Raw genomic sequence first — 114526 nt, forward strand, 5'->3', positions numbered from 1 at the left:
GCCTGGGGCTTTTTGGGCGACACCGTGCGGCAATATTCGCGCGTCACCCTCGACATGGCCCCCTTCGGCGAAGGCGCCGGCAACGTGCTCGACGTGCTGGATTCGCGCTGGCTGATCGTGTCGGTCGTCATCTCCTGGCTGATCAGACGCCTGGCCACCGCCATGCAGAAGCGCGGCGCCTCGCGCTCCTTCTGGCAGATCGTCGTGGTGATCTGCGAGACCAACTGGATCTTCATCGGTCTCTATGTGATCTCGCGCTGGAAGGACGAGGCCGTCGGCTGGATCATGAGCCGCAACATCTTTTCTGTCCTGCAGGCCGCCGCTGACGGCGCCACGCATCCCGTCACCAGCGCCTTCGCCGCTCCAATGGTGCCGGTCGAGGTGAGCTCGATCGACACGGCCACCAAGCTCATGAACCTGTTCTTCTACATGCTCTTGCCGGTGATCTGGCTGGTGCTCGCGGCGCTGATCTATGGCTATGACGTGCGCGACGACAAGGAACTGATACGCGTGCACCGGCGCGTCGAACGTCTGGCGAGCGCTACCGCGCCATCCCGAAATTCCTGCGCGACTTCGCCGAGCATTTCATCTCCGGCTACCGTTCGCGTTACCTGCCTATCGCCAATGGCGTGCGCATCACGCTGAGCTCGGGCGTGGTGCTGATCGTGACCCTGATCGTCGGCTACCGCCTGATCGACTGGCTGGCCGCCTGGGCGTGGCTCGGCATGACACGGCTCATCGGCCCGCACGAGCTTGACACATGGCAGGTGCTTTCCCAAGGAGTGTCGCTGCTGTTCGGCAGCCCGTTCCAGGATTCCTCGACCGGCATCCTTGTCGAGCCGCTGCGCATCTCATTCCTCGCCGCGATCCTCGAAACCGCCTTTGCGCTGCCCAAGCACCAGACCAGCGAGAACACCGAGCCCGCCGGACCGGCCGACGCCCGCCAAGTCGAGGCGCAGAATGCTTGAAAGCGCTCGTTCACGGCTGAAAGCCTGGATCGTCGCCGGCGTCGGTACGGCGGCGGCAATCGCCGTTGCCGGCGTCTTGGGTGCTTTCGCCGCAAGGCATGAGCCATTGCCGGCTCTGGCGCCGGCCGGCCGGATCGAAACCGGGCAGTGGCTCCTGCGGCCATTGAAGGCCTATGCCACGGCGGAGAAATACACTTACGGCGCGTTGCTCAGGCCGGGCGGCAAGGCGCTGGTACTCGAGCTCGAAATGACCAACCGGACAGCGAAATCCACCAAGGATTATTTCGACTTGCTGCAGGCAAGCCAGAAGACGGTCGATCCGGCAACCAAACCTTTCATCGTGCTGACGCGCGATTCGACGATGTCGCCGGAACTGCATCCCGGCATGCCGGAACGCATGGCCTATATCTGGCAATTGCCCGATGGGGCGGCGGTGCCGGCAAGCTTCAACCTGACGGTCATCAGCAAGACCTACAAGCCGCGCGACAATCTTTACGGCCTGCCGGGCTGGTTCAATCCGACGCCGATCGGCACCATGACCATTCCCGTCGGCGCCGGGCCTGACGGCGCGGATATGCAGCCATGATGCGCCATGATGATGCGTAAGTCGGCCAACACCATCCTGCTGCTTGTCGCGGTGGCGTTCTGCTACGGTCTGCAGGTTTCGAAGCCGCGTTATGGCGACCTGATCGGCCCGATCCCCGCGCGCGGCAAGCTGGGCGACACCGTCGTCGGGCGCGGCTTCGAGGTCCATGCCGAGAAGATCGAGTTCGCCCGCAAGCTGACAGTCGATCAGTACGGCCAGAGCAAGGTCCTGACCACCGGCGGCGTCTGGGCGGTGGTTACGGTTGAGTTCGCGGCGCGGGCGCAGTCGACGGTCGTCTCCGTCGCGTCCTGGCGCGGACCGACGGGCCTCACTTACGACCAGACGGAGCGGCTGTCCTTCATGAACGGGCTTTTGCCGGTCGCGCTCGATCCCGGTCTGCCGAGGAAAGCGAGGCTGATTTTCGAACTGCGGCCGGACGAGGTGAGCAACGCGACCTTGCTCGTTTCCGAAAAGCTGGTGGCGGCACTGGATTCGCAGGCCGAAATATCACTCGGGCCGGTGACCGTCGCGGCGGACGGCCTGCCAGCCGGCACGGTCGACATGCTGGACATGGCGCAGCCACTCTGAGGATAGCAAATGACGGCGGAGGTTCTGGACCAGGAACGTAGGGTCGGTGAGCGGAAATGGCGCCGCCGCAGCCTGTGGTCGCTCGTCCTCCTGATCCCGTTGGCCTTGGGCGTCGAGGCCTATGACAGCGTCAAGGCGTTGCTCGGCGACAACGACCTGTTCGCGCGTCGCGTCGCCTGGGGGCAGAGCACGCATTTCGGCGGCAGCGACTGGAAGCTGACCGACCTGCGCGGGGCTTTCGGCATGTCGAACCTGCCGCCGGACTCGGTGCCCGTGCTGGCCGACTTCCAGGTGAAAGTCGGCGATCCGGACCTGCAGCACCTCTGGCTCGGCTGCAAGGTCATGCTGATCGACAAGGACGGCCGGCGCTGGTCGCCGACCTCGATCGTTTCGCTGAAAACCACCGACAAGGTTGAAACCTGCGTCTCGGCTATTTTCTCGGGCGCAAAAAGCGGCGACACGCTCAACCTGCGCGAGACGTTTCTGGTGCCGAAGGAAGCGACCAAATCCATCCGCCCGGCCGTCAGCGTCGCCGGCGAGCGGCCGCGTTTCCTGCTTTTCCAGCTGGAGAAGGACTGATTTCCGGCAGGCTTTGGAGATTAGGGGTAAAGCCGCTCCTTGTCCCAGCCGCCGGCGTTGCGCGAAAAGACGACGCGGTCATGCAGGCGGAACGGCCTGTCGTGCCAGAATTCGATCGTTTGCGGCAGGATGCGGAAGCCCGACCAGTGTTTTGGCCGCGGGATTTCGCCGATGGCATAGCGCGCCGTGTATTCGGCCACCGCCTTTTCCAGCGCGAAGCGGCTCTCGAGCGGCCTCGACTGCTTCGAGGCCCACGCGCCGATGCGGCTGCCGCGCGGCCGCGTCGCGTAATAGGCGTCCGCCTCGGCGTCGGTGACGATCTCCACCGGCCCGCGTACGCGCACCTGGCGGCGCAGCGATTTCCAGTGGAAGCACATCGCCGCCTTCATGCTGCCGAGAATCTCGCGGCCCTTGGCGCTCTCGAAATTCGTGTAGAAGACAAACCCCTTTTCGTCGAACCCCTTGAGCAGCACCATCCGCACGTCCGGCATGCCGTCGGCGTCGACGGTTGCCAGCGCGACGCCGTTCGCGTCGTTGATCTCGGTCTTGGTGGCGTCCTCCAGCCATGCGGCAAAAAGCCGGAACGGCTCTGCCGCCTCGGTGAAGTCACTCCTTGTTAACTCGGTTTCGTTCATAGTTTTCCAAATTTTTAACGTTGCGGGAGGAGTTCGCCGATTGTCGCGTATCGCGCAAGCTTTTGACAGCAGGCAATGGGGCTTTATCGCTTCGGCCAGCGTCAAGGCTGTGGTCGTGACACTGGCGCTGCCGCTGGCCGCTTGCGGCGCCGGGGGCTTCAGTCTGGAAAAGGCCGATGTCGACCGCTCGATCGTCACCGCCAGCGCGCCGTCCGTGCCCGCCGCGCCCGCGGCCGACAAGGATTCCGACCAGACCACCATCGGCAACGCCGTTTCCTCCGCCGACATCAAGGAACTGGGTGGCCAGGCGGTGCCATGGGCCAATTCCGGCACCGGCTCGCGCGGCGCGATCACCGAACTGGTGGAACTGAAGGATGGCGGCGTGACCTGCCGCCGTTTCAGCGCCACGCGCGAAAGCTTCGACGGCGTTGCGCTCTACAAGGGAACGCTCTGCCTGGCCGAAGCCGGCGGCTGGCGCATGCAGGAATTCAGGGCGCTCTGATTTCGGGGCGCTCCGACTTTCGGGCGTTAATCCCCCTTGCGGCACTGGAATTTCTTCCTATGCGAGCGCATATAGGGAACAACCGTGGACTCAATCTCTCTTGCAGGCAGGAAGCATGCGCGACCCCTATGAGGTGCTGGGCGTTGCCAAGAACGCATCGGCCAAGGACATAAAATCGGCCTACCGCAAGCTCGCCAAGAAGCATCATCCGGACCAGAATCCGAATGATCCGAAGGCGAAGGACCGTTTTGCCGCCGTCAATCAGGCTTATGAAGTCGTCGGCGACGAAAAGGCGCGCGGCGCCTTCGACCGCGGCGAGATCGACGCCGAAGGCAAGCCGAAATTCCAGGGTTTTGAAGGTGCTGCCGGCGGCGATCCATTCGCCGGGTTCCGGCGTCAGCAAGGCCCCGGCGGCGCGCATTTCGAATTCCGCAGCGGGCGTCCGGGCGGCGATCCGTTCGACGGCAACAGCGACATCTTCAGCCAGATCTTCGGCGACGCCTTTTCCGGCGCGCGCGGCGGCGGCAGGGGCGGCGACCGTCGCCAGCCTTCCCAGGCTGCCGACTTGAACGTCACGCTGGACATCAGCGTCGAGGAAGCCGCCACTGCCGAGAAGGTGACGGCGATGTTCCCCGACGGCCGCAAGGTCGCGGTCAAGCTGCCGGCCTATGTCGAGGACGGCCAGACGATCCGCCTGAAGGGCCAGGGCGAGCAGGGTCCGGGCCAGCCCGGCGACGCGCTGGTCAAAATCCACATCCGCCGCCATCCGCGCTATCGGATCGAGGGGCGCGACCTGCATGTCGACCTGCCCGTCGATCTGGCCGACGCCGTGCTCGGCGCCAAGGTGGCGGTCGAGACGCCGACCGGCAAGCTCGCGGTCAATGTGCCCGCGTGGTCGAGCTCGGACAAGGTGCTGCGCCTGAAGGGCAGGGGCCTGCCGGAGAAAGCCGGCGGCCATGGCGATCTCTACGCCCATGTGCGGCTGATGCTGCCGGAAGGCGGCAATGCCGAGCTTGAGGCCCTGATGCGCCGCCAAAAAGGCTGATCGGCGGAATTTTGTTCCTGTTACAGTGTCTTTTGAGCGCTTGAAGGGGCTCTGTGCCTGTGCGATAGGGCTCTCCACAAAGCAGATATTCTTGCGGAGAGCTTGCACATGGCAGGTGGACAGGGCCTGATGGCCGGTAAGCGGGGCCTGATCCTCGGCGTCGCCAACAATCGGTCGATCGCTTACGGCATCGCCAAGGCATGCGTCGATCACGGCGCCGAAATCGCGCTGACCTATCAGGGCGAAGCCTTCAAGAAGCGCGTCGAGCCGCTCGCGGCCGAACTCAACGCGCATGTCGCCGGCCATTGCGACGTGACCGACCCGGAGAGCCTCGACGCGGTCTTTGCCGATATCGCCAGGCATTGGGGCAAGCTCGACTTCCTCGTCCATGCCATCGCCTTCTCCGACAAGGACGAACTCACCGGCCGATATGTCGAGACGACGCGCGACAATTTCCTGCGCACCATGGATATCTCGGTGTATTCCTTCACCACCATCGCCAAACGCGCCGAGCCGCTGATGACGGACGGCGGTTCGCTTTTGACGCTGACCTATTACGGCGCCGAGAAGGTGATGCCGCATTACAACGTCATGGGCGTCGCCAAGGCGGCGCTGGAAGCGAGCGTGCGCTATCTCGCCGTCGACCTCGGCGCCAAGAAGATCCGCGTCAACGCCATCTCGGCCGGGCCGATCAAGACGCTTGCCGCTTCAGGCATCGGCGACTTCCGCTACATCCTGAAGTGGAACGAGTACAATTCGCCGCTGAAGCAAACGGTCACCCAGGAAGAGGTCGGCGATTCCGGCGTCTATTTCCTGTCGGACCTGTCGCGCGGCGTGACCGGCGAGGTCCATCATGTCGATTCCGGCTATCACGTGGTCGGCATGAAGGCGGTCGACGCGCCGGATATCTCGACCGTCAAGGACTAGTCTTTATCCCCGCTATCTTCGTCCAGGCCCTGGCCCGACCTCGGAAGACCTGATGTATCCGCTCGTCTACATCGCGCGCCACGGCCAGACCGAGTGGAATGCCGAGCGCCGCCTGCAAGGCCAGGCCGATACCGATATCAACGAACTTGGCCGCGAGCAGGCGACGCACAACGGCCGCCGGTTGGCGGAACTCATCGGAAATGCCGCGGGTTTCGATTTTGTCGCCAGCCCGATGCGCCGCACGCGCGAGACCATGGAGCTGATGCGCGCGGCGATGGGGCTCGACCCGCTCGCCTATCGCACCGATCCGCGCCTGGTGGAGCTAAGCTTCGGCGACTGGCAGGGTTTCACCTTCGCCGAACTCGAAAAGCGTGTCCCGGGTTCTACCAAAAGTCGCCGCGCCGCCAAGTGGGATTTCCAGCCGCCGGGCGAGGGCGCGGAAAGCTACGAGATGCTGCTGGAACGGGTGAAGCCATGGTTCGATGCACTCGACCGGCCTACGGTTTGCGTCACGCATGGCGGCGTCATGCGCTGCTTCTTCCGCTTCGTCACCGGCATTTCCAAACAGGAAGCCGCCGGCCTGGAAATCCCGCAGGATCGCCTGCTGCGGCTTGAGGGCCGCAGCCTGGAGTGGTTGTGAAGGCTGCGACCTTTCGAATTCAGGTCAGGCCGAGTCGAGAACGGTGGATTCCGAGAACCGGCCTACGCCGACCGTAGCGTTCATAGCGGAGACACTTATGAGGGCTTCGGCCGGCGAAGGCCGGAGCGGAGCGTACTTCTAGTACGTGAGCACCGGAAGCGCAGGAAGCCGGCTTTCGCAGGCCGGCCTCACCTGAATTCTAATTCTGGTCGCTGTCGGGCAACTGCATATCGGTAACGACATTCTCGCCATTGCTCACGTCATAGGCGATGACGATGTCCATGCCGGGCTTCAGCGAGTCGAGATCGGTCTCGGCGTTGAGCTTGTAGGCTTTTCCGTCGTCAAGCGTCAGCGTCAGCGTGTCCTTGTCGACCTTCTTGATCAGGCCTTCGGTCTGGCCGGCGAACGCGGCGGCGGTGGAAATCAGCAACATGGCGCAGGCGGCGCCAATCAGGGTACGCATCGTCGTCCTCTTTGGTCATTGCGCCGGCTGGTCAGCGGCGGGTCCTCAACGGCGGATGGGAAGAGAGCAGAAACCAACCGAATGTGTCAAAACTAAATCAGCCACATCACAGTTTGATGCATCCGATCACCGTTTGACCCCTGTGGAAAACGCCAATAGAAGGCAGCCGTGGAGCGCCGCGCGTCCTTTTGGATGCGCAAGGGACGCTGCACCACATTAAGTTGCCGGCGTCGCCGCCGGGGCAGGGTGCTTTTCATGTCGCACAACACATTCGGCCACCTCTTCCGCGTCACCACCTGGGGTGAAAGCCACGGCGCCGCGCTCGGCTGCGTTGTCGACGGCTGCCCGCCCGGCATCCGCTTCAAGCGCGAGGACATCCAGGCCGAGCTCGACCGCCGCCGCCCCGGACAGTCGCGTTTCGTCACCCAGCGCCGCGAGCCGGACGAGGTCGAGATCCTGTCCGGCTTCATCCTCGACGAGGACGGCGAGACGATGATCACCACCGGCACGCCGGTGTCGATGCTGATCGAGAATGTCGACCAGCGCTCCAAGGACTATGGCGAGATCGCCCGCCAGTACCGGCCGGGCCATGCCGACTACACCTACGACGTCAAATACGGCTTGCGCGACCATCGCGGCGGCGGCCGCTCCTCGGCGCGCGAGACTGCCGCCCGGGTCGCGGCCGGCGCGCTGGCGCGCAAGATCGTGCCAGGCCTGACGGTGCGCGGCGCGCTGGTCTCAATGGGCGAAAAGTCGATCGATCGCGCCAACTGGAACTGGAATTTCGTCGGTGACGCCGAAAACCCGTTCTTCACTCCGGATCCGGCCTCGGTTCCGGTCTTCACCCAATATCTCGACGGCATCCGCAAGGCCGGCTCCTCGGTCGGCGCGGTGATCGAGATCGTCGCCGACGGCGTGCCGGCCGGCCTCGGCGCGCCGATCTACGCCAAGCTCGACCAGGACATCGCTTCCGGCCTGATGTCGATCAACGCCGTCAAGGGCGTCGAGATCGGCAACGGCTTCGAGGCGGCCCGCATCACCGGCGAACAGAACGCCGACGAGATGCGCATGGGCAATGACGGCAAGCCGGTGTTCCTGTCCAACAATGCCGGCGGCATCCTGGGCGGCATCTCGACCGGACAGGCGATCGTCGCCCGCTTCGCCGTCAAGCCGACCTCCTCGATCCTGACCCCGCGCCAGTCGATCGACAAGGATGGCAAGGATGTCGAGGTGATGACCAAGGGCCGCCACGACCCGTGCGTCGGCATCCGCGCCGTGCCGATCGGCGAAGCCATGGTTGCCTGCGCGATCGCCGATCATTATCTGCGGCACAGAGGACAGACAGGAAAGGGAATAGGCAGTAGGGATTAGGCAGTAGGCGAACCTGCCCACCCCGAAACAGCCTTTTCTCTAGTGCCTACTGCCTAATTCCTATTCCCTGCGAGCGAAGCGAGCGCCCCATGCCATACGACCAGAAGAAGATCGTCGAAGCGATCCGCGCCTTCGAGCGCGGCGAGATCGTCGTCGTCATGGACGATGACGGGCGCGAGAACGAGGGCGACCTGATCGTCGCCGCCGTGCACTGCACGCCGGAGAAGATGGCCTTCATCGTCCGCAACACCTCCGGCATCGTCTGCACGCCGATGCCGCGCGAGGAGGCCAAGCGGCTCAATCTGCAGCCGATGGTCGCCGACAATGATTCCGCGCACACCACGGCCTTTACCGTCAGCGTCGATTTCAAGCATGGCACCACCACGGGCATTTCGGCCGACGACCGCACGCTGACCGTGCGCAACCTCGCCAACGGCAATGTCGGCGCCTCGGATTTCGTGCGTCCTGGCCACATTTTCCCGCTGATCGCGCGCGAGGGCGGCGTGCTGATGCGCTCGGGCCATACGGAAGCCGCGGTCGATCTCTGCAAGCTCGCCGGCCTGCCGCCGATCGGCGTCATCTCCGAGCTGGTCAATGACGACGGCACCGTGAAGCGCGGCCCGCAGGTGCAAGCCTTCGCCGAAGAGCATGGCCTGAAGCAGGTTTCGGTCGCCGATCTCATCGCCTACCGGCAGCGCAAGGAAACGCTGGTCGAGCGCGTCGCCTGCTCGGACATCGACACGCTCGGCGGCAAGGCGCAGGTTTTCACCTATACGCTGCCGTGGGACACCATGCACCATGTCGCGGTCGTATTCGGCGATATCCGCGATGGCGAGGACGTGCCGGTGCGGCTGCATTCGGAAGATGTCGTCACCGACGTCTTCGGCACCAGCCATCGGCTCGACGGCATCATGAAGGCGATGGGCGAGCGCAAGCGCGGTGTCATCGTCTATCTGCGCGAGGGCTCGGTCGGCGTCGCCCATCAGGAGCGCAAGCGTCCGGTCAGCGGCGACCGCGAGGACCATGATGAAGCCCGCCGCCGCGAGAACGAATGGCGCGAGATCGGCCTCGGCGCCCAGATCCTCAAGGATCTCGGCATCTCCTCGATCAACCTGATCGCCTCGCGCGAGCGCCACTATGTCGGTCTCGAAGGCTTCGGCATCCACATCGCCAAGACCGAGATCCTCTAGGGTCCCGGATCGCCGGCCAGGGTGATGAGCAGGTCGCTCCCGTCCAGTCAGGACAGCAAAAGGCTGTTGCTGCGCCGGCCGGCGGCTGCCGATCTCGACTTCCTGGTCGATCTGTTCTCGCGGCCCGAACTGGTCGCGCATCGCCCCGACCCGACACCCGACACGCTGCAACAGAGCGCGGCGAGGCTCGCCCGCGACATCGACCACTGGGACAAAAACGGTTTCGGTCGCTGGGCAGTCGAGGCGGAAGGCAGGCTGGTCGGCTTCGGCGGCGTCACCCTCTCGAGTGACTTCGAAGGCCTGAACCTCTCCTACCATCTCCATCCCGGCAGTTGGGGTCACGGCTATGCCAGCGAGCTGGTCATGGAAGCCTTGCGCGCGGCGTTCCTGACTCTGGAAGCCGAGCGCGTGATCGCTTTGGCGCGGCCGGCAAATCCGGCCTCGCGCCGCGTGCTGGAGAAAAGCGGCTTCACCTTCGACAGGGACGTGATGCTGCATGGCGCGCCGACGGGCCTCTTCATCGTCACGGCGGCGAGCTATAAAGGGCGGCGGCCGGCCTGACGCCCGGCGGGCCGCCGGACGTGTCGAACTACTCGGCCAGGATCACCGCTTCGCCTCTGTCCGCATCGCAATCATCCGTCGCCAGCCGACGTTGGCCGGCGAGCACGGTGACCAGGGCGATGGCGCCTGCCGCGACGGACACGAAGAACCCGTTCTGCGGACCGAAATTGTCGACCATCCAGCCGGCGGCGAAGGAGCCCAGCGCCATGCCGATGCCGATCCCGGTCGTCACCCAGGTGACGCCTTCGGTCAGCATCGCCGGAGGCACGTGGCGTTCGATCAGGCCGAAAGCGGTAATGAAGGTCGGCGAGATCGCGACGCCGCTGACGAAAACTGCAAGTGCCAGAACCGGCACCGTGTCGGCAAAGAGCAGCGGCAGGGTGGTGAGCGCGACCACGCCGACCGCGACAGCCAACTGCCGCTGTAGCGGCGCCTTCAGGCTGAGCGCGCCGACGACGACGCCGAGCACGAACGAGCCCAACGCATAGACGCCGATGACAAGGCTTGCCGCTTCGGGCTGGCCGAGCGCCTTGGTGATGGCGACGGTGGTGACTTCCGTGGTGGCGAAGGTCGCGCCGACGAAGATCAGCGCGAAGGTGATGATCTGGACCGGCCGCAGGCCGATCGCCGAGCCCGCGGCGCCATGCTCGGCGAGGCGCGCAGGCGGCTCGGACGAGCGCTGCAAAAGGAATGCCGTCGAGCCAAGCGCCAGCAGCACTGTGCTGACCACCATGCCGGCTTCGGGAAACAGCGCCGCGCTCAGGCCCACCGACAGCGACGCGCCGGCGACATAGACCAGCTCGTCCGCGGCCGATTCGAAGGCGAAGGCGGTGTTGAGCTCCGGCCGGTCGCGAAAGATCTCGGTCCAGCGCGCCCTGACCAGCGCCGGGATGTTGGGCATGGCGGCGGCGAGCAGCGCCGACCCGAACAAGGTCCAGGCCGGCCAGTGCTGGTTGGCGGCAATGATCAGTGTCGAGAAGGAAAGCACAGAGACGACCGTCATCGGCGCGGCGATCGCCGTCTGGCCTCGCCGGTCCACCAGCCGCGACACCTGCGGCGACACGAACGCGTTGACCAGCGCATAGGTCGCGGAGACCGCTCCGGCCAGCCAGTATTCGCCATGCGTCTGCGACAGCATCGCCACGATGCCGATCGGCGCCATGGCGATCGGCAGCCGGGCGATGAAAGCGGCCGCGGCAAAGCCTTTCGTGCCGGAAGCCCGAAAGATTTCCGCATAGGGGTTTCGCATGCTCTGGCTCCTCGACAAGGGTGTATACCACAACTAAATACGCTGCGTATGAACGTCAGATAATTCATACGCCGCGTATGTCAATTGGCATACAGTGCGTATGTGAGTAGGGCCAGGACCATGCACAGACCGCGCAAGGAGATGATCGCCGCGACCCGCGGCAAGCTGATCGCGGCCGCCCGCCACGCTTTCGGCACGATCGGCTATGCCGAAGCCTCGATGGACGATTTTACCGCCTCGGCCGGCCTGACGCGCGGCGCGCTCTATCATCATTTCGGCGACAAGAAGGGGCTGCTGCAGGCGGTGATCGCCGAGATCGACGGCGAGATGGCCGTGCGCGTGAACGAGGTGGCGTCGAAGGCGCCGACCCGCTGGCAGCATTTCGTCGACGAATGCACCACCTATATCGAGATGGCGCTGGAGCCTGAGATCCAGCGCATCATGTTCCGCGACGGCCCGGCCGTGCTCGGCGACCCGGCGCAATGGCCGAACGCCAATGCCTGCACGGCCTCAATGACCGATCACTTGACCGCGCTGCAGCAGGAGGGGGTGGTCGTGGCTGATCTCGACCCGGAGACGGCGGCGCGGTTGATCAACGGCGCCAGCAGCCAGGCCGCGCAGCGCATCGCCAATTCCAAGGATCCCGAAGCGACGTCCAAGAAGGCGATCGCGGCGTTCAAGCAACTGCTCGAAGGTTTGCACAAGAGGGCCTAACCGCACGCTTGGGTAACCAAGCCACCGGGTTTTGCACCGGTTTCGGACCGGCGCAACCCTGCCGTGATTGACAACAGCCGGGGCGAGCGCATCCTCCACCGCCAACTCTTAGGGTGTGGAGAGTCGGGGCCATGTGGGACTTCAGCATCGGCCGGTCGGTGTCCATCATGATGCGGACATGGCCGTTCATCGTCTTTCGCATGATCGTCTATTTCGGCATCACCGTCGCCTACATCATGGCGACCGGCACGGGCGCCAGCGTCGGCTATGGCGTCGGCCATATCTCGACCGATCCGGACGGCCCGGTGTCGTTTGCCTTGTGGGGCGGCGTGGTCGGCTTCGGCGTCGTCTCGATCGCCGTCTACTGGATCCGCGAATACATCCTCTACGTGCTCAAGGCCGGCCATATCGCCGTCATGGTGCATCTGATCGACGGCCATGACGTTCCCGACGGCCGGGGCCAGATCGCCTATGCCAAGGAGGTGGTCACCCAGCGTTTTGCCGAGGCCAATATCCTTTTCGTCGTCGACCAGCTGGTCAAGGGCGCCATCCGCGCCATCACCGGCCTGATCGGCGGCGTTGCCGCCTTCCTGCCCATTCCGGGCCTGAGCGGCATCGTCAGCTTCATCAACACCGTCATCCGCATCTCGCTGACCTATGTCGACGAGATCATCCTAGGCTACAACATCCGCATCAATTCGAGCTCGCCCTTCGAGACGGCACGGCAAGGCGTCGTGCTTTACGCCCAGAACGGCAAGCACATGGTCAAGAACGCCGTCTGGCTGGCGGTGATCATGTGGGGCGTGTCCTTCGTCATCTTCCTGTTGATGCTGGCGCCCGCGGCCACGATCCTCTGGATCATGCCGGGACAGCTTGCCGGCTGGGCCTTCGTGCTGGCCATCGTCTTTGCCTGGGCCTTCAAGGCGGCCTTCATCGAACCCTTCGCCATCGCCTCGCTGATGCAGGTCTATTTCGAAGCCATCGAAGGCCAGACGCCCAATCCCGAATGGGACCACCGGCTGGCCGAGGCCTCGTCCAAGTTCAGGGAACTCCGCGACAGGGCGCTGGGCTCCTTCGGCGGCGGCTCGCGCTGGGATACGCCCCGGGCTGCTTGATCATTGCTTTGGCGGGCCACTAAGCCTTGCAATCGCCGATTTGAGCGGCGCTTCGCCGGCGCCGCGAAACGTCTCGCTCATCACCAGCTCGGGCAGCGGCAGGCGCTTGCCCCAGCCATGCGCTTCGAGGTCAGGCTTAGGCGCGAAAGCCGAGACCCGGCCGACGCAGAGATAGGCGATCGGCGTGACATGCTCGGGCATCGACAGGAGCCGCTTCAGCGCCTCGGTCTCGATGATGCTCACCCAGCCGACGCCGACGCCTTCGGCCCGCGCCGCCAGCCAGAAATTCTGCACCGCGCAGACGGTGCTGTAGAGGTCCATTTCCGGATTGTGCCAGCGCCCGAGCGGCGAGTCCTTCGAGCGCTGCCGGTCGCAGGTGATGCAGAGGTTGAGCGCGCTTTCGCAGATGCCTTCGAGCTTCAGCTTGCGGTAGAGCGCCTGCCGTTCCGCCTCCATCGCCGGCAGTTCCTGCTCGCGTGCGGCAAGAAACAGGTCGCGCACCTGACGCCGCCTTGCTGGGTCGCGGATGACGATGAAATTCCACGGCTGCATGTAGCCGACCGAGGGCGCATGGTGCGCGGCGGTGATGAGCCGCGCCAGCACGGCATCGTCGAGATCGTCGGCTGTGAAATGGCTGCGCACGTCGCGCCTGGTGAACATCGCCCGGTACACCGCGTCGCGCGCCAATTGGTCAAAGTCATCGCCGCTCGCGGCGATCGCTGCTGCCGTCATCGCTTTTCCCCTTGCGACAAGCAGTCACCCGCCTGACCAAGCGGATAACCATGTCTGCCAGGCCGGTCTTCTGGCTCGGGATCGTCCCGCATCCGGCGCCTTCCCGTCTTTCGACAGTGGCTTTGCCGGCGCGGTCCCCCTCACAGCGTTGGGCACGCCACGGATTTTCACCGTGTTCCCGATTCTCCCGCGTCGCGGGCACCAGGCAGCTAGGTGACCTTATCGCGAAGCGCGGGCCGCGCCAATGGCGCGGGCGACACCGGCTGACGCAATTTTCCCCAGCCATTCGGCTTTCAAACATGGTCATCCAGGCCACGGGTGCCTAGATTAGGCGTCATGACAACCCGTCTCTACACGCACCCGATCTTCCTCGAACACATCACGCCGCCCGGCCATCCCGAGCGGCCCGACCGACTGCGCGCCATCGAGCGCGTGCTCGACGACGAGGCTTTTTCGGCCCTTGACCGCGTCAAGGCGCCGGAGGGCGACGAAAAAACCATCCTCTACGCGCATCCCGAGGATCACGTCGAGCGGGTGCGCGCGGCGATCCCCGAAAGCGGCATCGCCTCGATCGACGCCGACACCAGCGCCAGCCCGAAAAGCTGGCAGGCCGTGGTGACGGCGATCGGCGGCGCCAACGCTGCCGTCGACGACGTCTTCGAGGGCCGTGCCGCCAATGCCTTCGTCGCCGCCCGTCCGCCTGGTCACCATGCCGAAAGGACCACGGCGATGGGCTTTTGCCTGTTCAACACGGCGGCGATCGCCGCCCGCTACGCCCAGAAGAAGCATCAAGCCGAGCGCGTCGCCATCGTCGACTGGGACGTCCACCACGGCAACGGCACGCAGGACATCTTTTGGGACGACCCGTCGGTGCTCTACTGCTCGACGCATCAGATGCCGCTTTATCCGGGCACCGGCGCGAAGAGCGAAACCGGCGCTGGCAACATCGTCAACGCGCCGCTCGCGCCGCGCACCGGCAGCGACCTATTTCGCGACGCCTTCCTGTCGCGCGTGCTACCGTCCATCGACGCGTTCGCTCCGGACCTGATCATCATTTCGGCCGGCTTCGACGCGCACCACCGCGATCCGCTGGCCGAGATCAACCTGACCGAGGACGATTTCGACTGGGCGACCGGCAAGCTGATGGAGCGCGCCGGCCGCCACAGCTCCAACAGGCTCGTCAGCCTGCTGGAAGGCGGTTACGATCTGCAGGGACTGGCATTTTCAGTCGCCGCCCATGTTGGGCGGCTGATGAAGGGATAGGGTATGGCAGTGGAAGGCAATGAGGACGTCAAGGCGATGAGCTTCGAACAGGCGCTCGACGCGCTGGAGAAGATCGTCGATGATCTGGAGCGCGGTGACGTCCCGCTCGACCAGTCGATCAGGATCTATGAGCGCGGCGAGGCGTTGAAGGCTCATTGCGACCGGCTGCTGAAGGCGGCCGAGGACAAGGTCGAGAAGATCAGGCTGTCGCGCGACGGCAAGCCGGTGGGAACGGAGCCGCTCGACGGCGAATAGTTGGAAGAGGATGGGCAGAGCAAGGAAGGTAAGGAGTTCAAGCCATGTGCCGCAACATCAAGACCCTGGCCAATTTCGAACCGCCGGCGACCAATGACGAAGTGCATGACGCAGCGCTTCAATTCGTGCGCAAGTTGAGCGGCTCGACCAAGCCGTCCAGGCGCAACGAGCATGCCTTCCACCACGCGGTCGAGGCGATCGCGGCGATCGCGCGCGAGCTCATCGATTCACTCGAGACCAATCAGGAACCGCGCAATCGCGAGGAAGAGGCCGCCAAAGCGAAAGCAAGGTCGGCGCTTCGTTTCGCCTGAGGAACCGACATGAGCTTCTTTCCGGGAAACGATCCTGAACCCGGCGATGCCTTCGCCTGCGACCAGATCGAGCTGATGGTGGTTCCGAACGCCAAGGACATTGGCGGTTTCGAGGTGCGCCGGGCCTTGCCGACGGCCAAGCGCCGGCTGGTCGGGCCATTCATCTTCTTCGATCGAATGGGCCCGGCCATCCTGCGCGCCGGCCATGCGCTCGACGTTCGCCCGCATCCGCATATCGGCCTGTCCACCGTCACCTACCTGTTCGACGGCAAGATCAGGCATCGCGACTCGCTCGGCACCGAAATGGTGATCGCGCCCGGCGATGTAAATTTGATGACCGCTGGGCGTGGCATCGTTCACTCCGAGCGCACGCCGGAAGAGCTGCGCGGCGCGCCGATGTCGGTTTCCGGCCTGCAGACCTGGCTGGCGCTGCCGGATGGCAAAGAGGAGATTGCCCCGATCTTCGCCAACACATCAATGGCTCGCCTGCCGGAGATCGATGCGGAGGGCGTCAGCGGCCGCGTCGTCATCGGCGAATTCTCAGGATGGCGCTCGCCCGTGGCGACCGCTTCCGACACGCTTTATGCCGACCTGCGCCTGGCGGCGGGTGCTGCCGTGAAAATTCCGGCCGATGCCGAGGAGCGCGCCATCTACACGCTGGAAGGCGACGTCTCGATCGCCGGCGATGTCTTCCCGGCTGAGCGGCTTCTGGTCTTCAAGCCGGGCGAGGAAATCGTCGTTTCTTCCGAGCGTGGCGCGCATTTCATGCTGTTCGGCGGCGCTTCGCTCGGCTCCAAGCGCTATATCTGGTGGAATTTCGTCTCGTCCTCGAAGGAACGCATCGAACAGGCCAAGCAGGAATGGAAGACAGGCCGCTTCGATATCGTTCCTGGCGATGAGGAGGAGTTCATTCCGTTGCCGGAAGGCTAAGCATACCGTCCGTATGGCGGTTGCGCGTCACTGACGCACATTTACATTCGCCCGCCGGCGGCCTATGCCGCGCATGATTATGGCGCAATTCATTGCTAGCGCCGTGTTTGACGGATTTCAGCAGGTAGCGCCTGAGTGAGCCCAAAGCTTGAAACACCGCTGCTCGACAAGGTCCGCATTCCGGCGGATGTGCGGACGCTTGACGAGAGCACGCTCCCGCAACTCGCGGCCGACCTGCGCGCCGAGCTGATCGACGCTGTGTCGCAGACCGGCGGCCACCTCGGCGCCGGCCTCGGCGTCGTCGAGCTGACGGTTGCCCTGCATTACGTCTTCAACACGCCGCAGGACCGGCTGATCTGGGATGTTGGCCACCAAGCCTATCCGCACAAGATCCTGACCGGTCGCCGCGACCGCATCCGCACGCTGCGCCAGGAAGGCGGGCTTTCCGGTTTCACCCGCCGGGCGGAGAGCGAATACGACCCGTTCGGCGCCGCGCACTCCTCGACCTCGATTTCGGCCGGCCTCGGCATGGCCATGGCCCGCGACCTGTCGGGCCGCCGTAACAACGTGATCTCGGTCATCGGCGACGGCTCGATGTCTGCCGGTATGGCTTTCGAGGCGCTGAACAATGCCGGCGCGCTCGATGCCCGCCTGATCGTCATCCTCAACGACAACGACATGTCGATCGCCCCGCCGACCGGCGCGATGAGCGCCTATCTGGCCAGGCTCGCCTCCGGCAAGGCCTATCTCGGCCTGCGCGATTTCGGCAAGAAGCTGACCTCCTATCTCGGCAAGCGCGCCGACCGCGCCATCACCCGCGCGGTCGAGCATGCGCGCGGCTATGTCACCGGCGGCACCTTGTTCGAAGAGCTCGGCTTCTATCACATCGGCCCGATCGACGGGCACAATCTCGAGCACCTCATCCCGGTGCTGAAGAATGTTCGCGACAACGCCGACGGCCCTGTGCTGATCCATGTCGTGACCCAGAAAGGCAAGGGCTATGCGCCGGCCGAGGCCGCGGCCGACAAATATCACGGCGTCAACAAATTCGACGTCATCACCGGCGCGCAGGCCAAGGCGCCGGCCAACGCGCCGGCCTACACCAAGGTCTTCGCCGAAAGCCTGATCCAGGAAGCGCGCGAGGACGAGCGCATCGTCGCCATCACCGCCGCCATGCCGAGCGGCACCGGCCTCGATCTCTTCGGCGAGGTGTTTCCCAAGCGAACCTTCGATGTCGGCATTGCCGAGCAGCACGCGGTGACCTTCGCCGCGGGGCTCGCCACCGAAGGCTACAAGCCGTTCGCCGCCATCTATTCCACCTTCCTGCAGCGCGCCTACGACCAGGTCGTCCACGACGTGGCGATCCAGAAATTACCGGTGCGTTTTCCCATCGACCGCGCCGGTTTCGTTGGCGCCGACGGCGCCACCCATTGCGGTGCCTTCGACACGACCTTCCTGGCCTCGCTGCCGGGCTTCGTCGTCATGGCCGCGGCCGACGAGGCTGAGCTTCGCCACATGGTGCGCACGGCGGCGTCCTACGATGACGGCCCGATCGCCTTCCGCTATCCGCGCGGCAATGGCGTCGGCGTCGACATGCCGGAGCGTGGTTCGGTGCTCGAGATCGGCAAGGGCCGCATCGTTAAAGAGGGCACCAAGGTCGCGCTTCTCTCCTTTGGCACGCGGCTGCAGGATTGCCTTCTGGCCGCCGAGGAGCTCGGCGCCGCAGGCCTGTCCACCACCGTCGCCGACGCCCGCTTCGCCAAGCCGCTGGACGAGGATCTTATCCGTCGTCTCGCCCGCTCGCACGAAGTGCTGGTCACCGTGGAGGAGGGTGCCATCGGCGGCTTCGCCAGCCAGGTGCTGCATTTCCTCGCCCATGAAGGCTTGCTTGAAAGCGGCCTCAAGGTGCGCCCGCTGGTGCTGCCGGACGTGTTCAGCGATCACGCCAAGCCCGAAAAAATGTATGCCGACGCCGGCCTGGACTCGGCAGGCATCGTGCACACGGTCTTCGCCGCGCTCGGCCGTGGCGAGCAGGCGCAGCGCGCCTGAATCGAAACGTCAATTCCCTGAATCAATTTGCCGGCTTCCGGCTTTAAGCTTCTGTTAACGCTCCCGTTTGGCGGTTCGCTTACCCTGTCTCTTGGCCGATTTTCAACGGCGCCCTGCTAGAAGTTGGAGCCAGGCAGGGGGTTGACAATGATCAAGTCGTTTCTGTGCGGCATGGCCTTTTTGGCGGCCATGATTGCGCCGGTGGCAGCCGAAACGCGCTACGACCGCAATATCGAAAAGGCGGCGATGGATATCGTCGCCGGCAAGATGGGCAACATCCGCGGCGGCTTCTCCTATAGGCAGAGGCCTCAACTCGTGGTGCTGCCGGAAGCGGCGCCCGTCGCGCCCGCTCCGGTCGAGCCGCCGCGCAAGGAAGCCTCCGGCAATGACGGCCTGACGCCGGCAGTCGAGCGCCAGGTTTCGCGCACCGTTTTCTAGAGCAATTCCAGGAAAAGTGTGAGCGGTTTTCCGTCCGGAATTGCGTAAAAACAAAGAGCTCTAGAACCACATATCGCGCACGCAGCGTCCGTCGCGCGGCAAGTCGTCGAAACTGTCCAGGCCGTCGAAATGGTCGATCGGCAGGTCGGCGACTTCCTCCGGCGGCGCCAGCCTGAGATTGACGGCGATGCGCCTGCGTCCGCTCTTGCCCGGGCGCAGGCCGCGCCAGGCGACCACGCAGGCGCAGGTCGGGCAGAACAGGATTTCCAGCGCGGGTTCCGCCACCTCGGCGCGCGTGTAGGATTTCAGCGGCCCGGCGACGCGGATGCGCTCATCGACATAGTCATAGGCCCAGAGCGTGCCGTAGCGGCGGCAGAGCGTGCAATTGCAGGCGGTGATTCCGCCCGGATCGCCTTCCAGCGTCCAGCAGGTCGCGCCGCAATGACAGCTGCCTTTCAGCATTGCCACCTCCACCGGCCGATCGCCGGCCCTTTGCGTCGGCATTCTGCAGCCTCTTGCGCCGTATTCAACCCATTGCGTTCGCGCCCCGCTTTCGCCAATGAAGGCCGATGAGTTCGCCTTTGCCAGCCAGCCAGCGCCAGCGGCTCGACGAATTGCTCGTCGAGCGCGGCCTGTTCGCAAGCCGCTCGCGTGCCCGCGACGCCATCGAGCGCGGCACGGTGACGGTTGACGGCATTCTTGCTCGCAAGCCCGGTCAGTCTGTCGCGCCGGACTGCCTGATCGCAATCGACGATCCGGCGCGGGCCTATGTGTCGCGCGCCGCGTTGAAGCTGATCGCCGGCCTCGACCGTTTCGGCCTGGACCCTTCCGGCAGCGAGGCGCTCGATATCGGCGCCTCGACCGGCGGCTTCACCCAGGTGCTGCTCGAGCGCGGTACAGCGCATGTCACGGCGATCGATGTCGGCCACGGCCAGATGCATCCCGACATTGCCGGCGATCCGCGCGTGACGGTTATCGAGGGGCTGAACGCTCGCGATTTGACGCCGGCCGATCTCGGCGGCCGCGTGCCCGATTTCCTGGTTTGCGATGTATCCTTCATTTCTCTGAAGTTGGCACTGCCGCCGGCGCTGGAATTGGCCGGCGAGGGCGCCAAGGCAATCCTTCTGGTCAAACCGCAATTCGAGGCCGGGCGCGAGGCGATCGGCAAGGGCGGGCTGCTCAAGGAGCCTGAAGATGCTGAGCGCGTTGCCGTCAGCTTGCGCGACTGGCTCGCCGGCGTTCCCGGCTGGTGCGTGCTGGGTGTTCACCCGTCACCGATCGAAGGCGGCGACGGCAACCGCGAGTTCCTGCTCGCCGCCGTAAAGGGATCGCGATGAGCACACGTTTCACCATCGCCAGGCTTGGCTCGCAGGGCGACGGCATCGCCAGTGCCGAGGGCGGAGAGGTCTTCATCCCGTTCACGCTGCCCGGCGAGACGGTCACCGCCGCGCGACAGAATGGCCGCGCCACGCTGATGTCGGTGCTGGAAGCCTCTCCGCTCAGGATCGATCCGGCCTGTCGGCATTTCACCGAATGCGGCGGCTGCGCGCTGCAGCACTATGAGGCGGAAGCCTACCGGCAATGGAAGCGCGAGAAGGTCGTGCAGGCGCTGAAGGTCAAGGGCATTGCTTGCGACATCGCCGCGCTGGTGCCTTGCGCGCCGCACAGCCGCCGTCGCGTGACCTTCAGCGCCAGGCGCACCGAGGCCGGCATGCTGCTCGGCTTCGTGCGCGCGCTGTCTTCCGAGATCATCCCGATCGAGGAATGCCCGATCTCGCTGCCGGCGATCGTCGGGGCGCTCGATAAATTGCGCGCCCTGGCCGGATTGGTCTGCGCCACGCCCAAAACCTTCCACATGACGGTGACCGTCACCGCTTCCGGGCTCGACATCGCCGTGCAGGATGCCGGCAAGCTCGGCGACAGCCAGCGCCGCATCGCCTCCAACTTCGTCATGGCAGAAGGCCTGGCCAGGCTTTCCGTCGATGGCGAGATCATCGTCGAGCCGAAGAAGCCCGTGGTGCAGTTCGGATCGGTCGCTGTCGCCGTGCCGCCCGGCGCCTTCCTGCAGGCGACGGAAGCCGCCGAACAGACGATGGCAAGCCTCGTCGGCCAGCATCTGGCGCGCGCCAAGAAGGTCGCTGATCTGTTTGCCGGCTGCGGCAGCTTCGCGCTTCGGCTGGCGGCGAAATCCGAGGTTCATGCCGCTGAGGGCGACGCTCCGGCGCTTGCCGCGCTCGACCGCGCCTTCCGCTTCGCCAGCGGTCTGAAGCGGGTGACCAGTGAACGCCGCGACCTGTTCCGCCGGCCGCTCACCTTCAAGGAGCTGAACGCTTTCGATGGCCTCGTCTTCGATCCGCCGCGCGCCGGCGCCGAGGATCAGTCAAAGCAGATAGCGCGCTCCGACGTGCCGCTGGTCGCCGCGGTCTCGTGCAACCCGGTGACGCTCGCGCGCGACCTGCGCATCCTCATCGATGGCGGCTATGCGCTGAAGAGCGTCACCCCGATCGATCAGTTCCTGTGGTCGCCGCATGTCGAGGCCGTGGCGCTCTTGGAAAAGCCAAAGCAGCGGCGATAACCGGCCCGGGCACGATCACATTTCGTTGAAGCCGCCGCTTCTGGCGCGCTTGCTGGCAAGCTGCCGAAAGCGCGCCGCAAAGCCGCCTTGTTGCACGGTCTAGTCTGGATTCGCTGGAGGAGGGGAAGGGCCTCGACAGCGTCGGTTGCTCTTACGATGGTGGCCTGAAATGCGGATGCTCCAGAAATTCCTCGGTTTCCTTGTCCTCTTCCTTGTTCTCGGCGCCTCGGCGACCGGCGCGCTCGCGCAGCAGCAAAAACGCCTCGCTTTCGTCATCGGCAACGCCGCCTACCCGTCAGGCGCGCTGGCAACGCCGGCCAACGATGCCGGACTGATCGCGCAAACCTTGCAGGCGGCGGGCTTCGACGTGGTCGGCGCCCGCGACGTCGACCAGGAATCGCTGCGCGGCGCCTATCGCGATTTCCTCGCCAAGGTTTCGGCCGCCGGCCCCGACGCCGTCGTCTTCGTCTACCTTGCCGGCCACGGCGCCCAGTTCGAGGGCGACAACTATTTCCTGCCGGTCGACGCCAAGATCGGCAATCCGGCCGACGTGCCGATCCAGGCGGTGCGCGTTTCCGACCTCACCAGGCCGCTCGCCGCTCTGCCGACCAAGGTCAACATCGTCGTGCTCGACGCGGCGCGGCCGAATGACTTTCCCCAGTCGGACCAGCCGCTCGCCGGCGGCCTCGCGCTGGTCGATCCCGATCCCAACATGCTGATCGCCTTCAACGCCGCGCCCGGCACGGCGGCGCCGGAAGGCAAGGGGCCGTATGGCGCCTACGCCCAGGCGCTCGCCGAGATGATGCGCGATGGCGGCCTGTCGCTCGAGGATCTGTTCGATCGCACGCGCTTGCGCGTCAACGAGGTCACCCAAGGCGCGCAGGTGCCGTGGGACGTCTCGAAGATCAATACGCCCTTCGTCTTCTTCGACCGCGCCCCGGACGCGCCGGCGCCGAAGGTTTCGGAAGCCGAGTCGCAGGCCGACCGTACCAGGGAAATCCGTGATTTCGACGCTCACGACGCCTATGTCGCGGCGCTCGATCGCGACACGATGCGCGGCTACGAGGATTTCATCGTCGCCTATCCGCATGATCCGATGGCCAAGCGCGTGCGCGCCATCATCGCGGCGCGGCGCGAGGCCATCACCTGGCGCCAGACCTGGATGCGCGACACGCCTGAGGCCTACTGGTCTTATCTGGAACGCTATCCGCATGGCCCGCACGCCTGGGACGCGCGCCGCCGGCTCGAGCATTTCGACGCGGCATTCGATCCGCCGCCGAGCTTCTCCGTTATCGTCTACGACGTGCCGCCGCCGCCGCCGGAGGAAATCATCTATGTCGACCGTCCGGTGCTCTATTTCGACGATCCGGATTTCGATTTCGATCCGCCGCCGCCGGTCGCGGTGGTCTTCCTGCCGCCGCGTCCGCCGGAGTTCATCGTGCTGGCGGCGCCGCCGCCGCCGGTCGGTGTCTTCGTCCTGCCGAGCCCGGTCTTCGTACCGTTCCCGAGGTGGATCAACCCGCCGCATGACATCGTGCCGCCGCCGGACAACATCATCTTCAACAACATCCACAACACGACCGTCATCAACAACACGACGATCAACGAGAACAACCAGGCAGCGCAGGGCGGTGGTCTCACGACTGGCCAGAAGCTGACCGCCGGCGCGGTCGGGCTGGGCGCCGCCGCCTTGGCCACCAAGGTCGCGCTACCGCCGCTGCTGCAGAAGCGGGCGGCGCTCCAGCAGGGCAAGCAGCCGGGCCTGGTCGCGCCATTGTCGAAGACGCTTGCGACCGAGCATGCCTTGCCGGGCGCCGACGGCAAGACACTGCCACTCGTCAACGGTAAGACCGTTCCGCTCGCCAATGGCAAGACGCTCCCGCTCGCCAATGGCAAGACTGCGGTTCCGCTCGTGAACAACGGCAAGACGCTGCCGCTCGTCAACGGCAAGCCGGCGGTGGCGGACAGTCGCCTGAAGACGCTCGGCAAGCAGGGCGAGGTCGTCACCGGGCAGGGCGCCGGGGCGCAGACCGGCAAGGGCAAATTGCGCAAGCTGCCGACCGTCAATGGCGTGCCCGTAACGAATGGGCCGACCGTGCAGGACAAGCTCGGCAAGAACAACCCGGCGATCCTGTCCGATCAGAATGGCGGCAAACCGAAGAAGTTTACGCGCAAGGACCTGGCCGCCGGCGCGACCCTGGCTCCGGACGGGCAGGGCACGGGCAATGGTGGCGAGGGCGGCAAGAAGTTCCGCAAGCTGACTGGCAACGGTGGCGGACAGGCCGGCGCGGACACCAATGTCCAGCGCAACGTCAAGGTCAACAAGCCGAACGTGCAGGTCCTGTCCAGGCAGGAAAAGCCGCAGTTCCAGGTGCAGCCGAAACCTCAGGCCCATCAGCAGGAGCGGCGTCTGCCGGAACTGGCCAAGCAGCAGCCCGGCAAGAAGCCGACCTGCGGGCATCCTGGCGAGCCGCCCTGCAAGCAGTAGGCTTGCCGCACGTCTGACAGCTCTTGGTCGATGGGCCGGATTTCTCGGCCCATCGACCTGCAAATCAACAGATCGCTGGCTCGCGTCGTCTCAGCCTAGGCGGGTGAGCGGACGGGAAGATAAATTCAGCCTACGAGCTTGGTGTCAGCCGTTTCGCCGTGCCGCCACGCTGGTTGATCGAAACCCACGTGTTCGGGTTTTGCTGCGACTGGCGTTTCAGGAAGTAGTAGCCGGTGGCGTTCCAGGGCCTGACCTCGTCGACCAGATTGTCGAGCACGAGATCGCCCTTGTCGGTCTTCACCGTCAGGATGGTGTGGCCCTCGTTGTGGAGATCGCGCACGACGGTCATCAGCAAGGCCTGCCGGGGGAAGCCCGCTTCCAGGAGGAGCTTGCGCTTGTAGAGCGCGTAGATCTTGCAGTCGCCCTTGCCGTCCGTCGGATAGTCCCAATGGTCCATCATCGTGCCCCAGTGGTCGTAGTTGCTGACCGGCTTGATGGAGCGGTTTGCCTTCTGGTTGACCCGCTGGAGAGTGCGCATGTTCTGCGCGGTCAGCTTGACGCTCGCGGCCGGCAAGGCGGGCACCTTGCACTCCTTCGGCCGGCGATGACAGAAGTCGAGCCAGCCATACGGGACGCTGGTGCTTGCGCCAACCATTGCCGAGCTCGCAGCAGGTTGCGTCGACATTCGCTTGAACAGCGTCGACTGCGCCGCCGCCGGGCTGACACCGAGCGATGAAACACCAATCAACGAAACAACGCCAAACAGGAAGGAAGAGGTCAGTACAGAAGGGGATCGCTTCACTGCCAACACCACCGCAACGAGGAGACTGGCGGCAGGCTAATGCGCAAACGCCGGCCCGGCCAATTAAACTATTGATAATGTCCTAACACGATTGTGTTCACTTCAAGGTGCGGTCGTCGTTCAGGCGGGGAAACGCAACCCGTCAGCCCTTGCCGGACAGAATGCGCTCGACGAAATCCGGCACGACCTGCGTGGCCGGTCCCTCGATCTGCTCGTCGAAACGCGACGCCCAGCCGGCGCATTTCAAGTTGAGCTCGACGGTCAGCGCGCCGCCGGCGCGCGCCTCCTCCACGAACCCCGCCGCGGGATAGACACTGCCGCTTGTGCCGATCGCCGCGAAGAGATCGCAGCCGGTCAGCGCCTCTCCGATCTCTTCCATGCGATAGGGTATCTCGCCGAACCAGACGACGTCCGGCCGCAACCGGCCTTTGGCGCTGCAGGCCGGGCACTGCGACTGGACGGTGATGTCGTCGGCCCATGCGCTGCTTTCGCTGCAGCCAAGGCAAATCGCGCGCGCGAGTTCCCCATGCATGTGGATCAGGTTGCGCGAGCCGGCGCGCTCATGCAGGTCGTCGATGTTCTGCGTGACGACGAGCACCTTGCCGGGCAGCGCCTGCTCGAGCGCGGCCAGCGCAGCATGCGCGGCATTGGGATCGACCGTGCCCATCTGACGACGCCGCATGTTGTAGAAATCCTGGACCTTTGCCGGGTCACGGGCAAAGCCCTGCGGCGTCGCGACATCCTCGAGGTTGAATTTTGCCCAGACGCCGTCGGGATCGCGAAATGTCGCGACGCCCGATTCCGCCGAAATTCCGGCGCCCGTCAGGATGACGATCTTGGGATTGGACATGATCGATGTCGCCAGGGAAATATCATTGCGGGGAATGTTATCGCAACGCTCCGGCGCGCTCAAACCCCGGAGGCTAGGCTTATGCTTCCCGCACAGTCTGGAACCCAGCCGCTTTTGCGGCTTTTACGAAATTGCGGTCAAAGGTTGCAAAGCCGGTACAATGGGCTGATCTACCGAGATGCAGCGCATCCGCGAAATCAACACCCGCCTCGACCAGATCGAGCGCGGAAGCGACAACAGGGGCATCTTCGATCTCGACCGTGGAAAGCCCGCCAAACTGCCGTAGCGCCCTGACGATATCGGCCCGGTCATAGCCATAGGCGCTGCGCAGCACCCACTCGGCTTCCAGGATCACCGTGGCGGCGGCAAAAACCGCTTGACCGTCGATCAACCGCCTGGCGCGCGTGGACTGCTCGGGATGATCGTTCGTCAGGTAGCGAACGATAACATTGGTATCAATCGCGAGCATGGCGCCGCCGCGCTTCGGCGAGCACGCTCGCGTCCATCTCTTCCAGGGTCTTCGGCGCGCCGCGGGATGGTAGGGAGCCGAACACGTCTTTCGGCTGCGTCGCCGCGAACACAGGCGCCAGCTTCAAAAGCACGCCCTCCGGAGTTTCCTCGACCTCGAGCCTCGTTCCCGCGCCCCATTCCCTGCGTTTGCGGATGGCACTGGGCAGAATTACCTGCCCCTTGGTCGAGATAGTGGTCGTGAGCTTTTCTGAAGCGGACATGGCACTTACCTATGTAAGACAAAGGTAAGATAGATGGCGCCAGGGCCAAATTCAAGCCATCTCGGTTCAAACCTCAAACCTCGTGCCGCCCACCGTCATCCGGTTCATCCGCAGATGCGGCTGGCCGACGCCGACCGGCACGCCCTGTCCGGCCTTGCCGCACATGCCGATGCCGTTGTCGAGCTTCATGTCGTTGCCGACCATGCTGACGCGGTGCATGGCATCCGGGCCGTTGCCGATCAGCATCGCGCCCTTGATCGGCTGCGTCACCTTGCCGTTCTCGATCATGTAGGCCTCGGTGCAGCCGAACACGAACTTGCCTGAGGTGATGTCGACCTGCCCACCGCCGAAGGAGACGGCGTAGATGCCGTTCTTGACCGAGGCGATGATCTCGTCCGGCTCCATGTCGCCCGCGGTCATGTAGGTGTTGGTCATGCGCGGCATCGGCTGGTGCGCATAGCCCTCACGCCGACCGTTGCCGGTCGCCTTCATGCCCATCAGCCGGGCGTTCTGGCGGTCCTGCATATAGCCGACCAGTTTGCCGTCCTCGATCAGCACGTTGCGCGCCGAAGGCGTGCCTTCGTCGTCGACGGTAAGCGAGCCGCGCCGCTCGGGGATCGTGCCGTCATCGACCACGGTGACGCCCTTTGCCGCCACCTGTTGGCCCATCAGGCCGGCGAAGGCCGACGTCTTCTTGCGGTTGAAGTCGCCTTCGAGCCCATGCCCGACGGCCTCGTGCAGCATGACGCCCGGCCAGCCGCTGGACAGAACGATGTCGAACGTGCCGGCGGGCGCCGGGACGGCTTCGAGATTGACCAGCGCCTGCCGCAGCGCCTCGGACGCTGCGTGCTTCCAGCTTTCCTCGCCGACGAACTCGCCAAAGCTCTTGCGGCCGCCCATGCCGTAGGAGCCGCTTTCCTGGCGGTCGCCGCTGCCGACCACGACCGACACGTTGATCCTGACCAGCGGGCGGATGTCGCGTACGATCTGGCCGTCGCCGCGCACGATCTCGACATGCTGCCAGGAGGCGGCGAGCGAGGCGGTGACCTGGCGCACGCGCGGGTCCTTCGCCCGCAGCCAGCCGTCGATCTCCTGCAACAGCTTGGCCTTGGCCTCGAAGGACGGCGAGGGGATCGGGTTCTCGTCGCCATAGAGGTGGCGGTTGGTGCGGGCCGGCGCGCCGGCGAGCTGGCCGGAATAGCCGCCCTTGACCGCCGAGACGGCATCGGCGGCGCGCAGCAGCGAGGCTTCGGAAAGATCGCTCGAATGCGCATAGCCGCTGGCCTCGCCGGCGACGGCGCGCAGGCCAAATCCCTGATCGGTGTTGAAATTGGCCGTCTTCAGCCGGCCATTGTCGAACATCAGCGCTTCGCTCTCGCTGTATTCGAGGAACAACTCGCCGTCGTCGGCGCCCTTGATGGTCTCGGCGACGATCTCTTTGACGCGATCGTCGGAAATGTCGAATTGGCCGATCAGGCTGTTCATGGCGGGTCCATTCATGGAGACAAATCGTTGCACCGGATGTAGGCGCGAAGCAGCCGCCAGACAATCGCCAACAGGATTCAAGGCGGCGACCGCCGCCGCAAATCACTTGCCGTTGACGAAATCCTTGATGTTGCCGGACATCGAGCCCCAGTTGGAAAACTGCTCCTCGAGATTGGCTCGGGTGATGCCGCCGGCGAAGCTGACATCCATCTTGAAATTCGAGCCGTCGCCGGAATAGGCCTTCACCCAGCGGTACTTGCTGTTCCAGGCGTTGGCCTGGTCGGCGGTCAGCGGGTCGGTGTAGCCGGCCGAGAATTGCAGCGACTTGCAGTCCTCGTGGTCTTCGCAGCCGTAGAAATAGATCAGGTATCTGACGCCCTCGATCCGCCCGGAAATCATCGGATCGCCATTGTCGTCCTTGTCCATCCTGGCCGAGCCGAAACCCTTGGCGATGTCGAGGATCGTCGCGGGGTCGGGCGCCCGCAGGATTTCGGCATCCTCCGCCGAAGCGACCGAAACCGCGCCGGTCAATGCCAGACCAGTGATGAAAACAGGTAACGTCGCGCGCATCAGACCTCCTGGCCGCCGAACGCGCATTCGCCACCGGACCTCCGCGTCAGGAGCGGCGCATGGGCAAGATCAAGGTAGGGCGGCGAAGCCGTCCGCAAAGCCCTTGAGGTCGACGGGGATGCCGATGCCTTCTTCCGGCGTCTGGAAGACGATGAAAGTGGCCGAGGTGCCGCTTTTCAGCGTGTCGAGCAGCGGCTTTTCGAGGATCACCTCGGCATAGCAGCCATCCTGGAAGCAGCGCACGAAATAGGCGCGGCCGATATCCTTGCCGTCGACATTGAGGCCGAGGCCGTTGGGCAACAGCACGCCGAGCGGTGCCAGCACGCGCAGGATTTCGGCTTTGTTGTCGGCGGTGCGCAGCACCACCACCGAGAGCCCCATTTCAGGGCGATCCTCGGCGACCACGTTCTGCATCATCACGCACTGTTCGGAGGTAGCGCCCGCCGGCGTGTCGCAGATGATCGACCACGCGCCATGCGTCGACTTGACTGTGCCGCTGGGCGGCGTGGCATTGTTCGGCGAGGCGGCCGCGCCAACGGCTATGCCGACACCGAGCAAGGCGACGGCAAGGACGACCTTAGCCAGGGTTCTCGAAAGCCAGGAAGTCATGACGGCTCCATTGCGAATCACGGCACTTTAAGCCGCGCCGGGGCCAAGTAAAGGACGAGACCGTCGCCGGCCCGCCCCGACACCGGCAATTGCGTGCTTTTCCAGAGCAAATTCGCCCGAATTGCGACCGTCGCGCACATAGCACGGCGAGCGCCGAACACGGCCTTCCGCTTGCGCGCAAAAATGCCGCACGGTTTCCTCCGCTCCTTTCTTGCGGAGGGAAATAGAGTATGGTTTGAACCACCCTAGGGACAGACCGGGATTCCCAATCCCGGCATCGTCCGTTATTGGTGCGACCAGATCGCGGGAAGCGGGAGACGAGAGGGCGATGAGGAAATTCCTGGCAAGCGCTGAATTCTTGGCAGGTACGGCAGCTTCGGCCGTGCTCTTCTCCAGCGCGGCGGCCCGTGCCGACCAGCCGCGGGAATGGGAGATGACCTTCCAGGCGCCGGCGACCGACATGATGCGGCAGATCGAGCGGTTCGGGAACTACACCATGTGGTTCATCGTCCCGATCACCATCCTCGTGCTGGTGCTTCTGCTGGTCTGCATCGTCAAGTTCCGCGCCAGCGCCAATCCGGTGCCGTCCAAGACCAGCCATAACACGCTGATCGAAGTCATCTGGACGGTCGGGCCTGTGATCGTGCTCTTGCTCATCGCCATTCCCTCTTTCCAATTGCTCACCGCGCAATACACGCCGCCGGAAGAAGCCAAGCTCACTGTCAAGGCGACCGGCAACCAGTGGAACTGGGATTATGAATACCAGGTCGACAAGGCCCTCACCTTCAACTCGGCGGTTCTGCAGGACGGTGACCGCGCCAAGGCCGGCAAGGAAGATCGCGGCCTGTATCCGCGCCTGCTCGCCGTCGACAACGAGCTCGTCGTGCCGGTCAACACCATGACCCGCGTGCTGGTCACGGCCACCGACGTCATCCACTCCTTCGCCATGCCGTCCTTCGGCATCAAGGTGGACGCCGTGCCCGGCCGCACCAACGAGACCTGGTTCAAGGCGGAAAAGGAAGGCCTCTATTACGGCCAGTGCTCGCAGCTCTGCGGCAAGGACCATGCCTTCATGCCGATCGCGATCCGCGTCGTCTCCGACGCGCAGTTCAAGACCTGGCTGGAGGCTGCCAAGACCAGCCTGCCCAACGCCAACAAGGCGTTGATGGCCGAGGTCGATGGTACCAACAAGGTAGCGGCCGCCGGCAACTGATGTCGCGGGTTAGCAAGAATTAGGGAACGGAGCGGAACATGGCAGAGGCTGCAGCTCACGACGACCACGACCACAAGCCCTATCATGGCTGGGTCCGGTGGGTGTATTCCACCAATCACAAGGACATCGGCACGCTCTACCTGATCTTCGCGATCTTCGCCGGCATCGTCGGCGGCGCGCTTTCGGTCGCCATCCGCATGGAGCTGCAGGAACCGGGCATCCAGATCTTCAGCGGTCTGGCGCAGATGGTCTACGGCATGAATGGCGACGCCGCCATTGATGGTGGCAAGAGCATGTACAACGCCTTCGGCACCGCGCACGCGCTAATCATGATCTTCTTCATGGTCATGCCGGCCCTCATCGGCGGCTTCGCCAACTGGATGGTGCCGATCATGATCGGTGCGCCCGACATGGCTTTCCCGCGCATGAACAACATCTCCTTCTGGCTGTTGCCGCCGGCCTTCATCCTGCTGCTCTCCTCGATGTTCGTGCCGAGCGCGCCGGGTGCCTTCGGCGTCGGCGGCGGCTGGACGATCTATCCCCCGCTCTCGACATCCGGGCAGCCTGGACCGGCGATGGATCTGGCGATCCTGTCGATCCACATCGCCGGCGCGTCGTCGATCCTCGGCGCCATCAATTTCATCACCACCATCTTCAACATGCGCGCGCCCGGCATGACGCTGCACAAGATGCCGCTGTTTGCCTGGTCGGTGCTGGTCACCGCCTTCCTGCTGCTGCTCTCGCTGCCGGTTCTGGCCGGCGCCATCACCATGCTCTTGACCGACCGCAATTTCGGCACGTCCTTCTTCGTGCCGGACAATGGCGGCGATCCGCTGCTCTTCCAGCATCTGTTCTGGTTCTTCGGTCACCCCGAAGTGTACATCCTGATCCTGCCGGGCTTCGGCATCATCAGCCACATTGTCTCGACCTTCTCGAAGAAGCCTGTGTTCGGCTATCTCGGCATGGCCTACGCCATGGTCGCGATCGGCGCCGTCGGCTTCATCGTCTGGGCGCACCACATGTACACGACCGGCCTGTCGCTCGACACGCAGCGCTATTTCGTGTTCGCCACCATGGTCATCGCGGTGCCGACCGGCGTGAAGATCTTCTCCTGGATCGCCACCATGTGGGGCGGTTCGATCTCCTTCAAGCCGCCGATGCTGTGGGCGCTGGGCTTCATCTTCCTGTTCACCATCGGTGGCGTCACCGGCGTGCAACTGGCCAATGCCGGCCTCGACCGCTCGCTGCACGACACTTATTTCGTGATCGCCCACTTCCACTATGTGCTGTCGCTGGGCGCCGTGTTCGCCATCTTCGCCGGCTGGTATTACTGGTTCCCCAAGATGACCGGCTACATGTACTCGCCGGTCATCGCCAACACCCACTTCTGGGTCACCTTCGTCGGCGTCAACCTGATCTTCTTCCCGCAGCACTTCCTTGGTCTTGCCGGCATGCCGCGCCGCACCATCGACTATCCGGATGCGTTCGCCGGCTGGAACTATGTGTCGTCGATTGGATCCTACATCTCCGCTGTGGGTGTCGCGATCTTCCTCTACGGCGTGTTCGAGGCCTTCCAGAAGAAGCGGGTGGCCGGCGCCAATCCGTGGGGCGAGGGCGCAACGACGCTTGAATGGCAGCTGCCTTCGCCGCCGCCGTTCCACCAGTGGGAACAGCTGCCGAAGATCAAGTAAGGCAGCCCCGAATACGAGGCCGCCGGTTCGCCCGGCGGTCTTGGCCAACGGAATAATGGACTTAAGTACGCATGGCCCTTGCCGACGACGGATTGATGGAGGACGCGGGCTTTCGCATATCGGAAGCGACCGCGGGCGATTTTTTCGCCCTGCTGAAGCCGCGCGTCATGTCGTTGGTCGTCTTCACGGCCTTTGTCGGCCTGGTCGCGGCACCCGTCTCCGTCAACCCGCTGCTGGCGATGATCGCCATCCTGGCAATTGCGATAGGCGCGGGCGCCTCGGGCGCGCTCAACATGTGGTACGACGCCGACATCGACGCGGTGATGACCAGGACGGCCAGCCGTCCCGTGCCGGCCGGTCGCGTCACGCCCGGCGAGGCGCTGAGCTTCGGTCTTGTCTTGTCGGTGCTGTCGGTGATGACGCTCGGCGTGCTGGTCAACTGGCTGTCGGCGTCGCTGCTTGCCTTCACCATTTTCTTCTACGCCGTCATTTACACGATGTGGCTGAAGCGCTGGACGCCGCAGAACATCGTCATCGGCGGTGCGGCCGGCGCTTTCCCGCCGGTGATCGGTTGGGCCGCGGTGACCGGGTCGGTCAGCCTCGAAAGCGTGATCCTGTTCCTGATCATCTTCCTGTGGACGCCGCCGCATTTCTGGGCGCTGGCGCTGTTCAAGTCCGACGACTATGCGCGGGCCGGCATCCCGATGATGCCGAACGTCGCCGGCCAGGCCTCGACCCGCAGGCAGATCTTCGCCTATGCGCTGATCCTGGCGCCGGTCGGCGTGCTGCCCTGGGCGCTCGGCTATACCACGGCCGGCTATGGCGCCGTCGCTGTAGTGCTCGGCCTGGGCTTCGTCTGGTATGCCTGGAAGGTGCTGGGGATGAGCGACGACGACCGGGCGATGAAGCCGGCCAAGGCGCTGTTCGGCTATTCGCTGCTTTATCTCTTCGCCATCTTTGCCGCCTATCTCGTCGACTGCGTGGTCGCGCGCGCCTTCATGATGGGGGGAGCATGATCGTGGCCGACAAGAAGCTCGAACTGGTCACCTTGACCGAGCGCCAGAAGAAGGCACGTCGTAATCGCTCGATCGCCATCGGCTTCGCGCTGGCGGCATTGGTCATCATCTTCTACGTCGCCACCGTCGTACGCTTCGGCCACCAGGGCGCCAGCATCACCGGCTCCGGCCTGTTGGGAGGCGGCTGATGAGCGGCGAGTCGAGCAAGCCCCGCAAGGTCAACAACGGCATCGTCGCCGCCGTCTGCCTCGCCTTCTTCACCGGCATGGTCGGCATGGCCTATGCGGCGGTGCCGCTCTACAAGATGTTCTGCCAGGCCACCGGCTATGGCGGCACCACGCAGCGCGCCGAGAAGCAATATGCCGGCCGCGTGCTCGATCGCGAGATCACCGTGCGCTTCGACGCCAACACCAACGGCATTCCGTGGCAGTTCGAACCCGTCGGACGCTCGGTAACGATGAAGATCGGCGAGACGACGCAGGCGCATTACAGCGCCACCAACAAGTTCGACCGCCCCATCACCGGCCGCGCCTCGTTCAACGTGCAGCCTGAAATGGCCGGCGCCTATTTCAACAAGGTGGAGTGTTTCTGCTTCACCGACACGACGTTGAAGCCCGGCGAGACGCTGGATATGCCGGTGGTGTTCTATGTCGATCCGGACATCGTCAACGTGCCGGAACTCAAGGACTTGAAGACCATCACCCTGTCCTACACGATGTTCCCGGTCGAAAAGAAACAGCCGGTCGCCTCGTCCACGCCGGCCGCCGGCAGCAGCACCAACAAAGTTTCCGATACCGAAGCAAGCCTCGGGGGTTGATATGGCAGACGCGCACGCAAAACCACAACACGACTACCATCTCGTCAACCCGAGCCCCTGGCCGTTCCTGGGCGCCATCGGCGCGCTGATCATGGCGATCGGTGGCATCTGCCTGATGCGGTATGCAAATCCCAAGCTTGGTCCTTTCCCGGTCTTCGGCCACGACATCGCCAATCCATGGCTGTTCTTCATCGGCCTGATCATCGTGCTCTACACGATGTTCGCCTGGTGGTCGGACACCATCAAGGAGGCGCATGAGGGCCATCACACGCGCGTGGTGTCGCTGCACCTGCGCTACGGCATGATCATGTTCATCGCCTCCGAGGTGATGTTCTTCGTCGCCTGGTTCTGGGCCTTCTTCGACGCCAGCCTGTTCCCCGGCGAGGCGAACCAGTATGCCCGCACCGCTTTCACCGGCGGCGTCTGGCCGCCGAAGGGCCTCGAGGTCCTCGACCCCTTCCACCTTCCGCTCTACAACACCATCATCCTGCTTCTGTCGGGCACGACGGTGACCTGGGCGCACCACGCGCTGCTGCATGGCGACCGCAAGGGCCTGATCAACGGGCTGGTGCTGACCGTCGGCCTGGGCATGCTGTTTACCATGGTGCAGGCCTACGAGTACATGCACGCCCCGTTCGCGTTCAAGGACTCGATCTATGGCGCCACCTTCTTCATGGCGACCGGCTTCCACGGCTTCCATGTCATCATCGGCACCATCTTCCTGCTCGTCTGCCTGATCCGCGCCTGGCGCGGCGACTTCACCCCGAAGCAGCATTTCGGCTTCGAGGCGGCGGCCTGGTACTGGCACTTCGTCGACGTGGTCTGGCTGTTCCTGTTCAGCGCGGTCTATGTCTGGGCCTCGAACGGCGCGCTGATCGAAGGCCACTGATAAAAGCAATTCCGGGAAAAGCGGTAGCGATTCTTCCGGAAGTTGCTTTCAGCAGTTTTTCAGGAATTTCGAAGGCGGTCGCGGCGACGGGGCCGCCTTCTTCTTTTCGGCGCAATGGCCGGCCATCGGTAAGCGATGTGGTCGCGAATCCCGGTTGCCATATGCGCATGTCTGATCGGAACGATCCCGATAACGGAACGGGGTAGGTTTCCAGGCCAGAAGGTCGATCTCGTGCGTGTGGAAAAGGCACGGCGCCAGCTTGATCTGCTCGGCGGTGGACAAATTCTGCGCAGCTACGACATCGCGCTGGGCGGCGATCCTGTCGGCCAAAAACACCGGGAGGGCGACGAGCGAACGCCGGAAGGGCGCTACGTGCTCGACTGGCGCAATCCCGACAGCGTCGCGCACAAGTCGATCCACATCTCCTATCCCAATGCCGACGATCTGGCTTCGGCAAGATCGCGCGGCGTCGATCCGGGCGGCTTCATCATGATCCATGGTCAGCCGAACGGCTTCGGCTGGCTGGGCGGGCTGCTTCAAATGGTCGACTGGACCGACGGCTGTATTGCGGTTACGGACTCCGATATGGATGAAATCTGGACAATGGTGGCCGACGGCACGCCGATCGAGATCATTGAATGAGCGAAGATCATTAGATGAGTGAAGATAAGGCGATCTGGCCACCCATCGACCCCATCCCGGCGGGCCTGCACGGCCGCTGCCCGCGCTGTGGCGAAGGCAAGCTGTTCTCGGGTTTCCTCACCGTCGGCAAGCGCTGCTACAATTGCGGGCTCGACTATTCCTTCGCCGATGCCGGCGACGGACCGGCGGTGTTCGTCATCCTGATCATCGGCTTCGTCGTCGTTGGCCTCGCGCTCTGGATGGAGGTGACGTTCAGCCCGCCGCTCTGGCTGCACTTCATGTTGTGGATACCGCTGGCGCTCGTGCTCTGCCTGACGGCGCTGCGCCTGATCAAGGGCGTGCTGATCACCTTGCAATATTCGAAGAAGGCCTCCGAGGGCAGGCTGGATTCCAACCAATGACCGAGGCGACCGCTCTGGCTGCCGGCCGTTCGCGGCCGCGTTCGGCGTTGCTGCTCGGCCTCGGCCTTTTCCTGTTCGCCATCCTGGTCGGGCTCGGCACGTGGCAGGTCCAGCGCCTGCACTGGAAGGAAGGCCTGCTCGCGACCATCGACAAGCGGACGCATTCAGCGCCGCTGCCGCTGGCCGATGTCGAGAGAGAATTCGCCGCCTCGCGGGATGTCGATTACACGCCGGTGACGGTGACCGGCACCTTCCTGCATCAGGGCGAGCGGCATTTCTTTTCCACCTGGGAAGGCGACAGCGGCTTCAACGTCTACACGCCGCTTCAGCTCGATGACGGCCGTTTCGTGCTCGTCAACCGCGGCTTCGTCCCTTACGAGCTCAAGGATCCGGCCAAGCGAAAGAAAGGCGAGGTCGCCGGCAAGGTGACGGTGACCGGGCTCGCCCGCAATCCGCTGCTCGCAAAGCCGTCGATGATGCTTCCCGACAACGACGTCGCCAAGAACATCTTCTTCTGGAAGGACCGCGACGTCATGGCGGCATCCGCCGGGCTGCCGGCCGGCGCGGTGCTGGTGCCATTCTTCATCGACGCCGACAGGACGCCCAATCCCGGCGGCCTGCCGGTCGGCGGCGTCACCATCATCGATCTGCCGAACAACCACCTGCAATATGCCGTCACCTGGTTCGGGCTGGCCGCGGCTCTCGCCGCCGTGCTGATCCTCAGGCTGCGCCGCCCGGCGAGGGAAGCGTGAGGCCGGCCGCTCTTGACAGGGCAGGGGTGCGCACCTCATTTCGCCTTGCGTCAAAACAAACAGATAGCTTCCGACTGAAATCGGCCTTGAATTCATGACTGAGAAAAAGCCACCGCTCACGATCCGGCTCTGCCAGCCGCGCGGCTTCTGCGCCGGCGTCGACCGCGCCATCCAGATCGTCGTGCTGGCGCTGAAGAAATACGGCGCGCCGGTCTATGTCCGCCACGAGATCGTGCACAACCGCTACGTCGTCGAAGGGCTGCAGAGCCTGGGCGCCGTCTTCATCGAGGAACTGTCCGAGATCCCACCGGAGCATCGCCAGTCGCCGGTGGTCTTTTCCGCGCATGGCGTGCCGAAATCGGTGCCGGCGGACGCCCAGGCGCGCAATCTCTTCTATCTCGACGCCACCTGTCCGCTCGTCTCCAAGGTGCACAAGCAGGCGATGCGCCACCAGCGGCTCGGCCGCCATGTGCTGCTGATCGGCCATGCCGGGCATCCGGAGGTGATCGGCACGATGGGCCAATTGCCGGAAGGCGCCGTGACCTTGATCGAGACCGAGGCCGACGCTGCCCGCTTCGAGCCGGTCGACGCTACGGCGCTGGGCTTCGTCACCCAGACGACCCTGTCGGTCGAGGACACCGCCGGCATCATCCGGGCGCTCGAGGAGCGGTTCCCGGAGCTGCATGCGCCGGCCGCCGAATCGATCTGCTACGCCACCACCAACCGCCAGGAAGCGGTGAAGGAGACGGCCGCCGGCGCCGATCTGTTCCTCGTCGTCGGCGCTCCCAATTCGTCCAACTCGCGTCGCCTTGTCGAAGTGGCGGAGCGCGCCGGTGCCGCGATGTCGCTTCTCGTGCAGCGCGCCGCCGAAATTCCATGGGAAGAGATCGCCGGGATTTCGACGCTCGGCCTGTCGGCCGGCGCCTCGGCGCCGGAGATCATCGTCGATGAGATCATCGACGCGTTCCGGCAGCGTTTCGACGTCACCATCGATCTGGCCATCACGGCCACGGAAACGGAGGATTTTCCGGTGATGCGGGTGCTGCGCGATGTCGAACTGACGGCGGCCGACATGGCCTTCGTCAACGGAGCGGCGTGAAATCGGATGGCCGTCTACACCGACGTCAACGAGAACGAACTCGGCGCGTTCCTGAGGGCCTATCCGGTCGGCGAGCTGCTGTCCTACAAGGGCATCGCCGAAGGCACCGAGAATTCGAATTTTCTCGTCCATGCCTCGACCGGCTCCTACATCCTGACGCTCTATGAAAAGCGCGTCGACAAGGCCGACCTGCCGTTCTTTCTCGGCCTGATGGGCCATCTCGCCCGGAAAGGCATTTCCTGCCCGCTGCCGGTCACCGCGCATGACGGCACCGTCATCGGCACGCTTGCCGGCCGGCCCGCCGTCATCATCACTTTCCTCGAAGGCCTGTCGCTCAGGCGTCCGACCGCCGCGCATTGCGCGGAGGTCGGGAAGGCGCTCGCCAGCCTGCATCTTGCCGGCCAGGATTTTCAGATGAGAAGGCCGAACGCGCTGGCGATCGACGGCTGGCGCAAGCTGTGGGACGCCTCGCGCGGTCGCGCCGACGAGGTCGAGCCTGGCTTGGCGGCCGAGGTCGATGCCGATTTCGGCGATTTCGAGCGCAACTGGCCGGCCGGTCTGCCGAAGGGCATCATCCATGCCGATCTGTTTCCGGACAATGTCTTCTTCCTCGGCGAGAAGCTGTCGGGGCTGATCGACTTCTATTTCGCCTGCGACGACCTCTACGCCTACGATGTCGCCACCTGTCTCAACGCCTGGTGCTTCGAGAAGGATTTCTCCTTCAACCTGACCAAGGGGGTGGCGCTGCTCGCCGGCTACCAGTCGGTGCGGCCGCTCTCGGGCGACGAGAAGGCGGCGCTGCCGATGCTGGCGCGCGGCTCGGCGCTTCGCTTCATGCTGACCCGCCTCTATGACTGGCTGACCATTCCCGATGGCGGGCTGGTGATGAAGCGCGATCCGACCGAATATATCCGCCGCATGCGATTCCATCGTGCGATCAGATCGCCATCCGAATACGGGCTGACATGACCAAGCAGGTTGAAATCTTCACCGACGGCGCCTGCTCGGGCAATCCCGGGCCTGGCGGCTGGGGCGCCATCCTGCGCTTCAACGGCAAGACCAAGGAATTGTCGGGCGGCGAGGCCGAGACGACCAACAACCGTATGGAGCTGCTGGCGGCCATCTCGGCGCTGAGCGCGCTGAAAGAGCCTTGCGCCGTCGAGCTGCACACCGACAGCAAATACGTCATGGACGGCATTTCCAAGTGGATCCATGGCTGGAAGAAGAACGGCTGGAAGACCGCCGACAAGAAGCCGGTGAAGAATGGCGAGCTGTGGCAGGCGCTCGACGAGGCCAACAGGCGCCACAAGGTGACCTGGAACTGGGTCAAGGGCCATGCCGGCCACCCGGAGAACGAGCGCGCCGACGAGCTGGCGCGCGAAGGCATGGCGCCTTTCAAGAAGGGTTCGGCCGTGTCCGCGGCGCCGAAGCCTGCGGCCGCGCCGGCAAGGCAGCCCGCGGCCCCGAGGGCACGGCGCTCGACCCAGAGCTATTGATTTCGAGGATCGGGCCTGCACTCTGACAGGGGAAGCATGTCGTGCCGATCGCCTATTACATCACCCATCCCCAGGTCCGCATCGACGCCAGCATTCCGGTGCCGGAATGGGGGCTGTCCGATATCGGCCGGGCGCGGGCGGTCGCAATGCTCGGCCAGCCCTGGATCGGCTCGATCCGGCGCATCGTCTCGTCCGCCGAGCGCAAGGCGATCGAAACAGCGGAAATCCTGGCGCGGCATTTCGGCCTTGTTGTCGAGATGCGCGAGCGGATGCATGAGAACGACCGGTCGGCGACGGGCTTCCTGCCGCCGCCGGAATTCGAAGCGGTTGCCGACCAGTTCTTCGCCAGGCCGCATGAAAGCGTCCGTGGCTGGGAACGGGCGATTGATGCGCAGCAGCGTATCATCAGCGAGGTCGAGGCCGCGCTTGGCGTCGGCCCCGATGGCGACGTGGCCTTCGTCGGCCACGGCGGCGTCGGAACGCTTCTGCTGCTTCATCTCGGCGGGCGTGAAATCAGCCGTGTCGCGGACCAGCCGACGGGCGGCGGCAACTATTTCGCGTGGGATACAGCCGCGCGCCGCGTCCTCCACGATTGGCGACCGATCGACAATCTGACGCCGCATCACGGCATTTGACGGTCAGCGGATCAGCAGCGCCGTCGAGAACATGCCGAGCGCGAACACGGTGTGCGCCACGAGGTTGAGGGCGCGCACCTTCGTCGGGTTGGGCAGTTTTGACGCCGCCCAGCCGGCGCCCATGCCCGGCGCCAGCAGGAACCAGCCGGCGCCGACGGTGACGATGCCGAGGATGAAGGCGGGCAGGAAGGTCGGCGCCGCCAGCCAGCCCGCGCCCGCCAGCACGACCAGGATCACGCCATAGAAGATGCCGACCAGATAGTGGAAGGCCCAGCCCAGCGCCTTTTCATGCGCATAGGGCGCGGCCTCGCCGATATCGTCGTGGAAGACCTTTTCGGGCAGATGCCGCACCCAGCGCCCGACCATGCCCCAGTTGGGCAAAGGCTGGCCGATCGCCTTGTTGAGGATGATCGCCCAGATATCCATGAACATCGTGGCGCCGATGCCGATCGCCACCGCGCGCCAGACGGTATCGAGCATCAGAGCATGATCCCGAACCGGAGGTCAGCGCACGCAAAAAGTGGGAACCGGTTTTCGGACAAGATCACGCTCCAACAAAGAGTTGGATCAGGATGGCGGGTCGACGAAACGTCATCCTGATCGAGAGCAATTCCAGGAAAAGTGTGATCGGTTTTCCGTCCGGAATTGCGCAAAAAAAAAGATAGAGCGTTTCGCCGTTTCCGTGAAACGGTGAAACGCTCTACAGCTGCTCGAGGATCTTTGCCGCGCCGCTTTCATCGACGCCCGGCTTGGTCTCGACGTTGATCGCGGTGACTTTGCCGTCGTCGACGATCATCGAGAAGCGCTTCGAGCGCAGACCCATGCCGGTCGCGGAAAGATCGTTGTCGAGGCCGACCGACTTGGCGAAATCGCCGCTGCCGTCGGCGAGGTAGAGGATCTTGCCTTCGCCGCCGGTGAAGCGCGCCCAGGCGCCCATGACATGCACGTCATTGACCGAAACCACGGCGATCGTGTCGACGCCGCGCGAAAGAATGGCGTCATGGTTTTCCAGATACCCCGGCAGGTGGTTGTTGCTGCAGGTCGGCGTGAAGGCGCCGGGGACGCCGAACAGCACCACCTTCTTGCCGGCGAAGATCTCGTCGCCGGTGATCGGCTTCGCGCCGTCCGCGGTCATCACCTTGAAGCTCGAGGCGGGCAGTTTTTCGCCAACCGAAATGGTCATGGGTTTCCTCGCTTGGGAGATGGGGAGGGATCGGTGCCTTCGATATCGGACTGAGCGGGCTCCGGCAACTCTTCACAATCGCTGGATCAAGGGAAAGGCAGAAGCCCATCCACCGAACCCTCGGCGCTGGTCAGCGTATAATAGAGCCCGCCATCGGTCGGCGTCGCCGACGGGCGGTCGAGGATCGGCACGGTGAAGAGCAGCTTGCCGTCCTTCTCGCTGCGCACCGGCGCGCCGAACATATAGTCGCGCTCGCCGGCGATGAAGAAGTCTACCGATTCCGGATCGCCGGGCGACTGCGCCTGGACGACGAGCGTCTCGTGGTCGCCGGACTGCACTGTGATGCCGAAATCGGACCGGGCCGGGGAGGGTAGCGTCGCGAGCGCCGTCTTCACCAGCGCCGCGTCGGTGGCGTTGTCGGGATCGGACCCCGGATCGACGCTGAGCCGGGTCTGCACCGGAATGCAGATCGTCTCGCAGATGCCGAGGAAGATGTTGGCGTCGATGCTTGCCGGCTGGCCGGGCGAAGACAGGGTGAAGGTCACCGGCAGCGACACCGGTCGGTCGTAGCCGGCCCATTTGCCGTAGCCGTCGTCATGCCGTTGCGGCGGCGGAAACGACAATTGCGCGTCGGCGACGTTGGTGCTGCCCGATATATCGAGCTGCGGCGGCACGCCGGCGTCGCCCGGATCGCGCCAATAGGTCTTCCAGCCGGGTTTCAACGCGATGTCGAGCACGCCGTGGATCTTGCCGGCCTCGTCGGGCTTGCCCGTGGTCACCAGCCGCACCTTGCCGCCTTCCGAATTGTACCAGATCGAGGAGGAGGCCTCGGCCGGGAGGCCTGTAGCCCACCCGAAAACGACGCCGAGAACCAGTATTTTCATGTATCGCATGGCGGTGATTTGATCGTCCGTTCTTGGCCGCGCAATGGCTTCGTCAGCCTCCCGGTATCATATTTGCGTGACATCGGGGACCGCCACCATCTTTTCGGCGCTGCCGAAACGCGTTACGCTCATCCCATGGACTTGCTGCGCCACAAGAAGGCGGCCGCCGGACGCGGCTTCCTCGACGACCAGTTCCTGATTGCCATGCCCGGCATGAAGGACGACCGTTTCGCGCGCTCCGTCATCTATATCTGCGCCCACAGCGACGAGGGCGCGATGGGCCTCATCATCAACCAGACGCAGCAGATGCTGTTTCCGGACCTGCTCGTGCAACTCGGCATCATGAACGAGCAGGAAGCGATCCGCCTGCCGGCGCATACGCGCGATTTCGTCGTGCGCAATGGCGGGCCTGTCGACCGCAGCCGCGGCTTCGTGCTGCATTCCGGCGACTATCGCGTGGAATCCTCGCTCAACGTCTCCGACGACATCTGCCTGACCGCGACGGTCGATATCCTGCGCGCCATCTCGACGGGCCGCGGGCCGCGCCACGCGCTGATGGCGCTCGGCTATTCCGGCTGGGGCGCCGGCCAGCTCGAAACCGAGATCGCCGAGAATGGCTGGCTCACCTGTCCGGCGACGCCGGAGCTGCTCTTCGACACCGACATCGAACGCAAATACGACCGTATCCTAGCCTCGATCGGCATCGACCTCGCCCATCTGAGCGCCGCCGCGGGGCATGCGTAACCGTCAAGCCGTCTAGGCTTGCGTCAGCGGATACTGTTCCTTCAACGTCTTCAGCACCTGATCGCCGGGCATCGGCGCGCCGAACATGAAGCTCTGGACATATTCGCAACCCATCTGGCGCAGTTCCAGCGCGTCGCTTTCGTCCGAAATGCCTTCAGCCACCACCGAAAGCCCCAGCTCATGCGCCATGTTGACCATGGATTTGAGCAGCACGGCGCGCTTCGGCGTTGCGTCGTCGACGAAGCTCTTGTCGATCTTGATCGTGTCGAAGGGGAAGCGCGTCAGATAGGAAAGCGAGGAATAGCCGGTGCCGAAATCGTCGAGCGACAGCCCGATGCCGAGCTGCTTCAGCTTGGTCAGCACATGCGCGGTCTGCTCGGGATTGTCCATCACCAGGGATTCGGTGAGCTCGAGCCGGAAGCAGCGCGGCTTCAGATTGGCGCGCGCGATGACGGAGCGGACGTCGCTGACCAGATCGCGGCGGATGAGCTGGCGGCTCGACAGATTGACCGAGATCGACAGCGGTGCGTCGCCGATCTGCTTTTGCCAGCCCGCGAGGTCCTCGGCCGCCTGCTGCATGGCGAACAGGCCGAGCTGCACGATCAGCCCGCAATTCTCGGCCACCGGGATGAAGTCCCCTGGCGGGATCATGCCGCGGCGCGGATGGTCCCATCGCAGCAGCGCCTCAAAGCCGGCGACGCTGCCATCCTCCAGCCGCACGATCGGCTGGTAGGCGAGCGTGAACTCGCGCCGCTCGATGGCGCGGCGAAGGTCAGATTCGAACTGCAGCCGGTCGGTGCCGACGGTGCGGAAGGCCGGCCGGAACGGCTCGATCCTGTCGCCGCCGAAGCGCTTGGCCTGGTGCATGGCAAGCTCGGCATCCTTGACCATGTCCTCGGCGGAGGTCTGCGCCGTCGTCCAGGTGATCAGGCCGATCGAGGCGGTCAGCACGATCTCGCGCTTGGCGAAGGTGATCGGATTGTTGATCGCGTGCTTGATGGCGTCGGCGATTGCCGCGATGCGGGCAGGGTCCTGCTCCGAAAGCAGCATCAGCGCGAACTGGTCGCCAGCAAAGCGCGACAGAGAATCCTTCGGCTTCAACAGCCGGTGCAGCCGGCGCGCGACAGTCAGCAGAATGGTGTCGCCGGCGGAAATGCCAAGCCCGTCATTGACCTGCTTGAAGCGGTCGATGTCGATGATGAAGACCGTCGGGCGCACCTTGTCCTCGGTGCGGGCGATCGAGATGATCGCCTCCAGCCGGTTCATGAACAATTCGCGGTTGGGCAGGCCGGTGAGGTTGTCGTGCACGGCATCGTGCAGCAGTCTTTCCTCGGATTTCTTCTGCTCGGTGACGTCGACCATGGTGCCGACGCAGCGGATCACTTCGCCGTCGGAGCCGATCACCGGCCGGGCGCGCAGCGAAAACCAGTGGTAGTGGCCGTCGGCGCCGCGCAGGCGGAAATTCTGCGAGACTTTGCCGCGCCGGTGTTCCAGCACTACGTCGAGCGTGGTGCGGAAGGTGTCGCGGTCGTCGGCATGCAACACCGGCAGCCAGTTGCGGGCCGCACCGCCAAGGCTGTTGGGCGCCAGGCCGAGTTGCAGGCTGATGTCCGGCTTGGTCACAACGCGGTCGCGCAGCACGTCCCAGTCCCAGACGATGTCGCCCGAGCCGGCGACGGCCAGCGCCTGACGCTCGAGGTCGGAGAACAGGCCCTGATGCGCCCCGCCGCCGGCGAAGGCGTGCTGCATGACCGTGAAGCCGATCAACAGGATGATCAGGATCAGCCCGCCGCCCAGCGCCGGCTGGGCGATGTCGTTGTCCAGCATGCCGGTGATCGCCATCCACGACCCGCATAGCCATAAGAGCACCATGACCCAGCTCGGCACCAGCATGATCGCGCGGTCATAGCCGCGAATGCCGAGGAAGATGATGAGGCCGAGGCCGGTGAGCGCGGTGGCGGCGAACGAGATGCGGGCAATGCCGGCGGCCACCGCCGGATCGACGATGGCGACGCCCGCGATCAACAGCAGTCCGAGGATCCAGACCAGCGCGCCATAGCTGAAATGGCCATGCCACCGGTTGAGGTTGAGATAGGCGAACAGGAACACCACGAAGGTTGCGGCCAGAGCGACCTCCGTGCCGGCCCGCCATATCTGCTCGTTGCCGGGCGATATCTCGATGATCTTGTTGAGGAAGCCGAAGTCGACGCAGATATAGGCCAGCACCGCCCAGGCAAGCGCGGCGGTCGCCGGGAACATCGAGGTTCCCTTGACCACGAACAGGATGGTCAGGAACAGCGCCAGAAGCCCCGATATGCCGATGACGATGCCACGGAACAACGTGTAGGAATTGACCGAGTCCTTGTAGGAGTCCGGCTCCCAGAGATAGACCTGCGGCAGCTTCGGCGAGGCGAGCTCGGCGATGAAGGTCACCACGGTGCCGGGGTTCAGCGTCACGCGGAACACGTCGGCGTCGGGGCTAGTCTGGCGGTCGAGCGCGAAGCCTTCGCTGGGTGTGATCGCCGCGATGCGCGTCGAGCCGAGATCGGGCCAGAAAATGCCGGAATTCACCAGGCGGAAATGCGGCGCGACGATCAGCCGGTCGAGCTGCTGGTCGGTGGTGTTGGCGAGCGCGAAGACGGCCCAGTCGCCGCTCGAGCGTGCGTCATTGGCTTCCACCTCGATGCGCCGCACGATGCCGTCGGGTCCAGGCGCGGTCGAGACCTGGAAATTCTCGCCCTGGTTTCGGTAGATCTGGACGGCTTCCGAAAGGTTGAGCGCCTTGTCGTCGCGAGCGATCTTGATCGGCTCGACGGCGAAAGCCGGCATGGCCGCCGAAAACGTGATGATAACCGCCAATATGAGGGCGAACAGCGACGCTAATCGCGAAAAATTCGTCACAATCAGCCCTTCGTTCCATCGCCCGGCGGATCGTCCGCGATCCGGGCGTAGAGGTAGTGATCCTGCCAGATGCCATTGATCCTGAGATAGGATCGCAGCAGTCCTTCGCGCCGGAATCCGGCTTTTTCAAGCACGCGGATCGATCGGGCGTTTTCGGGAATACAGGCAGCTTCGATCCGGTGCAACCTGAGCGTATCGAAGGCAAAGCGCGACACCAGCTTGACCGCCTCGGTCATCAGGCCGCGGCCGCCGAAGCGTTCACCGATCCAGTAGCCGATATGGCCGCTTTGCGCGACGCCGTGGCGGATGTTGCCGAGCGTGATGCCGCCGGCAAGCTTGCCGCTCGATTTTTCGAAGATGAAGAAGGCGATGGCCGTGCCTTGCGCGTAATCCTCGCGGTAGCGGCTGATGCGCAGCCGCCAGGCGGTGCGGTCGAGCTCGTCCGGCTGCCAGCGAGGCTCCCAGGGTTCCAGGAAGGCGCGACTTTCGCCGCGCACCGCCGACCATTCGCGGTAGTCGTTGGTGAAAGGCACGCGCAGCGTGACCTTATCGCCTTTCAGTGCCGGCAGGTCGCGGCGAAAGAAAGGGAGCGCGAACACGGCGTTGGTTCTAGGCAGATATTCGTGGGATGCCCCACGAATATCTGCCTAGATTCCCTGGTTTCTCGCAGGTTCTGATCGCAAAACCGTGGGACACTTTCGCGGAACCTGCTTAGGGTCAGACGGCGAGCCGGCGGGCGGTCGTCTGCGGACCCGCAAGCGATTCGAGGATCGCCTCGTAGGGCGCAAGCGTGCCCACGGGGCCGACCGCGGTAAGCGTCGGCTTGGTCGAGAACAGCCGCGAGGAAAGGTCGGTCAGGCGCTCGACGGTCAGCGCCGAAAGCCGCTCCATCAATTCCTCCTTGGCGATCGGCCGCCCGAACAAAAGCAGCTGACGGGCGATCTGCGAGGCACGGCTGGCCGGGCTTTCGGCCGACATGATGAGGCCGGCGCGATACTGCGCCCGCGCCCGGTCGAGCTCTTCCTGCAGGATGCTTTCGCCGGCCTTCTGCAATTCGTCGATGATCACCGGCACCAGCTTGGCGATGTCGCTCTGGCCGGTCGCGGCATGCACGCCGAAAATGCCGGTGTCGGAAAAACCCCAGTGAAAGGCATAGACAGAGTAGCAGAGGCCGCGCTTTTCGCGCACTTCCTGGAACAGCCTCGACGACATGCCGCCGCCGAGAATCATCGACAGCACCTGCGAGGCGTAGAAGTCGCGCACGTGGTAGGCGCGACCCTCGAAGCCGAGCACGATCTGCGCGTCCATCAGGTCGCGGTCCTCGCGGAAGTCGCCGCCGACATATTGCGCATATTGCGGGATGTTGCCCGCCGCGTTGGCGCGGAAGCCGCCGAGACGGTTCTCGACCTCGCGCACGAAAGCGTCGTGCTTGACCTCGCCGGCGGCCACGATGACCATCCGCTCGGCGTCGTATTGCCGCTCGATGAAATCGTGCAACTGTTTGGAGGTGAAGGATTTGACCGTCTCCGGCGTGCCCAGGATCGAGCGGCCGATGGTCTGATGGCGGAAGGCCGTTTCGGTGAAGCGATCGAAGACGATGTCGTCGGGCGTGTCGTGCGCGGCGCCGATCTCCTGTAGGATCACATGCTGCTCGCGCTCCAGTTCCTCGGGATCGAACTCGGATTCCTGCAGGATGTCGGCCAGGATATCGACCGCCAGCGGGACGTCGTCGGAAAGCACCCTGGCATAGTAGGAGGTCGTCTCGACGCTGGTGGCGGCATTGATCTCGCCGCCGACATTCTCGATTTCCGAGGCGATCTCGAAGGCGCTGCGGCGCTTCGTGCCCTTGAACGCCATGTGCTCGAGCAAATGGGCCATGCCATGCTCTTCGTCGCGTTCATTGCGGGCGCCCGACTTCACCCAGGCACCTAGGGCAACCGATTCGATGCTTGGAAGGGTTTCGGTGGCGACTGTCAGGCCGTTCGACAGACGGCTTACCTCAACACCCATATGGCAAATACTCCCTAACGCGCCGCCCGCGAGTGGCGGCTCACGTAATCTTCCACCATTTTCAAGTCGGAGGGAAGTATCGTGTATTTTTCGTCGGCTGTCATCAAGCCGCCGAGCCAGGCGGGAAGTGCCGGGTTGACCCCGCTCGCGGCTTCGACCGCGGCCGGGAACTTCGCCGGATGCGCGGTGCCGAGCACCACCATGGGCACGGCGCCGCCAGCATGGGCGGCGGCCACATGCACGGCGGCGGCCGTATGCGGATCGAGCAGGTAGTTGCTCGCGTCCAGCGTCGCGCGGATGGTGGCAGCGACCTCGTCGATGCTGGCGCGGCCGGCATCGAACTCGGCGCGGATGCGCTCGAGTTGGCCTTCCTCGATGGTGAAGGCGCCGGACTGCTTCAGCCCGTTCATATAGCGTCGCACCGTCTCGGCGTTGCGGCCCGCCGCCTCGAACAGCAGGCGCTCGAAATTCGACGACACCTGGATATCCATGGACGGCGAGGTCGTGGCGAACACCCCCTTGGTGCGGTATTCGCCGCTGGCAAGCGTGCGCGCCAGGATGTCGTTGTCATTGGTGGCGATGATCAGCCGCTCGATCGGCAGGCCCATGCGCTTTGCGGCGTAACCGGCGAAAATGTCGCCGAAATTGCCCGTCGGCACGGTGAAGGAAACCGGCCGGTCCGGCGCGCCGAGCGATACGGCGGAAGAGAAATAATAGACGATCTGGGCCATGATGCGGGCCCAGTTGATCGAATTGACGCCCGACAGCGACACCCGGTCGCGGAAAGCGTGGTCGTTGAACATGTCCTTCACCAGGCCCTGGCAGTCGTCGAAATTGCCTTCGACCGACAGCGCATGGACGTTTGCCGCGCTCGACGTCGTCATCTGGCGCTGCTGCACCGGCGAGACCTTGCCGTGCGGGAAAAGGATAAAGACGTCGGTGCGGTCGCGGCCGGCGAAGGCATCGATCGCGGCGCCTCCGGTGTCGCCCGAGGTGGCGCCGACGATGGTGGCGCGCTGTCCGCGCTCGGCAAGCACATGGTCCATCAGGCGGGCGAGCAACTGCATCGCCACGTCCTTGAAGGCCAGCGTCGGGCCGTGGAACAGCTCGAGGATGAAGGTGTTTTTCCCGGTCTGCACCAGCGGGCAGACGGCCTCATGCCGGAAGGTGGCATAGGCTTCGCGCACCAGCCGCTCGAAGACGGGTGCCGCGATCTCGCCGCCGAGGAAGGGCGTCAAGACGCGGATGGCAAGGTCAGGATAGGCAAGGCCGCGCATGGCCCGGATGTCGGCGGCGGAAAACTGCGGCCATTCGCGCGGCACGTAAAGCCCACCGTCGCGCGCCAGGCCCGCCAGCACCGCATCGGAAAATCCAAGCGCGGGCGCATCCCCGCGGGTACTCACATATTGCATCGTAAAAGGCCCATTGCTGCCGGTCGCGTCATCCACGGCAATTGGTTAATTTTCCGAGCCGGCTCAGTCGCATTTTTGCCGCGCGGTTGCTATACGTCACCGGCTTTGTGAGAGGGAAGTGCAGTTTCATGGCGTTTTATTCGGTCAACCGTCGTTTTGTCGCGGGTCTGGCGCTCGCCGGCTTTATGCTTGCCGCCGCCGGCTGCCAATCGAGCGACAATGGCATCCTGAACCTCGGTTTCGGCAAGAAGGATCCGACCGCGCCGCCGCCGCCGCAGGATCCCAAGATTGTCGCCAGCCAGTTGCGCGCCTACTGTCCGAAAGTGACGCTGCGGGACGGCACCGCCTTTTTCAACACCTATGCCAAGGGCACGACCGCAAAGCCCAGGAAGAAAAAGGGCGACACCGCGGCAGATGCCGAAGCCCATGCAGCTGCAGCGGCCGCGCAGACCGGCCCCAACGGTCAGCCGATCGATCCCGATCACGATCCGTCCAAGGTCGTCTATCAGGCTTCGATCTCCGACGTGACGCGCGATTGCACGCATGCCAACGGCCAGTTGTCGATGAAGATCGCGGTTGCCGGCAAGGTTGTGCCGGGTCCGCTGTTCGCGCCCGGCACCGTCACCATGCCGATCCGTATCGCGGTCCAGCATGGCAATGACGTGCTCTATTCGCAGCTTCATCAATACCAGGTGCAGGTCACCGATCCCTCGGCCGCCACCCAGTTCGTCTTCACCGACGCCAATGTCGTGGTACCGGAGCCCAGCGCGACCGACTACCAGGCCTATGCCGGCTATGACGAGAACACGCCGGCGCCGGCCGCCGACAAGGCGAAGGGCAAGAGGAAGAAGCGCGCTCCGGTCACGAACTGATCAGTCGGCGAACGCGTGACCGGTTTGGAAGGCGCTTATGCGTCTTCCGACCACTCCGACAGCGCCGCGATCGTGCCGTTCAATTCGGCCCAGCGCCTGATCACCGTCTCGGCGCCGGCCTCGGTCAGCGCATCGGCGTGGCCGGGATAGCTGTGTCCGGCGCCGGTGAAGCCGATGACGCGCATGCCGGCCGCCCTGGCGCCGGCAATGCCATGCACGGAATCCTCTATGACGAAGGTATCCTTCGGGTTGGCGCCGAGCCTTTCGGCGGCATAGAGGAACACGTCGGGCGCCGGCTTGGGCTTCTTGCTCGGGATATCCAGCCCCGAAAAGATGCGGCCGGCGAAGAACGGCAGCAGCCGCACCTTCTCCAGCATGAATTCGACGCGCTCGGTGCGCGAGTTCGAGCAGACGGCGCGCGGCGCGGTGACGGCCGCGACCGCTTCGCGGGCGCCGTCGATGATGCGCACGTCCGCGCGCAGCTTGCGGTCGACCAGTTCCTCGGCGCGGTCGATCAGCGATGCCTGGAATGGGATCTGCGACTTCTCCTCGACCCGCAGCATGATGTCCTTGAAGGTCAGCCCGGCATAGGTCTCGCTGAGCTCCTCAGCCGAAATCTCGAACCCGGCCGCGGTCAAAAGCTCCGCCTCGATGCGCGCGGCGACGATCTCGGAATCGACGAGCACACCGTCGCAATCGAAAATGACAAGATCTGGCTGGGGCATGGCAATCCGAAAAAATTGGGGGAGGGCCTGACTGGCTCAAGCGGCGCGGCATACACTAACGGGCCGGCTTTCGCAAACTGCGTGAGCCTGCGGGCGGGCCTTCACCGAATGTTTACGCTGATCGGTAACCATAACAGCCAGTAAACCGTAACGCGTTTTTTTGGGTGTTTTGATGTCTGCCGTGCGTCTTCTCGACGAGCTTTCCCATGCTCCCCTTAAGTCCGAATGGCTGGACACGATCCTGAAGGGCGATTGCGTCGCCGCTCTCGACAGGCTGCCGGAAAAGTCGGTCGACATCATCTTCGCCGACCCGCCCTACAATCTGCAGCTCGACGGCGACCTGCACCGTCCCGACCAGTCCAAGGTCGACGCCGTCGACGACGACTGGGACCGGTTCGAGAGTTTCGAGGCCTATGACGCCTTCACCCGCGCCTGGCTGCTCGCGGCGCGCCGCGTGCTGAAGCCCAGCGGCACGATCTGGGTCATCGGCTCCTACCACAACATCTTCCGCGTCGGCGCCCGCATGCAGGATCTCGGCTTCTGGATCCTCAATGACATCGTCTGGCGCAAGACCAACCCGATGCCGAATTTCCGCGGCCGCCGTTTCCAGAACGCGCATGAGACGATGATCTGGGCCTCGCGCGACCAGAAGGCCAAGGGCTACACCTTCAACTACGAGGCGCTGAAAGCTTCGAACGACGATCTGCAGATGCGCTCCGACTGGCTGTTCCCGATCTGCACCGGCGGCGAGCGCCTGAAGGACGAGAACGGCAACAAGCTGCACCCGACGCAGAAGCCGGAGGCGCTGCTTGCCCGCATCATGATGGCCTCGACCAAGCCTGGCGACGTCGTGCTCGATCCCTTCTTCGGCTCAGGCACCACCGGCGCGGTCGCCAAGCGTCTCGGCCGGCATTTCGTCGGCATCGAGCGCGAGCAGGCCTATATCGACGCCGCCAATGAGCGCATCGCCGCGGTGCGCCCGCTGGAAGAGGCCGACCTGACCGTGCTTTCGGGCAAGCGCGCCGAGCCGCGCGTCGCCTTCATAAGCCTGATCGACAACGGCCTGGTGGTGCCCGGCGCCACGCTCTACGACGCCAAGAAGCGCTGGGCGGCGAAAGTGCGCGCCGACGGCACGCTGGCGATCGGTGGCAGCGCCGGCTCGATCCACAAGATCGGCGCCGAAGTGCAGGGCCTCGATGCCTGCAACGGCTGGACCTTCTGGCACTATGAGCGCAGCGGCGGCTTGAGCCCGATCGACGAGCTGCGCCGCATCGCCCGGCTCGGCATGGAACGGGCAGGGGCCTGAATCAAAACCTTAACGGATCGCCGCAAGCGATTCAGTTCAGACCGCAATCCCGAACCGTTCAAGGTCCGCTTTAAGCGTCCGAGCGTCAATGAACAGCACCGACTGCCAGCCGGCGGCCTTGGCGCCGTCGACATTCTTCTGGCTGTCGTCGATGAACAACGTGGCGGATGGTTCGAGGCCGAATGCGGCGACGTGATGGTCGTAGATGGCGCGGTCGGGCTTGATCTGCCGGATATCGGCCGACACGGTCACGCCGCGCGGCCGGTTGAGGAAGTCGAACCGCTGTCGCGCTTCGGCAAGCGTGTCGGCGGCGAAGTTGGTCAGCATGGTCACATCATGGCCGCTCTCGATCAGGCCGAGCATGATGGCGACGCTGTCCTCATAGGCATGCGGCACCATCTCGTGCCAATGGCGGCGGAAGTTACGGATGTTCTCCGTATGGTCCGGGTGCTCGGCAATCAGCAGCGCTTCCGCCTCTTCCCACGTCCGGCCACGGTCCTGCTCGATGTTCCAGTCCTGCGTGCAGACATTGTCGAAGAACCACTTGCGCTCCTCGGCATCCGGGATCAGCCCACTGAACGCAAGGTTCGGATCGTAGTGGATCAGCACCTTGCCGATGTCGAACACGATGTGGCGGATTTCGGTCATGCAGGCCTCTTTGCACTGTGCGGCGACGGCTTTTTCGTCGCGCCCGGTATCGCCGCCTCGATTGCCTTTTTCATGACAGTCGGCAACGCCTCCCCGGAAATCTCGTGGGCCAGCGACCAGAAATGCCCGGCCGGCGCATCGCCTTTGACCTGGGCATGGAAGATTTCGAGTTCGAGCGCGAAATGAGTGAAGACATGTCCGATCTGTCCGGCGCGCCGCCAGTCGGCGAGAAAAGGCGCGGCGTCGGCCGTCGTGGCGCCGTCAACCCGCGCCGTCCAGCCGGTCGTCGGCACCTCCGTCATACCGCCGAGCAATCCTTTCTCCGGTCGCTTGCGCAGCAGAATGGCGCCGTCGTAGCGCTCGGCGACGAAGGCTGCGCCCTTGCGCAGCGGCTTGTCGTCCTTCGGCAGGCGGACCGGGAAGCGCTCCGGATCGCCGGCAAGGACAGCGCTGCAATCCTCGCGCACCGGGCACAGCATGCAGCGCGGCCGCTTAGGCGCGCAGATCGTAGCGCCAAGGTCCATCATCGCCTGGGCGAAATCGCCGGGCCGAGCCTGCGGCACCAGTTTTTGGAGCAGCGCGCGGATTTCGGACTTGGCTTCGCTGAGCGGTGTTTCGATCGAATAGAGCCGGGTCATGACCCGCTCGACATTGCCGTCGACGACCGCCGCCGGCCGGTCGAAGGCGATGGCCGCGATGGCCGCCGCGGTATAGGCGCCGATGCCCGGCAATTCGCGAAGGCTCGCCTCGGCATCGGGAAAACGGCCGCCTCTAAGCGCCACGAGGTCGGCGCAGGCTTTCAGGTTGCGCGCCCTGGAATAATAGCCAAGCCCGGCCCAGGCCTTCATCACATCCTCTGAGGGTGCCGCCGCCAGCGCCTCGACCGTCGGCCATTTCTCGACGAAATTGCGAAAATAGGCTTTCACCGCCTCGACCGTGGTCTGCTGCAGCATCACCTCGGAGAGCCAGACGCGGTAGGGGTCGGCCCTTGCGCCGCGCGCAAACGCCCCGGGCGTGATACGCCAGGGCAAATCGCGGTGATGCGCGTCGTACCAGCCCAGCAGGCGGGAGGCGATGCTGCTGTCCACGGATGCGGCCTTGCGGGTCTGATCGTGCGGTGCCATTGATCGGATGAGCTGGGGACTGGAGCACGCACATGGCAGGGAAAAAGCCCTTCGGCAATCCCGTTCCGGTTAGCGATCTCGCGACCGAGATCCTCGATCCGGTGCTGAAGAAGCGCGCCGGCATCTCGATCGGCCTGGTCCAGTCATGGGAGGAGATCGCCGGGCCGCGCCTGGCCACGCATTCCCGCCCGGAAAAGATCCAGTGGCCGCGCCGCCTGCATGAGGACGATCCATTCGAGCCGGCGACGCTGGTCATCGCCTGCGAAGGCATGGCGGCGCTGCATCTGCAGCATGAGGCGGGCGAGGTCATCAATCGCGTCAACGCCTTCCTGGGTTTCAACGCGATCGGCCGTATCAAGATTCTGCAGAAACCGGTGCTGTCGCAAAAGGCGCGGCAGAAGCCGCAGCCGCGACCGTTGAGCGAGGCCGAGAAATCGAAACTTTCGCACCTGGTCGGCAAGATCGAGGATGACGGCCTGCGCGCTTCGCTGGAACGGCTCGGCGCTACAATTATGGGTGAAAGGAAGCCCAAAGGGTCGTAAGAGACGTCATGAATGCGTCACCAATCTCGCGCATTCGTGATGCTGACAATCAAGTTTCGCGATTGGATTGGGGATCGCGATGCCTTAATTCGCGCCAACTCTCGCCTTTTCTAGCCCTTGCATTGCAAAATCCAACCGATATCAGGTGATTCGCATGAACCGTGCCCCGTTTGGCAAAAGTCTGTCCCGCAGAAACCTTCTGACCACGCTGGCCGCTGTTCCGGCGGTGGCGCTGCTTGCCGCATGCAGCGACTCCGGCGAGGAGGCGAAGGCGGCCGACGTCAAGCCCGCCAATCCGTCGACCCCCGCCAAGCCCGCGGCGACGCCGACGGCTGCCCAGGTGCCGGAGCCGCAGGGCACTGTCGACATGGCCGAATTGCTGAAGCCCGGCGCGCTGCCGGACAAGCAGCTCGGCAAGGACGACGCCAAGGTCACCATGGTCGAATACGCCTCGATGACCTGCCCGCATTGCGCGCATTTCAACGAGACCACATTCCCTGAGTTGAAGACCAAATATATCGACACCGGCAAGGTGCGCTACATCCTGCGCGAATTCCCCTTCGATCCGAGCGCCGAGGCAGGTTTCATGCTGGCGCGCTGTTCCAAGGACAACTACTTCGCCATGGTGGACGTGCTGTTCAAGCAGCAGCCGAGCTGGGTTGGCGTCAGCAACACCAAGGAAGCGCTGCTGCAGATCTCCAAGCTGGCCGGTTTTACACAGGAGTCCTTTGAGTCCTGCTTGACGGACCAGAAACTTCTGGACGATGTGAGAGCAGTCCAGAAACGCGGAGCGGACGAGTTCAAGGTCGACTCGACGCCGACCTTCTTCATCAACGGAAAGACCTACAAAGGGGCGATGTCGATTGAGGAAATGTCGGCCATCATCGACCCTCTGCTCTGACGTCCAGGCCGCGCCGAAGCGGCACGGCTTCGGCGCGCGCGCCTGTAGTGTGGGCAGGCGCGAATGAAGTTTTCGCGCCTTCGCCTCCTCGGTTTCAAATCCTTCGTCGAGCCCGGCGAGTTCGTCATCGAACGCGGGCTGACCGGCATTGTCGGGCCGAATGGCTGCGGCAAGTCGAACCTCGTCGAAGCGCTGCGCTGGGTGATGGGCGAAAGCTCCTACAAGAACATGCGTGCGTCCGGCATGGACGACGTGATCTTCTCCGGTTCCGGCGCCAGGCCGGCGCGCAACACCGCCGAAGTCACGCTGTTCCTCGACAATAGCGACCGCACCGCGCCCTCCGCCTTCAACGACGCCGATGAATTGCAGGTGTCGCGCCGTATCGAGCGCGAGGCGGGCTCGCTCTACCGCATCAACGGCAAGGAAGCGCGCGCCAAGGACGTGCAGCTTTTGTTCGCCGACCAGTCGACCGGCGCGCGCTCGCCTTCCATGGTCGGCCAGGGCCGCATTGGCGAGCTGATCCAGGCCAAGCCGCAGGCTCGCCGCGCGCTGCTCGAAGAAGCCGCCGGCATTTCCGGCCTGCACACGCGTCGCCACGAGGCCGAGCTGAGGCTGAAAGCGGCCGAGCAGAACCTCGAGCGTCTCGACGACGTCGTCGGCGAGCTGGAAGGCCAGATCGAGAGCCTGAAGCGCCAGGCGCGCCAGGCCTCGCGCTTCAAGAACCTCTCGGCCGACATCCGCAAGGCTGAAGCGACGCTCCTGCATCTGCGCTGGACGCTGGCGAAAGCCCAGGAAGGCGAGGCGCGTTCCGCGCTGGCCGTCGCCACCACGCTGGTCGGCGACCGTGCCGCGGCCCAGATGGCCGCCGCCCGGGAGCAGGGTATCGCCGCGCATCGGCTGCCGGACCTGCGCGACGCGGAAGCCGCCGCGGCCGCGGCCTTCCAGCGCCTGTCGATCGCCAAGACGCAGATCGAGGAAGAGGCCGGCCGCATCCGCGCCCGCCAGACCGAGCTCGAACGCCGCCTGCAACAGCTCGACGCCGACATCGCCCGCGAGGAGCGGATGGTGCGCGACAATGCCGACATCCTGGAGCGGCTGCGCGCCGAGGAAGCCGATCTCAATTCGGACAACGCCGGCGCCGCCGAGCGCGAGGCCACCACCCGCGCCGCCTTCGAACAGGCTGGTGCCACGCTCTCGCAGAGCGAAGCTAAGCTTGCCGCGCTGACCGCCGAGCGCGCCGAGGCCGCCGCCTCGCGCAACCAGATCGAACGCACGCTGCGCGAGACCGCCGAGCGCCGCGACCGCTTCGCCCGCCAGTTGGCAGAGGTCGACCGCGAGCTGTCCGATATCGTCTCGAAGGTCGCAGGCCTGCCTGATCCGGCCGAGAAGCGGCTGCTGGTCGAGGATGCGCTGGCGCGCCTGGAAGAGAGCGAAGCCGGCGCCATTGCCGCCGAACAGGCGGTCGCCGAGGCCCGCGCCGCTGAAAGTGCCGCGCGCCCGCCGCTGCAGGATGCCAGGGCGGAACTGGCGCGCATCGAGACCGAAGCGCGAACCCTGGCCAAGATCCTCAACGCCACCAGCGGCGGCGATCTCTTTCCCTCGGTGCTGGAGCAGATCAGCGTCGAGCGCGGCTATGAGACCGCGCTCGGGGCGGCCCTCGGTGAGGACCTTGAGGTCCCGCTCGACCGCAGCGCCCCGGTGCATTGGGGCGAGAGCGCGGTGCAGCCCGGCGATGCGCCGTTGCCTGAAGGCGTGAAAAGCCTGGCCAGCGTCGTTCGCGCGCCGGCGCAGCTTGCCCGCCGCCTGGCGCAGATCGGCATCGTCGATGCCGCCGATGGCCGCCGCCTTCAATCATTGTTGGCCCCCGGACAGCGGCTGGTCAGCCGCGATGGCGCGCTCTGGCGCTGGGATGGCCTGACCGCAAGCGCCGATGCCCCGACCGCTGCCGCGCAGCGGCTGGCGCAGAAGAACCGTCTGGCCGAGCTCGATGCCGAAGCCGTGCAAGCGACGCGCCTCGTGCGCGAGGCCGAGGAAGCGCTGGCCCGCGCGGAGCAGGCGATGCGCCAGGCGAGCGAGGCCGAGCGCAATGCGCGCCAGGCCGGCCGTGATGCCCAGCATGGGTTGGACGCCGCCCGCAACGCGCTGGCCGAGGCCGAGAAGGCCGGCGGCGAGCTGGCGAGCCGGCGGGCTGCCTTGGACGAGGCCCGCGCGCGCATCGTCGACAGCCATGAGGAAACCCAGGCCGCTTTCCTCGAAGCCGAGATACTGCTGCAGGACGCGCCCGATCTCGGCGATCTGCAGCTGCAGCTCGAGCAATCGGCCGCCAACGTTTCGCGCGATCGCGCCACGCTTGCCGATGCGCGCGCCGTGCATGAAGGCCTGCGGCGCGAGGCCGAAGCCCGCATGCGCCGGCTCGACGCCATCGGCGCCGAGCGCAGGAACTGGCTGGAGCGTGCCGAGAACGCCTCCACGCAGATCGCCGCCCTTGGCGAGCGCAAGGCCGAGGCCGAGGCCGAGCGCGAGCGGCTGGCCGATGCGCCCGACGAGATCGACGCCAAGCGCCGCGCCCTGCTGTCGCAGCTTTCCGAGGCCGAGGCGCTGCGCCAGGCCGCCAGCGACCGCCTGCAGGAAGCGGAAAACAAACAGGCCGAGCTCGACAAGGCGGCCACCGCCGCCATCCAATCACTGGCCGAAGCGCGCGAAACCCGCGTCCGCGCCGAGGAGCGGCTGACCGCCGCCGACGAGCGCCGCGCCGAGGTCGAGGCGCGCATCCAGGAGGCGCTCAACACGCCGCCGCATCTGGTCATCAAGCATACCGGGCTCGAAGCCGACGACCCGATGCCGGACGTGGCCGAGATCGAGCGCCAGCTCGACCGGCTGAAGATCGAGCGCGAGCGGCTCGGCGCCGTCAATCTGCGCGCGGAGGAAGAGCAGAAGGAGCTGTCCGAGCGGCTGGAGACCATCGTCTCCGAGCGCGAGGACATCATCGAGGCGATCAGAAAACTCAGACAGGCGATCCAGAGCCTCAACCGCGAGGGCCGCGAGCGGCTGCTGTCCGCCTTCGAGGTCGTCAACGGCCATTTCCAGCGGCTGTTCGCGCATCTGTTCGGCGGCGGCACGGCGGAACTGCAGCTCATCGAGTCGGAAGATCCGCTGGAAGCAGGCCTCGAAATCCTCGCCCGCCCGCCCGGCAAGAAGCCGCAGACCATGACGCTGCTTTCCGGTGGCGAGCAGGCGCTGACCGCGATGTCGCTGATCTTCGCCGTCTTCCTCACCAACCCGGCGCCGATCTGCGTGCTCGACGAGGTCGACGCGCCGCTCGACGACCACAATGTCGAGCGCTTCTGCAATCTGATGGACGAGATGTCGAAGACGACAGAAACCCGCTTCGTCATCATCACCCACAACCCGATCACCATGGCGCGCATGGACCGGCTGTTCGGCGTCACCATGGCCGAGCAGGGCGTCAGCCAACTGGTCTCGGTCGACCTGCAGGCCGCAGAGGCGATGCGCGAGGCGAGCTGAGCGACAATCGCGGTTGCCGGCTTTCGCCTTGTCCAACGAAGATTAACCGACAGGCCGCCACGGCCGATCCGCCCTGCTGTGGTTCCCCGTTCGGACAATGAATTTCGCAAACATCAGGATATAGTGGCTATCGCTGACCGCGAATGACACTTGGGTGTCCGCGAGACCGGAGGGTCGGCTCACTCCCAACCGCCCGTCGGTCATTTCGCGCTCCCATATCCTGGGATCGCGAGACCCAACTCAGGAGCAAAGGGAAATCGCTATGCGTGGCGCACAACAGAGCGAAGACATCAAGATGGAAGATATCGATTGCCGTCGCCGGACCTTTTGCGGCGCCGCCGTCGCGGCCATTGCCGCAATGCCTCTGAGTGTCATTGGCACCTCAAGCCGAGCAGCCGCTCAAACCTCCAAACCGGTACAGTCGATATCGGCCGCGACCTTTGCGCCTATCAAGCTGGCGCGGACTGGGTCGCTCAACGTCGGCTATGCCGAAGCGGGGCCGCCGAACGGTCCTGTCGTGATGCTGTTGCACGGCTGGCCGTACGACATCCACAGCTTCGTGGAGGTGGCGCCGATCCTTGCAGTGAAGGGGTATCGGGTCATCGTGCCCTACCTTCGCGGATTCGGCGACACGCGCTTTCTGTCGGCTGACACGATGCGCAACGGCGAGCCGGCCGCGCTGGCGCGGGACGCCATAGATCTGCTGGATGCGCTGAAGATCGAGCGCGCGATCCTGGGCGCCTTCGACATCGGCGGGCGCACCGCCGATATCGTCGCCGCGCTTGCGCCCGAACGCGTGCGAGGGTTGGTCGCTGTCAGCGGCTATCTGATCAGCAGCCAGGAATCGAACAAGCAGCCGCTGCCGCCCGACGCCGAATTTCAATGGTGGTATCAATTCTATTTCGCGACCGAGCGGGGCCGGCTCGGTTACGAGAAGAATACCCGCGCCTTCAACAAGCTGATCTGGAAGCTCGCCTCGCCGCAGTGGCATTTCGACGACGCGACTTTCGATCGAACCGCGGCGTCCTTCGACAATCCCGATCATGTCGCCATCGTGATTCATAACTATCGCTGGCGGCTTGGCCTGGCTGAAGGCGAAGCGCGTTACGCCGATGTCGAGCGCAAGCTGGCATCGAACCCGGCGATCACCGTTCCGACTATAACCATGGAAGGCGACGCCAACGGCGCGCCGCATCCGCCGGCCGAAGCCTATCGCGCGAGGTTCACCGGCCGGTACGAGCATCGCAAGATCGGAGGCGGCATCGGCCACAATCTTCCGCAGGAAGCGCCGCGGGACTTCGCGCAGGCGGTGATGGACGTGGCGAGCCGATAGGCCCGGATAATCGCAACGCTGGGGCGAGCAGGGCCTCAGCGCAGCTGGTCTCGGTCGACTTGCAGGCCGCCGAGGCGCGAGCCAAGCCGGGCAAACCACGTGGTCGGGTTGCTCAAGACCGAATCTACTTCTCCGGCGCAGACGCCGGCGCCGTATAGCGCCTCCGCACCGCATCGATCACCAGTTTGCGGCTGTCGTCGGCTGACAATGTCTTGTCCTTCTCCGCCTCTGCCGTCTCTCGCGCGAGTTCCTTGTCCCTGATCTGGTGGCGGAACCATTTGGAATAGTCGCCGGCGCGCAAATGGTATTCCCAAGTCTTGTCGTCGATGCCCTCCGCCATCCGGGCGAAGATGATCAGGTTGTGGGCTCTGAGATTCATCGCCTTCTTCGGCCCGGTGAAATAGAAGCTGCCCGCCTCGTCGAGTTCGCCCTCGGCATATTTGCGGCTGTGCCGCTTCAACGACTGGCTGGGCTCGATCGCCTTGACCGTGCACGGCTTCTTGCCATCATGCGGCCGCCAGAGCAGCACCCGGTCGCCCTTGGGCAGCGGAATATCCTTTGGCGCCTTGAGGCCTGTTTCCCTGCAGAAGGTCTTGATCACGCCTTTGGCCTTGGGTCCGAGCGCGATCACCGCCGTGACCAGGCGCAGGGCGTCTGTCGAGATCGCTTCGGGATGCACGGTGATCAGCACCGTGCCTGGCAGCTCGATCGAAAGCACGGATCGCGTGTCGCCGCGCCGCTTGGGCATCAGATGATGCGCCTCGTCGATGATCAGCCAGTGCGGCCTTGCCGCGCGATAGCGGACATTGCCGAGGCCGGGCAGCAATTCGGCGAAGAAATCGGGGCGCTCGTCCACCTTCAGCGCCAGCCCGTTGACCACGACATTGTTTTGCGGCTTCTCGATCAGTTCCAGCAATTGCTCCTTGTTCGGCACGGTCGAGCCGTTGCCGAGCGGCACGGCGCTCTTCAGCCCGTCATAGTCGCCTTCGGGATCGAATATGCAGAACTGCAAACCCTTCTCGACCAGCCGCTCGGTGAGCGCGGTGGCTAGAGTGGATTTGCCGATGCCCGAGCTTCCGGCGATCAGCACCGTCTCCGTCGGCGACAGATAGATGTCCTTGCCGCGCGAGGTTCCAAGCAGCACGCCGCGCGAGCGCTTCCTGGCAATCAGATGATCGCGCTTGGTCAGCGGATGAGTTCCTCGACGCCCTTGCCGCGCATCTCCCTGGTGACGAGGTCGGCGGTTTCCTTGACCGCGGGCAGGGCATTGGCCACCGCGACGCTGCAGCCGGACGCTCTGAGGAAGGCGTGGTCGTTCTCGGCATCGCCCACCGCCACGACATTGTGCGGCGACAGTTTCAGGTCCTCGAGCGCGGCCGCCAGCCCGGTCGCCTTGTTGATACCCGTGGGCAGGATCATGACCGCGCCCTTGTTGAAGATGATCTCGAGCTCCAGCCCGAGCTTCTTGATGACGTCGAGCACGGTGGCCTGGTGCGGCTCCCAGGTGGCGACGATCGAGCGGCCGACAGAAAGCGGTTTGACGCCGCGACGCTTCAGCCGGTCGATGAGATCGGCGGAAGGCGCTGGCGAAATTGCGCGCTCTTCCTCGCTGGCGGGCGTGTAGATCAAGGCGCCGTTTTCGGCGACGACCTTGTCGAACAGGGAAAGTTCCGGAAAGACTTGCCTGAGATCGGGCAATTCACGACCGGTGACGAGGATCAGCTTGCGGCCGGATTTCTTCAGCTTCTCCAGCGCCGAGACCGTGCTTGCGTTGACCAGCCCGTCATGCGCCAGCGTTCCGTCGTAATCGGTGGCCAATGCCATGAAATACATCGGGTAGAACCTCTTCGCCGGTATCGCGCGAGCCGCCGAAAGAACGGCGACGCGAACGACAACGCATGGAGGCGCAAAAGGTTTAGGTCGACGGCTTGCGGAACAAACTCCGCGGCGTCTCACCCAGCTCGCGGCGCATCCAGCGCGCCATGTGCGACTGGTGCGAGAAGCCGGCTGCAAGCGCCACTTCGGCGGCGCTTAGCGCACCCTGCGCCAACAGCAGTCTTGCCCGCTCGAGGCGCCGGCGCACGACGTAGCGGTGCACCGTGGTGCCGGTGGCCTGCTTGAAAGCCTGGCGCAAATGCGAGCTGCTGGCGCCTGCCTCGCGCGCCAGCATATCGATCGTCAAAGGCCGATCGATATGCGCCTCGATGAAATCGCGCAGGCGCTTGAGTTGAGCCGGCGACAGGCCGGATGCGAAACTTGCCGCCGGCTTCATCAGGCTTACAAGCTGGGTGGCCAGCGCGAGGCCCAGCGTATCGGCATAGAGCGTCCCGCCAGGCGCGCCCGCCTTGCGCTCGCTTTCCAGCGCCATCGCCAGGAAGACGATGCGCTCGTTCTTCATGATGTGGCGCATGTCGAGGCCGCTTCGCCTGCCGGATTCCATCTCGAAGGCAGCGTGCTCCAGCACTTGCGGCGCAAGCCGGATCTCCAGCGCCTCGCATGCGGTCTCCGCCTGATAGCCACCTTCCTCGCCGGCAGGGACCAGGTCAATATCGCCTTGCCGCCGCAAATGCCGGCCACGGCTTGTCATGCACAGCGACCAGGTCTCCCGGCTCGCATGCACGACGATGCGATGGTCTTCGATCGGTGACAACAGGATCGGACCGGCTCGGTCGTGGCGCGGCAGGATGCTGATGCTTGCCGACCGGCGGATTGTTTCAGGCAGGCCAAGCATCAGGCGCTCCGAACTCAAGGCAGAACATGCTCAAAGATCGGCGCTTCCTGCGCGACTTTCAACGTTCGCAGACAGAGATTGCCTCATCAGTTCAACATCGATGAGGCTTTGGATGTCTGTGTTTGTTGTGGTCGGCGCCGGACCGGTCGGGCGTGAGACCGGGCGTCTTCTGGCAAAAGACGGTCATGAGGTCCGGCTGGTGAGCCGAAGCGGCACGGCTGCGGGTGGTTCGGTTGCCGCCGTTGCGCTCGATGCCCGCGATGCAGACGGCCTGGCCCGCATCGGGGCTGGCGCCGAAGCCATCTTCATGTGCGCCATGGCGCCATACACACGCTGGCCGACGGATTTTCCGCCGATCATGGAGGGCGTCACCGCAGCCGCGGAAAAGCTGCAGGCGCGCCTTGTCGTGCTGGGCAATGTCTATGGCTATGGCAGCGAGGCGCAGTCTCCTTTGACTTCCTCCGCGCCGCTTGCCCCGACGAGCGTGAAGGGTCGCGTCAGGGTCGCCATGTGGGAGCGTGCGCTCTCAGCGGGCGTTCCGGCGCTGGAGGTCCGTGCCAGCGATTACCTGGGCGAGGGGGCCGGTTCGCTGTTCACGCTGATGACGCTCCCGTCGCTGCTCGCCGGCAAGCCCGCGATGGTGGCCGGCGATCTCGATTCGCGGCATGCCTGGACCTTCACCCGGGACGTCGCCCGCACCCTGGTCGCCGTCTCGCGCTATACTGGCGAGTGGGGGCGTGCCTTTCTCGTGCCGTCGCAGCATGCTTCGGTTCGAAACTTGGCGCAGCGCTTCTGCGAACTCGCCGGCAAGCCGGCTCCCGACCCTCAAATGCTCACCGAGCAGGAGGTCGAAGCGATGGGACGCGAGGACGCTCTCATGCGCGAGCTGCCGGAAATGGCCTATCTCTTCCGAAAGCCATGCATCGTCGACGCCTCCGATACCGAGCGCCTGCTCGGCATCTCGGCCAGCAGCCTCGATGCGATGATCGAAGACACCCTGCGCAAAGACTGAAAAGCAATCCTTGTCGGATGTCAGAGAGGAAAGACCCGGGACGACTTGACGGTGCCGTAGACGAGGCTCGTCGTGATCGACCCGATGCCCGGAATCCCATGCAGGCGGTTGCGGACGAAATGTTCGTATTCGTCGAGGTCCGCCACGACGACACGCAGCAGATAGTCCGCCTCGCCCGTCAGCAGGAAGCAGTCGAGGATCTCGTCGGCGTCCTGAATGCGCTTCTCGAACCGCTCCACGGCGTCGCCTTCATGCCGTTGCAGGGCGATGCGGATGAAGGCCGTGATCTGAAACCCGCAGGCCCGCGTATCGACATCGGCGGAGTAGCCGACGATCACGCCCGCCTCTTCAAGCAGGCGCACCCGTCGCAGGCACGGCGACGGAGAGAGGTTGACGCGTTCGGCCAGGTCTTGGTTGGTCAGCCGGCCATCGCGCTGCAGCTCCCGAATGATCTGGCGGTCCTTGGCATCTATCTGTTTCATCTACAGGCCAAACAGTCGAGATATTCCAATATTCGAACACATAGTGGCATTATTTGGCAGCACATGCCAGAGGCCTCATGCAAGGATTCAGGCCATCCCAAGCCATGAGGTCGCCATGAACTCCCGCCATCCCGCCAGTTTTGCCACCCGCGCCATTCACTTCGGCCATGATCCGGCGCAGCATGAAGGCGCGCTCACGCCGCCGCTGCATCTGACTTCGACCTTTGCCTTCGACAGTGCCGAGGCGGGAGCCGCGCTCTTTGCGGGTGAGGCGCCAGGCCACATCTATTCGCGCATCTCGAACCCGACGCTCGATCTCCTCGAGCGCCGCTGCGCCGTCCTGGAAGGCGCCGAGGCGGGCGTTGCGCTGGCTTCGGGAATGGGCGCCATCTGTTCGGTGTTCTGGACCTTCCTGTCTCCCGGAGACGAGATCATCACCGACAACACGCTCTACGGCTGCACGTTCGCCTTCATGCGCCACGGCCTGGCGAAGTTCGGCATCACCATCACCCACGCGGACCTGACCGACCCGGAAGCGCTGCGTGACGCGCTCTCGCCCAGGACCCGGATCGTCTATTTCGAGACCCCGGCCAACCCGAACATGCGGCTCGTCGACATCGCGGCCGTCTCGGCGATTGCCAAGGCGCACGGCGCCAAGGTGATCGTCGACAACACCTACGCGACACCGGTGCTGACCCGGCCGATCGAGCTGGGCGCCGATATCGTCGTGCATTCCGCCACCAAATATATGGGCGGGCACGGTGACCTCGTCGGCGGCATCGCCGTCGGCAGCGCCGAAGACATGACGCAGGTGCGTCTGGTTGGCATGAAGGACATGACCGGCGCGGTCATGGCACCCTTCAACGCGATGCTGGTTCTGCGCGGTCTCAAGACGCTGAAGCTGCGCATGGAACGGCATTGCGCAAGCGCCATGACGGTGGCACGAATGCTGGAGAGCCACCCGGCGGTGGCCAAGGTCTATTATCCCGGACTGGAAAGTTCCTCGCAACATGCCCTTGCCAAACGCCAGATGCCGGGCTTCGGAGCGATGATCGCTTTTGAGCTGAAGGGCGGACTGGCAGCAGGTCGCACGATGATGAATCGCCTCGAAATGATCCGGCGCGCCGTGTCCTTGGGCGACGCCGAAACCTTGATCCAGCATCCGGCCTCCATGACCCATTCGACCTATACGCCCGAAGAGCGCGCGGCCCACGGCATCTCGGAAGGCCTGGTCCGGCTGTCCGTGGGGCTGGAAGAGGTCGAGGATATCCAGGCGGACCTGACGCAGGCGCTGCGTGCGCCGGCGTCGCTCGCCGCATAATCGGAGTTCGCCATGATCGACCTCGACCATCTGGAAACGCTGCATCGCCGGCTTCTGTGGCTGTCCTGCTGGACGATCCACAACGCCAATCATCTGCGCGACAAGGGCGAGGGGGAGGTCAAGGTCGGCGGTCATCAGGCCTCATCGGCCTCGATGGCGGCGATCATCACGTCGCTTTACTTCCACGCACTGCGTCCCGAGGACCGCGTCGCGGTGAAGCCGCATGCCGGGCCGGTGTTCCACGCGGTCCAGTATCTGATGGGCAACCTGCCGCTGGAGAAGCTGAAGAATTTCCGCGGCTATGGCGGCGTGCAAAGCTACCCATCGCGCACCAAGGACGTCGACGATGTCGATTTCTCGACCGGCTCGGTCGGCCTGGGCGCGGCCTTCCCGATCTTCGCCTCGATGACGCAGGACTATCTGCGCGGCCATGACTGGACCGGCAAGGAAGGCCGGATGGTCGCCCTGATCGGCGACGCGGAACTCGACGAGGGCAACATCTACGAGGCGTTGCAGGAAGGCTGGAAGCATGACCTGCGCAATGTCTGGTGGGTGATCGACTACAACCGCCAGAGCCTCGACGGCGTTGTCCGCGAAGGGCTCTGGCACCGCATCGAGGCGATCTTTTCCGCCTTCGGCTGGCGGGTGGTCCGCCTCAAATACGGCGCCCTGCAGCGCGCGGCCTTTGCCGAACCGGGCGGCGAGGCGCTGCGTGACTGGATCGATGCCTGCCCCAACGCGCTCTATTCGGCCCTGACCTTTCAGGGTGGCGCGGCCTGGCGCAAGCGGCTCATGGATGATCTTGGCGACCAGGGCGCCATTACGGCGCTGCTGGATCGCCGCGGCGACGCCGAGCTCGCGGGGCTGATGGAAAACCTTGGCGGACACTGCCTGTCGTCGCTCTGCGAGGCCTTCGATGCCGCGGACGACGACCGGCCGACGGTCTTCCTCGCCTATACGATCAAGGGCTGGGGCACGCCGCTGGCCGGGCACAAGGATAACCATGCGGGCCTGATGACGCCGGCGCAGATGGAGATATTCCGCGGCGCCATGGGCGTGCCGGTTGGCGTGGAGTGGGAGCCGTTTGCCGCCGTGCCCGACGAGAGCGGCCTGCGCGCCTTCCTGTCCGGCGTGCCGTTCTTTGCCAAGGGCAGGCGCCGGTTCGAGGCGCCCGCTTTGCCGCGCCCGGAGAGGGTGAAACTGTCGGACAGGATGCTGTCCACGCAAGCCGGCTTCGGCAAGATCCTCGACGAGATCGCCAAGGCCGGTGGGCCGTTGGCCGACAGGATCGTCACCATGGCGCCGGACGTGACCGTCTCGACCAATCTCGGCCCCTGGGTCAACCGGCGTGGCCTGTTCGCGCGCGCGGCGCGGGCCGACACGTTCCGCGACGAGCGTATCCCTTCGGCGCAGAAATGGGCTTTCTCGCCCAAGGGCCAGCATGTCGAGCTGGGCATCGCCGAGATGAACCTGATGCTGATGCTGGGCGCGACGGGGCTGTCGCATTCCCTGTTCGGCCAGCGCTTGATCCCGGTCGGAACGGTCTACGATCCCTTCGTCGCGCGAGGCCTCGATGCGCTGAACTATGCCTGCTACCAGGACGCCCGGTTTCTTCTGGTCGGCACGCCGTCGGGCGTGACGCTGGCGCCCGAAGGGGGAGCGCACCAGTCGATCGGCACGCCGCTCATCGGCATGGCGCAGGACGGGCTGGCCGCTTTCGAGCCGGCCTTCCTCGACGAGCTGTCTGTTATCATGGACTGGAGCTTCGACTATCTGCAGCGCGACGGCGAGGGCGATCCCAACGAACGCACCTGGCTGCGCGACGAGACCGGCGGCTCGGTTTATCTGAGGCTTTCCACCCGCCCGATGGAGCAACCGCAGCACCGCGGCGATCCGGGATTCGCCGAGGGCGTGATCGACGGCGCCTACTGGCTACGCGAGCCGGGATCGAATGCCGAGGTGGTGATCGCCTACCAGGGCACGGTGGCGACCGAGGCCATCGAGGCAGCCGGCCGTATCGGCGGCGACCGGCGCGACATCGGCGTGCTCGCGGTGACATCGGCCGACCGGCTGAACGCCGGCTGGACGGCGGCTCGGCGCGCAAGGGCGCGCGGTCACGCCACGGCGATGAGCCTGGCCGAGCGGCTACTCGCCCGCCTGCCAGCGCATTGCACGCTGATCACCGTGATCGACGGCCATCCGGCGACATTGTCCTGGCTCGGCGCCGTGGCCGGGCATCGCACGGTGCCCCTCGGAGTGGAGCATTTCGGGCAGACCGGCACCATCGGCGATCTCTATCGCCATTTCGGCATCGATGCCGACGCCATCGTCGCCGCCGCAAGCCGCATCGCTCCCGGCCGGCCGATCCGACTTTCGGCCTGACAAGACCTGCCGAGGCCTTTAGCGCTGTCTTGTTGTGAAAATCAGAGTGGCTGGGGTTCCTGGAAGCTTTTCGAACTTTCTTGGTCGCGCCTCAGCCCGAATTGCGGGTGCTCATGGGCAAAGTGAGACACTAGATTCGGTTTCTAGATTGGAAGGCGGCGGCTTCTGGCACGCGTGGCGTCCTGATAGCGCGCGTCTGCCCTGCTCAATCCAGATCAACGCTTTCAGGCGCAACTGAGATTGCGATGAGCAATGAAGGCGACGCCGGCTGATCAAGCGGCGTTTCCAAGAAGAGCTTCATTCCACGGTCAGGACCCCGCTGAAATCCTCGGTGTTCAGGAAGAAGCCGAGATCGATTGCCTTTGCCATGAACGCCGGATCGGCATTCATGGTCTGGTGTTCCTTCTTCAGAAGCCCGTGGAGATCGAAATACTGCTCGCGGAATGATGCCCGGTCCATGCCCGCGTAGGGCGCGTTCTTGGCCTCCTGGACGGTGCAAGCCTTCAGGATTGCGGGGTCTGCGGCGGCGGCAGGAAACGACGGCCTGGCAAAATCCAGCGGCCCCAGCCCCGGCACGATCGCCAGCGGAAATTGCGTAATACAGCGAACCGGGCCGGAGGGGCCCCCCAAAGCCAGATCGTAGAAGGGCGGCCTTTGTCCCTTAGCCGCTAGGTAGGCGAAGGCGCGAATGCGATTGGCGGCCTTGAGCGTGGCAAGGTCGGTCGTCTCAAGCATGGTGTTTTGAATCTTCGGCGCGTTGACGACACCGAGGGCAGCCAACTGCTGCCGCAGCCAGCCGGGATCCTTGTCGATCCAAGCGAGGAAGTCGAGGGGAACCGCCTGCGGTTCTTTCAGCGGCTGGCTCATCAACGGGGCAAATACAGCGGACCCGGCCAGCATGGCAAGGGCTGCGAGGGCCGCCTTCAAGGTGTGGAAGTGAATCACGGTCAACCTCCCAATCTGTGCGCAGATCATGGATGGAATGGCGAGTAGTTGTTGCGCGGCAGAATGCCCAGCATGTCGCGCAACTGGTTCTCGGTAATATCGTCAGGCCGCGGCGTGCCGCCCACGCCGACGGTGCGAGCTTCCTCGTCCATGGAGGTGTGGGTCGAGCCATCCAGCCCCTTGTAAGTTGCCGGACCCATGCCCGAAATCTGTCCGGACTGAATGTGCGAGGCGTGAATTTGCTCATGGGCGAGCACGATGCCCGGATCCGCCGCATTGTTGGACACAGTGTTCGTGGCCTTGTCGAATTCCGGCGATGTCCGTGTCCGTGCGGCGGCGGGGTCGTACTTGATGATCGCGCCGCCGGGCGTGGTTGTAGGGTCCTTCGTTAAGTCGGTGGGAACGGTGCCGGTCCTGCCTGGCACATTCTGAATTGTCACCGTTTCCGGACTGTCGACGATGCGCTTGGTCAGTTCGCGCCCAGTGTCCATGCTGGTGCCCGGCACGAAGAAGTTCTTGATGTCGAGCCAGGCGCCGTGCAGCCAGCTTTGCGACACTTCGCCGGTCTTGCTGTCGACGCGGGCCGTCGGGTCGGTGCGCTGCATATCCTCTTCGACCTGGCGCCGGTAGGCGGCGTCGCCCGCTACGATCTCCTTGAGACCGGTCGGATCGATATACGCCATAGGGTTGTTGTTGGCGTAAGCAAAGAGGTTGCACGACACAGGATTGCCCGTGCAGCGTTCGGGATCGCCCACATAAAGGGGATCGGGCGAAATGAACCGGCCAAGCACGGGGTCGTAGTAGCGCGCCCCGAAGTAATAGAGGCCGGTGTCGTCGTCCAGGTACTTGCCGGTGTAGCGGTGGTGCGTTTTTTCACGCGGCAGTTCCGCGGCCACTTGCGTCACATGCTGGCCCCAGGCAGGTGCCACCACCTCCGGCTGATGTTCGGTACCATAGGCGCGGTAGAGCATCTGCTCGACGGGTGTGCCATCTGAAGCAATCACATAGTCGGAACTCTCGATGTGATCCTTCAGATAGTAGAACCACTTGCCGGTGCCATGTTCGAGGCGCACCAGCTTTGTCGACGCGATATTGACATAGCTTTCCTCGCCCTTGGGGCCGACCTCGAAAGTTTCCACAGGGTAGAGGTAGAGCTGGTCCGGCGCCGAGCCATCAGTGGTGACGACCTTCTTGTAAAGGCGTCGTCCGGTCTGGTCGTAGCCATAGAAAACATCCTTGGCCGCGGCCTGTGCCCGGATCAGGTTGCCGTTGATATCGAACACCGTGCCGGTGAGGCTCGGCGAATTGGCCAACTGTCCAAATGCGTCGAAGCCGTAGCGCTTTGCGGCGGTGCTGGCCGGGACGAGGCCCGTATCCGCCACCGGCACCAGCGGGGCGCGGGCATCGAATTCGTCGTCGCGGGCAAAGGCGCCTGCCGGCGTGTATTCGAAGTTCGCCTGCTCACCGTAACGCTTGAACGAGACGAGCTGGTTCTTGAAGTCATAGTGGAAGGTGCCCGAACGGTCGACATGAGTAGGCCCGCCCGACCCATCGCGCAGGGCATCGACGATCTCGGTGATCGAGCCGTTGGAGTTGAAGGTCATCGAGAGATCCTGCAGCGGCATGCCGCCGGCTTTTGACACGATCTTCGTCATGAACAGAGTGGCAGGATCGTAGGTCATTTCGGTGAAGGCGCCCTGCCGATAGTCGACGCGCGCAATGCGGCCTTCGGCGTTGTAGGTGATGTTCTCGATCACTTTCTGCGGCCCGTTAAAATCCGAGTGCATGACGGTCACCGACTTCAAATTCTTGTCGGGACCGAGCGCGAATTTGGAGGCAAGGCCGCGCGGCCCGACAGATGAATCGATGCGCCCGTCGAGCGTCTGATGGAAATGATCGGCATAGGATGCGCCGTTGATTTCAACCTCGTTGGTCACCATGCGGCCGTTCTTGTTGTAGGCATAACGTTCGACCGCATTCAGCAGGCCGTTCGGATCGTGAATGGTGACCTGTGTTGTCTTGTCCAGCGGCAGCGGGATGCCATCTTCGAAGCCTGCCGCCGAAGCAACTTGGACAGCGCGGTCATACTGGTATTCGAGGTGCAGCACACCATCGTTCACTTCCGTCAGCTTGCGGTTCAAAAAGTCATAAGTGTAGGTCTGCACGGACGTTTCGCCATTCTTGCCAATGCGGGCAACCGCCGACTGGCGGCCCCGCTTGTCGTAAAAGGCATAACGCTCGCCCATGCCAGGCAGGGACTGATATTCGATATCTCCGACTGAATTGTGGGTGAGGCGGCGCGGCGTGGTTTCGCCGGGCAGCCAGATTTCGCTGAGGTAGCCGAAGCTATCGCGCACGAAACGGGTGATGTCGTTGCGTCCGTTGCCGTCGCTGGCAATCACGGCAGTGATGCCGTTCTCGTTGCTGAGCGAATACTCACTGGTCGTCACCGTTCCAGCAAACTGGTCGGTATAAGTCGTTTTGATGATCGTGCCCCACGGCTCATAACTCGAATCCGAGAACTTGCCGGAAGGATGCGTCTCGTGGACCATGCGGGCCGCAGCGTCGTAGGTATAGGCGTTGCCGATCTCATGATCGGGACGTGGAATGTCTCCCAAACCAAAGGTTGCTTGCAGATCGAGATTTGCCACCCCGCCGAAACTCGTCACCACAAAAGGTGTCCAGCGGAAGGTCTCTTTTTCGTTGCGGTTGTAGAACAGGAAGTTGCTGACCCTGACGCCGCCATCGGCTGCGTTTTCGAGATCGGCAATCTTGTCGCCGCGCGCGTTGTAGGCGGCCATCTCGTCGATCCACTCGGTTTCGCCCTGGGGCGTTGCGGCGGCATTCGGATACCGGCGCTTGGAGGTGAGGATGAGCGACGGCAGGCCGTTCTCGCCGATCTTGTAGTGAAACACCTTTTCGGCGCCATCTGCGGCTACTTCGCGGATCTTGCGGCCGAGCGCGTCATATTCCTGCGTGACCACCATGCCGAGAGGCGTGGTCATGGTGTTGACGGCGCCCTGGCGCGGGCCGTCATAGGTCATCGCCGTCACCTGGTCGAGCTCCGGTGTGCCGCCAGCCAGCTTGGCGTGGCGGAGAGGCAGCGTGCCGGTCTCCTCGTAAGAAACGGCTTCTGTCTGGCCGAAATCGTCGGACATGGCGATGACGTTGCCGAACACGTCGTAGGCCATCTTTTTGGTGAGCGCTCGGACCGGAGTTTTGAGTGACTCGAGGGTCGCTGGAACCGTGCCGAGGCCCGAGAAAACCTCAAGCATGCGCGAACCCATGCGGCCGCCGAAATCCGGGAGGTAGACATAGCTTTCGCGGCTGAGGAGGCGTGTGCCGGTGAGCACCCGCCGCTGCGAGCCGGCATTGACAATGCCGAGCGCAGCGAGCGCGCTGCGCGACTCGGCATAGTCCGTCTCCGTGGTTCGCGTGAAGCCGGGCACGGTGAGACCTTGAGGACCGGGAATATCACGGACCTGAACGGTCTCGATTGCCGGAATGTTGTACTTGTCGAACTCAGAATAGGTCTGCGTTTTGACCGGATCCTTGCATTCGGGATCGGCGGGGTCCTGCTGCTCGGCCGTGCCGGCCTGTTCGACAAGGGTGTCTTTCACCTTGCGCAGATACGAAGAGCCATCGCCATTCGGATGCGCCTCCCAGATCGAAGACTCGCATTTCAGCATGGCTCCGGTCTGCGGCAATTTCTGCGACCGGGTGGATGTTGACAAAGAATGCAGCGTAACCATGGCGGGATCGAATTGCAGCGTTGCATCGGCGCTGGCCAGCAATGTTGCATCCGGTTTCAGCTCATAGGTCTTGCGGATCTTCAGCTTGCCGGCGAGGTTCAAATCGGCGGCGGCTTCGGCAAAAGTGTAGAACTGCTCGCGGGTCATGCCGGAGCGCTGGGTGACACGGCCGGTGCCGACGGTTTCATCGCCGTAGGTCACTTTCTCGACATCGGAGAAGCCGATGAAGCGGCGGTTGATCACATCGTAGTATGGGTTGTGATAATAATACTCCTCGGTCTGCGCTTGGGCCCGGGCCATGCCCGGCACGCCCTGCGAGGTGACGATTTGCTTGGCGACGACAACGGGGAAGTGAAGGTTGTGCGACGATAGGCCATTTGCACGGTCGCGCAGCATTTCGTCGATCGAAGTGGCATAGCGGATGTCATGCCGGCGGCCCGATGCGAAATCCACCGACGTCAGCAGGTTTGCCTTCACCAGTTGCATCGTATCGGTTCGGTTGAAGTCGATCACCACGACCGGCTTCACATCCTCCCCCGACGGTTTCTGGAACACCAGAATTTCGGCTTGCCCATCGCCGTCGATATCGGCCACGCGCGAACTGAAAGTCTGCGAAGAGGTGCCAACCTGAACGCGCAGATTGAGTTGGATGTTGATCGGGTCGCTCAGATAGCTGCCGTTGCCGAACCCAAGCCACACCTTCATCTGGTCGGTGCGGTCGCCCATCGACGCGAAATCGATGATGCCGTCGCCATTAGCATCGATGTACCACATGGTCTGCAGGTTATCGCCCGGCTGCATGCCCCCGATCTTGGAGAAGGTGCCGTGCCCGCAGATGCGGTCGTTCAAGGTGGCGTCGCCAAACAGCAGGGCGTTCGGGTCGGTCGAGAAGATGTTGCCCTGGTTTTCATACAGGCAGAAGCCCTGATCGGCCGGCCTGATCACCACAAGGTCGGGCAGGCGGTCGCCATTCACATCCACTAGGCGCACATTGCCGCGGCTGAGAATCTGGCCGTCGTTGCTTTCGAACGGAAACCGCTTGGTGATGGCGCCGAAATTGACGGCATAGCCGCCGTCGGGCTGGCGCCGAGTCAGATTGAGAAAGATCTGCCATTCGGTCTTGCCGTCCGCATTGAGGTGGGTGGTGACGATGTCCGAAAGGCTGTCGTTGTTCAGGTCGGCGAACCGGCCGTGGCCGCCGGCGAAGCTGGTGGGCGAAATGCCCGGCACCTGAATGCTGCGGCCGATATACGGAAACGAGCCATCGGCATGGCCATCGTAGATGTACATGACACCATCGCCGATCTCGACGATGTCGACATAGCTGTCGCCAAACAGGTCGGCGAAGGCAAAGCGGTCGTCGGTGAGCCGCGGCGCAATCTGCCGCACCATGCCGCTGTCAGTGGGCCGGCTCAGCAGCAGCTGGCGGGTTTCGGAGAATGCGCTCGAGAGATCGCCGCCACCCAGATAAACGGTCGCGCCATCGTCCTTGGTTTGCACGATGTCGGTTAAGCCATCCATGTTCAAATCGGCGAGTTCGAAATTCTGCGGCGGAATATCGCCGGCGAAGGCCATTTTAGGCGCTTCGAAAACGACCGGGCGCGACGCGAGTTCGGAAGCGGTCCACGACGAATAGTCGAAGCGAACATCCGGAAACTTCAGGGTGTTGGCGGCCAGCGCCGCACCGCCCGTTTCGCCATAGCGATAGAGTACGCGAAGCTGATCGAGCACGTTAAAGGAATTAGCATCGATGCGCGGCTGCAAATCGGCCTGCGCCTGAGCCAGGCAATCGGGATGCGCGCGGACTACGAATTTCGTGGTGTTTGACGTATCGCGGCCCACATAGCCCATGCACCACTGGGCATAGACCGTGTTGTTGAAGCGGGCCGTGACCTTGCCATAGAGCTTGGCATTGCGCTGGGTTGCGCCGGTCGTGTGGCTGACCAGGGTAGCCTGCGTGTCGATCAGATCGAAGCTGTAGGTGCTTTGGCCGCCGGCGAAACTGATGGTCTTCAGATAGGCGCGGCCGCCGAACTTCTGGTATTCGTAGCGTACCGCCTCGCGATTGGCATTGAGCTGCAGCACCAGGGGCCAGTTGGCGACATAAGGTTTCGAGGATGAAAAATTCCCCTCGGCGATAGCCGGGTCGCCCGAGAAGATCATGCGCGAGCCGTCGGCCCCCTGCACCTCGAAGCCCGATGGAATGGTATCGGTCTGCAAAGCCCCAGTCTTGTTCAGGCTTACCACATCGAAGGGACCCGTGTGATAGAGAATTTTCGAATAGTCCTCGGCGTATTCGGGCCGGTATTCCCACACGCCGTTGGTGTTGCCCTGAAAGATCAGGCGGACGCCGTTGTAGGACAGATGCGAAAAGAACCCGCCCTCGGGCCGCGTTCCCGGTATGGCCGTGCCCAAATCATCATTGAAGGCGATGGAGCTGATGCCGAAACGCCAGCCGATTCCGAGGCCGTTACCATTATCGCCGGAAAATTGATTGTAGGTGAGATTGATCTGCGGCCCGAACTGGCCGCGGGTCGGCAGGCTCGGCAGCGGCAGGGTGAAATTGGCCGCTCCCGTATTGTTATTCAGCGTGAAGCTGCCTTCCTCGCGCGTTACCGTGCCGCCAGCGGCGGGAAGCTGCACCACTGAAGTTGCCGATTTGTCGTCGGCGCGCGCCGCGCCATGAATTACTATTGCGACAACTGCGGCGAAGGTGATCTTGAAAAGGTTGCACTTCTTCATGACAGGATCCCTTTCAGCGGCTGGGCTTATGGGCTGGTTATGATGCGATTGATGATGTTGGGCTCGATGCGAACGAGAGGGCAGGCCGGTCCGTGACAGAAGTCGACTGCACCGTTGTTTGCGCCGATCGCGTGAATGACGGAGAGGTCTCCGATGATTGCCGGATTGATGCCGTGGACGGAGATGCGATCGCACGCCTTGAACACGCGCGGATTGTCCATCGCAATCGAGTCACAGATCGGGTTGTTGAACAGCAGGCTTTTGTCGAGGATCGCATCCACCGTGGCGAAATCACCAACGCCGATCAGATTGCCGCGAAGGTCGGCGGTCGCCAGCGTTGCATCCGACGCCAGGGGGCTTGCATCGGAGATGCGATTGGTCCGCAGTTCGACGGTGGTCAATTGCGGCATGCCGGCCAGGCTCCCGATGCTCGATATCGAATTGACGCTCAAATAGATCTCGCGCAGGCCAGCGGAACCGAAGCGCGGAAGGGTGCTGAGACGGTTCGACATGAGGTTGAGCTTCAAGAGACCGGTCAACGACGCAATCGGCGTTGCGTCGGCAATCAGATTGTCGACCAGGTTCACCTCCTGAAGCGACCGGAAATGCATGATCGGGTCGACTGCGATGATCGATTTCTTGTTGAGGGTGAGCGAGGTTTGCGCGTGCGCCCAGCTATCGGCTGCCGCGCAATCGTTGGTATCGACGTGATCGGCCTGCAGCCGGCTGTCGATCGCCACCATGAATGGACGGATATTGCCGAGTGCGATCGCATCGAACCGGTTGACGATGCAGTATTCGGCGAAGCTGCCGAAATTCAGGGGAAGGTTTCGCATTCTCGCATCTTCAAGAAGCGGCAGATCGGCCAGCGGCAGAACAGAGCGAACGGCGGTGTCAGAGAAATACAGGCGCGAGAGCTTGTTCAATTGGCCAACGCCGGCAATCGTTTGCAGCGGATTGCCATCGAGCGTTAGCTGCTCGAGCCGCTTCAGCGGAAGAATGGCCTGCATGTCGGAAAGCTGGTTGTTGCGTGCCACAAGGCGGGTGAGCCCCGGGACCACCGACAGCGGCGCCAGATCGGTCAGGTTGTTGTCGGACAGGTCGATCGACGTCAGATTGGCCAGGATCGGAAAATAGTCGACAGTGGCAAGGCCGCGATTGGTGGCATCGACGAATTGCCGATCTTGAAGGTCAGCGGCGGCTTCGCCGCAGCCGGACTTGCCTGAAATCGACAGCAGCGCGTTGACCTCCGCCAGCTGGTTGGCGTTGAGCGCATTGGCTTGGTTGCGCATCAGGCATCCCGACAGGAAGTCGTTGACCTGAATGGGGTTCTCCGACACATCGAGCGCAACAAGTTGATTGAGTGGCGCAAGCGGGCGCACATCGGTTATGGCGTTTGCCTTGAGGTTCAAGTTTGTCAGGTGCGCCAGACCCGACAGCGGCGTGAGATCGACGATTGCATTTGACGACAGGTTGAGACTGGTCAGATGCGGCAGAGTTGCGAGGGGCCGCAGATCGCTTATGACCTTGGAGGATAGATCAAGCGTCGTGCTTGCCAGCAACGCGTTGCCCACGGCAGCGCAGGTGCCGCCACCACCCACCGTCACCAGGGCCCGGATGGTTTGCCCGTACGGTGTTGCGGCATCACGGCTCAACACGCAGGTGTCGGCGAAGGTCAGCCCACCGCTGGCGACGATCGGATTGCCAGATAGATCGATGGTCAGCGACGAGGGGAAGCTCGCGAGATTGGCGAAGGTTTCGATCTGGTTGTTGGCGAGGTTTAGTGTTTTGAGGCCGCCGAGAGCATTCAGAGGATCGAGCATTTCTCCGGTAAGGCCATTGCTGGCGATGGACAGAGTTGCCAGCGCTTGCAGGAATTGAAGCGGCGAGAGATCGGTGATCTGGTTGTTGTCAAGGGTAAGGTTGGTCAGCAGTGCAAGCGCCGAGAGCGACCGGATATCGGTCAGATGGTTGCCGGCGACACTGAGGCGGATCAATGCGGTGAGCGGCGCCAGGGCGTTGATGCTGGTGAGCTTGTTGTTGGAAATATCCAGGAAGGTCAGCGCCCGCATTTTGGTCAGCGGCTCAGGGTCGCTGATCTGGTTTCCGGCCACAGAGAGCGATGTCAATTTCGAAAGTACGGCGACAGGTTCAAGCGACTGAACGCCGCGGCCGTTGAGATTGAGGTTGGTGATTGAGGCCAGAAAGGCGTCGGCCGTATCGCACGCCGCCTGATTGCCGAGGGCCGAAACGCCGCCCGGCGTCGAATCGAGAACGGCCATAACGGTTGCGGTTTCGGCGGGAGTGCGGTCACCCTTCATGCACCACTTGGCGAAGGTGTTGGGCGGATCGGCTACCGGTGTTCCCTGCAGGCAATCGATCTTGTGAATCTTGCCGGTGAAGAACGGTGTCGGATCGGCGGCGAGCGCTTGTGTGAGGTCAAGTTTGAGCTGCTTCACCAAATCGGCGCACCCCGGAATGTACAGCCTGTCGGTGAACGTGGCGGCGCCAAAATCGGTCGGGAACTGCAAATAGGGAACAAGCCCGCTCCCGCTATCGTGGGCGAAGATCTTGATGGGATAGTTCGAGGCGCTGGGGCAGAGCAGCGGATTGGAACCCGGGTCGGCCGCTACGATGGCCGGGTCCACCGCGGTGAGAACATCCGTGGGCAGGATGGTAAACCCGAGGCCGCGGATAACGGCCTCTTCATCCGCCTGGCTGGCGCAGCGTATGCGATAGCCCCGGCCCTCGGAAATGAGTAGCGGGTAGTGCAGGCGGGTTGCCTCGAGCGTCGGGTCTTCGAAGAGCACGATCTTCGCATCATCGGCGCGGACCGGCGACTGGCCGGCGGCCAGCAGCACCACAACCAGTGAGAAGAGACAGAAGAGACAATTTGCGAGGCGCGTCATTGCCATAGTCCGTTTGGTTGGTGGTCTTCTATTCGATCAAGCTAAATCGTCCCGGCCCGCAGGCTCCGTTGATGTTGTCGTGGGTGACGTCATTGCCGGGGAGCAAAAGGGTTGCGATCGATTGCGAGTCGACGAAGCTCACCGCGCAGCGGAAGCCTGCAATGGTTGAGGTGGTGAAATGCGCCGAAGACCCGCGTTCGAGCTGGAGCCCCGAACCAACCATCGCGCCTGGCTGAAGCGGCACGAAGGACGCCGATTGGCCTGCCGCCTGGGCTCCGCGCAGAACCAGCGGGTTGGCCGCCGTGACGTCGGTGAAGTCAGCGCGCAGTGAACTTGTGGAACTTAGAACCGCGCCATAACGTGCCTGGCTGAGGCTGCTGCGGGCCGTTGGGGAGCCCGAGAGTACAACCCGCGCCTGAATGCCTTGGAGCGCCAGCGTATCGGCTTCCACATGCAGGGCGTGTGCATAGAGATCGCCAAGGCACAGGGTGATGCCGCGGCTGACAGTCGTCAATCCTTCACCGGACGTGCCAATCGACGTCTGGTTCAACGCCAGTGCGCCACCTTGCATGAGGATGCCGACAACCTCCTCGTTCGACGCGCTCGACACGCGCACGAGATCGACACTCTGCAATTCGAGCCGGGCAATGCCGACGGCGGCGATCAGCACGCCAGTGTTCGAGAGGATGCAGGAGGTGGTGCCCGCTGCGATGCCGCTTTCGCTCACTTGCAGGCGGGCACGGGCCACGCCGGGCGCCGGCGCGATCTGCACCGTTTTGAATGCGGTGGGGCCGATGACGAGGGCGGCCGGTGCCTTCGTCAAGGCCGGCAGTTCGATCCGCAGATTGGCGCGGCCGGTGCAGTCGGCGGCATCAGCGAACTGTGCCGATGTCAGCGCATCGCCCGCGTTGAGGCGGCGCACGCAGGTGTCGAGTGCGGTGCCGCGGCAGTCAAAGCTCACCCCCGGCTTGGGTGAATCGGCAGCGGCTTGGGCCGCGGCCGCCATCCAGTCGCCAAGTTGCGACGCCGGAAGCCCCATGGCTTCAGTCAAGCGCGGGCAGCCAGTGAACGACAGGCTGTGGCCATCCTGATACGTCCAGTCGAGGCGCTGATTGCCAAGCGCGTCGAGGGTGGGGCTCACGGTTCCGGGGCCGAGCGGTGTCAATCCCAGATCCGATGCCGGGTTCTGGAAGCTCGCGCTGGCGCGCTGATAGCCGGTGCAATCGGCGAGGCACAGATCGGCATAAACCGCCTGCCGCAGCGCGCTCACGGCTTCTGCCCCAAGCAATTCCACCGGAGTCCCTTCCGGCACACCGAACAGCGCGCGGAGCTGCGCTTCGGCTGCCGCCGCTTCCGCCCCACCGTCGACGACGATGTCGCGCGTGGCTTTTCCGTTCAACCGGAGGATGGCCAGGTAGGAGGGCACCGGATTGTCGCCCAGCGGCGTGTAGCGGGCGACATAAACAATGTCGCCGGTGCTCTCGGCGCTGAGGAAGGTCTCGAAGCGATGCAGGCTCCAGCGGGCTGCCGGGTTGGTGCCGCCTGCCACCGGCGGTTCCGCCTGTCCGCGCCCGCAATCGAGCACCAGCGGCGTGCCGAGGGCCGGCGGCGCCTTCAGGCCATGCAGTACGCCCGGCAGCTGCAAGCGCTCACGAATGGCCAACGCCGTCTTGATTTCGTTGCAGGCGGTCGGCACGCCGTAATAGCCGCCCCCAGTGGGCGCCGGCAGATAGTAATTGCCCGAAGCTTCGAGATCGGCCCACACCGGCGTGGTTGCGGGCCACACCTTATCGAAGGCGGTGCCGGGACAAGGCAGCGAGGCCTGCTGGCCGAGCGCCTTTTCGCTTTGCAGCTTGGCGAGGGTCGTTTCAACCGCCGGGGTGGAGCCGGGAAGGTGCAGCAGCCGCAGGCCATCCGCGGCGAGTTTGCAGCCGGTGAGTTCAACGGCCTTCTCGCCATAAACGGCGACGAACACATCGTTGTTCTGGTCGTCGACATAAACATCGAGGGTGGGCGACGTTTCGGCTACGGCGCCGCCCGCCGACCACATCAGCAACGGCAGAAGCAGGATTGGCAACAGATGTTTCATTGCATGTTGCTCAGACAGGCCGCCGAGGTCGTGGCGTCCATGTTGATGTGCGTCATCTGCGGATCGAGACCGGCTGACTGACAAAGAGCATCGACAGACACCGAATGCTGCCCCTGAAAATCGACGGTGAGGATGCCGCTGTTGATCTGGCCGTTCTGGCCGACGCACAGCGGGTTGTTGGCGAGCGCCGGACGGCGGCACGCGCGGATGACGCCGGCCATCGCCCGGCGGTTGGTGAGCTCGCAATAATAGATGCGGCACAGCGACGCGACTGCCGCCTTGTCTTCGGCATCGGCGTCAATAACGTTGCGGATGTCGGCCACCAGCACGGACGCCTTGGCTTGGAAGCCGAGATCAGTGACGCGCTTCAGCTCGCCATCGATTTCGCCGGAGCGTTCGGTAATCTTCGGCATCAGATTGACGTTTTCGACAGTGATGAACAGGCCACCTTTCCAGCGGTCGAACTCATCGAGAATGGACGTCGCGCGCAGGATGGCCGAGCGGTAGGCGTCGTAGATCGGCCCCATCTTGCTGTCGCGGGCTGCGACATAGACGGAATTGAGCGCGTCATATTCCTGATTGACTGTGTCGGCCTGCGACTTGATGTCAGCGATTCCGGCCGTGGCGTTCTCAACCAATCCTTCGGCCCGCTTCACCTTCCGGCTGAACATGGCAGTAATCGGACTTTCGACGCTGGCGAAGAAGCTCTTGATGACATCATCTGCCGCCCCATCCACGAACGCGTTGATCTCGGTTTCCGACAGATTGGTGAGGAGGCCGCATTCGGCATCGAAGGAAGAATTGAGCGGCCCCGCCTGGCAGGCGCCCATTTCGGTGAGGCGAGCATCCAGCGAACGGCTTACGGGCAGTCCGTCGGCATAGTCGAACAGTGCATGGTTCCAGTGGATGCCGTTCAGTTCGGCTTGCGCCAGGCGCCGGTCATGGCAGAAATAGGTTCTCTCCAGCAGGTTCTTGTTCGCAGACGCACGATAGGCATCGAGATGGCGCTGCGCTTCAGAGCATTGCGCGAGCCCGGTGATCAGCGCCGAAAGTTGCTGGTGCACCGGCGGCAGACCTTGCGTCTGCGCCTGCTGCATCAGATTGATGACGGTCTGGCTGTCGTCCGGGCTGCGCGCCGGGCGGTGGAAAATGCACAGCGCCCTTTCGAAGGATTGCAGCGTCACATCGGAGAAGGCGGTGCCATCGCAATTCGGGGCGTCGAGAACCCGGCTGTCGATTGTGTATCCCGCCATGTTGTTGACGAAGATATCGCGTGCCTCAGTCTTGCCGCCGAGCAGCATGACAAGCGCGAGCACGGTAGCCCAACGGTTCATGGCGCGCTCGCAAAGATGAAATAGAGCGTGTAGACCGCGCCATCGAAGGGGCAATCGCTCGGTTGCAGGGAGAGCCGGTATGAGCCAATTAACGGCGCGCCGAGATAGGGCAGGATAAGGGCCGAGTCGTTCGACGGACCCGGCAGGCGCGGGAATTTGCGGGCCTGATACCGGTCTTGCACCCAATAGCGGATGATGCGGTTGATTTCGTCGCGGCTGTCGGCCTGATTGAAGAAGGTCTGGAACGCCAGCCGCTCGGGCCCGACCGAGATGTCCGCGGAGACTTCCGATGAGCCTTCCGCCAGTGGCTTTAATACAAAGCCGCTTCCCAGATGCTCCAGCGCGAAGCGGTTCCATTGGGCGCCCGTGCATTGATAATCGGTGCCGATGAAGGCGTCGATCAGAGTCAGGTTCTTGCGGTCGCGGAATTTGGTTGGTGACCACAGCGCGAAATAGCCGTTTGCCTTCATCAAGGCCTCTGTCGAGGCAAAGGGCGACACCTCGAAGTCGACTTTTTCATCGAGCGCGAGCTTGCGCGCAAAGCCGGAATTGGCCGGCACTACGATTTGCGCCACATCGATGTTGATCTGGCGCTCGTCGAAGAACCGCTTGTTGACGATGTCGTCGATCAGTTCCTGCAATTGCGTGGCGTTGCGCACGTATGTTTCGGGAATGGTGTCCACACCGCCGGTGAAGGCCTGCACCACTGCGAAGCGGCGGCGCATCAGGTGCAGAAGCCGGTTGGAATTTTCCAGTATGCGGCGTTTGGTGACCAGATATTCGGGAACGCCCTTCATCAGATCGGACATGGTGTCCTGCGTGGCGATGAACAGGTTCTTGCGGTCTGCCGGGTTGTCGATCTGGCTCACCAGCGCGGTCATCTGGTCCTGCTGATCCTTCACTTCGGCCTGAATGTTGCCCTGGAATTTCAAAATACTGTCCTGCAGATCGCGGCTCTTGAGGCCGAGGTCTTTCGCCTGGTTGAGCCCGGCGACCAATTCTTCGGTGTTGCCTTTCGACTCCGTGATGCGCTTTTCGATGAAGGCGAGCTCATCGTTGTTGAGCGCCAGCATCTGCTGCTTCTGGCGGTCGCGCAGCTCGTTGATGAGATTGGTCGAGGCATTGGATTGGTCGGCAAGGCCGGTGACGGTCGTCTGCGCTGCCTTCACGCGGTCGATCCTGCCCTGGGTCGCACTCACCAATTGGGCAATGCGGGCATTGTCGTCGTTGAGTTGCTGGTCTGCCAGGGCTAGCTTGTCGAGCTCGAGGTTCAGGATGCCGATTTCGTTGTTGAGGCGGTCGATGGTGCGCTGCTGATCGGTCAGCTGGAAGCTCAGCAGATCGTTCTCGCCGGCCTGAAGGTCGAGGCCCGCGATTAGGCGCTTGTGGTCGGCGTTGAGGCGGGCGATCTCCTGGTCGATGCCAAGCGTCTGGCTCTGGCAATCGACATTGGCCATCGAGGATTGCAGGGTCAGTTCCTTGATTTCCTCGGAGCCCTCGGCGAGGCGGCCCGCAAGCTGGAAGTGTGTGTCGATCAGCGCCCGCGCCTTCAACGCCCTGTCGAGATCGAGTTCTTCGTTGGCCTGGCGCAATTGGGTGATGCGCTGCTGCAGGCCGTTAATCTGGTTGATATTTTCCTGGGTTACACGCCCTGTGGCGATGATTGTCGAAAGGATCGATTGAGCCGCATCGAGGGCTGCCTTCACCGGCTTCGAAACATCGGTCTTGGTGCCGGCACCACTCGCCAGGCCACAGGCGCAGACATCGATCTCGGGCACTGCGGCGGCAACCGCATAGGCGGCCTGTATCGCGGTTAGCGTGATCTGGGCCGCCTGCGTGGTGCCATTGAAGGCCGCGAACCAGGCGATCACTTCGGTGAGCTGGCCGTCGACCTGGCTACGGGCTTCTTCGAGATCGCTCTTCTTCTTGGCGTAATAATCCTTTTCGGATTCATAGATCTTCTTGGCGAAGTCAGTTTCGGTCTGGGTGAAGTTGCCGCAGCTTACGTTGGCGAGCTCCTGCGGCAGCGGAATGTTCGCTGTGATCATCTGCTGGTCGGCGATCAGCGGCTGCAGGTCGGAAAAATCGGCAGTGCCGACCACGCACTTCATGAGAAAGGCCTTAGCCTGAATCTGCGAACTCAGAAGCTGGGCCCTCAGGCCCGAGTGGCCATCAGGTCCGCACATCTGGTTCACATATTCAGTGCGCGTGAAAGCCTGCACAACTGTCGGGCATGGTTGTTCGCCCGCCAGCGCCGGTGTGAACGGCTCCGTGGTGGGGCTGCCGATGAAGGCGAGCTGGTTTTCGATACCGCAAATGCTTTCCCGGTCCACCTTGCGCTTCCGCGCATAGATGTCGGTCTGCTGCAGATGCAGTTCGGCGATGGCGTCGTTCGCTTTGGCGATGCCCGACTGGGCGTTCTCGATCTGGGTCTGCAGAATTTGGCGCTGGCGGACGGATTGCTCAAGCTGGTTGGCATTGCGCGCCGTCTGGCGATCATATTCGGTAATTTGGCTCTCGAGCGATGAAATCTGCAGATCCAGATTCATCTTGGTCATTTCCCAGCTTAGCAGCCAACGCAGTTCGTTACGGCGCTCGACTTCGGCCTCCTTTGACAGCACGATCAGGTCAAGTTCCTGCCGGTCGTTAATCTGCTGGCGCTGGTTTTCGAACTCGGCCATCTTGGTGGCCAGGTCTATCTCCAGAGTGCGGATCTGCTGGCGGTAGGTGAAGGTATCTTTCTGTGCATCGACGCTGTTGATCTCCTGTTGAACGGAGGTGGCGAAGGTTTGCGCCTCATGTTCGAGCTTGCCGATCTTGTGGGCGATCAGATTGACTTCCTGGCTGCGAATGGTGCGCTGCTCGTCCAGGGCGCGAGTAGCCTCTCCCTCCTTGTTCGCGTACCAGCGCTCGACGATCGTTTCGACATTGCGTTCGACATCGTTGAGACGGTTTTCGCTTTCAGTGAGCGCCTGTTGCAGATCTTCGAACGGGATGGTCGTGAATTGCATCGGGTCGATGTTCAGGAACAAGAGGCCTTTCTTCACGCTGTCCATGCGCGCGGTCAGATCGCTCTCTTGCAGCAGCAGGTCGGCGCGGAGATCATCGTAAGTGCTATCGCCGGGCACATCCATTTTGGTTTCGACCAGAACCCACATCGCCTCCTCGTAATTGGTGAAGGCCTTGGAGAGGTTCGGTTGCGCGGCTGGACTGGTGGTGCCGCCGGCGGAGCCGAGTGCGCTGGTCACCATGAAATCCAGTGCTTTGACGCGCGCTTCCGAGACCGTCTGGTACCAGATGTCGCCGGTGTTCATCAGAAGCTGAATCTTCAGCGAAGAAAGCTGAACAAGCTGTCGCACGAAGGTGCGGTAGCTTGCATCGGCGCCGGCCTGGGTGCCGCCATCGCCCGCCTGCTGGCGCGCCAGGATGCGCAGTCCGCGGTCGACGACATCAATTCCCTGCCGGCCGATATCCTGTGCCGATTGCGGCGACAGCGGCGAGTCGTTGCGGGTCACTCCGCCTGCGGACGACAAGAAGGGCATGTCGGCGGCCAGGAACAGGCGGTAACGGCCAAGCTGCAGATGGCAATCGAAGTCGCATACCACCGCCAGCCGTCCGGTCACCTCGTCGCCGCAGGTCGACAGGAATTGCTCCAACTCGAGCGCCACATCGCCCATATACTTAACGTCGGCGCGGAAATTGGCGATCTTCAGCGTGGTGGTGAGCTCCGCAGCGTGCGAGGCCGCGGCGTCCACGTCCATCTCTTGGCAGCTATCGGCCCAGGCCGCACGCGGGCCTAGCAGCAAGGAGGCGATCAGAAGCAGAAGGGCGATCAGCACTCTCATGGCTGCACCGTCAGCAGGTAGGCTTCGGAAATCTGCCGGACGAATTTGGCCAGCGCCGCCATCTGCGTTTTTTCGAGCGAGGGCTGCTGGAACTGCGCAACAACGGTGCGGGCCTGGTTGATGCAAGCCTCGTAGGGTCCGTCGATCTGGGCGGTGAGCGCGCCAGTGTCGCGCGAGAGATCGAGCGCGGAATAGGCACCTTGCAAGGCTGCGCAAGGGGCGAGCTGAGCTGAGAGTGCCGGATCGTTCGAGACCTGCGCGAGCGTGGCCATGGTGGTCATCACCGAGTTGATCTGGTCGACCACTGTGGCGAGCTTGGTCTTGCCGTTCTGAAACTCCTGCAGCGACGTCGGCTGATTGAGAGTCGACAGATCGACGGCGCTCAAGGCGGCAATGGTTGCTGCCGCCTTGAGCTGGTCTTCCTTCACTAGCACCATGTTCGCCTGGGCATTGCCGAGCACCCGCTCGAGCTCGATTACTTCGGCCGACTTGATAGGCACATTCATGTTGTTGACGAGGGTTTGGAACTCGGTGGCTTTGGCGTTCATTAAGCCGAGCGTTTCGTCAACCTTCGCCCGCACGGCGGTAATGATTTTTTCCTGCACCCGCGTTTCCACCAACTTGACCGTGTCGGCGCGGCCACGGACCGGCTGCACGGAGCAGACGAGTTTCGCCAGCACATCGGTTCCGAGCTTGTCGCGGGTGGCTTGGGCAATGGGAAGAAGCGGCCGCCATGGCTCGGGCAGAGCGTCAGCGGTGGCGCCCGACATCGGGCCTTTGGCGATCTCGTTCAAGCGGGTGAGCCGGACGCATTTTCCTGGCAGATCGTCCGCCGAAAAATAGAGGCGCGCGGTGATGAGGTAGGCTTCGAGCGCTGCCGCATATTGGCGGGCGCTCAGGGTGGTAAGCGTGTCGGCGGCGTCGGTGGAGACCGGCGCGAAATAGCGATAGCGGCCGAGATAAATTTCCGCCCAGGCGAGGCGGCGCATCAACACCGAGGCATCATCGGCTGACAGCGGTATTACCGGAAAAGCATGCACACTGGTGGCGCCCTGGGGGTTGGCCGATTCACCCACCACGTCGCCGGCGAAGGGCACGCCGAGGTCGCTGGGCGGCACATCTCTGCTGGGTGCTGGCGCCGATGCGCCGGCACCCAGCAGGGAAAAGCGCGTGGGATCGGGCGAGGCGGCAGCCAGCGTGCGCGACCACAACTGGTCGAGCTGCTGCCAGGTATAAGCGCGCTGCACGATCGAGTCCGCCTGCGCCGCCGCGGACGCGAACGTCCAGAGCAAAATGGCCGCCAGCGCTCTCATCGACAGTACCAGATGCGGGTTGCGGCACCGGGCTGGGCACAAATGCCTGTGGCTTGGCCGTTGGCCTTCCAGTCCGCCTTGATCTGGCGGAGATCGTCGAACGCAGCCTGGGCCGGGTTGTTGGCGTGAACGTCATGATCGAGCTGCCAGAAGGGCTTGGCGGGATCGGTCGGCAATAGCACTCCGATCATGTTGATGTGAAAGGCAGACACCTTAAGGAAGTTTTCGGCATCGGCCACCGTCTGGCCGCGCAGGTTGGCGTATTGTTCGGGGCTGACACCGCCGAGCGCTGCTTTGAATTCGCCCTCGGATACTTCAACCGAGCGCAGCATCTGCTGGGTGGTGGTCTGCAATCCATCCAGAATGGCGGTATTTACCGCGAGCGTTGCCCCGGCGCCGGTGACCGGCCCGAAGATATTCACGAAGACGGCACGAATCGCCTGCAGATGAGTTTGCGCCGATTTGATCTCAACCCGGCGCAGCGCAATACCGGTTTCAAGATCGGACGCCTTGCTGACAAATCCGCGCAGCGTGAGGAGAAGCGTATCGAATGCCGATCTCGCCTCGGGCGACGGCTGCAGAAAGACCGATCGTGCGTAGCTGTCGGCCGTCGAGCGCGCCAAGTCCTCAACTGCAGCGCGTGTGAGCGCCGATTCCGGGCAGCCGGTCACATCGCCCAGGTCGGCAAGCATCTGTGAGGCGTGATAGATCTGATCCATCTGCCGGACCGTTCCGAAGCTGCCGCTCTTGTTGAATTCCGCGTCAACGCTAGTGAGATAGTCCGTCAGGTATTCACGCGAGAATTTGACCATCTCGCACTGAATGCCAGCCGCTCTCTCGCGAACGTGGCGGCCGTAGAACGAGGCGCCGATGAAATATTTCTGGTCCGGGGTGGCCTCCAGGCTTTCCACGAAGAGCGTCTGTATGATCGTATCGTACTCGCCGCAGGCGTAGGTTTTCTCGAGGCAAGCCGCGTCCGCCGTCAGGTCGCATTGCGAAAGCGCGGCGCCGCAAATCTGCTGCGCCAGCGCCAGCCGCGAGAGGCCGAGCACCAGGCCAAGAAGCAGAATGGCCCGCAGCAGGGGCCGCGCTCCGGCTTGCAGACAGGCCATGGCATGGCGCAGCAAAGCGTCCCTCCCGCACATGAGTTGTTCGGAATGCGCAGGCTCGACTCTCAAAAGCAAGCAACCATCGACTCTTCTGAAGAGAATCCGGAAGACTTGCGATAAGCACTTGAGTTAAGTGGCTAATTAGCTGTCAAATGGCGATAGCAATCTATACCTTACGTCGGGCTATGAGGCAAGAAAAAGTTGCAAAAAAATAAAAATTGAAATATTGAGCGCACAACAGAACCCGGCGCGACATTGAGCAATACTACAAATATCGCGAAATTTGATTTAAATAAAAGCCACGGCGATGTGGCGGCCGCGCTTACGGCGGTTGCACAATATGATTGACGCCTCCGCTAAAAGTGCGTTCGCGGAAGACATGTCCATTGGTGATCACGCCGATGACAGCTGGATCGAGATGGATCGGTTCGCGGCGACAGGCCTCGACGATTGGCGGCGGCGGCGATATGAGGATGACCGGCAGACTGCATACGGAATTGCCCTTCAGATAGGGCTTCATCGGATAGATATTGCCGACGGTCTCGCCCGTGGCGATCTGGTTGAAGCGCAAGTCGAGATAGCCGAGGCTAGTGAGGCCGCCCAATGGCCGCGAATCCTGAACGCGGTTGTTCATCAAGTTTAGCCACGTCAAGCTGGTGCGAGATTGCAGTCCGGCCACCGAGACGATGGCATTCTGCGCGAGGCCAAGCATCTTGATGACGTCGGACCGCAGCCATGGCGCTTCCTGCAACTCATTGCCGTCGAGGCCCAAGACGGTGAGGCGAAGGAGCCCACGCAATGGTTCGGTGTCGCGAATGCGATTTTGCGAAAGATAGAGCTCTGACAGATTGGTGAAGTAACGCAGCGGCTCGATCGATGTGAGATTGAGCTGGTTGAGCGACAGCGTGTCGACGGTTCTGGCCCAGGCGCCCACTGCGTCGCAATCGGCGGAGTTCACCGCCGCTGCCGACAGCCGGGGCTCGAGCGCCTGCATAAACTGGCCGACTTCGCCGAGCGCGGCGGGGTCCAGTTTGTGAACTAGGCAATAGTCTTCAAGCCCGCCGTAAGCGATGGGCAGGTTCCGCAGTTGGGCGCGTTCCAGCAGCGGCAGACTGCCGAGAAGGCCGATATTGCTGACGCTCGTGTTGCTGATTTGCAGATTGCGCAAGCGGGCCAGAGATTGGATGCCGTTCAACGACCCGAGCGGATTGTTATCCAGCACGAGCGATTCGAGCCCCCGCAGGTTCGTGAGGCTGGCCAGCGATGCCATCTGGTTCTGCGCAAGGTTCAGATCGGAGAGATGGGGAAGATTGGTCAGCTTCGTGGCATCGGCAAGGGCATTCTGGTGCAGGTCTAGGCGCTGCACGTTTTGCAGGATGGAAAAGTAGTCGAGGGTTTTGAGGCCAGCGTTGACCAGCGTGATCGCCGTCATGCTGGCAAGCCGGTCGGCTGCGCGCCGGCACTTGTCTTGCCCGGTCAAACTCAAAAGCGCGGCGATTTCGGCCTTCTGCGTGTCGTTCAGCAGGCTCGCCTGTCCGCGCACCAAGCAGGCCGGCAGAAATCCCGAAACGTCGACCGGGTTACTGCTGAGATCAAGGGTGGTCAGCGACGGCAATTCGGCCAGCGGCCTGGCGTTGACAATATTGTTGGTTGCGAGATTGAGCGTCGACAGGCCCGCGATGTCAGCAAGAGGTGCGATATCGACGATAGCATTGGTCGAAAGATTGAGAGCGGTGAGGTTCTTGATCATAGCGATGGGGCGAACATCGCTGATCTGCTTGTTGCTCAAGTCCAGCGTGGTCATGGAATTGAGTGCTGCGCCGGCACCTTCACAGTTCTGGTTGCCGGCAAGTGTTAACATCGCGCGGATGGTAAATCCGAAGGGCGAGGCGTCGCCGCGATGAAGCACACATACCTCCGTGAACCCCAGGCTCGCCGCCCCCATTACAGGGTTGCCGGCCAGCTTGATTTCGGTGGCGTCCGGAAACTGGCCGAAGCTGTCCAGTATTTCGATCTTGTTGTTCGTGAGGTCGAGACGCGTCAGTGCACCCAGCGAGGTGAGGGGGGCAACGCTCGCGGTGTTGAGCTGGTTGTTGGCGAGATTGAGCTCCGTCAGCTTTTGCAGGAAGTGCAGGGGCGTTACGTCGGTAATCTGATTGCTGCCGAGATTGAGCTGGGTCAGCGCCCGGTTCGATGACAGAGGCCGCAGGTTGGAAATGGCATTGTGGCCGAGATCGAGACTCGTGAGTACGATCAACGGCGCCAACGCGGAAAGATTTTCGATCTGGTTGCCGGATAGATCTAGAAAGGTAAGGCCGACGAGCTTCGCCAAGGAAGCCGGGTCAGCGATGCGATTGCGGGATAACGAGAGGCTGGTGAGATTTGGCAGAACCTCCAGCGGCTCCAGGTTCGTCAGATCGAAGCCACTCAAATCCAGCGAAGTGATTGTGGTCAGGTAGGATTGCGCGGCAGTGCACTTGGGCGGGTCTCCCAGCGCGGTGGTGCCGCCCGGCGTCGACTGCAAGAGCGCCAGCACGGTCTTGCGCTGTTCGTCGCCGAGGTCGGACTTCGAGCACCATGCGGCAAAGCTGTCGGGGTGCGATTGCAGCGGCGCACCACGCAAGCACTGGATGTCATAGATGTCGCTGCCGAAAAAGGGGCGCGGGTCGGCGTTGATCGCCTTCGTCAGATCAATCTGCAGCGCGTCGATGAGCCCCACACAGCTCGGCCGGTAAATACGGTTGCCATAGGACGCGGACCCGAAATCGGTGGGGAATTGCATATAGAACGCCTGGCCCGCTGGTTCCGATACAGTGAAGATTTTGATCGGGTAGTTCGGCGCAGTTGGGCAGAGCAGGGGATTGTCGAGCGGTTTGGCAGCCGCTACCGCCGGATCGACCGCGCTCAAGACATCGGATGGCGCTAGCACGAAGCCTAGCCCTTGAATGATCTTTTCTTCGTCAGTTTGCGCGGCACAGCGGATGCGATATCCGCGGCCGTTCGAAATGAGGAGGGGAAAATTGAGGCGGGTGCCGCCACCGGAGTCCTCAACGAGCACCAGATTGGGAGCATCCGCCAAACTCGGTCGCGGCCAACCGATCAGCGCTAGCGCGAGCAAAAGGACAAGGCGCAGCCGCATCATACGCGCTCCATCGTCTAGCGCTACGTCGGGGTACCACACTGTGGCTGAGATGCGCCACGCCAAGCCCCGCGAAGGCAGGCAGTAAAAATATCGCGAGCTTAGCTAAGGTCTTGAAAAATCTGGGCATAGCAAGATGCCCGGCCGCCCCAGTGCAACGCGATCAATATTTGCCGCCTAACTTATGAAGAACAGGTACAATAGGATAATTTAGCGATCAATGCAATGCACACGACGCCATTATTTAGCGTTAACTGAAAAATCGGGATAGGGTTAACTGCCGGTTAATTTCTGCGTTTCACACGCCGATGCAGGTCAGCTCGGAGTTGCGGCCTCCATTCGTTGCCGGTTGAGAAGCGTTCCCGATACAATCATTCGCCGGACGATGCCTTCCGGACCCCGAAGAAAACGCTGGCTGATGAACGTCGCTGCCGGAGCTACTGGAGCTCCAATTGGTCTGCGGGAACTCTTCCACAGGCTGCTTTCGTCTCAAGGTCGTTCGTGGCAACGCAAACTGGATTGCCGCCAAGGAGCAGCTTGGCTTTCTCAATCCTATCTCCGCTCAAATTCAGTGTCGTTACTATTCCAGGATTTCCACCCTCTACCGACAAATGTGATTCTATTATTATTAAAATCGGGCCATTTAGGCTGGTAGTTAAATCCACAACCGGTTAAGGGACCTGGAATAACCTCGATAACATTGCCGGCCAAAGAGTTCGTGGAGCGGCCCGATGTCCTCGATGTAGTTGCTGGCAAGTGGCAACAGAAGGCAATTTAAGCCCAAACCGATGCAATGTGCACCGGCTGGTTCCGTAAGGCCTTTTCAGTGGGAAAGCTGCTACCGAACGAAGCCTCTGCTGACGCACTGGCGCAATCTGAACCAATGCGCGCATGTTCCACTTTCCGCCGGAAGCGCTCGTTTATCGTTCTACAATTCGCTGTCGACTGGGGTTCTTGGAAGCTTTTCGAACTTTCTGCGCCGCGGACCAGCCCGAATTGCGGGTGCTTTCGGACAAGGTAGGACACTAGGCTCGGTATTTGGGCGTTCTGGATGGCAGCTTTGCGCCTTATCGCACGAACCCGCTTCGCGGGAGGGGCACCTGGTTCTGAGATGGTGCGACAGGCATTGGTCTTGAGCGGGTAGAAGCTGCGATCCGACCATGGAGTTCCTTCAACGAGAGGAACTCGCCATGGATACTCTGTCGACCGATACGCCGATCACGCCGCTTCGCCAGCGCATGCAGCAAGACATGCTCATGCGAGGCCTGGGCTCCCATACCCAGCAGGACTACGTTCGTCACGTCCGGCGCTTCGCAGCCTTCCTCCGACGGTCTCCCGATACCGCGACGCCCGAGGACATCCGCCGCTTCCAGTTGCATCAGCATGAGAACGGCGTCGGGCCTGCGACCATCAACGGCGCGGTCTCGGCGTTGCGGTTCCTGTTCCTGGTGACGCTGAAGCGGCGGGATCTGGCACGTGTGCTGGTGATCATGCGCTATCCACGCAAGCTGCCGGACGTGCTGAGCGTGGAGGAAGCGGCGCGGCTGCTCGAAGCAGCACCTGGCATCAAGTACAAGGCCGCGCTCGGTGTCGCCTATGGCGCGGGCCTGCGCGTATCCGAGGTCGCGCACCTCAAGGTCGATGATATCGACAGCACGCGCATGCTGATCCGCGTCGAACAGGGCAAAGGACGCAAGGATCGCAACGCCATGCTCTCGCCGCAACTCTTGGAACTGCTGCGGCTGTGGTGGCGCGAAGGCAGGCGTCGTGGGGTGATGCTTCCCATGGCTGGCTGTTCCCGGGGCGCAGTTGCACCGATCCGATCTCGTCGCGGCAACTCCATCGCGCGGTTCAGGAAGCCGCCGAAGTCGCCGGCATCCGCAAGCGCGTCAGCCCGCATACTCTGAGGCACAGCTTCGCTACCCACCTGCTCGAGCAGGATGTCGACATCCGCGTCATCCAGGTGCTGCTCGGGCACAGCAAGCTCGAAACGACAGCGCTCTACACCAAGGTCTCGACCCGGACGATCCACGCGGTCGCAGGGCCGCTCGACCGGCTGATGGCACTGATGCAGGATAAGTCGCCTCCCGGCTAAACCCGGTGCGCGCGGACCTGGAGGTTGCCGACATCTTCCGAGTTGCTGGGCCCGCCTACCGGGCCGCCCATGCCGGACACCTGAGCCAGCAGCATCTCAAGGTGATGTCAGCGATCGAGAACTGCCGCACCGCAGCCCTTGGCGGCCACGTCGAGGCCTGCGAGGACTGCGGCCAGTGGCGCATCGCCTACAACTCCTGCCGCAACCGGCACTGTCCCAGGTGCCAAGGTGCGGCGGCGCGGACATGGCTCGCCGAGCGCGAAGCCGACCTGTTGCCGATCGGCTACTTCCATGTCGTGTTCACGCTGCCCGCCGAGGTCGCCGACATCGCCTTCCATAACAAGGCGCTGGTCTACGACCTGCTGTTCCGTGCGGCATCGGAGACGATGCTGACGATCGCGGCAGATCCGAAGCATCTCGGCGCGCGCATCGGCATCACCGCCGTGCTCCACACGTGGGGTTCGGCGATGATGCACCATCCCCATGTGCACATGATCGTGCCGGGCGGCGGCATCGCGCTCGACGGGACGCGCTGGGTCTCCTCGCGCCCGGCCTTCCTACTTCCGGTAAAGGTGCTCGGCAAGCTCTTCCGCCGCCTGTTCCTCACCCGACTGCTCACGCTGCACGACGCCGGGCGGCTCGTCTTCTTCGGATCGATGGCGCACCTCGCCGAGCGACGGGCCTTCCTGCACTATCTCTCGCCGGCCCGGAAGAAGCGCTGGGTGGTCTACGCCAAGCCGCCCTTCGCCGGTCCTGAGGCGGTGCTCGCCTATCTGTCGCGCTATACGCACCGGGTCGCGATCTCGAACCGGCGCCTCATCCGTTTCGACGAGGACGGCGTCTCCTTCCGCTATAAGGACTATCGCCGCGACGGCGCCGACCGGCAGCAGGTCATGACGCTCGCCACCGACGAGTTCATCCGCCGCTTCCTGCTCCATGTCCTGCCGCGCGGCTTCCATCGCATCCGCCACTACGGCCTGCTCGCAGGCGGCTCTCGCAAGGACTGCCTCGCGCTCGCCCGCGAACTGCTGGCGGCCGCGCCTCCCGTCACGAACGATCCTCCGGCGGAACCCGACGACTTCCGCCCGCCGTGCCCGTGCTGCGGCGGCCGCATGATCGTCATCGAGGTGTTCGAACGCTGCAGGCAGCCGCGCGGACCGCCGGGCGCACGGACGACGAACCGCGAGACCGCCCCATGACCCGGCATGGACCGCTTCCTCGCACGACCGCGCCACGCCGGCGCGGGTCGACGGGAAGGTATACGCGCCCCGCTATGGCGCCGGTCGTCAGGCACTTGAAGTCCGTCGGTATCACCGCAAGAAGCTCTCCGACCTGGCCTAGAAGCCGCATGCTCGACCAGCCGCCAGCGTCCCATGTGGACGTCCGCGACAGACGCTGGCACACCCCGAAATACAAATCCCCATAGCTCACCGGGCTGCTGCCCGCGGGTTCCTGCATGAGAGGCTTTCGTACGCCTGCCGGCACCCGAAACCCTTATATGGGGAAGGTCAACTGCAAACGGCATCACGTCGACATTGTCATGTACCTCCGGGGGCCAATACGTAGATCCATTCGATGAGTCCGTTTGCGTGACGCGGTTCGCGAACGAACCCAGTCCACCTTATATTCGGTCAGGGCGCATGCACCTGTTCCATGATCCCGCTTGCGGCGGATTCGGACCCAAGAGACGAAACCATTCTTCAGCGGCGGCTGTTTGAGGCCATGAGTTTCGTCGGTTCGTCTACCGAGGATCTGCCAGGCCAGATCGGTCCTGGAGATTGTTATGATCGATCGGCGTCTACGCTGATGGTTTCGTCAGGAGAGCTCCTTCTATAACGACTCCGGCGTTCACGTATTTCCACAGCGCAACAAGCAGTTTCCGAGCGAGGGCGATGATCGCCGTCTTCTTGTACCGGCCACCATTCTGGATGACTCGCGCCCTGAACCACTGGCTGAGTGCCGAATTGGGTTGATGGCGCACCCAAAGCCACGCAACCTGGACAAGCGTCGACCGGAGCCTAGGATTGCCGGACTTCGAGACCCCCTGCTCGCAATTAATCTGCCCACTTTGCCAGGGCGTTGGCACCAATCCGGCGTAGGCGGCAACCTGTCGTCGATTGTCAAACTTGCGCGACAATCCCTCAGACCACAGGACGGCCGCGAACTCAGGACCTATTCCCTTGAGGCTGAGCAGCAGGGCCGGTGTTGGTTCATCTGCCGCGACGAGCAAGGCGTCGCGTGCCTCTTCAACATCCTTGATCTGCTGGATCAGCAGCTCGATGCGATCAAGCTCGCGGCTGATCTGCGCCTTGAGCGCTGGCGGCAGTGGACGCCCATCTCCGGTAATGAGCGCGTCGAGGCATTTGCGTCGATCGCCTTGCAACGGTTCGTATCCGGACACACCTTGGCTGAACAAAAGGCCCTTTATCCTGTTGACGTGCCTGATCCGCTCGTTCGTCAGCGCCTTCCGCTCGCGCACCAATCGGCGACGGTCTTCCTCCTCCGGCGTTGGCACTCGCAACATCGCGCAAACCCGAGGCTCGCCGCGGTTGTAGGCCAACAACGCCCGAACCAGTGCTTCCCCGTCAATCCTGTCGGTCTTGGCCCGCCGGCGGCGACGCGATGTGGCAATGGATGCCGGGTCGACGACATAGCTCTCGATGCCTTCGCGTTCGAGGACCCGATGTATCCAGAATCCATCCAGACCAGCTTCCTGAATGCCCTGTCCGCACTTCCGCCTTTCGCTGCAGCTCTGCGAAGTGATCGAGCAAACTCGGAATGTCGCCCCCCGACACGAGGTGTCTCGACATTCTCTCGCCCCCACCTGGCAAGAGCGAAGTCACGAGCCATTTTGAACGAGACAGTTCTAGCGAGACAAATATTGCGGCAAGATCGACGCGGATCGCGGCCGGGGCTTTGGCGGTGTTGGCTTGCATGCTGACCTCCAGGTGATGTTTAGCGACTTCACTCTGGCAGAGCGCTGGCCGCCTTCCATCCCCATAGGATCTTCATATGTTAGTCATTACTGAGGACTTCTCCATTCGCCGAAAGCGGACATTGCCGGGATTACGCTGAGGTTGCGCCAGAAGCGGGCATTGGAGCTTCGTCACTCGCTCTGCATGCTCCCTCAACGCCAGAAGCGCTTGGCATTAACTAAGGCGTCGTGTGCTTCCGCGGTGTCCTTGAGAAGCTGGACTTTTCGTTGGACCAGAAGAGATCCTTCGCACCAGCCCGGCATGCCGGAGATACCAACGCTCGGCGGCAGGCGGATCGGTGTGATATCATGCTCCGGCGTTTCGAGAGCGCTGCCTGCTAGTGGTTCTCGCCTGACATAAGAGTCCGGCTTGGGATTCCCTTTCGTGGGTTTGCATGCGAGTCTGGCGCATGCGCACAGGAATATCCCTCACCGTTTCGTCGATTGATCGCCAGCGCCTGAATGCGCTGATCCGGGATCGCAATGCACCACAGAAGCACGTTTGGCGCGCCGAGATCATTCTGTTGAGCAGCGACGGCGTGGGGACCGTCGAGATCATGCGGCAAACCGGCAAGTCCAAGACCTGCGTGTGGCGCTGGCAGGAGCGCTTCGCCGCCGAAGGCTTCGAAGGACTGTTGCGCGACAAGACGCGGCCTTCGCGCATTCCGCCGCTCCGACCGGAAGTGGCCGAGCGCGTGGTGGCGCTGACATTGCAGGACCCGCCGGGCGAGACGACGCACTGGACCGCGGACATGATGGCGCAAGCGGCTGGCATCAGCGCAAGCGCTGTGCGTCGCATCTGGAAGGCGCACGGGCTGCAGCCCAACCGCTGGCGCCAGTTCAAGCTCTCCAACGATCCGCAGTTCGTCGACAAACTGCGCGACGTCGTCGGCCTTTATGTCGATCCACCGGCCCACGCCATCGTGCTGTCGGTCGACGAAAAGAGCCAGATCCAGGCGCTCGACCGCACCCAGCCCGGCCTGCCGATGAAAAAGGGAAGGCTCGGCACCATGACACATGACTACAAGCGCAACGGCACGACCACCCTGTTTGCCGCCCTCAACGTGCTCGACGGCACCGTTATCGGCAAGAACATGCAGCGGCATCGTCATCAGGAGTTCATCCGCTTCCTCAACGCCATCGAGGCGCAAGTTCCGGTCAGCAAGGCCGTCCACGTCGTCCTCGACAATTACGCCGCCCACAAGCACCCGAAGGTGCGTGCCTGGCTCAACCGCCACTTCACGCCGACCTCGTGCAACGCCATCGAGGGCTTCTTCGCCAAGCTGTCGAAGCGACGCCTCAGGCGCGGCGTCTTTCATTCTGTCGTCGACCTGCAGGCGGCCATCAACCGCTTCCTCGAAGAACACAACCAGCAACCAAAGCCCTTCCATTGGACCGCAGACCCCGACAAGATCATTGCCGCCGTCAAACGTGGGCACCAAGTGTCAGATTCCATCCACTAGCAACCGGACCTATGCGAGTGTCGGGTCGAGCGACGCGTCGTAGATCGTTCGTTCAGGCGGCGTCACCAGCGACTCCGGCAACATCGCCATGACCCTGTGCACCTCGGCAAGTGCCTCCTGTCGTTCGAGAGCGGCGCCGTCCTCATAAACCGCCGTCGCGATGAACCAATCGGGATCGCGCAGGACCCGTGCGATATCGAAATTGATGACGCCATCGATGGCTCGCGCCGGAGTGATGATCTCGGCCAGCGCGGCCATCAGTTCGTCGCTCTTGTCGGGTTTTGAATGGATCTTGAAACGAAGAATGACCATGCCGGTGAGTGATGAAAGGTGCTCTAGCGTGCCGTTACGCGCGAAATCGCTACGCCGCAGCTACGGGAACCAAACGCCGCGCGAAGGGCCCATCCGGCTGCGTCACCCCAGCCACACATGCTTTGCGTGCCGGTCAACAGCAAAGCATGTGCGCTCTTAGACGATGAGGTGATCAGCGGAATGCCTGCCGGCTAATCGTCTACTTTGCGGCAGCCTCGATCACTTTGGCGACCGCGCGTGGTTGAGAGATGAAGACGGCGTGGCTTGAGCTCACTTCGGTCACCTTGGCGCCCGAGCGTTGATACATCCAGCGCTGAAGCTCTGGGCTCACGACATGATCCTGGGTGGTCAGGATAGCGAAGCTGGGCTTGGTTCGCCATGCGGCCATGGAGACCGGCGCTCCCAGCGCTTTCTCCGCGAGCTGCTGCTGTGAATCTGCCAGGAATTGAGCGTCCGCTGCCGGGACATCCTGGGCATAGGTCGCAGCGAACAGGGCTGGCTGCATGTAGAAGTACTTGCCCGTGGCGGCCGGAGCGGCCCGCATGGCATCGCTTGGCGCGGCGAACTTTGCCAGAAGCTGCCCGCTGGCTTCCCCTGCATCGGGCTGGAGAGCGGCCACATAGACCAGCGCACTGACCTTTGGATCGGCGCCTGCCTCCGTAATCACAGAACCGCCATAGCTATGACCGACCAGCACGATTGGGCCCGTCTGCTGATTAATGACGCGCTTGGTGGCCTCGACGTCCTCAGCGAGACCAGTGAGCGGCTCCTGCACGACAGTCACATGGAATCCATCTTTGGACAGGATGTCGTAGACAGCTCGCCAGCCTGAGCCATCCACCAGGGCGCCGTGGACAATGACGATATCTTTCACAGCCGGTTTTGATTCAGCGCGAACCATGGTGCCACTCAAGGCAACCATGATGGCAATGGCAAAGGTCTTTCGTAGTGTCGACATGAGAGTCTCCTGCGGTGTTTCAAGGGGTTGAGAATGTTGCTAAGGTCGGGCCCTAGTGGACCGCGTCGAGGAAATCGGTTGCGTAGGCGTAGAGGCCGGGAGTCCCGCCGGTCATGATGAAGAGGACGTCGTCGCCAGCCGCATATCGTCCGGCCGAGATGTCGGCCAGCAAACCGGCGAACGCTTTCCCGCCGTACACAGGGTCTAGCAGCAGGCCCTCCCGGCTCGCCATCAGCCGAACCGCCTCGACCATGGCGGATGTTGAAATGCCATAGCCTGGACCCAGCTGGTCTCCCGAAAGGTTGACGTCATTCGAGCTCAGCGACGCCTCAAAACCCAGGAGAGTCAGTGCGGCATTGGCCCTCTCCACCGTCGTCGAAATGGCGCTGGCGGGAGGCGCAAGCACGGAGTGAGATCTCACCCGCGTGGTATCAAGCCCCAGCGCCCGATATCCCGCGACCAGTCCAGCCTGCGTCCCTGAACTTCCGTTCGGGACCACGACTGCGCTGAAATCAATGCCAAGATCGTTGGATTGCGTCTCGATTTCGAGCGCGCAGGTCGCGTAGCCGAGGCTTCCGACTGGCGATGAACCGCCGAGCGTCGCCATATAGGCGGTGTGGCCGGTCAGACGCAGCTCCTCGAACCGGTCCTGCGCAAATAGTGTCGGGTCGACGCCGGCCGGTAGGTTGTGGATGCGAGCGCCGAAAAGATCGTCGAGCAAAATATTGCCATTTCGATCGTATTCGTCGCCTCCACGCGGCACCAAGGGCGCGAGAACCAGTTCGCAGGCCAAGCCCAGCCTGGCGGCCGTGGCCGCCGCCAGGCGCGCGAAGTTCGATTGCCGGCCGCCTGTGGCGATGATCGTGTCCGCGCCCGCCGCAACGGCATCGCCGAGCAGGAACTCGAGCTTCCGCAGCTTGTTACCGCCGCCACCCAGCGACATGAGATCGTCTCGTTTGGCGTAGATTCGAACGCCATTCGACGACAAGCCCAAAGCATCCTCGATGCGATGAAGGCGCTGAATAGGAGTCGGCCCTTCCAACAAGGCGCGACGGGGCATGAGACTAAGGGCTTGGGAAAGAAACATGACTACACCTTGGTAGTGGAAAACGACCGCTCATCTCGCGTAAGTTTTTTGGTCGAGGTGTCCCGCAACGCGCGTTGGAATTTCATCGTTACCTCCATGTGTTGCAAAGCGCTGCCTTGTTCGCCTAAGCCGCGATTTCAAAGACGAGCTCGACCTCGACCGGCATGCCAAGGGGCAGGCTGGCGACGCCAAGAACCACGCGGCCCGAGAGCATCCCGGTGCCGAAGACCTTGACGAGCAGCTCGGACGCTCCGTCGGCGACTTTCGGATGGTCCCGGAAGTCGACTTCCGTGGCGATATAGACGCCGAGCTTTGCCACGCCGGTTATCTTGTCGAGCGAGCCGAGATGCTCCCTGGCCGCGGATAAGGCGCTGAGGCAAGCGATCTCCGCAGCCTTTCTCCCGTCCTCCACCGACAGCGCGCCACCGACGCGTCCGATGAATTGCAGCTCGCGCCCGACGACCGGCAGCATGCCGCTCAGAAAGAGCAGATTGCCGATCGTCACGGTCTCGACATAGGCTCCGAAAGGGGTAGGCGGCGGCGGGAGCGCGATGTCGAGATCGTTCAGCCGCTGCTCTGCGCTGGCTTGCGTGCTCATACGGGTCACCACCTTCCCAGATGCGCGCCGCCATCGACGTGCAGCACTTCGCCGGTTATGCGCGGCGCCTCTGTCAGGAAGAGCACCGCATCGGCAATTTCCTGGACGCCGGAGATGCTGTGCATGGGCGAGAGCGTCTTCAGGAAGTCCTTCGGGTTATCCTTTTGGAGCGGCGTGTCGACAACGCCGGGCGCGACCGTGTTGGCGCGGATGTGCTCCTTGGCATATTCCATGGCGATGTTCTTCGACATCGCTTCAATGCCGCCCTTGGTCAGCATGGCGACCGAGGCGTCCACGCCGGCAATCGGCCGATCCACCAGCGGCGTAGTGATGCTGACGATGCTGCCGCCGCTCTTTTGCGCCAGCATCTGCCGCACGACCTGCTGCGTGAGGTGCAAAAACCCTTCGAGATTTGTGGCCGCGAGGCGTTGGTAATCTTCGATCGTGTAGTCGACGAAAGGCTTGGTGAAGAAGATCCCAGCATTGTTGACCAGGGCGTTGATCGAGCCGAACTGTGCAAGCGCGGTTTCGACGACGGCCTTGGCCGTCTCCGGGTCCGCAATGTCGCCGTCGACGCGCGCCAGTCGGTCGGATGCGTGGAGCTCCGTCGACCGACTGACCTGCCGTGAGGTCGCGACGACATTGTAGCCTCTTTCGAGAAAGGTGTTCGTGAGGCCGGCACCGATGCCTTGAGAGGCGCCAGTGATCACTGCCGTTTTCCGCGTCTGCATGTTCATCTCCAATGGAAGGGCGGCGTCTGTCGGATTGCCCTAGTGAGAGCGTATATGGTGCAGACACGATTTCTCGATTAGGTGGAAATATCTGGAATGTCTTTTGCACCTATGCAAAAATCCAGACATGGCCGATCTGAACGACATCGCCGTCTTCGTAAGGGTTGCACAGTTCGAGAGCTTCAGCCGTGCCGCGCACGCGCTCGGCATGCCCGTCTCCACCGTCAGCCGCAGGGTCACGGCCCTAGAGGAAAAGCTGGGCGTGACCCTTCTGCATCGGACGACGCGCAAGCTCAGCCTGACGGCACAAGGTCGTGCCTATTACAATCAATGCAGCGAGCCGCTGAGCGAGCTCTTCGACGCCGAAGGGGTGCTTACCCAGACGCAGAAGCAGCCGGAGGGTCTTCTGCGGATCTCCGCGCCGGCTATCCTTGGCCAGGAGCCGTTCTACGAGTTCCTGTCCTCATTTCTGAAGACCTATCCGCATATCCAGGCCGACCTGTTCATCACCAACCAGTTCCTGGACCTGATAGCCGAAAATATCGACGTCGCTATCCGTTTTGGCGAACTGCGGGATTCGAGTCTGATCGCGCAGCGCATCGGAAAGAGCGTGCGCTATGTCGTCGCCACGCCGGAATATCTGCACGGTCGGATTCCCCTATCGCGGCCCGAGGACCTGCGCCAACATCGATGCGTGCTCCTGCAGGCGCGAAACAATGAGGTGGAATGGCATCTGGTCAGCGGCAAGAAATCCATCAAGCTCCACGTCTCGGGGCCGGTGGCGGCGAGAGATTTCCAGGCGGTGAGCGCTTTCACCTATCGGGGCCACGGTATCGGCCTGCTGCCATCAACCTACTGTGATGCTCAGATCGCGAGCGGGGAACTCGTCCGGCTTCTGCCTGATTGGTCGTCGCCGGAAATCTTCGTGCATGCCGTCTATCCGACGCGCCGATTTCTGCCGGCGAAGCTGCAGGTATTTCTCGACGAACTGAAGGCCTGGAAGAGTCCCCTCTGGATTCCGCTGCGATCGCGAGCGACTATCCTAAGATAGAGTGGCCTCAATTTCATGCCGACAGCCAAATGTAGAGCTTCCCGCAATGCCACGTCGAATGCCGATCACTCTGCATTGCGGATGGGCTGCGATACCTCGATTGCAAATGGGCGAGCGTCAGTCGCGGAAGAAGTCGGGTCGCGCCGCAGTATCCGTCGATGTTGGGCGAACGCGCCCGACCCATAGGGCCTTTCCCGGCCTCGATCATGGCGCGCCATTTAATTAGCCACAATGTCAGCATGGCTGACCCGCCGGATTTTAGGCTACCCGCGTGCGATTTCGACGGCAGCTTTGCGCCCGCATCTCCGCCATTTGGGCCAGCTTTGCCATCGCCTAAAAGCGCACGTTACGGCCAGCAAGCCGGACGACGCTGCGCCTTTAGCGGGCACCCGCAAATCGTTCCGCACTGATCAAGTAACCTCGGCCTTAACCTAGCGTCTTTGACCCAATGTTCCGCTCGTTAGCGGATCGACGAAATGGCAACTGACCGCTCAAATTCGGGTGCATCCGGGCAAGCGGCGAATTTTCTGTGATTCTCGTTTCAATTCCGGTTTGCAAAGAAGATGCCGGCCATGACGAGTGTTGCTCCAATCGCCTGGACTAGCGTTATCGTCTCACCGGCGACGGCCCATCCAACCACGAGAGCGACGACCGGCGGAATGTAATAGACCGACGCGGCCTTCAACGCTCCTAACATCTGGATGAGCTGGTAATAGATGACGAAAGCGATCCCCGTCCCAGCCAGACCCAGTCCGAAGATCAGCGCCAGCAGAGCCTCTCTATGGACAGCTAGCTCGCTCCAATGTCCCGGGGCCGCGAAGGGGGCCAAAAGAAAAGCTGCAAAGACCATCTGGTAGGTAGCCAGCTTAACCGGACCAAGGCCCAGTGACACCATGAACCGCCTCGCATAAACCAAGGCCAGCGCATAACTTGCCGATCCGGCCACCATCGCCGCCACTCCGATCAACGGCGAGCCGCCGCTGGTCAAGGCCGCTCCGCGGCCAAGCGGCGCGACCAAAAGAATGCCCGCAAAGCCGATCCCTAGGCCAAGCGCCTTAACACTGGTCAACCGCTCTGCGGGAAGCGCGACGGCGACGATCCCCGCGGTGACGAATGGAATAGCCCCGCTGAGGACCCCGGCAACCCCGGATGGAAGATTAGCGGTGCCGATGACGAAGCAAACATATGGGCCGACATTGGCCAAGAGCGCCATGGCGGCGAAGTGGTGCGCAAAGCGCCAGTCGGTCCTCCCCAGCGATCCTCGTGCAAGGGCAAAGATGGCGATGGGGAGTGCGCCGAAGATAGTTCGCAGCCACGCCACTTCCAGCGGCGGCACGACGGCGACCGCCATTTTAATGAATAGGAAGTTGGTACCCCAGATGACACCGAGCAGAACCAATAGGGACGAGGAAACCAAACCAGGTATCAACGGCGAACTTGCATCGCGACGAGGGCTGGACGACTCGCTTACGGACTTCATATCTCGCACCTGAATTCGCTCCTCAGGTCGGCGAGAATGGCGATGCTAGTTGAAGATAGTCCGACCTACCGCAGAAGGTGGGGCCTCGACCCCGTCCCGTCTTGTCGATTCCTTACCTTCTTCGGTGAGGTCTCTGCGGCGAACCGCCCGGGGGTCACTCCGGTGAGTCGTTTGAAATGGCGAGTAAGCTGACTTTGATCCGAAAAACCCACCTCGAGTGCCGTTTCGGCTGGAGAGGTTCCTGTTCTCAAGAGCATTTTGGCCCGCTCCACCCGCAGACTGACGAGATACGAATGTGGCGGCATACCTGTCCCGGCCGAGAAGGCCCGGATCACCTGTGTGCCCGAGACCCCGGCCACATCCGCGAGATCGGAAATGCTGACTTGACTTTCCGCCATGGCGTGAAGGTAGTCACGGACGATCGCTACTGTGCGGGGGGCAACGCGCGCATGGCTCCGTTCTGGCGAAAAACTTCCGTGACGCGCAAACAGCCTGCGAACAAATACGGCGATCCGTGACTCTCTTTCCAGCAAGCTCTCGGTAAGCTGCGATGACAGATGCAAAGCTTCGAATTCATTGTAGAGCTCGACGTCGTCAATGACGTGGCCTCCAAGTCCCCATTCCCCGACCGGACCCGTCTTGGCGTCCTCGAGCATGCGACCGACGAGCGCGGGAGAAGGATAGAACATCCGATAGCGCCAACCCTCCGCGCTTGACGGCCGGCCCTCATGCACCACACCTGGGTTGATGACGCACAATGTGCCGGCAGGCATGACAAGCGAACTTGCACGGCCCGGCCGAAATTGCTGTCCACCAGCCTCGATCACGCCTATTGCGAAAGTTTCGTGCACGTGTGGAGGAAAGACGAAATCGCGATAATCAGCGAACAGGAACTCCGTGGCCTGGAACGCATCGTCGCTCCACGCCCTAGACTGATTGCTATCTGATCCAGACTGCTTCATCTGCAAAATCGACACGAAATTCGCTGGCGGCGAGGTGGGGTGACAAATCGCTCGCTTTTCGGCGCAGATGGTCACCCTTTAGGCACTTGGCAAGTCCAAGGGCATGCATATGCCCACGTTTCCTTAGCCTAGATAGGCGGCTACACGTCAGCGTTCCATCATACCAAGGTAGCAACAGTCGACTTCGATCACGGCAAGATTAAATGCTGGGAGGTAAGGAATCGACAAGAAAACACGGGGGGATCGGCTGCATATGGTCATTGTCGAAGCGGACCGGTTGAGGGTCACTCACTTGGTCGCGCTTGCATTGAACGTAGGAGACAGCCATGTCCACGAGCTCATCGTTACCGAACCGGCGAGATGTTCTTGCCATTACAGCGGCCGCCGGCGCCGTCGGCCTGCTTGGCCCGCAGAGCTCCCAAGCAGCAGCGAGCATGTCAACTCCCGCCGGTCCTGGCTCTGTGTCAGGAGCGCCGCATCTCCCGGAAGGCTTCAACGACGTCTTTGAGAGCCGGTTTTACACCGTCAATGGCGTTCGTCTGCACGCGGTGGTAGGCGGTGACGGACCGCCGTTGCTGCTGATCCACGGCTGGCCGCAAAGCTGGTACCAATGGCGCTTGATCATGCCCGCGCTGGCACGGAGCTTCCGCGTGATCGCCGTCGACCAGCGCGGGATCGGTCTGTCCGACAAACCGCAGGGTGGATACGACTCCGGCACGCAAGCGAACGATCTCGTCGCACTGATGAATGCGCTCGGCCACAAGCGGTTTGCGACAGTAGGCTTCGACACCGGCATGGGGATCGCCTACGCACTTGCGGCGGATCATCCGGAACGTGTGGAGCGCCTTGTCGTTGGCGAGGCAATCATCACTGGCGTCACTCCTTCGCCGCCGCTGATCACCCCCGGGCCCCTGAACAAGCGGCTCTGGCACATCGCATTCAACCGGCTCGACGGTGACGTGAATGAGCGCCTGGTTCGTGGACGCGAAGCCGTTTATTTCGGCGCGGAGTACGCCCAGTCGGCAGGGACACCTCTGCCCTCAAACGTCGTCAAATATTATGTCGATCGATTAGCGTCGAGCCCTGATGCCCTGCGCGGCAGCTTCGGATCCTATCGCGCGATCGACACCACGATTGCGCAGAATGCGCAGCGCAAGACACAGCGGCTGAGCCTCCCTGTCCTGGCGGTTGGGGGAGAAAAAGGTCTCGGGGAAGGGACCGCCAACACGATGAGGCTCGTCGCCGACAACGTGCAAAGCGTAATCATCCCTGGCAGTGGTCACTGGGTCGCCGAGGAAGCGCCCGAACAACTGGTGGCGGCACTGACTCCGTTCTTGACCCCCTACCGCGACGGATCGGTCGCTGCGCAGTGAACAAAAGATTGACCGCGCGCTGCTCCTTAGTCGGGGGAGCGCGGTCCACCCCAAGATGCAGGAGACTCGCATGAATTTCGAGACGCTCACGGTGCGTAGGGAAGCGGCCGTTCTTTTCACGGAAATTGCCGCCCCGCCCATGAACCTTCTGGGGCCGGAGCTGGTGCGCGATCTGGTTTCTCTCATTCAGCAAGCCGAGGCCGACGACAATATCCGCGTGATCGTGTTCAAAAGCGGCGACCCCGACTATTTCATTTCCCACGTTGACGTGACGCGGATCGGTGCATACCGGGAAGCAGCGGCAACGCTCACCGGCGAAGCCTCGCTTGGGATGCTCTTCCGATACCTAAGCTCAAGTCGACTTATCACCATTGCGCAGATCGAAGGTCGCGTGCGCGGGGCGGGCAGCGAGTTCGCGCTAGCCTGCGATATGAGCTTCGCTGCGCACGAGTCCGCGATCTTCGGGCAGCCGGAAGTTGGGTTCGGGTTGATTCCCGGCGCCGGCGGTATCCAGCATCTGACGCGCCAGATGGGTCGTGCACGGGCGCTTGAGACCATTCTAAGCGGCCGTGACTACGACGCAGAGCTCGCCGAGCGGTACGGCTGGATCAATCGGGCGCTTCCCGCGGCTGCACTTGGCGAGTTCGTCGCGTCGCTCGCTCATCGCATCGCCGGCTTTCCATCCGCAGCGCAAGCCCAGATCAAGGAACGCGTGAACGCAATCGCCCTTGCGCCGGCCGCAGAGTTTCGCTCCGACTCCGACCGCTTTGGCGAGGCCGCAAGGAACCCCGACGCACAGGGTCGAATACAAACAGCCATGAAGCATGGCTTCCAGACCCGCGATGCGGAACTGGATCTGGCCCAAATGCTAGAAGACCTAGGCGGCCACTAAGCTAGCAACATCCTCATTTTGAAGCTCCGTATCACCCAAGCAGGGCTGATGAGGATGCTGGGAATTCACGCCTAAAGTTAGGACAACAGTATGTTTCAAACATCACAAACTCGGCGGGACGTTCTTATCGCCGCGACCGCAGCGGGTGCTTTCAGCCTTCTTGGCAAGCAAATGTCTCAGGCAGCCGAGAGCGCTGCAATGCGGCCGTTCCGCATTGACGTCCCGGAAACGGAACTCGTCGATTTGCGCAGGCGCATAAAAGCGACGAGGTGGCCTGAACGGGAAACGGTCTCTGATGAATCACAGGGCGTACCGCTTGCGACTATGCAGGGACTGGCACGCTATTGGTCGGCAGAATACGACTGGCGCAAGGTCGAGGCTAAGCTCAATGCCCTGCCGCAATTCATCACCGAGATCGATGGACTGGACATTCATTTTATCCACGTTCACTCGAAGCACGAAAATGCGTTGCCGCTCGTCGTCACACATGGGTGGCCAGGCTCTATCATCGAGCAGCTGAAGATCATCGATCCGCTCACCAACCCCACCGCATACGGCGGAGATGCATCGGACGCATTCCATGTGGTGGTTCCATCTTTGCCGGGCTTCGGTTTTTCGGGCAAGCCGACCGCTACAGGTTGGAATCCAGAACGCACCGCACGCGCTTGGGTCGTGCTGATGAAGCGTCTCGGGTATACGCAATTTGGGGCGCAGGGCGGCGATTTGGGCGCAGGTGTAGTTACCGCCATGGCCAAGCAGCAGCCCACTGAGTTGCTCGGCATTCACACCAACTTCCCCGGCACAATCCCACCTGACATCGCGAAGATGCTCGCGGTCGGCAGCCCCGCCCCATCGGAGCTCTCCGCTGATGAAAGGCGCGCGTTCGAGCAGCTCAAAGTCCTGTTTGCGAAACGCCGAGCCTATGCACAGATGATGGCGACACGGCCACAAGCTCTATATGGATTGGCGGATTCGCCGGTCGGCTTGGCCGGCTGGCTCTTTGACCATGGTGATGGTTACGGGCAGCCGGCGGCGGCAATGACCTCGGCCGTACTCGGACGTACCATCAATGGACATGAGGCAGGCGATCTCACCCGGGACGACGTCCTCGACGACTTCACGCTCTACTGGCTGACGAACACTGCGGTTTCTTCGGCTCGGTTCTATTGGGAACTGGATTTCAGCCTTTACAACGCTGCCGACATTTCCGTGCCGGCTGCCGTGAGCGTATTTCCTGGCGAGAACTATCAAGCCCCGCGGAGTTGGACTGAGCGCGCGTATCACAAGCTTGTCTACTTCAACAAGGTCGACAAAGGCGGGCACTACGCTGCGTGGGAGCACCCCCAGCTCTTTGCCCAAGAGGTCCGGGCGGGTTTCAACGCCATTCGCCAGATCTGAAGCACAACCACGAATACCCATACATGAATGAGACAGGAGGCTCACAATGAGCAATGACGAGATTGTTGAATCAAGCTTCACAGCCATCATCAACGCCCCAGTCGACAAGGTAGACATCCCCAAGTGGTGTTTTACGCTGCCGGAGCATGAGTATCAGGGGTGTTCGCCGGCCCATATCGCCGCTGGATTCACCACGACGCCTGACGGCAAGCGCATGTCGATCAACGTGGAGGTGATCGGTGGCAGCCTGCTGGTCCAGCACTATGTCGAGAAGCTCGCGAAGAAGGACCACCTGATCCTCGAATCGGATTCCGACATCTTCACGCCAACGGGCCGCACGACGATTCACATCCTATGGGAACTGAGCGTCAAAGCGATCGACGGCAAAAGATGCGAGTTCACGAACCATGTCCGGTCAAGCGCGACGAAGGAGTTCGCGTCTTTTCTCGACCGGCAAGGAATACCTCTCGAGGTCTTCCGCGCGCAACGCCAACCCATGTCGATCGCTCACAACAAGGGTGAGACGCCCCTTTTTGCAGCCAGCATAGAGCGGGCCGCACTCAAAAACTGAGTGTTCGCAGCAATCAACTTTTCAAGAGGTCCCATCATGTCGATACCAAGCTACAAGAAGGAAACGACGGCGCTCCTGTTCGTCGATCCATACAATGATTTTCTTTCCGAGGGCGGCAAGACGTGGCCGCACATCAAGGGAATCGCGGAGGAAGTCGGACTCATCGACAATCTGCGCACGATTAAGCAGGCGGCGCGCGAAGCTAGCATTCAGATCGTCATCGTCCCGCACCGTAGGTGGGAGCCCCACGACTATGAGAGCTGGTCACACCCTAGTCCCTCGCAGCGCACTGTCATGCGCGGCCATCACTTCGCCCGTGGTGAGTGGGGTGGCGAGTGGCACCCGGAATTCGCGCCGCAGGACGGCGATATCGTCGCCAAGGAACACTGGGGCTCGAGTGGTTTCGCTAACACGGATCTCGACCTCGTGCTCAGGCAACACGGCATCACCCACGTTATCCTGGTCGGTTTGCTTGCAAACACCTGCATCGAAACGACGGCCCGCTACGCCGTCGAACTCGGCTATCATGTCACACTGGTGCGGGACGCGACCGCCGCGCTCTCAAAGAAAATGATGCACGCCGCACATGACCTGAACGGCCCGACCTACGCGCATGCGATCTTGGAAACCAGCGAACTCGTCAAAGCTCTCAGGCAGGGCTGAGCCCGCCGATGCAAACCGATTGTCTGCCACCCGAGATCGGCCCCGCTCGCCAAGCCGCCAACTACCGGAAGGCTTCAAGATTGCCGAGACAGCCCGGGACGGGCTGGTCCATCCCGAGAATTTTTCGAGGGAGGGCGCGCTTATACGTCGTGCCGACGTGCGCTTTGACGTGCAAATGATCTGGTCGCCATGGCGATCTATCACCTTCATGTCAAAGTCATTGGCCGCAAGGCAGGCTCGAGCGCTGTGGCGTCAGCGGCCTACCGATCGGCTTCGCGGCTGCGCGACGAGCGCATCGAACGCACGCATGACTTCTCGGCCAAACGCGGCGTCGTCCATTCCGAGGTCTTGCTGCCAGACGATGCGCCGGACGCCTGGAGCGACCGCGAACGGCTGTGGAACGATGTCGAAGCATTCGAGATGCGCAAGGATGCGCAGCTTGCGCGCGAGGTGGAGTTTGCGCTGCCGCGCGAGTTGAGCCAGGCGCAAGGTATCGAACTGGCGCGTGACTTCGTGCAGGCCGAATTCGTCAGCCGAGGCATGGTCGCCGATCTCAACGTGCATTGGGACAAAACAGAGGACGGAAATCTCAAACCGCATGCGCATGTCATGCTCACCATGCGGTCGGTGGACGGGGATGGCTTTGGCGCAAAGGTGCGCGACTGGAATTCTACCCAGATGGTCGAGCGCTGGCGGGAACGATGGGCCGAGCTTGCCAACGAACGCCTTGCCGAACTCGATATAGACGCCCGCATCGATCACCGCAGTCTAGAGGCACAGGGCATTGCATTGGAGCCGCAAACCCAGATTGGTGCGCCGGCCCAACGCATTGAGAATAACGGGCTTGATGGCGCCGGCATTGAAGCAGATCGAGCCGAACTGCACCGCGAGATTGCGCGCAACAATGGAGCTCGGATCGTTGCGGATCCATTTGTGGCGCTTGATGCCATCACGCATCAACAATCGACCTTCACCCGAAAGGACATTGCGAAGTTCGCGCATCGGCACAGCGACGGTATCGAGCAGTTCAACGCGGTGATGGACACCATCAGCAACTCGCCCGACCTTGTCGAGCTCGGCAAGGACAGACGTGGCGAAGATCGCTTCACTACGCGGAAGATGATCGAGACCGAACACCGCCTGCACCACGCGGCACAACGCATGGATGGGCAGGAGCGTCATGGGGTGAGTGACGTGGATCGTGCAGCGGCTATGGCGCATGCCAAGCAGCGCGGTCTTGTTCTGTCAGGTGAGCAGACTGATGCACTGGATCACATCACCGATGGCCGCGGTCTTGGTGTCGTTGTCGGTTTTGCCGGAACGGGAAAGAGCGCGATGCTCGGGGTCGCGCGCCAGGCTTGGGCAGCAGCAGGCTACAAGGTTCGAGGTGCCGCACTCTCCGGCATTGCGGCCGAGAATCTCGAAAGCGGTTCCGGCATCTCGTCTCGCACTATCGCTAGCATGGAACATGGGTGGGGACAGGGCCGCGATCTGCTCACCGGCCGCGATGTCCTGGTGATCGACGAGGCCGGCATGGTCGGCACGCGCCAGCTGGAACGCGTGCTCTCCTATGCCGCGGACGCTGGCGCAAAGGTCGTGCTGGTCGGCGATCCGCAGCAGTTGCAGGCGATCGAGGCTGGTGCTGCATTCCGTTCCATCCACGAACGTCACGGCGGCGTCGAGATCAGTCAGGTGCGCCGGCAGCGCGAGGACTGGCAGCGTCACGTCACGCGCGATCTGGCAACCGGCAGGATCGGCGCTGCGATCAGCGCCTATGACGCGCAAGGCATGGTGCATCAGGCTGCGACGCGCGACGAGGCGCGCAACGATTTGGTCGAACGCTGGGACCGCGACAGGCAGGCAGAGCCAGAAGCAAGCCGGATCATTCTTACCCACACGAACGACGAGGTGCGCGCACTCAACAAGGCAGCGCGCGCGCGTATGCGCGCTGCTGGAGATCTTGGCGACGAGGTTCATGTGGATGTCGAACGCGGTGCAAGGACGTTCGCAAGCGGCGACCGTGTCATGTTCCTGCGCAACGAGCGCGGGCTCGACGTCAAGAACGGCACGCTCGGTGTTATCGAAGAGGTTAGCATTCAGAGGATGACGGTACAAACCGACGATGGCAGGTCTGTGCGGTTTGACCTGAAAGACTACTCCCACATCGACCACGGCTATGCCGCCACCATTCACAAGGCCCAGGGCATGACGGTCGATCGTACGCATGTGCTGGCGACCCCAGGCATAGATGCGCATGGCAGCTACGTTGCGTTGTCACGACATCGCGACAGGATGGATCTGCATCACGGCAGCGATGACTTCTCAACCCGCGAACGGCTCGTCCGGACGCTGACGCGCGACCGAGCCAAGGACATGGCGTCGGATTACGATCAGATCGACCCAGCGCAGCACTATGCCGAGCGGCGCGGCATCACTTTCCGACAGCGTGTGGTTGAGATCGTGCGCCGGGTCGTTCCCGAGAAATTGCGCGACAGGATCGGCGGGTTGCTCGATGGGTTGCGCTCGCCCGCAGACGCCGGGCCTGGCCAGGGGCGGGAGCCGGGAAGGGAAGACGGTCGAGCGCAAAACGGCGACGTCGGCGCCTCGCCTGGAAGAGAAGCGTTTGCTAGGGGTGCGCAGCGCGAACCGGGTGCGTCGGTGGACGCGGAGGCGGCGTTGCGCAGCGCTCGCACGAAGGCGCTTGTGCGCCACGCGCGTGCTCTCGACGCTGCTATCAGCAGCGGAAAGGCGGGCGGGCAGGGCAGTCTGGAGCAGACGCGCGAATTGAGAGATGCGCGCGACGCTTTCGAGAAGGTTCGGCCGCATGGCTGGCGCGATGCCGAAGCGGCCTATGTCAAGAATCCCGAGCTGGTTCGTGAAGCGGGGGCCGGTCGCGTCAACCGCGTCGTGCTCGCTCTGCAGCTGGAAACCGAAATCCGCACCGGAACGGACATCGATCCGGGCCGTCGCGCCGACCGTTTCGTAGAACGCTGGCAAAAGCTCCACCAGACGAGCCAGGACCAATACCAGGTCGGCGACATGTCCGGCTACCAGTCAACACGCTCGGCCATGTCCGAGATGGCCAAGAGCCTCGAGCGCGATCCGCAGCTGGAATCGCTACTCGCCAATCATAAGAAGGCGCTTGGCATCCAGGTCGAATCCGGCCGGCGCCTGGGCGCGGAACTCGCGTTCAGCCACGGCATTGGCAGAGGGCGTGGCATAGGGATCTAAACCCTCCGATTTGTCGCCATTCCAACGCCCCAGGTCGATGAGATGCCGAATCCGATTGCACGCCAGCCTTGGGTTGTCCTGTCTGGTTCCAGCAGATGCCAAATGTTCTCAGCGAAAGGCGAGGCAGCCATGCCTGAACCGGATCGTATCATTCGCCTTAGGACCGTCCTCGCGCGGACCGGCTTGTCCCGCTCAACGATGTACCGCAAAATCGCCGAAGGCTCGTTCCCGGCTCAGATCAAGATCAGCGTCAACGGCGCTGGTTGGCGTGAATCCGACATCAATCGGTGGATCACTGATCCTGTTTCGTGGTGCGCCAGAGCGCGGCCGAACAATAGCGACTAGCAGCAATCGGTCGGCAGGCACATGGCCGCCAACGGATAGGTTCCACTTCCTTTCGATCCAATGACGGAGTAGGGGTCGAATGCAGACTTCCGCTCTTATGCGCGCTGGCCTTAATTGGACCGCGCCGTCTGCATCTCGAGTAGAGAAATCATGTGGTCCACTGATGAGGCCAGCAGAAAGTTAGGCAAAGAACGCAGCGCCCGAACGTTCGTTTCGTGGCAGTTCCTGATAGGTTTGCCGCTGCCGCAGGGACAGTTCCAGTGACCGCGTAGCCGATTCTGCAAGATGGCGATGAGAAAATTGCCTACTGCTGCGGGATCACTGTTGCCGATAAACCGTTGATAGAACTCAAGCACGCCTTCGCTTCCATGTGGACTTTCGTCGAAGGGCCAAGGCTTGCCTTCTTCGACAAGGCTGTTGCCGATCAGGTAAGGCCGGAGCGCCTTTTCGAGATAGTTGACGATTCCGAAATCACCCGCCAGCCGGACCCACAGCTCGACCGGTACGCCCACACAAAGCGCTCCCGTTCGGGGGAAGACATGGCGGTCTATCACGCGCTCGATGCGCCCTGCTGTCTCCCAGACGCTTGGAATCGAGCGCGGGTAATCATTGGGCAGCTCGACGCAGATGCTGTAACGGTCTGAAAGCTCGACATCACCGAGAACGGCGAAGGTACCTACAATGCGAACCTTCAGGTCAGCTACCTCCGTGTGCAACGTTGGATACCGGCGCCGCAGGATACCTCGAAGCTCGTCAAAGGCCGCAGGATTTGTCTCGAACCAAGGCCTTTCCATCACGCCTCATCTGACCACGGGGGAGCGGCGGCGCCGACGCTAGCGGCCGCGGCGGTCAGAGCGGCGACGCGCGGCAGCACGGTCGCCTTCTTCTCCACCTTGCCGAACACATGCTCCCAGCCGTACTCCCCTGCGGTATCCAGTGTGTCTTCGGCCACGGTGCGCAGTCTGTTGCGGAGCTTGTCAGTCAGTGCGAACGAGAGATCATTTCCCGTAGGGTTGGCCGGATCCTCGATGGCGATGTCGTCTATCTCGTCAACGAACGCCGTCAACACCCGTTCGAAGCGTTCCTGCAGGGTCCCCGAGTTGTCACCGCTCAGCACTTCGATGATCAACAGCTCCAGAGGGAAGGTGCGGATCAGGATGTCGTTGCGCGTGCGCCACAGCTTGCCGAGCTGGATCACATCGGTGCAGCCGCTGTCGCGGACATAGGAGATATGGGTTTCGAGATTAGTCTTGAG

At 63.1% G+C, this 114526-nt stretch carries 100 protein-coding genes, 4 pseudogenes and 1 riboswitch (2 of these 105 running past the window's edge); of the genes and pseudogenes, 60 read left to right on the plus strand and 44 right to left on the minus strand.

All coding sequences use genetic code 11. The features are described from left to right. The 5 genes in view from DPM33_RS02575 to DPM33_RS02590 are tightly spaced (at most 9 nt apart) and all read left to right on the plus strand, a layout consistent with a single transcriptional unit that may run on beyond the window. On the plus strand, positions 1-645 hold the 3' portion of the coding sequence (locus tag DPM33_RS02575; protein WP_245441966.1) for a hypothetical protein. 357 nt of this gene lie to the left of the window's left edge; only the last 645 of its 1002 coding nucleotides appear in the window; its start codon lies beyond the left edge, outside the window; its stop codon occupies positions 643-645. Then, positions 630-968: a hypothetical protein gene (locus tag DPM33_RS36765; protein WP_245441967.1), complete on the plus strand. Its 339-nt coding sequence runs from the start codon at positions 630-632 to the stop codon at positions 966-968. Before DPM33_RS02575 ends, DPM33_RS36765 begins: the two co-directional genes overlap by 16 nt. After that, positions 961-1554, plus strand: coding sequence for a hypothetical protein (locus tag DPM33_RS02580; RefSeq protein WP_112095307.1), 594 nt, complete (start codon positions 961-963; stop codon positions 1552-1554). Before DPM33_RS36765 ends, DPM33_RS02580 begins: the two co-directional genes overlap by 8 nt. Before the next feature lie 6 nt (positions 1555-1560). Continuing rightward, positions 1561-2142, plus strand: a complete 582-nt coding sequence (locus DPM33_RS02585; RefSeq protein WP_112095308.1) for a hypothetical protein — start codon at positions 1561-1563, stop codon at positions 2140-2142. 9 nt (positions 2143-2151) lie between these two features. Next, positions 2152-2721 carry a hypothetical protein gene (locus DPM33_RS02590; RefSeq protein ID WP_112095309.1) on the plus strand — a complete coding sequence of 190 codons (570 nt, stop codon included), beginning with the start codon at positions 2152-2154 and terminating at the stop codon, positions 2719-2721. 20 nt (positions 2722-2741) lie between these two features. Here DPM33_RS02590 and pdxH read toward each other — a convergent pair whose 3' ends face one another. After that, the gene (gene pdxH / locus DPM33_RS02595; protein ID WP_112095310.1) at positions 2742-3356 is read right to left on the minus strand and encodes a pyridoxamine 5'-phosphate oxidase; all 615 of its coding nucleotides are present in this window, start codon (positions 3354-3356) and stop codon (positions 2742-2744) included. 40 nt (positions 3357-3396) lie between these two features. Between pdxH and DPM33_RS02600 the strand changes: the two genes are divergently transcribed. The 4 genes from DPM33_RS02600 (at position 3397) to DPM33_RS02615 (ending at position 6470) form a co-directional block, all read left to right on the plus strand. Beyond that, positions 3397-3858, plus strand: a complete 462-nt coding sequence (locus DPM33_RS02600) for an RT0821/Lpp0805 family surface protein (protein ID WP_112095311.1) — start codon at positions 3397-3399, stop codon at positions 3856-3858. Positions 3859-3973: 115 nt separating this feature from the next. Then, entirely contained in the window at positions 3974-4903 is a 930-nt protein-coding gene (locus DPM33_RS02605; RefSeq protein ID WP_112095312.1) for a DnaJ C-terminal domain-containing protein, read from the plus strand. A gap of 108 nt (positions 4904-5011) precedes the next feature. Then, entirely contained in the window at positions 5012-5830 is an 819-nt protein-coding gene (fabI, locus tag DPM33_RS02610; protein ID WP_112095313.1) for an enoyl-ACP reductase FabI, read from the plus strand. A 52-nt stretch (positions 5831-5882) separates the two neighbouring features. Next, a complete protein-coding gene (locus DPM33_RS02615) occupies positions 5883-6470 on the plus strand; it encodes a histidine phosphatase family protein (RefSeq protein WP_112095314.1) in 588 nt (195 codons plus the stop codon). 199 nt (positions 6471-6669) lie between these two features. Here DPM33_RS02615 and DPM33_RS02620 read toward each other — a convergent pair whose 3' ends face one another. Then, the gene (locus DPM33_RS02620) at positions 6670-6933 is read right to left on the minus strand and encodes a DUF1344 domain-containing protein (RefSeq protein ID WP_112095315.1); all 264 of its coding nucleotides are present in this window, start codon (positions 6931-6933) and stop codon (positions 6670-6672) included. A gap of 255 nt (positions 6934-7188) precedes the next feature. On the opposite strand from DPM33_RS02620, the gene aroC reads away from it, so the two are divergent. From aroC to DPM33_RS02635, 3 genes are all read left to right on the plus strand, one after another. Beyond that, the gene (gene aroC, locus DPM33_RS02625; RefSeq protein WP_112095316.1) at positions 7189-8304 is read left to right on the plus strand and encodes a chorismate synthase; all 1116 of its coding nucleotides are present in this window, start codon (positions 7189-7191) and stop codon (positions 8302-8304) included. Between the two features lie 89 nt (positions 8305-8393). Then, positions 8394-9494, plus strand: a complete 1101-nt coding sequence (ribB, locus tag DPM33_RS02630; RefSeq protein WP_112095317.1) for a 3,4-dihydroxy-2-butanone-4-phosphate synthase — start codon at positions 8394-8396, stop codon at positions 9492-9494. Positions 9495-9518: 24 nt separating this feature from the next. After that, the gene (locus DPM33_RS02635; RefSeq protein WP_112095318.1) at positions 9519-10055 is read left to right on the plus strand and encodes a GNAT family N-acetyltransferase; all 537 of its coding nucleotides are present in this window, start codon (positions 9519-9521) and stop codon (positions 10053-10055) included. Between the two features lie 28 nt (positions 10056-10083). Here DPM33_RS02635 and DPM33_RS02640 read toward each other — a convergent pair whose 3' ends face one another. Continuing rightward, positions 10084-11304, minus strand: coding sequence for an MFS transporter (locus DPM33_RS02640; protein WP_112095319.1), 1221 nt, complete (start codon positions 11302-11304; stop codon positions 10084-10086). A gap of 120 nt (positions 11305-11424) precedes the next feature. On the opposite strand from DPM33_RS02640, the gene DPM33_RS02645 reads away from it, so the two are divergent. Continuing rightward, positions 11425-12018: a TetR/AcrR family transcriptional regulator gene (locus DPM33_RS02645; RefSeq protein WP_112095320.1), complete on the plus strand. Its 594-nt coding sequence runs from the start codon at positions 11425-11427 to the stop codon at positions 12016-12018. Positions 12019-12149: 131 nt separating this feature from the next. Beyond that, the gene (locus DPM33_RS02650; protein WP_112095321.1) at positions 12150-13133 is read left to right on the plus strand and encodes a hypothetical protein; all 984 of its coding nucleotides are present in this window, start codon (positions 12150-12152) and stop codon (positions 13131-13133) included. On the opposite strand, the gene bluB is transcribed toward DPM33_RS02650, so the two are convergent. Further along, positions 13134-13865, minus strand: a complete 732-nt coding sequence (gene bluB / locus DPM33_RS02655) for a 5,6-dimethylbenzimidazole synthase (RefSeq protein ID WP_112095322.1) — start codon at positions 13863-13865, stop codon at positions 13134-13136. Positions 13866-13908: 43 nt separating this feature from the next. Further along, positions 13909-14086, minus strand: a riboswitch (cobalamin riboswitch). Positions 14087-14201: 115 nt separating this feature from the next. Between bluB and DPM33_RS02660 the strand changes: the two genes are divergently transcribed. From DPM33_RS02660 to DPM33_RS02685, 6 genes are all read left to right on the plus strand, one after another. Further along, positions 14202-15128, plus strand: coding sequence for a histone deacetylase family protein (locus DPM33_RS02660; protein ID WP_112095323.1), 927 nt, complete (start codon positions 14202-14204; stop codon positions 15126-15128). 3 nt (positions 15129-15131) lie between these two features. Next, the gene (locus DPM33_RS02665) at positions 15132-15383 is read left to right on the plus strand and encodes an exodeoxyribonuclease VII small subunit (RefSeq protein ID WP_112095324.1); all 252 of its coding nucleotides are present in this window, start codon (positions 15132-15134) and stop codon (positions 15381-15383) included. 44 nt (positions 15384-15427) lie between these two features. Continuing rightward, positions 15428-15694 carry a DUF2277 domain-containing protein gene (locus DPM33_RS02670; RefSeq protein ID WP_112095325.1) on the plus strand — a complete coding sequence of 89 codons (267 nt, stop codon included), beginning with the start codon at positions 15428-15430 and terminating at the stop codon, positions 15692-15694. Between the two features lie 9 nt (positions 15695-15703). Continuing rightward, positions 15704-16624: a pirin family protein gene (locus tag DPM33_RS02675; protein WP_112095326.1), complete on the plus strand. Its 921-nt coding sequence runs from the start codon at positions 15704-15706 to the stop codon at positions 16622-16624. A 135-nt stretch (positions 16625-16759) separates the two neighbouring features. Next, entirely contained in the window at positions 16760-18673 is a 1914-nt protein-coding gene (dxs, locus tag DPM33_RS02680; RefSeq protein WP_112095327.1) for a 1-deoxy-D-xylulose-5-phosphate synthase, read from the plus strand. A gap of 147 nt (positions 18674-18820) precedes the next feature. Continuing rightward, the gene (locus DPM33_RS02685) at positions 18821-19111 is read left to right on the plus strand and encodes a hypothetical protein (RefSeq protein ID WP_245441968.1); all 291 of its coding nucleotides are present in this window, start codon (positions 18821-18823) and stop codon (positions 19109-19111) included. A gap of 60 nt (positions 19112-19171) precedes the next feature. Here the strand turns inward: DPM33_RS02685 and DPM33_RS02690 are convergent, their stop codons facing one another. After that, positions 19172-19573, minus strand: a complete 402-nt coding sequence (locus DPM33_RS02690; RefSeq protein ID WP_112095927.1) for a GFA family protein — start codon at positions 19571-19573, stop codon at positions 19172-19174. Between the two features lie 107 nt (positions 19574-19680). Between DPM33_RS02690 and DPM33_RS02695 the strand changes: the two genes are divergently transcribed. The 3 genes from DPM33_RS02695 to DPM33_RS02705 all read left to right on the plus strand — a co-directional run bounded on the left by DPM33_RS02695 (position 19681) and on the right by DPM33_RS02705 (position 24174). Continuing rightward, complete coding sequence (locus DPM33_RS02695; protein WP_112095328.1) at positions 19681-20448, plus strand: TlyA family RNA methyltransferase; 768 nt, start codon at positions 19681-19683, stop codon at positions 20446-20448. Beyond that, positions 20445-21686 carry a class I SAM-dependent RNA methyltransferase gene (locus tag DPM33_RS02700; RefSeq protein ID WP_112095329.1) on the plus strand — a complete coding sequence of 414 codons (1242 nt, stop codon included), beginning with the start codon at positions 20445-20447 and terminating at the stop codon, positions 21684-21686. The genes DPM33_RS02695 and DPM33_RS02700 overlap by 4 nt, the downstream gene beginning before the upstream one ends. 175 nt (positions 21687-21861) lie before the next feature. Further along, the gene (locus DPM33_RS02705; RefSeq protein ID WP_342634310.1) at positions 21862-24174 is read left to right on the plus strand and encodes a caspase family protein; all 2313 of its coding nucleotides are present in this window, start codon (positions 21862-21864) and stop codon (positions 24172-24174) included. 130 nt (positions 24175-24304) lie between these two features. Here the strand turns inward: DPM33_RS02705 and DPM33_RS02710 are convergent, their stop codons facing one another. Beyond that, positions 24305-24871: a transglutaminase-like cysteine peptidase gene (locus DPM33_RS02710; RefSeq protein ID WP_425373469.1), complete on the minus strand. Its 567-nt coding sequence runs from the start codon at positions 24869-24871 to the stop codon at positions 24305-24307. On the opposite strand from DPM33_RS02710, the gene DPM33_RS36770 reads away from it, so the two are divergent. After that, positions 24813-25016 (plus strand): hypothetical protein, encoded by a 204-nt coding sequence (locus tag DPM33_RS36770; protein ID WP_245441996.1) that lies wholly within the window; start codon positions 24813-24815, stop codon positions 25014-25016. The genes DPM33_RS02710 and DPM33_RS36770 overlap by 59 nt on opposite strands. 102 nt (positions 25017-25118) lie before the next feature. On the opposite strand, the gene DPM33_RS02715 is transcribed toward DPM33_RS36770, so the two are convergent. The 6 genes from DPM33_RS02715 to DPM33_RS02740 form a co-directional block, all read right to left on the minus strand. Then, positions 25119-25826 (minus strand): NAD-dependent deacylase, encoded by a 708-nt coding sequence (locus tag DPM33_RS02715; RefSeq protein ID WP_112095332.1) that lies wholly within the window; start codon positions 25824-25826, stop codon positions 25119-25121. A gap of 79 nt (positions 25827-25905) precedes the next feature. After that, positions 25906-26295, minus strand: coding sequence for a type II toxin-antitoxin system VapC family toxin (locus tag DPM33_RS02720; protein ID WP_112095333.1), 390 nt, complete (start codon positions 26293-26295; stop codon positions 25906-25908). After that, positions 26282-26557 (minus strand): AbrB/MazE/SpoVT family DNA-binding domain-containing protein, encoded by a 276-nt coding sequence (locus tag DPM33_RS02725; protein ID WP_112095334.1) that lies wholly within the window; start codon positions 26555-26557, stop codon positions 26282-26284. The genes DPM33_RS02720 and DPM33_RS02725 overlap by 14 nt, the downstream gene beginning before the upstream one ends. A 66-nt stretch (positions 26558-26623) precedes the next feature. After that, on the minus strand, positions 26624-28042 hold the full coding sequence (tldD, locus tag DPM33_RS02730; RefSeq protein WP_112095335.1) for a metalloprotease TldD: 1419 nt from the start codon (positions 28040-28042) through the stop codon (positions 26624-26626). 102 nt (positions 28043-28144) lie between these two features. Next, positions 28145-28612 (minus strand): YbjN domain-containing protein, encoded by a 468-nt coding sequence (locus tag DPM33_RS02735; RefSeq protein WP_167448918.1) that lies wholly within the window; start codon positions 28610-28612, stop codon positions 28145-28147. A gap of 69 nt (positions 28613-28681) precedes the next feature. Beyond that, on the minus strand, positions 28682-29221 hold the full coding sequence (locus DPM33_RS02740; RefSeq protein ID WP_112095337.1) for an invasion associated locus B family protein: 540 nt from the start codon (positions 29219-29221) through the stop codon (positions 28682-28684). A 328-nt stretch (positions 29222-29549) separates the two neighbouring features. Between DPM33_RS02740 and coxB the strand changes: the two genes are divergently transcribed. From coxB to DPM33_RS02805, 13 genes are all read left to right on the plus strand, one after another. Next, the gene (gene coxB / locus DPM33_RS02745) at positions 29550-30434 is read left to right on the plus strand and encodes a cytochrome c oxidase subunit II (protein WP_112095338.1); all 885 of its coding nucleotides are present in this window, start codon (positions 29550-29552) and stop codon (positions 30432-30434) included. Positions 30435-30472: 38 nt separating this feature from the next. Further along, complete coding sequence (gene ctaD, locus DPM33_RS02750; protein WP_112095339.1) at positions 30473-32125, plus strand: cytochrome c oxidase subunit I; 1653 nt, start codon at positions 30473-30475, stop codon at positions 32123-32125. Between the two features lie 71 nt (positions 32126-32196). Beyond that, the gene (locus DPM33_RS02755; RefSeq protein ID WP_112095340.1) at positions 32197-33141 is read left to right on the plus strand and encodes a heme o synthase; all 945 of its coding nucleotides are present in this window, start codon (positions 32197-32199) and stop codon (positions 33139-33141) included. Then, on the plus strand, positions 33138-33329 hold the full coding sequence (locus DPM33_RS02760) for a hypothetical protein (RefSeq protein ID WP_112095341.1): 192 nt from the start codon (positions 33138-33140) through the stop codon (positions 33327-33329). Before DPM33_RS02755 ends, DPM33_RS02760 begins: the two co-directional genes overlap by 4 nt. After that, complete coding sequence (locus DPM33_RS02765; protein WP_112095342.1) at positions 33329-33958, plus strand: cytochrome c oxidase assembly protein; 630 nt, start codon at positions 33329-33331, stop codon at positions 33956-33958. The genes DPM33_RS02760 and DPM33_RS02765 overlap by 1 nt, the downstream gene beginning before the upstream one ends. A 1-nt stretch (position 33959) precedes the next feature. Next, positions 33960-34847 (plus strand): cytochrome c oxidase subunit 3, encoded by an 888-nt coding sequence (locus tag DPM33_RS02770; RefSeq protein WP_112095343.1) that lies wholly within the window; start codon positions 33960-33962, stop codon positions 34845-34847. A 135-nt stretch (positions 34848-34982) separates the two neighbouring features. Continuing rightward, positions 34983-35489 carry a L,D-transpeptidase family protein gene (locus DPM33_RS02775; RefSeq protein WP_112095344.1) on the plus strand — a complete coding sequence of 169 codons (507 nt, stop codon included), beginning with the start codon at positions 34983-34985 and terminating at the stop codon, positions 35487-35489. 14 nt (positions 35490-35503) lie between these two features. Then, positions 35504-35890, plus strand: coding sequence for a DUF983 domain-containing protein (locus DPM33_RS02780; RefSeq protein WP_112095345.1), 387 nt, complete (start codon positions 35504-35506; stop codon positions 35888-35890). Continuing rightward, complete coding sequence (locus DPM33_RS02785; protein WP_167448921.1) at positions 35887-36642, plus strand: SURF1 family protein; 756 nt, start codon at positions 35887-35889, stop codon at positions 36640-36642. The genes DPM33_RS02780 and DPM33_RS02785 overlap by 4 nt, the downstream gene beginning before the upstream one ends. Before the next feature lie 94 nt (positions 36643-36736). After that, positions 36737-37741 (plus strand): 4-hydroxy-3-methylbut-2-enyl diphosphate reductase, encoded by a 1005-nt coding sequence (gene ispH / locus DPM33_RS02790; protein ID WP_112095346.1) that lies wholly within the window; start codon positions 36737-36739, stop codon positions 37739-37741. Between the two features lie 6 nt (positions 37742-37747). Next, positions 37748-38710 carry a homoserine kinase gene (locus DPM33_RS02795; RefSeq protein ID WP_112095347.1) on the plus strand — a complete coding sequence of 321 codons (963 nt, stop codon included), beginning with the start codon at positions 37748-37750 and terminating at the stop codon, positions 38708-38710. After that, positions 38707-39237 carry a ribonuclease HI gene (gene rnhA, locus DPM33_RS02800; RefSeq protein WP_112095348.1) on the plus strand — a complete coding sequence of 177 codons (531 nt, stop codon included), beginning with the start codon at positions 38707-38709 and terminating at the stop codon, positions 39235-39237. The genes DPM33_RS02795 and rnhA overlap by 4 nt, the downstream gene beginning before the upstream one ends. Before the next feature lie 41 nt (positions 39238-39278). Next, complete coding sequence (locus tag DPM33_RS02805; protein ID WP_112095349.1) at positions 39279-39872, plus strand: histidine phosphatase family protein; 594 nt, start codon at positions 39279-39281, stop codon at positions 39870-39872. A 3-nt stretch (positions 39873-39875) separates the two neighbouring features. Here DPM33_RS02805 and DPM33_RS02810 read toward each other — a convergent pair whose 3' ends face one another. The 3 genes from DPM33_RS02810 to DPM33_RS02820 all read right to left on the minus strand — a co-directional run bounded on the left by DPM33_RS02810 (position 39876) and on the right by DPM33_RS02820 (position 41948). Continuing rightward, the gene (locus tag DPM33_RS02810; protein ID WP_112095350.1) at positions 39876-40352 is read right to left on the minus strand and encodes a DUF2938 domain-containing protein; all 477 of its coding nucleotides are present in this window, start codon (positions 40350-40352) and stop codon (positions 39876-39878) included. A gap of 220 nt (positions 40353-40572) precedes the next feature. Continuing rightward, positions 40573-41055 carry a peroxiredoxin gene (locus tag DPM33_RS02815; protein ID WP_112095351.1) on the minus strand — a complete coding sequence of 161 codons (483 nt, stop codon included), beginning with the start codon at positions 41053-41055 and terminating at the stop codon, positions 40573-40575. Positions 41056-41141: 86 nt separating this feature from the next. Next, a complete protein-coding gene (locus DPM33_RS02820; RefSeq protein WP_112095352.1) occupies positions 41142-41948 on the minus strand; it encodes a protein-disulfide reductase DsbD domain-containing protein in 807 nt (268 codons plus the stop codon). Between the two features lie 126 nt (positions 41949-42074). On the opposite strand from DPM33_RS02820, the gene DPM33_RS02825 reads away from it, so the two are divergent. Continuing rightward, the gene (locus tag DPM33_RS02825) at positions 42075-42683 is read left to right on the plus strand and encodes a YqgE/AlgH family protein (protein ID WP_112095931.1); all 609 of its coding nucleotides are present in this window, start codon (positions 42075-42077) and stop codon (positions 42681-42683) included. A gap of 12 nt (positions 42684-42695) precedes the next feature. On the opposite strand, the gene DPM33_RS02830 is transcribed toward DPM33_RS02825, so the two are convergent. The 4 genes from DPM33_RS02830 to thrC form a co-directional block, all read right to left on the minus strand. Continuing rightward, positions 42696-45584, minus strand: a complete 2889-nt coding sequence (locus DPM33_RS02830; RefSeq protein ID WP_112095353.1) for an EAL domain-containing protein — start codon at positions 45582-45584, stop codon at positions 42696-42698. A 2-nt stretch (positions 45585-45586) separates the two neighbouring features. After that, on the minus strand, positions 45587-46183 hold the full coding sequence (locus tag DPM33_RS02835; protein ID WP_112095354.1) for a GNAT family N-acetyltransferase: 597 nt from the start codon (positions 46181-46183) through the stop codon (positions 45587-45589). A 118-nt stretch (positions 46184-46301) separates the two neighbouring features. Continuing rightward, positions 46302-47594: a M16 family metallopeptidase gene (locus DPM33_RS02840; protein WP_112095355.1), complete on the minus strand. Its 1293-nt coding sequence runs from the start codon at positions 47592-47594 to the stop codon at positions 46302-46304. 14 nt (positions 47595-47608) lie between these two features. Continuing rightward, the gene (thrC, locus tag DPM33_RS02845) at positions 47609-49006 is read right to left on the minus strand and encodes a threonine synthase (protein WP_112095933.1); all 1398 of its coding nucleotides are present in this window, start codon (positions 49004-49006) and stop codon (positions 47609-47611) included. Between the two features lie 128 nt (positions 49007-49134). On the opposite strand from thrC, the gene DPM33_RS02850 reads away from it, so the two are divergent. Beyond that, positions 49135-49878 (plus strand): hypothetical protein, encoded by a 744-nt coding sequence (locus tag DPM33_RS02850; RefSeq protein ID WP_112095356.1) that lies wholly within the window; start codon positions 49135-49137, stop codon positions 49876-49878. 35 nt (positions 49879-49913) lie between these two features. On the opposite strand, the gene DPM33_RS02855 is transcribed toward DPM33_RS02850, so the two are convergent. After that, a complete protein-coding gene (locus tag DPM33_RS02855; protein WP_112095358.1) occupies positions 49914-50603 on the minus strand; it encodes an HAD family hydrolase in 690 nt (229 codons plus the stop codon). Positions 50604-50775: 172 nt separating this feature from the next. Between DPM33_RS02855 and DPM33_RS02860 the strand changes: the two genes are divergently transcribed. Beyond that, the gene (locus DPM33_RS02860) at positions 50776-51909 is read left to right on the plus strand and encodes a site-specific DNA-methyltransferase (protein ID WP_112095360.1); all 1134 of its coding nucleotides are present in this window, start codon (positions 50776-50778) and stop codon (positions 51907-51909) included. Positions 51910-51945: 36 nt separating this feature from the next. Here the strand turns inward: DPM33_RS02860 and DPM33_RS02865 are convergent, their stop codons facing one another. Both DPM33_RS02865 and mutY read right to left on the minus strand, forming a co-directional pair. Then, positions 51946-52557, minus strand: a complete 612-nt coding sequence (locus tag DPM33_RS02865) for an HAD family hydrolase (RefSeq protein ID WP_112095362.1) — start codon at positions 52555-52557, stop codon at positions 51946-51948. Then, positions 52554-53681: an A/G-specific adenine glycosylase gene (mutY, locus tag DPM33_RS02870; protein WP_112095363.1), complete on the minus strand. Its 1128-nt coding sequence runs from the start codon at positions 53679-53681 to the stop codon at positions 52554-52556. The genes DPM33_RS02865 and mutY overlap by 4 nt, the downstream gene beginning before the upstream one ends. Positions 53682-53713: 32 nt before the next feature. On the opposite strand from mutY, the gene DPM33_RS02875 reads away from it, so the two are divergent. The 4 genes from DPM33_RS02875 to DPM33_RS02890 all read left to right on the plus strand — a co-directional run bounded on the left by DPM33_RS02875 (position 53714) and on the right by DPM33_RS02890 (position 59982). Next, positions 53714-54223: a DUF721 domain-containing protein gene (locus DPM33_RS02875; RefSeq protein ID WP_112095365.1), complete on the plus strand. Its 510-nt coding sequence runs from the start codon at positions 53714-53716 to the stop codon at positions 54221-54223. A gap of 154 nt (positions 54224-54377) precedes the next feature. Further along, complete coding sequence (locus tag DPM33_RS02880; protein ID WP_112095367.1) at positions 54378-55124, plus strand: DsbA family protein; 747 nt, start codon at positions 54378-54380, stop codon at positions 55122-55124. Between the two features lie 63 nt (positions 55125-55187). Further along, complete coding sequence (gene smc / locus DPM33_RS02885; protein ID WP_112095369.1) at positions 55188-58649, plus strand: chromosome segregation protein SMC; 3462 nt, start codon at positions 55188-55190, stop codon at positions 58647-58649. Positions 58650-58911: 262 nt separating this feature from the next. Continuing rightward, positions 58912-59982 (plus strand): alpha/beta fold hydrolase, encoded by a 1071-nt coding sequence (locus tag DPM33_RS02890; RefSeq protein WP_425373463.1) that lies wholly within the window; start codon positions 58912-58914, stop codon positions 59980-59982. Positions 59983-60106: 124 nt separating this feature from the next. Here the strand turns inward: DPM33_RS02890 and DPM33_RS02895 are convergent. Further along, positions 60107-61815, minus strand: a pseudogene (locus DPM33_RS02895) (HAD family hydrolase). An 82-nt stretch (positions 61816-61897) separates the two neighbouring features. Continuing rightward, positions 61898-62713: an AraC family transcriptional regulator gene (locus tag DPM33_RS02900; RefSeq protein ID WP_146770186.1), complete on the minus strand. Its 816-nt coding sequence runs from the start codon at positions 62711-62713 to the stop codon at positions 61898-61900. Positions 62714-62825: 112 nt separating this feature from the next. On the opposite strand from DPM33_RS02900, the gene DPM33_RS02905 reads away from it, so the two are divergent. After that, positions 62826-63725, plus strand: coding sequence for an NAD-dependent epimerase/dehydratase family protein (locus DPM33_RS02905; protein ID WP_112095373.1), 900 nt, complete (start codon positions 62826-62828; stop codon positions 63723-63725). Positions 63726-63745: 20 nt separating this feature from the next. Here the strand turns inward: DPM33_RS02905 and DPM33_RS02910 are convergent, their stop codons facing one another. Beyond that, positions 63746-64207, minus strand: coding sequence for an Lrp/AsnC ligand binding domain-containing protein (locus DPM33_RS02910; RefSeq protein WP_167448922.1), 462 nt, complete (start codon positions 64205-64207; stop codon positions 63746-63748). 115 nt (positions 64208-64322) lie between these two features. Here DPM33_RS02910 and DPM33_RS02915 point away from each other — a divergent pair, with 115 nt between their 5' ends. Together DPM33_RS02915 and DPM33_RS02920 are read left to right on the plus strand one after the other, a co-directional pair. After that, a complete protein-coding gene (locus DPM33_RS02915) occupies positions 64323-65528 on the plus strand; it encodes a methionine gamma-lyase (protein WP_112095375.1) in 1206 nt (401 codons plus the stop codon). Between the two features lie 12 nt (positions 65529-65540). Beyond that, a complete protein-coding gene (locus DPM33_RS02920; RefSeq protein ID WP_112095377.1) occupies positions 65541-67910 on the plus strand; it encodes a 1-deoxy-D-xylulose-5-phosphate synthase N-terminal domain-containing protein in 2370 nt (789 codons plus the stop codon). A 297-nt stretch (positions 67911-68207) separates the two neighbouring features. Here DPM33_RS02920 and DPM33_RS02925 read toward each other — a convergent pair whose 3' ends face one another. The 9 genes from DPM33_RS02925 to DPM33_RS02965 all read right to left on the minus strand — a co-directional run bounded on the left by DPM33_RS02925 (position 68208) and on the right by DPM33_RS02965 (position 91087). Then, entirely contained in the window at positions 68208-68855 is a 648-nt protein-coding gene (locus DPM33_RS02925) for a hypothetical protein (protein WP_146770187.1), read from the minus strand. 26 nt (positions 68856-68881) lie between these two features. Beyond that, the gene (locus DPM33_RS02930) at positions 68882-75349 is read right to left on the minus strand and encodes an RHS repeat-associated core domain-containing protein (protein WP_112095381.1); all 6468 of its coding nucleotides are present in this window, start codon (positions 75347-75349) and stop codon (positions 68882-68884) included. A gap of 26 nt (positions 75350-75375) precedes the next feature. Next, positions 75376-78258 (minus strand): leucine-rich repeat domain-containing protein, encoded by a 2883-nt coding sequence (locus DPM33_RS02935; RefSeq protein ID WP_167448923.1) that lies wholly within the window; start codon positions 78256-78258, stop codon positions 75376-75378. 28 nt (positions 78259-78286) lie between these two features. Further along, entirely contained in the window at positions 78287-80347 is a 2061-nt protein-coding gene (locus DPM33_RS02940) for a hypothetical protein (RefSeq protein WP_112095384.1), read from the minus strand. Beyond that, a complete protein-coding gene (locus DPM33_RS02945; protein WP_112095386.1) occupies positions 80344-81681 on the minus strand; it encodes a hypothetical protein in 1338 nt (445 codons plus the stop codon). Before DPM33_RS02945 ends, DPM33_RS02940 begins: the two co-directional genes overlap by 4 nt. Continuing rightward, positions 81678-85526: a coiled-coil domain-containing protein gene (locus DPM33_RS02950; protein WP_245441994.1), complete on the minus strand. Its 3849-nt coding sequence runs from the start codon at positions 85524-85526 to the stop codon at positions 81678-81680. The genes DPM33_RS02945 and DPM33_RS02950 overlap by 4 nt, the downstream gene beginning before the upstream one ends. After that, positions 85523-86839: a hypothetical protein gene (locus DPM33_RS36775; protein WP_112095388.1), complete on the minus strand. Its 1317-nt coding sequence runs from the start codon at positions 86837-86839 to the stop codon at positions 85523-85525. Before DPM33_RS36775 ends, DPM33_RS02950 begins: the two co-directional genes overlap by 4 nt. Further along, entirely contained in the window at positions 86836-87966 is a 1131-nt protein-coding gene (locus DPM33_RS02960) for a hypothetical protein (RefSeq protein WP_245441969.1), read from the minus strand. The genes DPM33_RS36775 and DPM33_RS02960 overlap by 4 nt, the downstream gene beginning before the upstream one ends. A gap of 304 nt (positions 87967-88270) precedes the next feature. Continuing rightward, the gene (locus tag DPM33_RS02965; RefSeq protein WP_167448924.1) at positions 88271-91087 is read right to left on the minus strand and encodes a leucine-rich repeat domain-containing protein; all 2817 of its coding nucleotides are present in this window, start codon (positions 91085-91087) and stop codon (positions 88271-88273) included. A 1256-nt stretch (positions 91088-92343) separates the two neighbouring features. Between DPM33_RS02965 and DPM33_RS37345 the strand changes: the two are divergent. From DPM33_RS37345 to DPM33_RS02975, 4 genes and pseudogenes are all read left to right on the plus strand, one after another. Further along, a pseudogene (locus DPM33_RS37345) lies at positions 92344-92706 on the plus strand (tyrosine-type recombinase/integrase); the annotation flags it as partial. A 128-nt stretch (positions 92707-92834) separates the two neighbouring features. Continuing rightward, positions 92835-93044: pseudogene (locus DPM33_RS37350) on the plus strand (tyrosine-type recombinase/integrase); the annotation flags it as partial. Between the two features lie 6 nt (positions 93045-93050). Continuing rightward, a complete protein-coding gene (locus DPM33_RS37355) occupies positions 93051-93182 on the plus strand; it encodes a hypothetical protein (protein WP_281004777.1) in 132 nt (43 codons plus the stop codon). A gap of 5 nt (positions 93183-93187) precedes the next feature. Further along, positions 93188-94381, plus strand: coding sequence for an IS91 family transposase (locus DPM33_RS02975; protein ID WP_112095392.1), 1194 nt, complete (start codon positions 93188-93190; stop codon positions 94379-94381). Between the two features lie 599 nt (positions 94382-94980). On the opposite strand, the pseudogene DPM33_RS02980 reads toward DPM33_RS02975, so the two are convergent. Continuing rightward, positions 94981-96118, minus strand: a pseudogene (locus DPM33_RS02980) (IS110 family RNA-guided transposase). Positions 96119-96566: 448 nt separating this feature from the next. Here DPM33_RS02980 and DPM33_RS02985 point away from each other — a divergent pair. Further along, on the plus strand, positions 96567-97619 hold the full coding sequence (locus DPM33_RS02985) for an IS630 family transposase (protein ID WP_112095394.1): 1053 nt from the start codon (positions 96567-96569) through the stop codon (positions 97617-97619). A gap of 9 nt (positions 97620-97628) precedes the next feature. Here DPM33_RS02985 and DPM33_RS02990 read toward each other — a convergent pair whose 3' ends face one another. The 5 genes from DPM33_RS02990 to DPM33_RS03010 all read right to left on the minus strand — a co-directional run bounded on the left by DPM33_RS02990 (position 97629) and on the right by DPM33_RS03010 (position 101305). Beyond that, complete coding sequence (locus tag DPM33_RS02990; RefSeq protein ID WP_112095397.1) at positions 97629-97931, minus strand: putative quinol monooxygenase; 303 nt, start codon at positions 97929-97931, stop codon at positions 97629-97631. Between the two features lie 199 nt (positions 97932-98130). Further along, the gene (locus DPM33_RS02995; RefSeq protein WP_112095399.1) at positions 98131-98889 is read right to left on the minus strand and encodes an alpha/beta fold hydrolase; all 759 of its coding nucleotides are present in this window, start codon (positions 98887-98889) and stop codon (positions 98131-98133) included. Positions 98890-98941: 52 nt separating this feature from the next. Then, entirely contained in the window at positions 98942-99976 is a 1035-nt protein-coding gene (locus DPM33_RS03000; protein WP_112095401.1) for a D-cysteine desulfhydrase family protein, read from the minus strand. A gap of 124 nt (positions 99977-100100) precedes the next feature. Beyond that, a complete protein-coding gene (locus tag DPM33_RS03005) occupies positions 100101-100574 on the minus strand; it encodes a RidA family protein (protein WP_112095403.1) in 474 nt (157 codons plus the stop codon). 5 nt (positions 100575-100579) lie between these two features. Further along, the gene (locus DPM33_RS03010; RefSeq protein ID WP_112095943.1) at positions 100580-101305 is read right to left on the minus strand and encodes an SDR family NAD(P)-dependent oxidoreductase; all 726 of its coding nucleotides are present in this window, start codon (positions 101303-101305) and stop codon (positions 100580-100582) included. Between the two features lie 127 nt (positions 101306-101432). On the opposite strand from DPM33_RS03010, the gene DPM33_RS03015 reads away from it, so the two are divergent. After that, a complete protein-coding gene (locus DPM33_RS03015) occupies positions 101433-102356 on the plus strand; it encodes a LysR family transcriptional regulator (RefSeq protein ID WP_112095405.1) in 924 nt (307 codons plus the stop codon). Between the two features lie 541 nt (positions 102357-102897). Here the strand turns inward: DPM33_RS03015 and DPM33_RS03020 are convergent. Together DPM33_RS03020 and DPM33_RS03025 are read right to left on the minus strand one after the other, a co-directional pair. Then, a complete protein-coding gene (locus DPM33_RS03020) occupies positions 102898-103836 on the minus strand; it encodes a DMT family transporter (protein WP_112095407.1) in 939 nt (312 codons plus the stop codon). 65 nt (positions 103837-103901) lie between these two features. Next, positions 103902-104873, minus strand: a complete 972-nt coding sequence (locus DPM33_RS03025) for a helix-turn-helix domain-containing protein (RefSeq protein ID WP_146770188.1) — start codon at positions 104871-104873, stop codon at positions 103902-103904. Between the two features lie 251 nt (positions 104874-105124). Here DPM33_RS03025 and DPM33_RS03030 point away from each other — a divergent pair, with 251 nt between their 5' ends. From DPM33_RS03030 to DPM33_RS03060, 7 genes are all read left to right on the plus strand, one after another. Continuing rightward, positions 105125-106171: an alpha/beta fold hydrolase gene (locus DPM33_RS03030; RefSeq protein ID WP_112095411.1), complete on the plus strand. Its 1047-nt coding sequence runs from the start codon at positions 105125-105127 to the stop codon at positions 106169-106171. A 70-nt stretch (positions 106172-106241) separates the two neighbouring features. Continuing rightward, positions 106242-107063 (plus strand): enoyl-CoA hydratase/isomerase family protein, encoded by an 822-nt coding sequence (locus tag DPM33_RS03035; protein ID WP_167448925.1) that lies wholly within the window; start codon positions 106242-106244, stop codon positions 107061-107063. A gap of 90 nt (positions 107064-107153) precedes the next feature. Further along, positions 107154-108461, plus strand: coding sequence for an epoxide hydrolase family protein (locus DPM33_RS03040; protein WP_112095414.1), 1308 nt, complete (start codon positions 107154-107156; stop codon positions 108459-108461). Between the two features lie 46 nt (positions 108462-108507). Next, positions 108508-109032 (plus strand): hypothetical protein, encoded by a 525-nt coding sequence (locus DPM33_RS03045; RefSeq protein ID WP_112095416.1) that lies wholly within the window; start codon positions 108508-108510, stop codon positions 109030-109032. 36 nt (positions 109033-109068) lie between these two features. Then, positions 109069-109695, plus strand: coding sequence for a cysteine hydrolase family protein (locus DPM33_RS03050; protein ID WP_112095945.1), 627 nt, complete (start codon positions 109069-109071; stop codon positions 109693-109695). A 189-nt stretch (positions 109696-109884) separates the two neighbouring features. Beyond that, positions 109885-112926 (plus strand): Ti-type conjugative transfer relaxase TraA, encoded by a 3042-nt coding sequence (traA, locus tag DPM33_RS03055; protein ID WP_112095418.1) that lies wholly within the window; start codon positions 109885-109887, stop codon positions 112924-112926. A gap of 129 nt (positions 112927-113055) precedes the next feature. Next, positions 113056-113271 (plus strand): helix-turn-helix transcriptional regulator, encoded by a 216-nt coding sequence (locus tag DPM33_RS03060; protein WP_112095947.1) that lies wholly within the window; start codon positions 113056-113058, stop codon positions 113269-113271. A 110-nt stretch (positions 113272-113381) separates the two neighbouring features. Here DPM33_RS03060 and DPM33_RS03065 read toward each other — a convergent pair whose 3' ends face one another. Continuing rightward, positions 113382-114065 (minus strand): YchJ family protein, encoded by a 684-nt coding sequence (locus DPM33_RS03065; protein WP_112095420.1) that lies wholly within the window; start codon positions 114063-114065, stop codon positions 113382-113384. Beyond that, positions 114065-114526 carry the 3' portion of a nucleotidyltransferase family protein gene (locus tag DPM33_RS03070; RefSeq protein WP_112095422.1) on the minus strand. It continues 435 nt past the right edge of the window, so only the last 462 of its 897 coding nucleotides appear in the window; its start codon lies beyond the right edge, outside the window; the stop codon is at positions 114065-114067. Before DPM33_RS03070 ends, DPM33_RS03065 begins: the two co-directional genes overlap by 1 nt.

Origin of the sequence: Mesorhizobium hawassense (assembly GCF_003289945.1) — a bacterium.
Classification (GTDB): Bacteria; Pseudomonadota; Alphaproteobacteria; order Rhizobiales; family Rhizobiaceae; genus Mesorhizobium; species Mesorhizobium hawassense.

Excerpts from the sequence above, each read along its gene's own strand:
- DPM33_RS02580 (WP_112095307.1), top strand. The coding sequence starts at position 961 with ATGCTTGAAAGCGCTCGTTCACGGCTGAAAGCCTGGATCGTCGCCGGC.
- DPM33_RS02585 (WP_112095308.1), top strand. The coding sequence starts at position 1,561 with ATGATGATGCGTAAGTCGGCCAACACCATCCTGCTGCTTGTCGCGGTG.
- DPM33_RS02590 (WP_112095309.1), top strand. The coding sequence starts at position 2,152 with ATGACGGCGGAGGTTCTGGACCAGGAACGTAGGGTCGGTGAGCGGAAA.
- pdxH (WP_112095310.1), bottom strand. The coding sequence starts at position 3,356 with ATGAACGAAACCGAGTTAACAAGGAGTGACTTCACCGAGGCGGCAGAG.
- DPM33_RS02605 (WP_112095312.1), top strand. The coding sequence starts at position 3,974 with ATGCGCGACCCCTATGAGGTGCTGGGCGTTGCCAAGAACGCATCGGCC.
- fabI (WP_112095313.1), top strand. The coding sequence starts at position 5,012 with ATGGCAGGTGGACAGGGCCTGATGGCCGGTAAGCGGGGCCTGATCCTC.
- DPM33_RS02615 (WP_112095314.1), top strand. The coding sequence starts at position 5,883 with ATGTATCCGCTCGTCTACATCGCGCGCCACGGCCAGACCGAGTGGAAT.
- DPM33_RS02620 (WP_112095315.1), bottom strand. The coding sequence starts at position 6,933 with ATGCGTACCCTGATTGGCGCCGCCTGCGCCATGTTGCTGATTTCCACC.
- aroC (WP_112095316.1), top strand. The coding sequence starts at position 7,189 with ATGTCGCACAACACATTCGGCCACCTCTTCCGCGTCACCACCTGGGGT.
- ribB (WP_112095317.1), top strand. The coding sequence starts at position 8,394 with ATGCCATACGACCAGAAGAAGATCGTCGAAGCGATCCGCGCCTTCGAG.
- DPM33_RS02635 (WP_112095318.1), top strand. The coding sequence starts at position 9,519 with ATGAGCAGGTCGCTCCCGTCCAGTCAGGACAGCAAAAGGCTGTTGCTG.
- DPM33_RS02640 (WP_112095319.1), bottom strand. The coding sequence starts at position 11,304 with ATGCGAAACCCCTATGCGGAAATCTTTCGGGCTTCCGGCACGAAAGGC.
- DPM33_RS02645 (WP_112095320.1), top strand. The coding sequence starts at position 11,425 with ATGCACAGACCGCGCAAGGAGATGATCGCCGCGACCCGCGGCAAGCTG.
- DPM33_RS02650 (WP_112095321.1), top strand. The coding sequence starts at position 12,150 with ATGTGGGACTTCAGCATCGGCCGGTCGGTGTCCATCATGATGCGGACA.
- bluB (WP_112095322.1), bottom strand. The coding sequence starts at position 13,865 with ATGACGGCAGCAGCGATCGCCGCGAGCGGCGATGACTTTGACCAATTG.
- DPM33_RS02660 (WP_112095323.1), top strand. The coding sequence starts at position 14,202 with ATGACAACCCGTCTCTACACGCACCCGATCTTCCTCGAACACATCACG.
- DPM33_RS02665 (WP_112095324.1), top strand. The coding sequence starts at position 15,132 with ATGGCAGTGGAAGGCAATGAGGACGTCAAGGCGATGAGCTTCGAACAG.
- DPM33_RS02670 (WP_112095325.1), top strand. The coding sequence starts at position 15,428 with ATGTGCCGCAACATCAAGACCCTGGCCAATTTCGAACCGCCGGCGACC.
- DPM33_RS02675 (WP_112095326.1), top strand. The coding sequence starts at position 15,704 with ATGAGCTTCTTTCCGGGAAACGATCCTGAACCCGGCGATGCCTTCGCC.
- DPM33_RS02685 (WP_245441968.1), top strand. The coding sequence starts at position 18,821 with ATGATCAAGTCGTTTCTGTGCGGCATGGCCTTTTTGGCGGCCATGATT.
- DPM33_RS02690 (WP_112095927.1), bottom strand. The coding sequence starts at position 19,573 with ATGCTGAAAGGCAGCTGTCATTGCGGCGCGACCTGCTGGACGCTGGAA.
- DPM33_RS02695 (WP_112095328.1), top strand. The coding sequence starts at position 19,681 with ATGAGTTCGCCTTTGCCAGCCAGCCAGCGCCAGCGGCTCGACGAATTG.
- DPM33_RS02700 (WP_112095329.1), top strand. The coding sequence starts at position 20,445 with ATGAGCACACGTTTCACCATCGCCAGGCTTGGCTCGCAGGGCGACGGC.
- DPM33_RS02705 (WP_342634310.1), top strand. The coding sequence starts at position 21,862 with ATGCTCCAGAAATTCCTCGGTTTCCTTGTCCTCTTCCTTGTTCTCGGC.
- DPM33_RS02715 (WP_112095332.1), bottom strand. The coding sequence starts at position 25,826 with ATGTCCAATCCCAAGATCGTCATCCTGACGGGCGCCGGAATTTCGGCG.
- DPM33_RS02720 (WP_112095333.1), bottom strand. The coding sequence starts at position 26,295 with ATGCTCGCGATTGATACCAATGTTATCGTTCGCTACCTGACGAACGAT.
- DPM33_RS02725 (WP_112095334.1), bottom strand. The coding sequence starts at position 26,557 with ATGTCCGCTTCAGAAAAGCTCACGACCACTATCTCGACCAAGGGGCAG.
- tldD (WP_112095335.1), bottom strand. The coding sequence starts at position 28,042 with ATGAACAGCCTGATCGGCCAATTCGACATTTCCGACGATCGCGTCAAA.
- DPM33_RS02735 (WP_167448918.1), bottom strand. The coding sequence starts at position 28,612 with ATGCGCGCGACGTTACCTGTTTTCATCACTGGTCTGGCATTGACCGGC.
- DPM33_RS02740 (WP_112095337.1), bottom strand. The coding sequence starts at position 29,221 with ATGACTTCCTGGCTTTCGAGAACCCTGGCTAAGGTCGTCCTTGCCGTC.
- coxB (WP_112095338.1), top strand. The coding sequence starts at position 29,550 with ATGAGGAAATTCCTGGCAAGCGCTGAATTCTTGGCAGGTACGGCAGCT.
- ctaD (WP_112095339.1), top strand. The coding sequence starts at position 30,473 with ATGGCAGAGGCTGCAGCTCACGACGACCACGACCACAAGCCCTATCAT.
- DPM33_RS02755 (WP_112095340.1), top strand. The coding sequence starts at position 32,197 with ATGGCCCTTGCCGACGACGGATTGATGGAGGACGCGGGCTTTCGCATA.
- DPM33_RS02760 (WP_112095341.1), top strand. The coding sequence starts at position 33,138 with ATGATCGTGGCCGACAAGAAGCTCGAACTGGTCACCTTGACCGAGCGC.
- DPM33_RS02765 (WP_112095342.1), top strand. The coding sequence starts at position 33,329 with ATGAGCGGCGAGTCGAGCAAGCCCCGCAAGGTCAACAACGGCATCGTC.
- DPM33_RS02770 (WP_112095343.1), top strand. The coding sequence starts at position 33,960 with ATGGCAGACGCGCACGCAAAACCACAACACGACTACCATCTCGTCAAC.
- DPM33_RS02775 (WP_112095344.1), top strand. The coding sequence starts at position 34,983 with ATGTGGTCGCGAATCCCGGTTGCCATATGCGCATGTCTGATCGGAACG.
- DPM33_RS02780 (WP_112095345.1), top strand. The coding sequence starts at position 35,504 with ATGAGTGAAGATAAGGCGATCTGGCCACCCATCGACCCCATCCCGGCG.
- DPM33_RS02785 (WP_167448921.1), top strand. The coding sequence starts at position 35,887 with ATGACCGAGGCGACCGCTCTGGCTGCCGGCCGTTCGCGGCCGCGTTCG.
- ispH (WP_112095346.1), top strand. The coding sequence starts at position 36,737 with ATGACTGAGAAAAAGCCACCGCTCACGATCCGGCTCTGCCAGCCGCGC.
- DPM33_RS02795 (WP_112095347.1), top strand. The coding sequence starts at position 37,748 with ATGGCCGTCTACACCGACGTCAACGAGAACGAACTCGGCGCGTTCCTG.
- rnhA (WP_112095348.1), top strand. The coding sequence starts at position 38,707 with ATGACCAAGCAGGTTGAAATCTTCACCGACGGCGCCTGCTCGGGCAAT.
- DPM33_RS02810 (WP_112095350.1), bottom strand. The coding sequence starts at position 40,352 with ATGCTCGATACCGTCTGGCGCGCGGTGGCGATCGGCATCGGCGCCACG.
- DPM33_RS02815 (WP_112095351.1), bottom strand. The coding sequence starts at position 41,055 with ATGACCATTTCGGTTGGCGAAAAACTGCCCGCCTCGAGCTTCAAGGTG.
- DPM33_RS02820 (WP_112095352.1), bottom strand. The coding sequence starts at position 41,948 with ATGCGATACATGAAAATACTGGTTCTCGGCGTCGTTTTCGGGTGGGCT.
- DPM33_RS02825 (WP_112095931.1), top strand. The coding sequence starts at position 42,075 with ATGGACTTGCTGCGCCACAAGAAGGCGGCCGCCGGACGCGGCTTCCTC.
- DPM33_RS02840 (WP_112095355.1), bottom strand. The coding sequence starts at position 47,594 with ATGGGTGTTGAGGTAAGCCGTCTGTCGAACGGCCTGACAGTCGCCACC.
- thrC (WP_112095933.1), bottom strand. The coding sequence starts at position 49,006 with ATGCAATATGTGAGTACCCGCGGGGATGCGCCCGCGCTTGGATTTTCC.
- DPM33_RS02850 (WP_112095356.1), top strand. The coding sequence starts at position 49,135 with ATGGCGTTTTATTCGGTCAACCGTCGTTTTGTCGCGGGTCTGGCGCTC.
- DPM33_RS02855 (WP_112095358.1), bottom strand. The coding sequence starts at position 50,603 with ATGCCCCAGCCAGATCTTGTCATTTTCGATTGCGACGGTGTGCTCGTC.
- DPM33_RS02860 (WP_112095360.1), top strand. The coding sequence starts at position 50,776 with ATGTCTGCCGTGCGTCTTCTCGACGAGCTTTCCCATGCTCCCCTTAAG.
- DPM33_RS02865 (WP_112095362.1), bottom strand. The coding sequence starts at position 52,557 with ATGACCGAAATCCGCCACATCGTGTTCGACATCGGCAAGGTGCTGATC.
- mutY (WP_112095363.1), bottom strand. The coding sequence starts at position 53,681 with ATGGCACCGCACGATCAGACCCGCAAGGCCGCATCCGTGGACAGCAGC.
- DPM33_RS02875 (WP_112095365.1), top strand. The coding sequence starts at position 53,714 with ATGGCAGGGAAAAAGCCCTTCGGCAATCCCGTTCCGGTTAGCGATCTC.
- DPM33_RS02880 (WP_112095367.1), top strand. The coding sequence starts at position 54,378 with ATGAACCGTGCCCCGTTTGGCAAAAGTCTGTCCCGCAGAAACCTTCTG.
- smc (WP_112095369.1), top strand. The coding sequence starts at position 55,188 with ATGAAGTTTTCGCGCCTTCGCCTCCTCGGTTTCAAATCCTTCGTCGAG.
- DPM33_RS02890 (WP_425373463.1), top strand. The coding sequence starts at position 58,912 with ATGCGTGGCGCACAACAGAGCGAAGACATCAAGATGGAAGATATCGAT.
- DPM33_RS02900 (WP_146770186.1), bottom strand. The coding sequence starts at position 62,713 with ATGCTTGGCCTGCCTGAAACAATCCGCCGGTCGGCAAGCATCAGCATC.
- DPM33_RS02905 (WP_112095373.1), top strand. The coding sequence starts at position 62,826 with ATGTCTGTGTTTGTTGTGGTCGGCGCCGGACCGGTCGGGCGTGAGACC.
- DPM33_RS02910 (WP_167448922.1), bottom strand. The coding sequence starts at position 64,207 with ATGAAACAGATAGATGCCAAGGACCGCCAGATCATTCGGGAGCTGCAG.
- DPM33_RS02915 (WP_112095375.1), top strand. The coding sequence starts at position 64,323 with ATGAACTCCCGCCATCCCGCCAGTTTTGCCACCCGCGCCATTCACTTC.
- DPM33_RS02920 (WP_112095377.1), top strand. The coding sequence starts at position 65,541 with ATGATCGACCTCGACCATCTGGAAACGCTGCATCGCCGGCTTCTGTGG.
- DPM33_RS02930 (WP_112095381.1), bottom strand. The coding sequence starts at position 75,349 with ATGAAGAAGTGCAACCTTTTCAAGATCACCTTCGCCGCAGTTGTCGCA.
- DPM33_RS02935 (WP_167448923.1), bottom strand. The coding sequence starts at position 78,258 with ATGACGCGCCTCGCAAATTGTCTCTTCTGTCTCTTCTCACTGGTTGTG.
- DPM33_RS02940 (WP_112095384.1), bottom strand. The coding sequence starts at position 80,347 with ATGAAACATCTGTTGCCAATCCTGCTTCTGCCGTTGCTGATGTGGTCG.
- DPM33_RS02945 (WP_112095386.1), bottom strand. The coding sequence starts at position 81,681 with ATGAACCGTTGGGCTACCGTGCTCGCGCTTGTCATGCTGCTCGGCGGC.
- DPM33_RS02950 (WP_245441994.1), bottom strand. The coding sequence starts at position 85,526 with ATGAGAGTGCTGATCGCCCTTCTGCTTCTGATCGCCTCCTTGCTGCTA.
- DPM33_RS36775 (WP_112095388.1), bottom strand. The coding sequence starts at position 86,839 with ATGAGAGCGCTGGCGGCCATTTTGCTCTGGACGTTCGCGTCCGCGGCG.
- DPM33_RS02965 (WP_167448924.1), bottom strand. The coding sequence starts at position 91,087 with ATGCGGCTGCGCCTTGTCCTTTTGCTCGCGCTAGCGCTGATCGGTTGG.
- DPM33_RS02985 (WP_112095394.1), top strand. The coding sequence starts at position 96,567 with ATGCGCACAGGAATATCCCTCACCGTTTCGTCGATTGATCGCCAGCGC.
- DPM33_RS02990 (WP_112095397.1), bottom strand. The coding sequence starts at position 97,931 with ATGGTCATTCTTCGTTTCAAGATCCATTCAAAACCCGACAAGAGCGAC.
- DPM33_RS02995 (WP_112095399.1), bottom strand. The coding sequence starts at position 98,889 with ATGTCGACACTACGAAAGACCTTTGCCATTGCCATCATGGTTGCCTTG.
- DPM33_RS03000 (WP_112095401.1), bottom strand. The coding sequence starts at position 99,976 with ATGTTTCTTTCCCAAGCCCTTAGTCTCATGCCCCGTCGCGCCTTGTTG.
- DPM33_RS03005 (WP_112095403.1), bottom strand. The coding sequence starts at position 100,574 with ATGAGCACGCAAGCCAGCGCAGAGCAGCGGCTGAACGATCTCGACATC.
- DPM33_RS03010 (WP_112095943.1), bottom strand. The coding sequence starts at position 101,305 with ATGCAGACGCGGAAAACGGCAGTGATCACTGGCGCCTCTCAAGGCATC.
- DPM33_RS03015 (WP_112095405.1), top strand. The coding sequence starts at position 101,433 with ATGGCCGATCTGAACGACATCGCCGTCTTCGTAAGGGTTGCACAGTTC.
- DPM33_RS03020 (WP_112095407.1), bottom strand. The coding sequence starts at position 103,836 with ATGAAGTCCGTAAGCGAGTCGTCCAGCCCTCGTCGCGATGCAAGTTCG.
- DPM33_RS03030 (WP_112095411.1), top strand. The coding sequence starts at position 105,125 with ATGTCCACGAGCTCATCGTTACCGAACCGGCGAGATGTTCTTGCCATT.
- DPM33_RS03035 (WP_167448925.1), top strand. The coding sequence starts at position 106,242 with ATGAATTTCGAGACGCTCACGGTGCGTAGGGAAGCGGCCGTTCTTTTC.
- DPM33_RS03040 (WP_112095414.1), top strand. The coding sequence starts at position 107,154 with ATGTTTCAAACATCACAAACTCGGCGGGACGTTCTTATCGCCGCGACC.
- DPM33_RS03045 (WP_112095416.1), top strand. The coding sequence starts at position 108,508 with ATGAGCAATGACGAGATTGTTGAATCAAGCTTCACAGCCATCATCAAC.
- DPM33_RS03050 (WP_112095945.1), top strand. The coding sequence starts at position 109,069 with ATGTCGATACCAAGCTACAAGAAGGAAACGACGGCGCTCCTGTTCGTC.
- traA (WP_112095418.1), top strand. The coding sequence starts at position 109,885 with ATGGCGATCTATCACCTTCATGTCAAAGTCATTGGCCGCAAGGCAGGC.
- DPM33_RS03060 (WP_112095947.1), top strand. The coding sequence starts at position 113,056 with ATGCCTGAACCGGATCGTATCATTCGCCTTAGGACCGTCCTCGCGCGG.
- DPM33_RS03065 (WP_112095420.1), bottom strand. The coding sequence starts at position 114,065 with ATGGAAAGGCCTTGGTTCGAGACAAATCCTGCGGCCTTTGACGAGCTT.